Source organism: Tessaracoccus zhenghani, assembly GCF_054552775.1.
The window spans coordinates 2,616,509-2,731,851 of record NZ_CM137275.1; the positions used below are offsets into that span (position 1 = coordinate 2,616,509).

Consider the following 115,343-nt stretch of genomic DNA (forward strand, 5'->3'; position numbering starts at 1 on the left):
TCGGGGCCAAGCGTGTGCTGGTGGTCACCTTCAAGCCCGCCGTCGAGGACGCCTGGCAGACAGATCTGGAATCCCACGTCGATTTCGATGACTGGCAGTACCTGTCGAAGACCGCTGGCACCGACCCCGCGACAGTGGTCGCTTCCAGGCCCATGGTCTACTTCGGATCCTTCCAGGACCTGCTCGGCCGAGACACGAAGACCGGGCTGATCAAGGCCAAGAACGAGTGGCTCCATCTAATCAACTGGGACTTGGTCATCTTCGATGAGTACCACTTCGGTGCCTGGCGCGAGAGCGCTAAGGAACTGTTCGAGGGCGAGGACGCCAGCATCGCCAAGAAGGAGCTCGACGCCGAGTTCAACGACGGCCTCAACACCTTCGAAGAAGAACTCGACGAACTAGGCAGCGCTGAGAGCGACTTCCTCCCCATCACCACCAGGGCCTACCTCTACCTGTCCGGCACACCATTCAAGGCGCTGGCAACGGGCGAGTTCATCGAGGAGCAGATCTTCAACTGGACCTACACCGACGAACAACGCGCCAAGGCAGAGTTCGCCAAGGCACACCCAGCAGAGTGGAACCCGTATGGGGCACTGCCAGAGATGCGGCTGCTGACCTACCAGATGCCCGACGAACTCATCGCCGTTGCCAGGCAGGGCGAGTTCGACGAGTTCGACCTCAACGCCTTCTTCGCCGCCACTGGCAGCGGCAGCGCTGCGGAGTTCACGCACAAGGACGACGTCCAGAAGTGGCTCGACATCATCCGCGGCTCCCACTTACCGACGCAGACGGACGCGATGAAGATGGGTACCCGCCCACCATTTCCGTACTCCGACGTCCGGCTCCTGCCCTACCTGCAGCACTCGTTCTGGTTCCTCCCGAGCGTCGCCGCCTGCGAAGCAATGGCCAACCTCCTCGCCGAGAAGCAGAACGTGTTCTGGCATGACTACGACGTCCTCGTCGTCGCCGGCCCGTCAGCCGGCATCGGGCTCGACGCTCTCCCGCCGGTGCGCAACGCAATCGGCGATGGCCACGAGACCAAGACCATCAATCTGTCGTGCGGGAAGCTCACCACCGGCGTGACCGTCAAGCAGTGGAGTTCAATCCTCATGCTGCGCAACCTGAACTCTCCCGAGACCTACTTCCAGGCCGCGTTCCGGGTGCAGTCACCGTGGTCGATCAAGAACCCCAACGGGGACAACCCGAGCGAAGAGGCCGTTCTCAAGCCAGTGTGCTTCGTCTTCGACTTCGCCCCCACCCGCGCCCTGCGGCAGCTCTCGGAGTACGGCCACGGCCTGGCGCCCGAGTCACCCAATCCCGAGAAGGCGATCGAGGAACTCGTCAGCTTCCTGCCGGTACTGGCCTACGACGGCTCGAACATGACCCAGATCGACGCCGGTGCCATCCTCGACATCGCCATGTCCGGCACGTCCGCCACCCTCCTTGCACGCAAGTGGGAGTCAGCGATCCTGGTCAACGTCGACAACGACACGCTCAAGAAGATCATGAGCGACCCCAAGGCCATGGCAGCAGTCATGAACATCGAGGGCTTCCGAGCCCTCGGCAGCTCTATCTTCGAGACCGTGGTCAACAAGTCCGAGTCAGTCAGCAAGACCAAGAAGGAACGCGGCGACGAACTCACGAAGACGGAGAAGAACGAACTCACCGACGAGGAAAAGGAGTACAAGTCGAAGCGCAAACAGATCCAGGAGAAGCTCATCAAGTTCGCCACCCGCATCCCGGCGTTCATGTACCTGACCGACTTCCGCGAGAACACCCTCCACGACGTCATCACCAAGCTCGAACCCGGCCTGTTCAAGAAGGTCACCGGCCTAACCGTCGAAGACTTCCACCTCCTCGTCAGCCTCGGCGTCTTCAACTCCACCCACATGAACCAGGCCGTCTTCGCCTTCCGCCGGTACGAAGACGCCTCCCTTTCCTACACCGGCATCAACTCCCACAAGGGTCTGCGCCATTACGGCCTCTATGACACCGTCGTGGCCGTCGAGTTCTAAAGGCGTGAGGCCCGTCATGCTCGAAGATCACCGATCCACAACGCCAAGCGAAAGGGAACCGTATGTCATCCGATTGGCGTGAGCGATTCGAGTCAGCTCACCCGGAAGCCATCGACTTGAAAGAGGCTGACGCGACTGGATTCGACTTCTTTCTCGAATCGATAGAGCTAATCACCGGAGCAACGATTCCTATCCAACGCGTGGGTGTCACTGCGCTGGTCGGGGCGAATAACGCTGGCAAGTCGACAATCCTTCGAGAAACTGTCGAATTCCTCAGACAGAACCGCCACCTCGGGCACAGCGAACGCATCTCAGTCGCGACGGTGAGAACAGGAGTGCGGGGCGACCTTGCTCAAGTCATCGGATGGCTGGGGGATAACTCGCACTTCATCCCTCCGTCTCAGGGGTCTGCTGGAGGATTCCAACGGCCTACCTCTGGGATCATCCCTCTGGTCGCCTTGAGATCTCTCTGGGCTTCGCCACATGAGACCTTCGGAGACCTAGCCAACGCCTTTGTCTTCTATGGCAACGCACAAGGCAGGTTTGCCTTCGGCGGCTCTGTCGAGATGCGAGAAAACGTGGACGATCCGGCCCAGCATCCTGTTCATCACCTGCAGGACTCCAAGGCGCTTCTCGATGAATTGTCTGAGATCACGAAGAAGGTTTTCGGTGTACCGCTGACTCTGGATTCCCTGGCGCGCACTCTGAGGCTCCGAGTTGGAGAGATCGACGAAGAAGTTCCACCCGTCAACAACATCTCGCAGGAGTACCGCGAGAAGATGGCAGCGCTACGCCCTCTTGATGAGCAGGGTGACGGTATGCGCAGCTACCTCGGACAGCTGCTCCCGACTCTGACCGCCGCTTTCAAGGTGCTCCTTCTTGACGAGCCAGAGGCGTTCCTTCACCCGCCGCAGGCACATGCACTCGGGCTCCAACTCGGTCAGTTGGCGATGAAGCAAGGTATCCAAATCGTCCTCGCCACACATGACAAGAACCTGCTCACCGGCCTTCTGGAATCAGGGGTGGACGTGTCGGTGGTCCGGCTGGACCGCGGAAGCGGGTCAACGGCCGTCCATGACCTTGACGCCGCTCAGTTAAGAGCGCTGTGGTCTGACCCGGTCCTCAGATACACCAACATCCTGGACGGTCTGTTCCACCGCTTGGTCGTCGTCGCTGAGGCGGAGGGAGATTGCGCATTCCTGAATGCCGCACTGGATTGTCCAGCACGCTCTCATGAAACCCTCCCGCGCCACGAGATTCTCTTTGTGCCCACTGGTGGCAAGGATGGGATGGCAAAGGCCTGTGCGGCACTTTCCAAGATTGGGGTGCCTACGGTAGCCGCGCCTGATTTGGATATGCTGGCTGACCAGAGTGCACTGCGGACACTTCTGGAGTCCCTTGGCGAGGATTGGACTGACGATCTCTCCAAGCTCTGGGAGCGAGCGACTGCGTCCATTCGTGTCCCCCGAGAGCAGGTGAGGGTGGGGCGTGTCCTCGATGCAATCTCAGCAATCTTGACTCCAGAACGTGATGCCAATTTCAGCACCGACCATAGGGATGCGGTACAAGCTCAGCTGCGTGCTCGTCCTCCATGGAGAGACGTCAAGGATCATGGCTTGTCCGCGTTCAAGGGCGAAGCTCGCGCCCATTTGATGGAGCTTCTAGCGGAGCTTCATAAGCGGGGGGTTGTTCTTGTTGAAGTGGGCGAGCTCGAGAACCTGGCACCTGAAGTGACGGTGCGTAAGGGACCCGGCTGGATTCACGCGGCCCTCAGGCAGGGCGCACAGTGCAACGACATTACCCAGCGCCACGTGGATAGGATCCTCGCCGTTGGCGTGACTCGTGGGATGCAGCCGTCGGCAACGAACGACACGAGCCGCCGCTGACCAAGGTCGGGGCTGGCAGCTGCCGTGTGATGCAGATGCCAGAGACTGCTCTACGTGAGTGACGCGAGGGGCACTGTCCCCAGGTACCGGGCGAGCTCCGTGATGTCGGGATAAACGTACGAGCGCGTATATCCGAATCGCGACTCCAGGAACTCCCGGATCTCTTCTTTGACCGACGATCCGATCCGAAAGGTGAAGGTCGGTGCCAAGTTGCGCGCGTTGTATTGTGGCTTCCGGGTCGGTTTGGTGGTCTTGGCGTAGATTGAAGACGCAGCCAGCAAGTCAGCGCGCGTCCAGTAGTTTCCAGGGCTGCTCCTGAAGTAGGAAGCTGTCTTAGCTGAGGTCATTGGAACCCCGTCGAAGATGAACGCGGCGTTCTGCGCGGCGATCCTCGGGTCATAGGCAGGCGGAACCCAAAGACGACGCCGGGCTCCAGTTCCCCAGTCCACACCTTGCCGCGCCGCAGGAGTGGTCCATGAGTGCCAAGGCGGCAGCCGCTCGCCCCACTCTGCATCCAGTTCCACTCGCGAGTGTAGGGGGGCTGGCTTGTCGGGCTTGCGCACCGGTTGCGTCGCAAAGGCGATGAGACGAGCGTCTTTGTCGTCAGTCTCGTCGTGCTGCTCGACTGCGAACCATGCGGCGATGTATGGGTTCTTGGTCACGTCCAGGAGCCGTGTCGGTCCACCGGCATGCTGGATGCGCGCGAAAGTCTCAAGCGCCGACATCCCGTCGAATCTCCAGTCTGAGCGCGCGATCCGTAGGATCTCCTGCTCCGCACGCACCATCTGATCTTCATCTGGGTATGGCTGAGGCTGCTTTGGCTTGGACGCGGGGGGATCAACTCCGTTCACCACGCACAACCGTCTAAAGAGGCTGCTGTGGATGGCCCAATCGGCGTCGCGCACGCCTCGCCATACCAGGGGTAGGTCAGGTGTCTTGGTGACAAGTCCGGTGATACGCGTGTTCAGTTCCTGCATGGACTCGACGAGTTCCTCGTCCGCCGCGAAGTAGGCGCCAGGAGACGTCATCGACTTCGAGTAGGCGGTTCGGGGTGGGTCGGGGTTCCGAAAGTCCGACGGGCGGCTTAGTGAGAGCATGCGAGAGCCCAGCGACTCGTTGATGATCGCCTGAAACTTCGTAAGGTCAACGTTGGCGGACATGGCCGCCTGGATGTTGTCCAGCACCCCCGCAGGCATAGAGATGCGCGGTATGAGCTTCTCCTGCATTCGGGCTATCGATTCCTGCAGGTTCCGCCACGATGCGGAAGAGTGGAGCAGCTCCTCGAACTGCGCGGCCCAGGCCGAGCCAAGCAATGGTCGGCCAGCGAATAAGCTGTCGAAGTTCTGGCGCACTCGGTCTGCATACTTCTCGGCCTCGAAGCCCGCAGGACTGACCGGTTCCGTGTCGCCAGCATCTTCGCCACCGTGTCCGGCTTCAGGCTCGTCCTGTTCCTCGCTCATAGCGTGGGAGTCTAGCTAGGTGCACTGCGCCGGTGAGCACGTACGGACGAGGCGCTGCGGCTCCAGCCACGACGGGGACGACACCCCGACCACGTGCCCGCGCTGCGGGAAGTCAGGTATCAACGACGTCGGCCAGCGCTTCGAGACCGTCGAGCTCACCCGAGTCTCCGCGTTCGTGCGGCGCGACGAGTCACGGATCGACGACTCCAACGACGAGCGCGTCCGCGCCGGGTTCGCGATCGTCACCGCCGCCGACGTCGACCCGCAGACCGTCCAGCACCGCTGGTACACCACCGGCGGGCTGGGCGTGGCGTACCTCAAGGGCATGGACGTGCGCTGGTATAACCTCGGCCCCCGCCGCCACACCGCAGGCGAGATCACCATCGCCGGGAACAGGCTCGCCGGGCCGCGGTTCCGGATCTGCGAGGCCTGCGGCCACCTCGACCGCACGGGGCTGGCCAACAAGCGCGACGAGCACCGGCCCTGGTGCAAGCACCGCCACAGCCACGAGGAGCACACCCGCTCCGTGCTGCTCACCCGCAAGCTCACCACCGAGGGCGTCGTGCTCACCCTGCCGCAGGGCATCGCGTTCGGCGACGACGTGTTCGCCGTGCCCAGCCTCACCGCCGCCGTCCTGCTCGGGCTGCGCGAGAACTACGGCGGCGCGCCCGACCACCTCGATGTCGCGTTCATCAAGGACCCGCTGCTCGACAACCGCGACGCACTCCTCCTGCACGACCTCGTCCCCGGCGGCACCGGCTACCTCGCCGAGCTGATCCGCAAGGACCAGCTGTGGGACGTGCTGCGCCGCGCACTGATCCGGGTCCGCGACTGCGCCTGCGCCGACGAGGGACACCTGTCCTGCCACCGCTGCCTGCTGCCGTTCGCCGCCCCCTACAACCGTGAGGTCACCTCCCGAGTCGCCGCCGAGCGGCACCTGCGGACGCTGCTCGGGATCGACGGCGGGGAGCCGCCGCTCGTGCCGTCGTGGAAGATCACGGAGGCCCCGCCGGCGCCGGACCCGACGGGGGAGTCCTGGCTGGAGGAGCGGTTCCGCGCCGCGTTCCTGCGGCTGGCGGCGAGGCTGGGCGGCACCGTCAAGCAGACCCCGAGCATCTCCGGCGGCAACATCATCACCGTCTCGCTCGGCAGCCGCACCTTCCGGCTCCGCCCGCAGGTGCACGTCGCCAACTCCAAGCCCGACTTCGTCCTCTCGAGCGAGGGGCTGCCGGACGTCGCGATCTTCACCGACGGCTGGCAGTTCCACGCCTCGCCCAAGCACAACAACATCGCCGACGACGCCGCCAAGCGCCGCATCCTCCGCCAGGGCGGCACGCTCGTGATCGCGATCACCGCACAGGACCTGGCGCTCGACGAGGCGGGCGACGCCGCCACCGCGCCGTCGTGGTTCAAGGCGCCGCTGGTGCAGAAGCTGAACGGCGAGCCGGCGATGCAGCACACCGCCGCCGCGCGCGAGTCCCTGCTCGGTGGGCCGCTGGCGTTCCTGGCCGGGTGGATGCAGCAGCCCGACCCCGACAACCTGGAGCGTTTCGCCCGGGCGGCCGCGTTCTCGGTGTTCGCCTCCGGCGCCGCTCCTACGGATGCGCCGCTGGAGGACCTCGCCGTCGGTCTGCTGTCCGGGGTGGGCGGGCAGACCCGGGTCTGGCGGCACGGGAGTCTCGCCGTCGCGGTGAGCGTCCCGGCTCCGGGCTCCGTGCGGCTGGCCGCGGTGCTCGACGACACCGTCGACCTCTCGGCTTCCGAGGCCAAGGATGAGTGGCGCGAGTGGCTGCGGCTGGCCAACGTCATGGCGCTGCTGCCCGCGTCGATCGCCACGTTCGAGGCGCGATCCTCTGCTGCACTTCCGACCGTCCCGGTGGTGGACATCGTCCATCGGGGTGTGGAGGTCGGCGCCGAGTGGCAGCCCATCGTCGAGGAGTTGGCGGGGGAGTCGGCGTCCGTGCTGGAGCTCATCGCCGCGCTCAGCGAGGCCGGGGTGGCCGCGCCGGACGCCGAGGTGGGCTACGAGCTCGACGGCGTTCCCTTCGACCTCGTCTGGACCAACGAGCGGATCGCGGTGCGGTTGGATGCCGAACCGGTGCCCGATCAGCAGGGGTGGCGCATCCTCGCGCCCGACGCAGCCGTGATCGCGGCGGCATGGAAGGAGCAGCCCCGTGGCTGAGAGTGTGATCATCTACCCCAAGCAGGACAAGCTGCTCGACGCGTCGATCAAGCAGAAGGCCTACACCTTCCTCGAAAAGCTCGCCCAGGACGACAGCGCGCCGGGATTGCACATCGAGCCGATCGCCAACGCTGCAGATTCGCGGGCCCGGACAGGTCGCGTCGACATCCAGTACCGGGCGTTGCTGTTCAAGCTCACCACCCCCACCTCGACCGCCTACGTGGTGCACGGCATCTACAACCATGACGACGCCTACAAGGCGGCCGCCAAGGTGCAGCTGACGATCAACCCGATCAACGGGCTGCCCGAGTACAACGAAGTGGCCAGCGAAGCGGCACCCACGTGGGAACCGCCGGTGGCCGTCCCGCCGCTGCCGGCAGGTCCCGAGCCGTTGATCGCCTTCAGCGCCGCCGACCTCACCGTCTCTCTCGGCATCCCGCCGACCACCTCGGAGCAGGCCGTCGCGCTGACCAGCAAGGACGCGCTGCAGGCCTTCGCGCAGACGCTGCCCGAATGGCAGGGTCTCGCGCTGCTGCTGCTGGCCGACGGCGAGTCGATCACGCAGATCCAGCAGGAGCTGGAGATCATGAACCGGCCGATGAGCCACGAGGAGGCCGCCACCCGGTTCGTCGAGCCGGAGCCGGTCAGTGACCAGGAGCTTCTGGACAGCTTCGACCACCCCACCGCCCAGATGGGGTTCGCGAAGCTCGCCGGAGCCGACGAGCTGCGCCGGGTCATCACCGGCGGCGACTTCTCCGCCTGGCGCGTCTTCCTCCACCCGCAGCAGCGCACCTGGGTGCGGGGCGACTGGAAGGGCCCGTACCGGATCTCCGGCGGCGCCGGGACCGGCAAGACCGTCGTCGTGCTCCACCGGGCGCGACGGCTCGCCGTCGAGGACCCGGAAGCGCCCATCGTCGTGACCACGTTCACCACCAACCTTGCCGCTGAACTTGCCCGTAGCCTCGAGCGCCTCGACCCCGACCTGCGCTTCGCCGACGCCCTCGGCGCGCCCGGCCTCCACGTCAAGGGCATCGACGCGCTGGCCCGGGCGGTTCTGCAGTCGGCGGGGGCCGACGTGAGCGAGGCCGTCGCGGCCGTGCTGGGGGTGGGGCGCACCGACATCGGCGGCCGCACCGACGCCGACGCCGCCTGGCGGCAAGCGATGCTGCGCGCGGGGGAGGACCTGGACGAGAAGCTGCGCAAGCCCGCGTTCCTGGCCGCCGAGTACGAGATGGTGATCCTGCCGCACCGCATCACGCAGCTGGCCGACTACCTGAAGGTGGCGCGGACGGGTCGCGGGGTGCGGCTGTCGCGGGCCGGGCGCAAGGCGGTGTGGGCCGTCGTCGAGGCCTACCGCGGCGCCGCGCGCGAGGCGGGCACGCTCGACTTCGCGGAGGCCGCCTCCATCGCCGCAGCCCACCTCGAGGCGACGGGGCAGCGACCCGCCCGGCACGTGCTGGTCGACGAGGGGCAGGACTTCAAGCCCTGCCACTGGCAGCTGGTCCGGGCGCTGGCGGCGGAGGCGCCCAACGACATCTTCATCGCCGAGGACGCCCACCAGCGGATCTACGGGCAGAAGCTGATGCTCTCGGCGTACGGGATCCGGACGCAGGGGCGGTCGCGGGGGCTGAAGCTCAACTACCGCACCACGGCGCAGAACCTGGCGTGGGCCGTGGGCGTGCTGACGGGCCAGGAGGTCGTCGACTCCGACGGCGAGGCCGAGACCATGGCCGGCTACCTGTCGGCGCGCACGGGGCCCAAACCGGAGGTGCGGGCGTTCCCGACGTTGACGGCGGAGCTCGACTTCGCGGCGGACCTGGTCGGGTCCTGGGTGGGCAGTGGGGACGTTGCGCCTGAGACGGTCGCGGTGTTGGTGCGCGACCGGGTGACCCGCGACCGTGTCGTCGCCGGGCTGGGGGAGCGGGGCGTCGAGGTGCGGGCCCTGGAGGCCGGCACGGTGAAGCCCGGCTACCCGGTGGCGCTGACCATGCACCGGGCGAAGGGCACGGAGTTCACGCGGGTGCTGCTGTTCGGGCTGAGCAAGGACTCGATGCCGATGGGATTGAAGGCCTACGACTTCGACGACGAGGAACTCAGCGAGGCGCAGCTGCGGGAACGCTCGCTGCTGTACGTCGCGGCGTCGCGCGCCCGCGACGAGTTGGTGGTGACGTACAGCGGCACACCGTCGTCGCTGCTGCCAAGCTGATCCTGAGCGGATCAGGTGAAGGGAGGATTCCGGGCCGCTGACGATACCTGGTCGCCACGGGGTCCACGTCTGAGGATGCGGACCCACTACCAATAGCCACTGCGCAACGCGCTCCGCCGCAGTCGATACCTCAGTGGCGAAAAGAGCTGATCGGCCTAGAGTGGCGCGCTTCCATTAAGGCGTGCATGGCGCCATAATGGCTCCATGCCGAATATTCAGATCAAAGACGTGCCGGACCAGACGCATGCTGTGCTGCGACAGCGGGCTAGCGCGGCGCACCAGTCACTTCAGGAGTACCTGCGCTCGAAGCTGATCGCCGAGGCCGCCCAGCCGACGTTGGACGAGGTGTTGGCCAGGGCCGGCGGGCGCGCCGGTGGATCGCTGCCGCTGGCCGACGTGGTGAGCGCGTTGCGGTCCGACCGTGCTGGTCATTGACGCCAGCGTCCTGGCCGTCGCACTGCTTGACGACGGCCAGGACGGTGACACAGTGCGGGACAGGCTGCGCGGTGAACGACTCGCCGCACCCGCGCTGGTCGACCTCGAAGTGGCCTCGGTGTGGCGCGGCCTGGCCCTCGGCGGCCACCTGGACCCGCGCCGGGTCCGGCTTGCTCTTGACGACCTGCAGGAGCTGCCACTCCAGCGCGTCGAGCACACTTCGCTGCTGGTTCGCTGTTGGGAACTGCGGGACAACCTCACTATCTACGACGCCGCGTACGTTGCCCTCGCCGAAGCACTCCAGGCGCCCCTGCTCACCGGTGACAGGCGCCTCGCACGATCCACCGGCCCACGCTGCACCATCGAGGTCGTCAAGGCCCACGGTTGACGTCACGGTTGCCGCAGAGGTCGAGGATCTGCCGCAGCCACTCCCCCGACTTCGCGTCGCTTGCGGGCAATATGTTCGTCACCTCAACCAGTCTGCCCCACAGACTTTCGGTACTATCACGCGCCGCTGGGGCTTCAGGCGATCTTGCTCGGGTAGCGCTGGCGCGCGACCTCTCCGCTGGGCCGACGCAGGCGGCGGGCTTCGTCTGGCCGTTTCCTGCTAGCTGACCGCGACCCCGGCCAGCGCAAGCGCCAAAACCAAGACCACCGAGCCGACGGCGACCCAGGCGCGGTCTCGCGGCTCACGGGGCAGGGCCGGCCACCGCCAGCCCAGGGCCGCCGCAGTCGCCGACGTGAACGTCGCCTGGACCATCCAGATGGGGAAGGGGTCCACCATTCCCATCACGATGGCAGGAAGAACCACCCCGATGAGCGTGGTGCCCGTGACGCTCCACAGCACGTAGGAGAGGGCGCGATGGCGGCTGGGATTGTGCCGCGTGATCCGCCACATCGCCCATCCAGTACCGACGACGGTGGCGAGGGCCAGTGCGGCGGACAGGGCCAGGACGAATGTCTCGCTCATGGCTAGTGCGCTTCGTCCAGTAGGGCGCTCACGAGGTCGCCCTGCAGGGTGAGCAACTGGGCACCGGTGGGCACCGAATTGACGACGTAGGCCAGGCCGCGCCCGGTGCGGGGGCAGAACCCCACGTACGAATGGTGCGACCCGGTGAGCCCGTTGTGGAAGATGAGTTCCTCGCCGCCGGCAGTGGAGGCCCGGACCCACGTGATGCTCATCTGGGCCTCCGGCATCCAGGGCAGGATCGGCGCCGGGGCCACCGGGTCGAGCCCAGCGGAGCCCGGTTGGCGGCCGTCCCGCGTCAGCCGCAGCCAGGACGCAAGATCCTGGCAGGTGGACCACATGCCGCCGCCCGGCCCCAGACCCCCCAGGATCCACGGCTCTGCGGGTCGCCCGCCGAGCCGGCCCTTGGTCCATCCCTCCGGCAGGTCCGCCACAGTCGCGGGGAGCAGCGTGTCGGTCAGTGCGAACGGCTCCAGGATGCGTTCCGTGAGCAGCTCGCCGTAAGTGGTCGCGGCCTTCGCCGCCAGGAGGTGGGCGAGCAGGGCGATGCCGGCAGTGGAGTAGGAGTAGCTGCCCCGTCCTTCCGTGCCCTGCTGGAGGATGTCGGCGACGGTCTCGGCCGCGTCCTGCCGCAAGCCGTCTGCGTGGAGCAACCCGAACCACGTGTTCTGGCTCCCGGCCGCTTTCGCCGTGAAGTCCGGGAGGCCGGAGGTGTGGGACGCGAGCTCCCGCAGCGTGACGTCGGCCACCTCGGATCCGCTTGCGTCGGTGATCTCGCCGACGGTGGTGTCGAGGCTCACTTCGGCCTTGGCAACCATGTCCATCAGCACGGCGCCACAGAAGGTCTTCGACACCGAGCCGATCCCGAAGGGGGTGGTCTGGTCCGCGCCGATGCCCGCAAACTGGGTGGCATCCCCGTCGACATAGGCCAGTGCCACGCGATTGAGCCCCTGGAGATGGGGGTCCACGCGCCGGAGCAGCGCAGGATCGCCGGTACGGCCCGCGGCCGCTCCCACCGGGCGCGGGCCAACGAGCGCCAGCAGCGCCATCGCACCGGCGCCGGCGCCGGCAGCCAAGAGACCCCTCCTCGAGACCTCGGAAGTGCGCACCCGTCTCGCCGCCCCGCTCAGGTGAGAGCCGAAGCTCGCGCCGGCGGAGCGGCCGCGGTGTCCGAAGGCGCGGGTTGCGATATCTCCGGGCTGGGCCCACGTCGTCGAAGCACGGTGATCAAGTACCCGGCGTATCCGGCGCAGACCAGCGTGGTCGCGGCGAGCATGACCAGTTCTGCCTGCGCATCCGCCCTAGTCAGATTCCCGCTGATGTTGAGGAGGGCGTGGAAGGCGATGAGCGGAACGATCGTGCCGGTAACGGCGAACAGCAGCGCCAGGACGATTCCCAGGGTGACACCGAACGCGATCTGGATTGCCTGATCCAACGGCGCCATTCCCCTGGTGAGGTTCACGATGTGCCCGATGCCGAAAGTGACGCCGGAGATCACAACCGCGCGCGTCAACGTGCTGGTGCGTTGGATCCCGCGGAACAACATGCCGCGGAAGATCAGTTCCTCAAGGAAACCGACAGCGACCATGAGAACGATGATCAGCGCCACCGTGGTGAAGTCGAGGTCTTCCCTGAAACCCTTCGTGAACTGCATCAGCGCGATCAGTAGGAGCGGGATGTATAGCAGCGTCGCGTTGAAATCGCGCCTGCGCAGGGGGCGGACGCCGTAGTACGTCAGCCAACCGTGCTTGCGGAGGCGGACCACGAGCCACACCGCGAGCAGGACCAGCACCGCGCTGGCCCCCGCATTCGGAACGCCGACAAGCGTTGAAAGCCAGTCGCCGATGTTGACCGCAATCACGTAGATCGCTATCCACGCGACCGCGTGCCAAATGGGACGGTTCTCTTGCAGCCTGTTCATGACAGCCACTTCCTTAGGGGAGGAGACGAACCAAGCGGGTCGTCAACGGCCCCGCCATGAATACTACGCCGCGTAGGAGAGGGGTGTGGCCTTCAGGGTGGACGGTGAGGAAATGGTTGGTATCGCGTAGCGTTACGCGATACTGTTGTCTTGTGATCGTCAGCTTCAGGCACAAGGGTCTGGAGCGGCTGTATCGGGATGGTTCGAAGAAGGGTGTTCAAGCGGCTCACGTCCCCAAACTGCTGCGCATCTTGTCGCTGCTTGACGTGGCACAGACCCCGGACGACCTCGCGATCCCGTCGTTTCGGACCCACCCCCTCAAAGGGGACCTGGCCGGGCACTGGTCGGTCTGGGTGAACGGCAATTGGCGGATCACGTTCCGCTTCACTGAGAGCGACGTCGAACTCGTCGACTATCAGGATTACCACTGACCAGGAGGTGGACAACATGGTGATGAAGACTCCGGTACATCCCGGCGAGATCCTGCGTGAGGACGTGCTGGGCAACCTGGGGCTGAGTGTCGGGGAGGCTGCGTCCCGGCTCGGGATCTCCCGGGTGACGTTGAGCCGAGTCCTGCACGGCCATGCCCGGGTGAGCCCCAACCTTGCTGTTCGACTGGAGGGGGCGGGCGTTGGTACCGCCCGTGCTTGGCTGGCACTGCAGTCGGCTCATGACCTCGCGGCGGAGCGTGCCGCCGGGCTGCCCTCCGTCCGCAAGCTCGACCCCGTCGCCTGACAACATCCGGATCTGCCGCACCTGGTGCTTCAGGCGACCTTGCTTGCGTAGCGCTGGCGCGCGACCTCCCCGCTGGGCCGACAAAGGCGCAGAGCTTCGTCTGGCCGTTTCCTGCTAGGTGACCGCGGCCCGGCCACCGCCAGCCCAGGGCCTGGGCCGGGGTGGGGGCGGTTCATGAGGCGGTTGGCGAGGCGAGTTCTTGTCGTGCGGGCCTACCAACGTGAGGGTGCGTAGTCCTTCAGGAAGACGCCGAACAGGTCGTCGCCGGCCTGCCCGCGGACGATCGGGTCGTAGACCCGGGCGGCTCCGTCGACCAAGTCCAAGGGCGCATGGAACCCCTCGTCGGCGAGCCGAACTTTCGTGGGGTGCGGTCGCTCGTCGGTGATCCAGCCGGTGTCGACGCTGGTCATCAGAATGCCGTCGGACTCGAACATCTCCCGCGCGCTCGTCCGGGTCAGCATGTTGACCGCCGCCTTCGCCATGTTGGTGTGCGGATGGCCGGGACCCTTGTAGCCGCGCCCGAAGACCCCCTCCATCGCTGACACGTTGACCACGTACGCCCGGGCCGGACCACTCGCCACGTTTCTCGCCGCCTCGGCCAGGCGCGGCCGCAGGCGGCTGATGAGGATGAACGGCGCCGTCTCGTTGCAGAGCTGCACCTCGAGCATCTCGAGCGCGTCCACCTCGCCGACGCCCTGGACCCAGCTGTTCGAGTCGTGAAGGTCGGGAACGAGCCCTCCGGCGTCGATCGCTGAGCCGTCGGCCAGACGCGCCAGTGACGACGAGCCCGGAGCCAGAGCCATGTCTGTCAGGCGCTGGGCGTGGCGGGCTGCAGCCTCGGCATCCGCGTGAGTGGAGGCAGAGCCGGTGACCGCGGCGTCCGCCGCCGCGAGCAGCGGGTGGGCCTTGACCGACTCGGCCAGTGCCAGAGGATGCAGGTCTCGTGTGTGCCCGAACGTCAGGAGTTCTGGGCCTTGGCCTTCGGGCCACAATCCGTCCGGGATCGGGATCGACTCGGCGTCGACGAGGGGCGCGTACGCACCAGGCGAGCGCCGTACGGTCTGTGCCGCGTTGTTGATCAGGATGTCCAGCGGGCCCCGGGCGGCCACCGCGTCGGCCAAGGCGATGACCTGGGACGGATCACGCAGGTCGATGCCGACCACGTGCAGTCGATGCAGCCAGTTGGCGGCGTCGGGCATCGCCGCGAAGCGTCGCACCGCGTCGCGCGGGAAGCGGGTGGTGATCGTGGTGTGGGCACCATCGCGCAGCAGCCGCAGCGCGATGTGCATTCCGATCTTGGCCCGGCCGCCGGTCAGCAGCGCTCGCTTGCCGGTCAGATCCGTCCGCGCGCCGCGCTTGGCGTGACTCATGGCCGCACACGCGAGGCAGAGCTGGTGGTAGAACGCGTCCACCAGCGTGTACCGCTGCTTGCAGATGTAGCAGGGTCGGGCCTTCATGAGCGTCCCGGCCGTCGGCGCCTCGACGCCTGACGTGAGCGCCAGCCCCCGCGTCTCATCGTCGATGCGGTCGGGAGCCCCCGTGGCTGTGCCGGCGACGATCGCCTTGTCGTTGTCCTGGATCGCCGCTCGCTTGACGCCTCGACGGTGGCGCTTGACCGCCTTGAACATCCTGCCGGTCGCCCGTCGGACGGCCACGAAATCGGGGTGGGCCTCGTCGAGCTCGTGGATGGTGCGCAAGACCCGCAAGGTCGCGGCCAGGTCGTCTGGGTCGACTCCGCTGCCGACCGCCGCCGAGGAGGGTGCTGCAGTGGGCTCGGGCGCTGTTGGATTCGACACGGCGCTAAGCGTACTCAGGACTCGGCCGTGGGCACCTCACAGCCCCATGGGTCCATCGAAGCCAAGGCGTCCATGAGTGTCTCCGCCACCGTGCCTGGAGTCCCCATCCCCTGCCCACGCTGATCGGAGGCACGGACCAGGGGTGACAGCCCGAGTTGTGAATGTGCGCAACTGCCGAATTGAGAATGTCACGGTGGCGGGGAACCGCTGGATAACGTAGTGCGTGCGTAGTACGCTGAGTTTGTGGGTGAAGGCATCGACTGGCGGCACCGGGGCGAGTACATCTCAAAGCACGGGCTGACGCCGGACGTCGCCGACGAGGCCTTCGCCGATCCGAACAGGCTGGCCATCGACCCAGATCCTTCGTCTGACTCGGGCAGAACCATCCGGGTCATCGGCTGGTCATCCACGACCAGCATGCTGATCACGGTCATCGTGCTCCCGGATGAAGGGATCACCTGGGGAGTCAACGCGTGGCCGTCGAACAGTACAGACCAGCGCCGATACCGAGAGGAACAGTTGGATGTCGATCAGTGATCTCATCGCGGCCGAAGCTGAAGCGGCCGAACGCAACCGAGATGCCGGCCTCAAGCCAGGAAGTAGGGTGACCCGCGGACACCAGCGTGCCAAGACGCTTCAGGTTCGCCTGAACGCCGAGGAACTCGAGGCGTTGACGCGGCTCGCAGAACGACGCGGCCTCCCCGTGTCCACACTGGCTCGGGACATTCTCCTGACCCAACTGGCGGGTTCCGACGAATCCGCCGGGGCGTTGATTGCCAGGATCCGGGCAGAGTTGGACGACCTTGCCTCACGAGTAGCCTGACCCGTCCGACCAACGTCCTGATCTGCCGCAGGTGGATCTGCGGTGCGGTTGGTGTCCACTCCACCCATGGCAGTCACTTGAGCAGCTTGATCGCGACGGCGATCTTCCGCAAGTGCTCGCCGGTCCTGTCCCTGCCACAGAAGGGAGAACGAAGTAAGGATGGCCACAACCGTTCCGAACGCACTGATTTGGCGTCGACAGCGGTATACGCCTCCCCACCGAAGACCCGCACACTCGGGCGGTGGACCGCTGATACCAGTGTGGTATCCAAGGGCAGCCGCCCCGTTCCAGCCAGCCGGCTGCCGGTACCCGCAGCAGCTACGCTCACTCACAACAGGACGGTGCTGCCATCCGTGCAGCTGACCGGGACGAGGTGCCATGACGGTGGTGGAACGGTTGGCCGAGCGCTTGGCGCACGGGGTACGGGGATGGATGGCCATCGCGTCGACGCTGCTGTTCGCGGTGTTCACCGCGATGGTGCTGCCCGACCAGGCTGAGGCAGGGGCCTTCTACACGGTCCGCTACCCCGCCCCGGACACATCCCTGTGGTACTGGCCGGGGGACCTGTACGCGGCGGCCGAGGCGTGGGGACCAGACGGCCGAGCCGCGTATGTCCAGGCGCGCGTGACGTTCGACGTCATCTGGCCGTTGGTGTACGGGGCGTTCCTGATGACGACACTCGCCTGGGTTTGGGCGCGAGCGACAGCCGCGGGGAGTCGTTGGCGGTCGGTAGCGGTGCTTCCGGTGGTCGTGGTGGCGCTGGACTACGCCGAGAACATCTGCGCCGCGACGGTGATGGCACGTTATCCGGCCCGGACGCCGGTGTTGGCGGAGTTGGCGCCGATCTTCACCGCCGGCAAGTGGCTCACCCTGTCCGTCAGCTTCCTTCTGCTGGTGATCGGCGTGGTCATCGCCGTCACCGCATGGTGGCGGGCCCGCAGGTCGCGGCCACCTCGATCACAGGCCGGGTGAGAAGGCGATCGGCAGCACCACCTCGTTGCGACGGAGGAACCACGGCGTCCAGGGAGGATCGAAGCGGGCGAATCGGGGCGGCCCGCTCACCTCGAGTCCAGCCTGCTCGACGGCGCCACGGAGAGCTGCCAACTGTTGCTGGTAGATGTGCTCCGTCCAGCGTCCGGTGAAGGGCTTGACCGCGGCCACCTGGGCAGGGACCTGCCGCACCTGGATGCGTGGATCGGAAGGTGTCGGCAGCGTATCCAACGTGAACTCGGCCGGCATCACGAAGGCCACCACGTGTCGGCCCGACTCGGCGCCGGGCTGCTGGACCACGGGTGAGGTCATGGCGATCTTGGTCGGTGCCTGCTCCTGCAGCACCGGCGCGGTCATCGTGACCTTGCCCCGGGTGCTGTTGCGGCCGGAGATGAAGGCCACCAGCACCCCGAATGCCTCGTTGCCCGCGCGGGTGAACGAGGCTTCCACCTCCACCTCGGCCACCAGGTGCGCGGGGTAACGTCGCGCCTCGAAGAGAGGGAAGCGCCTGAGGACCTCGTACGGTTGCTGTTCCGTCATGGCACCAGCGTGACACTCCGGACCCGACGGACTGCCCGGAACTCCCACATCCGGCCCGGAAGATGTGGGGGTAGCGGGCGGTTGCTTGCCCGCCTCGGCTTCTTCGAGCCAGGTCAGGCTGTGACGTCGGCGGTCCTGAAGCGGCCCCAGGCCAGCGAGGCGAAGATCGCCACCCAGCCCAGTTGAACCAGAAGGCCGGACGCGAGGACACTCCAGTCGACCTCGAGGCGGAGGAACTCGGCGAAGTCGAACCAGTGATGCGTGAGCAGATAGGGATGGATGGCCGACAGCTGCGGCAGCGTGTCCAGCACCGACGACACCACGGCCACGACGGTCGTCGCGGCCATCGCGCCGACCGGCACCTCCGTCAGGGTTGAGAAGAACAGCCCGACGGCGACCAAACCTGTCAGCGACAGGGCCACAAACGCCGCGACGCCCAGCATCCGGGCCACGCCCGCGCCGAGGGACACCGTGGTGCCGGACAGCAACGTCATCTCCGAAAATCCGAAGAATGCACCGCCGGCGGCGAGAGCGACGATCGTGATCACCAGCACGGCCGCGAACGCGAAAGCGAGTGCGACGAGGGCCTTAGCCGCCAGCAACCGGGTTCTGGCCACCGGTACCGTCAATACGTACCGCAGGGTCCCCGTCTGGGCCTCACCGGCGATGGCGTCGCCGGCCGTGATGCCGATGGTCAAGGGCAGCAGGAACGGCAGGCACATGAACAGTGCGGCGATGACCAGGAAGAGTCCGTTGCCGGTCACCCTGTCGATGAAACCTGGGCCCTGCCCGCTCATGCCGGAGTTGCTGGCAATGAACAAGACGAGGGCGAGCAGGAGTGGCACCAGGGCCAGACCCGCCAACAGGGCCAGCGTGCGCCGTCGCCCGAACAGGAGCCGAAGCTCGCTGCGGACCAGCCGTCCGAACGAACCCCTAGCGCGCGACATCGAAGCCCTCCCCGGTCAGTTCCACGAACAACTGCTCCAAGCTGCGCCGTCGGACCTCGAGCCCGTCCAGGCCGACGCCGGCGTGCACCAGCGCTGCGGCCACCCCCGACGGGGGAGTGGCGCCGAGCGCAGCGTGCAGCACGGCGCCCTCGGCGGTTACTGACTCGAGCCCGAGCCCGCGGAGCACATCGGCGGCGGTAGCTACGTCGTCGAGGTTGGTGGTGACCACCAGCGTCGCGGCGTCGTCGGCGACCAGCGATGCCCGTTCCGATTGGGCCAGCAGCCGACCCTGGCTCATGATCCCGATGTGCGTGCAGACCTGTTCGATCTCAGCCAGCAGATGGGACGAAACCAGCACGGTGGCGCCCTCGGCCGAGAGCTCGCGGATGAGGTGGCGGACTTCCCGGGTGCCCTGGGGATCGAGGCCGTTGGTCGGCTCATCGAGCACCAACAGGTCGCGGGGCCTCAGGAGCGCCGCTGCGAGTCCCAACCTCTGCTTCATCCCAAGCGAGTACTGACGGTACGGCTTGCGGGCGGCGGCGGTGAGCCCCACCCGTTCGAGAGCCTCGCCGATCCGTTGCCGCGACGAGGACCGGGTGGACGTCGCGTCACAGGCGTCGAGCCGGGCCAGGTTGGCGCGTCCGCTGAGGTAGGGATGGAAGGCGGGTCCCTCGACCAGCGCCCCCACGCGGGGAAGCACCTCCAGGGCGTCTCCCGGCATCGGCCGGTCGAGCAGGCGTGCGGAGCCGGCCGTGGGGGAAACGAGGCCCAGCAGCATGCGGATGGTGGTGGTCTTCCCCGACCCGTTGGGGCCGAGGAAGCCGTAGACAGCACCGTGCGGCACTGCGAGGTCGACCCCGTCGACCGCCACCTGCCCGGAGCGGAAGCGCTTGGTCAGCCCCGAGGTCTCGATGGCGGGGGCGCTCACGCCATCGCACGCAGCGTCTCGGCGGGCACAGCACCCACGAGCACGCGGCCGTCGTCGGTCATGAGGATGCTGAGCAGCGTGGAACTGATCAGGCGTCCCTCGGGAACCTCCGTGGTGAGCTGTTCGAACAGCGCTGCGGTGTCGAGCCCCATCCCCCCGGAGTGGTCGGGGGTGAACTCGTCCATCAGTTCCTGGGCCTCGTCCGATCCGACAAGGCGATCGGGCATGCCGGACATGGCGCCCGGGTCAGCGGCGAGGAGCTTGGTGAGGTCCATTCCCTGGAGTTCGACGACGCTCTCCCATCCCGAGCCGGTGACCGTCGGCTTCTGATGTTGCGTGCCCTCGTGCGACGGCATCGCGCCATCCTGCTCGGGGAGCGGTACGACGACCTCGCGCTCGGTGGCTCCCGCGGGAGGGGAGAAGTCGAACACCGATTCGTTGGGCATCTGGAAGGAGACGTCGGTGAAGGAGATCTCGACGGCTGGCGCTGTCTGGTCCTGGGTGCTCCAGGTCTGTACGCGGAGGGGGGTCATCGTTTCGCCGTCGACGGCCACTACGACGCGCTCCACGAGGGTGGCGTCGGTGTCGGGGGTCACGACGAGCTGGTAGACGTCCCTGCCCGCGATGATCATCTGGGAGTCGACGCTGATGGTGCTGGACTCGTCGGCCTTCGCGAGCGCTTCCGCTGCGGCTTCCTGCGGGGTGGGCAGTTCCGCCTTGCGGGCGAGGACCTCGGCACGGGCCTCCTCGCTCATCGCCTCCAGGCGCGCCCGGTCAGCATCGCTGACGCTGTAGTGCACGGCCTCGTCGTCGGAGCTGGAGTAGGTCCACAGGTCCGCTCCGTCGGCCACGACCGAGTACTCGGACACGGCGCCCAGCAGTGCCACCCGCGACCGCTGCTCGCCGTCGGTCCACACCTTGAGCGTGGAGCTGCCGCCCAGCAGCGACATCGGGTCGGCGCCGGTTGCCTCGGTGAAGAGGAGGTCGGGTAGGCCGAGACGTGCGGTGTGCACCACCGTGCCGGACATCGGCTGCGGGTCGGCCTCGAGCACTCGAGCGACGAGTTCCTCGGCGGAGATGTCGGGCAGATCATTCGATTCGCCCGCGGCCAGCAGTGGCTGGGCGGCCAGGGAGGCAGCGACGGCCACGACGACGACGATCGGCACCGCCCACGGGGAGCGGAGCGGGGAACGGCGGTCAACCTGGGAATCGGTCATGGTGCCACGATAGGCGCCGCTCGCTGAGAGGCTGCTGAGAGCCGGAGCGTGCGGCGCTGGGGTGCGGACGACGCGTGAATGACATGATGAAGCCGTGCGCGTACTGGTGGTCGACGATGAGCGCACCCTCGCGCGCGCGCTCCAACGGGGACTGACCGCTGAGGGTTTCGCTGTGGACGTCGCTCACGACGGTGACGCGGGGCTCACGATGGCCACCCACGGCGACTACGACGCCATCGTGCTCGACATCATGCTGCCGAGGCGCAACGGGTACGCGGTGACCGCTGAGCTGCGGAAGCGCGGCGTCTGGACCCCGGTGCTGATGCTGAGCGCGAAGGACGGCGAATACGACGTGGCCGACGCCCTCGACCTCGGTGCAGACGACTACCTCACCAAACCGTTCTCGTTCGTCGTGCTCGTGGCGAGGCTCCGGGCTCTGGTTCGGCGACCCTCCGGCGCCAGGCCGGCCGTGCTCGAAGTGGGTGCGCTCACCCTTGATCCGTCCACCCGAGCCGTCACGCTGGGCGGCGCGGCGGTGGAATTGACCGCCCGCGAGGTGGCGTTGCTGGAATACCTGATGCGCCACAGCGACCGCGTGGTCGGCAAGGTGGAGCTGCGTGACCACGTCTGGGAGGGCACCGGCGAGGACCTCAATGTCGTTGAGGTCTACGTCGGCTACCTGAGGCGCAAACTGGGTCGCGACGTCATCTCGACCATCCGGGGCGCCGGCTACCGGGCCGTCGGATGACTGGCCCCGTGCGGTGGGGAGGGCTGTCGCTGCGTCTACGGCTCACCCTGCTGACAGCCGGCCTGCTGGCGGTGGGGCTGTCCTTGGGCGCCGTCGCGCTGACCGCCGTCGTCTCCTCCAGCCGCGTCGCCGAACTCGACCGCGCTGCCACCGCCCGCGTGGAGACCATCGCCCGGCTCGCTTCCGACGACCGGCTCCCGGATCCGCTCCCCGTCACCCAGCCCGGAGAGATCGCGCAGGTGCTCGACACCGATGGGTTGGTGGTGTCGAGCTCCGCGTCGGCCAGCCGAACGCTGCCGCTGCTGAGCGCCGAGGAGGCAGCGCTCGCCACGGAGCGACTCGGGGTCACCTTGCCCACCGCCTACGACGACCGCGCCCGCATCGCCGCCAGGACTGCGACCTGGCGAGGGGAGCGCGTCACCGTGGTGGTCGCGCTGCCGCTGCGCGACGTGGAGGGGGTGCTCGGGGCGCTTCGCGTATCGCTCGTCGGGGTCGTGCCCATCCTGACCCTCGCGCTGGCTGGACTCATCTGGCTCGCACTGGGCAGGGCGCTGCGCCCAGTGGAGGAGCTCCGGGTGGCCGCCGCACGGGTGGCGAGTGAGGGTGGGCCCGGGGCGTTGCCGGTGCCCGACGCGGATGACGAGCTCGCCGCGCTCGCACGCACGCTCAACGAGATGCTTGATCGACTGGATCGGGCGGCGTCGCGGCAACGCCGATTCGTGGAGGATGCCGCGCACGAGCTCAGGTCGCCGCTGTCGTCACTCAGGGCGAGCATCGAAGTGGCCCTGTCACATCCCGACGCCTTCCCGACGGGGGAGCTGGCGGCCGAGCTGGAGCCGGAAGTGCTGAGGATGCAGGCACTCGTCGACGACCTGTTGCTGCTGGCCCGGGTCGGGGCGGCGGGTGGACGTCGTCGTCTGACCGATCTGCGGGCGGTGGCGGAGCAGGTGGCGGGTACGCGCCGCGCCGGGGTGGCGCTCGAGGTGATGGGGGAAGGCGAAGCGACGGTAGACGGGCCGGCCGTGGAGCGGGTGCTGCGCAACCTCGTCGACAACGCGGTGCGGCATGCCGGCTCCCGGGTTCGCATCACGGTTGCGGGGCCCCGGGTCGTGGTCGAGGACGACGGGGCGGGGATCGCGCCGGGGGATCGGGAGCGTGTGTTCGAGAGGTTCGTCCGCCTCGATGAGGCGCGCCAGCGTGAAGCCGGGGGCAGCGGTCTGGGGCTCGCCATCGCCCAGGAGATCGCCCGCGACAACGGGGGCGACGTTGCGATGGGCGACTCGGAGCTGGGCGGACTTCGGGCGGAGTTGACGCTCGCCGCGCAGCCGCCGGCCTCTTAGACGGCTGTTTCCGGATCGTGAGATATAGTAGAAGGATCAACTACCTCTCTGAAGGATGATTCTGCATGACCTTGGTCGCCCCGCCCGAGCACATCACCGCCAGCCGCATCTTCACCGAGCGGCACACCGCCTACCGCTTCACGTCGGAGCCGGTCAGCGACGAGCAGCTGGCTCAGGTGTACGAACTGGCGAAGTTCACCCCCACGGCCATGAACAGCCAGCCGTTGCGGATCACGTTCGTGCGCACTCCCGAGGCGAAGTCCCGCCTGCTGCCGTTGCTGGCGGAGTTCAACCGCCACAAGTCGGAGTCGGCTCCCGTCGTGGCCATCCTCGCCGCTGACATCGACTTCCACGAGCACCTGCCCGTCGTCTCGCCCCAGTCTGCCGGAGCGCGCGACCGGTTCGAGGCCGACGATGCGATGCGCGAGGCGTTCGCGCGTAACAACGCGTGGCTCCAGGCCGGCGGGTTCATCCTCGCTGTGCGTTCCGTCGGGCTCGACGCCGGCCCGATGGGCGGCGTCGACCTCGCGGGCCTCGACCGGGAGTTCTTCCCCGGCACGTCGATGCGGAGCCTCATGGTGGTCAACATCGGCCATGTCGCCGAGGACGGCACGTTCCCGCGCAACCCGCGCCTCGCATTCGACGAGGCCGCGAGCCTCGTCTGACCCCGTCGGCCCCGGCCCCGCGCGAACCTAACGCCGCCACATGAGCCTCTTGTCGCGGGAGAGCGTTACATGTAACGTGGATCCATGAGCGTCAGCGACAGGGTGGGTCAGTACCGCGAGCGAATGCGGGCTCGCGGGTATCGTGCGGTGCAGGTGTGGGTGCCGGACGTGCGGTCGGAGCAATTCGCTCGTGAAGCCCGTCGCCAGGCCGCCCTAGTGGCGGACTCTGACCGCAGACATGACGAGCAGGACTTCATCGAGGCCGTTTCCGTCGACTGGGACGAGGAGTGAAACGCGGCGAACTATGGACGGTGGCGGGCGGTGTCTACGCCTCGAAACCGCGGCCGGCGATCATCGTTCAGGATGATGTCTTCGATCAAACGGACTCGGTGACCGTCGTGCCCCTGACCACGAGGCTCATCGACGCTCCACTGTTGCGATTGCGAATCCCCGCAGGTGGCGCGGGTGGGTTGTCCCAGGACAGCGACGTGATGGTCGACAAGCTGACAACGGTGAGGCGGAGTAACGTGCAGGTGCGCGTCGGCAGGCTCTCCAGCCAGCAGATGGTCGACTTGGAGCGACTCCTCATGACCTTCCTCGGGATGGCCCGCTGACAGATGGCGTCAGCGGGCTCCCGCGTCGATGAACGTGGACTCAGCCGGTGCAGAGCGCCTGCAACTCCGCCATGGAGGCCCCGAACTCAGTGGTGGCCTCGGTGACGTCTCCCATCTCACTCATGTCCTGGTCGACGTAGACCTTCTGGATCGCGTCGCGCATCTTCGTGGCGTCTTCCTGCACGGCGCTGGCGGCCGCCTTGACCTCCGGGTTGACCACGTTGTCCGCGGCCGTGCGGTAGGCCTCGACCAACTCGGTCCAGGTGTCCACGGCTACCTGCGGATCCGTGGTGCCGACCGAAGCGATGTCAGCGATCGCGTTGCTCGCGTCCGCGAGGGGGCCGGACATGCTCGCGCAGGCGTCCGCCACCGGCTGCTGGGCGTCGGTGCCGGCCGGCGTCGACGCGTCGGAGTCCGCGCTGGGGTCGGCGGAGGCGGACTCGGTGGTGGGGTCGGCCGACGCCGACTCGGTGCCGGTTTCGGCGGTGGTGGTGGTGTCCGTTGCGGGGGCTTCGACGGAGGCGGAGGGCGTCGTCGACTCCCCTGGGGTGCCGGAACATGCGGCGAGCCCGAGGGCTGCCATGGCGGCGATGATGGAGGTGCCGATTCTGTGATTCATGATCTTTCCTTTCGGCGAATCTCGGTGCTCCTCATGCAGGAGCCGTAGTCGGAGCATAACTTTCACCCGGTGCACCCCGACCGCTCAACGGGCCGGCGCGATTCGGCCGTGGCCCTCCCGAGGTGGAGGAGCCGGATGCTTAGCTGACGTTCACACTTCTGCCGCCGAGGGGCCCACGTGAAGATCTGGAACGCCACCATCACCGCGCTGCTGTCGGCTGCGCTCGCCGCCACCATGTTTGTCCTGCCGCCCAGCGCGGCGGCAACCGGTCACGCCACCGACACCCCGCCGTCGGCCCCCTCCAACGCGCAGGAGCAGGCAGCCCGCGACGCGTTCACCCGCATCCTCGGCACCGCCGCGAACCGGTTCGAGATCACCGTGCCCGCCGATCCGCCGTCCGGGCAGGACACCTATTCCGTCAGCGCCAGCGGCGACAAGATCAGGGTCACCGCCTCCACGCCCTCGACGGCGGTGGCCGGCCTGAACCATTACCTCGGCAGCATCGGGCAGTCACTCAGCTACACGGTGCGCAACGTCGACCCCGCCGTCGCCTACCCGCTGCCCGACGGCGAACTCGGCCGGACCGCCAATGTCGCCGCCCGCTACTACGGCAACGACACAGAAGATGGCTACACCGGCGCCCACCGCACCTTCGAACAGTGGGAGCGATTGATCGACGAACTGGCCGCGCTCGGCTTCAACCAGGTGTTCATGCCGGTGGGCTCCGAGGCCGTCTACTTCGACGTCCTGCGCCAGTTCGGCTACACCGCCGCCGAGGCCGCCGCGTGGATCCCGACCCCGGAGCACCAGCCGTGGTGGCTGCTGCAGAACATGGCCGCCTGGCCCGCCGGCACGACGGAGGCCTCGATCGAAGCCCGTGCCGCGCTGGGCCGACGGATCGCGGACCGGCTCCGCGAACTCGACATGACGCCCGTGCTGCCGGGCTACTTCGGCACCGTCCCGCCCGGCTTCGTGGCCCGCAACCCGGGAGCGGTGGTCGTGCCGCAGGGCGGCTGGGTGGGCTTCCAGCGCCCCGACTGGCTGGACCCCAACTCGCCGGCGTTCCCCGCCGTCGCGGCGAAGTTCTACCAGTCGTCGGCCGCCCGCCTCGGCCGCTCCACCATGTACAAGATGGACCTCCTCCACGAGGGCGGCCAGCGCGGCACGGCCGACATCCCCGCCGCGACCAGGCGCATCGAACAGGCCCTCCAGACTGCCAACCCCGGCGCCACCTGGGTGTTCCTCGGCTGGCAGGCCAACCCCCAGAACGACATCATGGGCGCGGTCGACCCCGCCACCACGTTCATCGTCGACGGCATCACGGACCGCTACCCGGGCGGCAGCCGCGAGGCTGCCTGGCTGAACCGGCCCTGGGCGTACGGCACCATCTGGAACTACGGCGGCGACACCACCATCGGCGCCAAGCTCACCCGCTGGAACACCGACTACTTCCGCTTCAAGGACCAGGCAGGGAGCGCCATGCGCGGCCTCGCCGCAATGCCGGAGGGCGGCGACAACAACGGCGCGGCACTCGACTTCTTCGCCAACCTCGCCTGGACCACCGGCCCCGTCGACATCGACCAGTGGTGGTCCGACTACGTCTTCAAGCGCTACGGCTCCCGCGACGCCGACGCCGTGGCGGCATGGCAGATCGTCAGCCGCACTGCCTACACCCTCCCGACCAGCGGTGACTTCGCCGAGGCCCACGACAGCCTCTACGCCGCGATCCCGTCGCTGACGGCGGCCACCTCGTCGCAGTGGTCGCCGACACGTTCCACCTATGACCTGGCCGAGTTCGCCACCGCCCTGCCCCGGCTCCTCGCCGCCGCCGAGAGGCTCGGCGACAACGCGGCCTACCGCTACGACCTGATGGACGTCGCTCGCCAGGTGCTCAGCAACCACGGGCGCGTCCTGTTGCCCGAGATCCGCAACGCGTTCAACCTCGGCGGCGCAGCGCAGTTCGACGAACTGACCGCCCGCTGGCTCGAGAACATGGCGCTGGTGGACCACCTCGCAGGAACGCAGGAGATCAGCCTGCTCGGGCGCCTGCTCGACGAGGCCCGCAGCGCCGGCACCACCGTCGAGCAGGCGGCGACCTTCGAGAAGGGCCAGCGCACGCTGCTCACCGTGTGGGCGCAGCGCTCGGGGCACGCCAGCGGGCTCGGTGACTACGCCGGCCGCGAGCACCAAGGCCTCGTCGGCACCTACTACCAGCCCCGCTGGGAGAAGTTCTTCGACGCCCACCGCACCGCCCTCACCACGGGCGGGGCCGTGCAGTCCTTCGACTGGTTCAACGAGGCGCAGCCGTGGCTGGCCTCGACGGACCGCACCGGCATCTGGTCGACGCCCCGAGGCGACGTTGTGGCACTCGCGCGGGCGGCCCAGGCCGCCGTCGAACGCCCGCTGCCGGAGCCGCCGCCGGACCCGTGGCTGCCGCGCAGTGACGTGACTGTCACCGGCTGGTCCAGCCAGGAGACGGTGGGTGAGGACGGCGCCGCCGCGAACGTCAACGACGGCGACACCGGCACGTTCTGGCATTCGAGCTGGTCGGGAACCCCCGTGGCCGCGCCGCCGCACTGGGTGACGCTGCGCGTGGCCGGCGGGCACGCCATCGAGTCGCTGCTGTACGTGCCGCGCCAGGACAGCGTGAACGGACGGGCCAAGCGCTACACGGTCTACGCCTCCGCGAGCGATGACGACTGGTCCCAAGCCACCGTCGTCGCGTCCGGGGAACGCGCCAACAGCGCAGCCGCCACCACCATCGACTTCACCGCCCCGACGGTGGGGCCATTCATCCGGTTCCAGATCGACGAGTCCTGGACGCAGACGGCGGGCGGACACCAGTTCGGCACGGCCGCCGAGCTGAGGTTGGGCGCTGAGGCCACCGTCCTCGAGCCGCCCGCGTACGGTGACCACTACCTGTCCGACCTGCCGTTCCTGGCCGAGGACTCCGGCGCGTTCCCCGTGCAGCGCGACCGGGAGGTGAGCCAGCCGGGCGCCACCCCCCAGCCCATCCGGATCTCTGGCGTGACGTACGAGAAGGGCCTCGGGATGCAGGCGCCGTCGACGGTGTCGTTCCTGCTCGGCGAGCAGTGCCGTCGGTTCGCAGCGGTCGTGGGCCCCGACGACACCATGAGCGGGCCGCAACAGTTCCCGTCGGTCATCTTCCGGGCATGGGGAGACGACGCGCTCTTGTTCGAGAGCGACGTGCTCCTGAAGGGGCAGACCGCGACCGTGGACGTCGACGTGACCGGGGTGTCGGAGTTGGAGTTGGAATTGGACCCGGCAGAGGGCGTGGTCAACGGCGGCCAGACCGAGGCGACCTGGTGGGACCGGGGTGACTGGGCCGAGGCGAAGGTCGCCTGCCCTGCGCCGGCCTCGCCCTCGCCCTCGCCGTCGCCCTCCGCGTCGCCGTCGCCCTCCGCGTCGCCGTCGCCCTCCGCGTCGCCGTCGCCGTCGCCCTCCGCGTCGCCGTCGCCGTCGCCGTCCGCGTCGCCGTCGCCCTCCGCGTCGCCGTCGCCGAGCAAGTCGTCGAGCCCGAAGCCGACGACCCCCCGCCCCACGAGCACCGCCCCGACGCGCAAGCCGTTCGTGCCCACCGCCCCGTACACGAAGGCCGGGAAGCACACGCTGAACGGGCGCGACTGGATGACCACCTGCGAACCGTACTCACGCACGGAGCGCTGCCGCACCGACATCTGGGCCACCGTCGTGGTCATCGAGGACGGCGAGTTCGTCCGCACAAGCGGCTGGGCGTTCAACAACCTCACGTACCTGCCGCACATGACCCGCGCGCAGTGGGGTCAGAACCCGCTGGCCAACCACAACGACACCGGGTTCACCTCCGCCGGCCGCCAGTGGCGCACGGAGTGCGACACGGCACGCACCGGCCAGGGCGGATGCCGCAGTTACACCATGACGACGGTGTACGCGGCGTCGGCACAAGCGGGTGGGGGGTATGCCTTCACCCAGCGCAACGAATGGGTCTTCAACAACATGGTGTTGTTCGGCTGAGGCCGTTCAGAAGATGCCCAGCTCGCCGAGAGGTGAAAGGATGGAGGGCGTGACTGCAATCTGGGCCCACCGAGGTGCATCGGCATACGCACCGGAGAACACCATGCCGGCATTCGAGCTCGCCCTGAAGATGGGTGCCGACGGCCTGGAACTGGACGTCCAGCGCACCGCAGACGGGCAGCTCGTCGTCGTCCACGACGAGGCGATCAACCGCACGTCCAACGGCTTCGGCAAGGTCGTGGACCAGACGCTGGAGGAACTGCACGGCGCAGACTTCTCGCACGGCTTCCCCGGCCGTCGCAACACCAAGATCCCGCTCCTGCGTGACGTGCTCGACCTCGTCAAGGGCACCGACGCGACGGTGAACGTCGAGCTGAAGAACACCGTCGAGCTCTACCCGGGGATCGAGGACGACGTGCTCGCCGCCGTCACGGATGCCGGGATGCTGGACCAGACGCTGTTCTCGTCGTTCAACCACTACAGCTTGGCCAACCTGCGCGGACGGGTGTCGCCGGATCACCTCGGCCTGCTGTTCTCGGACGGCCTCTACGAGCCGTGGGAGTACGCCAAGCGGTTCGGCGCCGGTGCCGTGCACCCGCACTACCTGGCGCTGCGCCACCCTGATTTCGTGTGGTTGTGCCACGAGCGGGGCATCAAGGTGCATGCCTGGACGGTGAACAACGACGAAGACGCGCTGCGTCTGAAGAGCATCGGCGTCGACGCGATCATCACGAACTTCCCGGACCGCCTGGGCGAGACCGTCCGTCGCGGTTACCTCTGACCCACCCCGCCGACGGCGCGAGCCGCCCTGCGCGCTCGGGCCGACGTCGCCGAGCCCCGCTCGATAGGGTGGGCGCATGAGCAACCCGTTCCGCCCAGAGCTGTGGACCCCCGTCGAGGGCTTCGAGTTCACCGACATCACGTACCACCGCGCCAAGGACGTGCCCGCCGTGCGGATCGCGTTCGACCGGCCGGAGGTGCGCAACGCGTTCCGTCCGCACACCGTCGACGAGCTGTACCAGGCGCTCGAGCACGCCCGCACCTCGTCCGACATCGGCTGCGTGCTGCTGACGGGCAACGGGCCGTCCGAGAAGGACGGCGGCTGGGCGTTCTGCTCCGGCGGGGACCAGCGCATCCGCGGCCGCGCCGGCTACCAGTACGCGGAGGGTGAGACGGCGGAATCCGTCGACGCCGCCAAGCTCGGCCGCCTGCACATCCTCGAGTGCCAGCGCCTGATCCGTTTCATGCCGAAGGTCGTCATCGCCCTGGTCAACGGGTGGGCCGCCGGCGGCGGTCATTCCCTGCACGTGGTCTCAGACCTCACGCTGGCGTCGCGCGAACACGCCAAGTTCAAGCAGACCGACGCCGACGTCGGCTCGTTCGACGCGGGCTACGGCTCGGCCTACCTCGCCCGCCAGGTGGGGCAGAAGTTCGCGCGCGAGATCTTCTTCCTCGGCGACGTCCACGACGCCGAGGACGCCCACCGCATGGGCATGGTCAACCGGGTGGTGCCGCACGCCGAACTCGAGGACGTCGGCCTGGAATGGGCCGCCAAGATCTGCGGCAAGTCACCCACCGCTCAGCGCATGCTCAAGTACGCCTTCAACGCCATCGACGACGGGCTGGTCGGCCAGCAGATCTTCGCGGGCGAGACCACCCGCCTGGCCTACATGACCGACGAGGCCGTGGAGGGCCGCGACTCCTTCCTGGAGAAGCGCAGGCCGGACTGGTCGAAGTTCCCGTACTACTACTGAGCCATCGCGGCAGCGCAAGGGACGCACCCGCGTCTGACAAGCGACGACTCCCCGCGGAGCGCCGGAAAGTAGTACGTCTGACCTCTCGGGGACCACGCTCCAATCGACTCGGCGCTCAGTAGGGTGACCGGGTAGACCTACCGTGTGGAAGTGAGGGTCGATGGTGATCCTGGAGCCCTACTCAGTCGCCGAACTCCGAACTGCCTTCGCCGCGGGCGCCGGGCTCGATCTGCTGCTGTTCCACGGCCACGTGCCGGAACACCCCGGCCAGGTCGACAACGGCTGCCTCAGCGAGCACTATCCCGCGCCGTTCGAGTCCGACGGTGAGCTCTTCCGCACCGTCGAGCACTACCTCGCCTGGCGCAAGGCGACCCTCTTCGGCGACACCCATTCCGCACAGCGCGTGCTGAGGGCAGAGTCGCCGACGACGGCCCGGGCCATCGGCCGCACCGTCCGGCCGTTCAACGACGAGGTGTGGAAGTCGCACCGCTTCGAGGTGGCGGTGGCCGCCAACGTGGCCAAGTTCGCCGCGGATCCGCAGTTGGCCGACCACCTGAGGTCCACCGGGCGCGCGGTGCTGGTCAACGCCTCGCCCATCGACAGGGTGTGGGGCATCGGCCTGTCGGCAGAGGACCCCGCCGCTCTGGATCCCGCCCGCTGGCCCGGCCTCAACATCCAGGGCTTCGCCCTCATGGAGGCCCGCCGCCGGCTGCTCAGCTGAGGTGGGAGACGACCTCCCAGGTGGGGTCGTTGGCCGCCTCCACCGGTAGGGCGAGCGCGGTGGCGAGATCGAGCAGCCGCTGCGTCGCCTCCGTGTCGGGCCGGACGTAGGAGTACCACGTGCGCAGGCTGTTGAGGGTTTCGACGGCGACCAGTTCGCCGTCGGCCCCGATGCTCTCGTTGATCATCTCCTCGACCTCATCGGCCGCCGGGCCCCGCAGGTCTTCGAGTCGGAGCCGGATGGTGACGACCTTCTCCAGCAGCGGTTCCCGCGCCACGCACAGCGGCACCCTGATGCGCGCGTGGAGCTCCTTGCCGTCGTAGCGGGTGCCCTGCACCGTGGTCCACGGGCTGACGTCGGGGAGCTCGACGAACCGGGTGCGCACATCGTCGACGAAGCGTCGCAGCGTGACGAGGTCGACAGGGTTCTCCGGCGGGCTGTCCAGGGCCTCGAGCCCACCGACCCAGCACTGCACATGCTCCTCGCCCAGCGCGACGTCGACCATGGCAGCGGCCAGCGACGCCCGCTGCTCGGCGGTGAAGGGCTCGAACAACGGGTGCCACACGCCGACGTCGATGCGGCGCGCCATGTCGCGGCAGGCGATCTGGGTGTCGGCCAACTCGAGGGCGAGCCCGTCGATGTCGAACGTGACGGCCAGCGGCTCCGGTGAGCGCTTGATGAAGTTGGAGTAGGTCCAGTGCCGATCCGGCGCGGGGGCGCCGTCGCGGACCCGGCGGGCCAGCGCCATCAGCCACGGCTGCCCGTGCGCGGAGATGGTGAGGGTGCGACGGCTGCGCCCCGCGTTGTCGTCGATGCGGTAGCCGAGGCGCGAGTCGACGGCGTCGAGCTGCTCGGCGAGCAGCGGCCCGTAGGTGCGGACCGCAGCCTCCTCGGCGCCGGTGTCCAGCAGCGACCCCAACGCGGCTGAATGCCGCCCCCACCACTGCCAGAACGCGTCGATCCGCTGTGCCTCGTCCATGACCCGAGCCTAGGGCGAGTCGTCAGCCCGCGTAGCTGTAGACCAGCACCGAGTACGGGGCGATGGTGAGCGTGGCGCTGGCGCCGAACCCGTCCTGACCCTCGTCGTTGCTGTGCAGGTCGCCCGACGGGTGGTCGCCGAAGTCGTCGGAGTACAGGGTGGCATCGGAATTGAGCTTCAACTCCCACCTGCCGCCGGACGGCAGCCCGATGCGGTAGTTGTCGCGCACCTCGCCGGAGAAGTTCGCCACCACCACGACGTCGTCGCCGATGCCGTGGTCGTACCAGCGCTGGAACGCGATGACCTTCGCGTCATCATTGCGATGGAAGACGTTGACGCCCTGGCCCTGCAGCCCCTGCGACTCGCCGAACAGGTTGCGCCGCAGCGTGATGAGGTCGGCGTAGAGCTGCACGATGCCGTGATGCTCCCGCTTCAGATGCCAGTCGAGCGGCACGTCGTCGCGGAACCAGTCGCCCTGGAGGAACTCCTGGCCCTGGAACAGCATGGGGATGCCCGGCGCGGTCATCACGAGCGCGGCGCCCAGCGTCGAGCGCTTCTGCGCGAACCAGCCCTGCTGGTCGCCGGGCTGGACCTCCGCCACCACCCTCGCCTTGCCGTTGGCCACCTCGTCGTGTGACTCGGTGTAGACCACCCGGCGGAACGCGTCGCCGTCGTAGTTGAAGGTGAGCGCGTCGGCGATGGCGTCGATGCTGCGGTGCGCGTCGTCATATTCCTGCAGCGCCTTGCGCACCGGGTGCACGAAGTTGGGGTCCCACTGCGCGTGGTAGCCCGCGCCGTCGTGGTCCAGGCCGGTGACCAGCGGGTTGGAGTGCATGTCCTCCGCGATGAGCAGCGCCTTCGGGAACTGGGTGCGGATGTCGCGGTTGATCCAGGACTGCAGGGTCCAGCCGTCGATGATGTCGAAGCCCGTGGCGTCCACGGAGCGCATGTACGGCGTCATGTCGTAGCGCAGCCCGTCGACGCGGTACTCGCGCAGCCACATCAGCGCGTTGTCGTGGATGAAGCGACGCACCTCGGCCCGGCCGTAATCCGGGCGGGTGTCGCCCCACGGGGTGCTGGAGCGGTGGTCGTTGTAGAAGTAGATACCGCCCTTGTCGTTCTCCTGCCACCCGTCGAACTGCCACAGGTCCAGATCTGACGGGCCGAAGTGGTTGTAGACGACGTCCTGGATCACGGCCAGGCCCATGCGGTGCGCCTGCTTCACGAACTCGCGGTAGGCGCGCGGGCCGCCGTAGGTGGATTCGACGGCGAAGATGTGGGCGGGGTTGTAGCCCCAGGACAGGTCGCCGGCGAACTCGGCGATGGGCATGAGCTGGATGGCGTTGCAGCCCAGGTCCAGGACGTGCTGGAGCTTCTCGGCCATCATCGTGAAGCTGCCGGTGTCGTCGCTCTTGGTGAAGAACGAGCCGACGTGGGCCTCGTAGATGACGATCTCGTTGTGCGCCGGAGGCTCGAAGCTGTCGTCCTCCCAGTCGAAATCGAGGGGGTCGACGATGACGGTGTTGCCGACGGAGTTCGTGACCTCGCGGGCGTAGGGGTCGTTGCGGTGGAGTTCGAGACTGCCGTTGGTGAGGAAGTACTTGTACTCCTGCCCGGCTTCGGCTCCCTCGACGTAGCCGTACCAGTAGCCCTCGTCGTTCTCGCGGGTGAGGGGATGCGCCGTGGTGTCCCAGCCGTTGAAGTCGCCGGTGACGCTGACGCTGTCGGCGTTCGGCGCCCACACCCGGAAGCCGATGCCACCCTCGGCGACGATCGCGCCCATACCCTCTAGAACCACGATGGCCCCCTTTCTGATCTCGCCTCAGAGTAGGGGATGTGTCCAAGCGTGCGCTGGGAGTGGAGGGTGGCTCAGAACAGCACGAGCAGCAACGCCCATGCCGACGCCACGATCTCGACGACGCCGATCTGCCCCGGCGAGCGACGCTGCCGCGGCAGCCACCAGGCGCGCACGATGAGGGCCGCGGCCCACACCGGCCAGCCCCAGCCGAGCCAGCCGACGATGGCCGCCGCCAGCACCAGCGCGCCGAGCGCCACGTGGTAGAACAGCGACCGCTTCGCCGAGCGGGGGTCGTTGCGCTCCCGGATGAGTGCCTTCACGTGCAGCACCGTGCCCACGAAGTAGGCCGTGATGGCCACCATGACGGCGACCTCGTCAGCCCGGACGAAGTCCACCCCCGCGGTGCTGCGCAGCACCGCCATCAGGCCGCAGGAGGCGACGATCGTGAGCACCCCGGAGAGCACGGTGCGCTCCCGTTTGGAGGCAGCCAACCACAGCGCGCTGCCGAGCAGGACGGCGTACACCGGCGCCCAGAGCAGCAGCGACCAGCCCCGGAACCACAAGGTGACAAGGCCCGCGACGCCCGCGATGGCGCCGTAGACGGCCACGGCGGGATAGTACGAGGGGCGGCGGCGCGGCGCGGCCTTCAGCGCCAGCGTGAGTGCGTGGTAGGCGAAGTACCCGATCAGCCAGGTGACACCCAGCGCGGCGTCGCCACCGTCGAGGGAGCGGTAGGGGGCCACCAGGATCAGCCCGGCGAGGAACGGGACGATGATCATCGCCCAGGCGCCGTGCTGGTTGGTCATCCACCCCTTTGACGCTCGCTTGGCCATGACCCCAACCTATCGACCCGCACGCGGGCGTCGAGCGGAGGGGTGTGCCTACTCGGCCAGGCCGTACAGGCGGTCGCCGGCGTCACCCAGGCCGGGCACGATGTAGCCGGCCTCGTTGAGGCGCTCGTCCAGCGAGGCGACCACGACGCGGCACGGCACCTGCAGGTCGCCCAGGAGGTGCTGCAGCTTCTCCACGCCCTCGGGCGCGGCGGTGAGGCAGATGGCGGTGATGTCGTCCGCTCCGCGGTCCACCAGGTACTGGATGGCGCCGCCGAGTGAGCCGCCGGTTGCGAGCATCGGGTCCAGGACGTAGCACTGCCTGCCGGACAGGTCCTGCGGGAGGCGCTCCGCGTAGGTCATGGGCTGCAGGGTCTTCTCGTCGCGGATCATGCCGAGGAAGCCCACCTCCGCGGTGGGCACGAGGCGCAGCATGCCGTCGAGCATGCCGAGCCCGGCGCGCAGGATGGGCACCACCAGCGGTGCCGGCTGCGCCAGCTTCACGCCGGTGGTGGGGGCGACGGGGGTCTCGATCTGCACCTCATGGACGCGCACCCCGCGGGTCGCCTCGTAGGCGAGCAGAGTGACGAGCTCCTCCACCAGCAACCGGAAGACCGGCTGCGGAGTGTTCTTGTCCCGCAGGACCGTGAGCTTGTGATGGACGAGCGGGTGTTCGACGACGTGTAGTTCCACGGGACCAACCTTCGCACATCCGGGCACTTCCGCGTAGCGGGTTGCCCCCCGCGCTGTCTCATTCCGGGGAAGCGTGCAAGGATGGGCGAGGCACCTGGGTTCGTCGGAAGGAGTGGGTTGTGGACGTGTTCGATGAGGATGCGGAGCCGTTCGACTTGAAGAACGACGTCGAGGAAACAGACGACGCTGATCTGGACGATTTCGACGACGACGGTGACGACCTCGAGGACGCCACCGAGGACGACGTCGACCTTGTGGTCGCGCTCTACCGTGAAGACGGTAAGGCCACTGCGGTGCCCATGGATTACGACCTCGCCAACGACTTCGACGAGCTCATCCGTCAGCTGAGCCGCCTCCCAGGCGACTCCGGCGCCGACGGCTGGGTCTCCGTGGCCGGCGAGTTCTTCGTGCTGTGCCGCGTGCGCGGCCGCACCGTCGAGGTGCTGCTGTCCGACGCGACGGCCGCCAACGACTGGCCCCTGGCCCGCGACGTGGTGGACTACCTCGGCGAGGACGTGCCGGACGAGGACGACGACTCCTTCCCGCTGGGCGACCTCGAGATCTACGCAGCCAGCGGTCTGCGCGGCTTCGAGATGGAGGCCATCGCCACGGATTACGACGAGGATTCCGACGTCCTCCTCGGTGTCATCGCGAAGAAGCTGAAGATCGGCGCGGAGTTCGAGCGCGCCGTCGAGTCCTTCGACGACTGACCGACGCCGTGGGCACGCGCTGGCATGACGCGATGCGTCGCGCGCTGGCCGAGGCGTCGGCCGCCGAAGCGCACGGCGACGTGCCGATCGGCTCCGTCGTCCTGAACCCGGCGGGCGAGGTCATCGCCGCCGCCGGGAACGAACGGGAACTCACTGGGGACCCCACCGCGCATGCGGAGGTCGTCGCCATCCGCCGCGCAGCGCAGGCCGTGGGGGAGTGGCGGCTCACGGACTGCACGCTGGTGGTCACCCTGGAACCCTGCACCATGTGCGCCGGGGCCATCGTCGCCTCCCGGATCGGGCACCTCGTGTTCGGCGCGTTCGACGAGAAGGCCGGCGCCGTCTCGTCGCTCTGGGACGTGGTGCGCGACCCCCGGCTCAACCACCGCCCGACGGTGACCTCACGGGTGCTGGAAACCGAATGCGCCGCCCTTCTTGAGCGGTTCTTCGCCGCCAAGCGCTAGGGGAACCCGCCTGTGCGGTCATGACAGCTGAGCGCCTGAACCAGGTCAGTCGAGGATGGAGATGCCGCCGCGCAGATCCGGCTGCGCCTTGCGGAACACGACGGCCACCACGAGCGCCAGCACGCCGGCCCCCGCGGCGATGAACAGCGCACCGGGCGCCCCCACCGCGTCGATCGCCACACCGGCGACGGCGGCGCACACAGAGGTGCCCAGCAACTGGCCGGTGCCGATCCAGCCGTAGGCCTCCGCGGTGTCGGCGAACGGCACGCTGCCGGCGATGACCGAGGACACCGCCGCCAGCGCCGGCGCGATGCCCACGCCCGCGATGAACAAGGCGGCGGTCAGGCCCCAGAAGCCGGTCAGGATCGCGGCCAACACCAGGCCGACCACCATGATCATCGTGCGCAGGGCCAGTGACCAGCGCGAGATGGGCCGGTTGCCCGCCGCCAGCCCGCCGATGAGCGAACCGAACGACGTGATGCCCAGCACGATGCCGGCGAGGATCGAGCCTTCGTCGAAGCTGGCCACTACACCCACCTCGACGGCGGCGAAGGCACCCAGGAACAGCGCCGAGGTGACCATCATCAGGATCACCGACGGGTTCTGGAGCACGCGGCCCAGCTTGCGGTCCGTCAGCGGGATCTTCATGGTGCGCACGGCCGGCGCCAGCATGAAGGCGAGGCCGCCGACGATCTGTACGGCCACCACGATGAGCAGCGCCACGGTGGTGTCGAACGCGGCCACCAGCATGGTGATGGACACCGGGCCGATGACCCAGATGACCTCCTGCAGCGCGGCGTCGAAGCTGAAGAGCGTCGTGAGGAGGGGGCGCGGGGTCACCCGCGGGTACAGGGTGCGGACCGCCGGGATCACGGGCGGGACGGTGCCGCCGCCCAGGGCGCCCAGCACGATGAGCCAGAACAGGGGGAGGGTGGGGAACAGTGCGAGCGCGGAGAAGGCGGTGACCGACAGGAGGGTGCACACCAGCAGCACCCGGAAGGTGCCGAACCGGCTCAGCAGCCGCGACACCGGCGGCCCGGCCACGGCCATGGCCGCGGAGAACGACGCGAGCACCAGGCCCGCGGCGGTGTAGGTGCCCTGGGCCCGCTCCACGTGCATGAGGATCCCCAGCGTGTACATCCCGGCCGGGAACCGGGCGGCCAGCTGGGCCGCCAGGATGAGCGGGAGTCCCGGGACACGGAGGAGAGCCGAGATTTCACGCACCGGCCTACTGTACGCGCCGGGCGCGGGTGGCTGGCAAACCACGATTGGTGATCGCCGGTGGGAATCACTACACTGGTCTGCGGTGATGTGTCTGAGCGGCCGAAAGAGCTCGCCTCGAAAGCGAGAGTAGGGCAACCTACCGGGGGTTCAAATCCCTCCATCACCGCCGACGAACCCCCGGAAGAGATTCCGGGGGTTCAGTGTTTTGTGTGGGCCCGGAGCCGAGGCTACGGGCGTGCGTGCGACGGGCTCAGCTCTCCGTCGTCGGCGAGGGGGACGGGGACGCAGACTCGTCCGTGGCCACCGGCGGCCTGCAGATCGAACCGCCGGCGGACGACACCTGGTAGATGATCTGTTCCGTGGGCGCGTAGCCCTGCCAGGCGGTGCCGACCAGCACGTCGAGGGTGCCGTCGATGCGGTCGTCGTACTCGATCTTCGGGTCGATGAAGTTCGACATCAGCAGCCGCATGGCGGGGTACTGGTCCTTGTTGCCGCGGATCACCGTCTCCTTGATGGTCTCCTCGGTGTCGTCGACGCTCACCACGTTGTACCCGCCGTCGGTCAGTTGCGTGCCGATCCGACGCGCCAACCCGGAGGTGAAGCCGCCGTTGTACACGTGCACGAACACCATGGTGGGGTTGACGAACTCCGTGGCTTCAGTGACGCACGGCGTGGGCGGTGTCGTCGGCAGCGGCGCGGTGAGTTCGCGCCAGCCCCACAGGAAACCCCACCCGAGAAAGCCCAGTAGACCCAGCAGAATCACCGGGGTGGCTATCAGGCGGAAGATGCGCACTTGTTTACATTCGCTTTCGTCGAGGAGTTTCCCTGGTGGGAGATTACTTCAACTCGAGGACCCTGGCGTGCATTGTCTGCCGTTGCTGGAGCGCGGCGCGCAGCGCCCGGTGCAACCCGTCCTCCAGGTAGAGCTCGCCGCGGTAGGACACGACGTGCGCGAAGAGGTCGCCGTAGAAGGTTGAATCCTCCTCGAGCAGCGCCTCCAGATCCAGCGTGCGCTTGGTGGTCACGAGTTCGTCGAGGCGCACCTGATGGGGCGCGATCGCGATCCACTGCTTCTGGGTGTACCCGTGGTCCGGGTAGGGGCGGGAATCGCCGACTCGCTTGAAGATCACGCCGCCAGCCTACCCAACCCGCCCCCCGCCCGGAGCCAGCTGTGCCCACTGGGGCCTCCGTGCGTCGTAAACACACCCGTGCGACGGGGGTCTGTGGGACGATGCGGACGTGAACGATGCAGCACCAACTGACCAGATCAGGGCCGGCTACACCTTCGAGGCGCCGGCAGCCACGCTGGGCGTCCTCGTCGACGGAGAGCCCGCCGTCGACGTGCCCATCCGCATCCCCCTGTCGATGTTCAACAGGCACGGCCTGGTGGCGGGGGCCACCGGCACGGGCAAGACCAAGACCCTGCAGGTGATGGCCGAGGCGCTGTCGACGGCCGGCGTGCCCGTGTTCGCCGCGGACATCAAGGGCGACCTCAGCGGCATGGCGTCGCCGGGCGAGTCAAACGAGAAGATCCTCGCCCGCACGCAGAAGCAGGGCCAGCCCTGGCAGCCGACGGCGTTCCCCGCCGAGTTCTACGCCTTGGGCGGGCAGGGCATCGGAGTGCCGGTGCGGGCGGCCGTGTCGTCGTTCGGCCCCATCCTCCTGTCGAAGGTCCTGGGCCTCAACCAGGTGCAGGAATCCTCGCTGGGGCTGGTGTTCCACTACGCCGACAAGAACGGCCTGCTGCTGCTCGACCTCAAGGACCTCGTCGGCCTGCTCAAGTGGCTCACCTCGGATGAGGGCAAGCCGGAGCTGAAGGGCATCGGCGGGGTGTCGACGGCCACCGCCGGCGTGATCCTCCGCTCGCTGGTGACGCTCTCGGACCAGGGCGGCGACGTCTTCTTCGGCGAGCCCGAGTTCGAGCCCTCGGAGCTGCTGCGGGTGGCGCCGGACGGCCGCGGCGTGGTGTCGCTGCTGGAACTGCCGCAACTCGCCACTCAGCCCGCGCTGTTCTCCACGTTCCTGATGTGGCTGCTGGCAGACCTGTTCACGTCGCTGCCCGAGGTGGGCGACCTCGACAAGCCCAAGCTGGTGTTCTTCTTCGACGAGGCGCACCTGCTGTTCAACGACGCCTCGAAGGCGTTCCTCCAGGCCATCACGCAGACGGTCCGGCTGATCCGCTCCAAGGGCATCGGCGTGTTCTTCGTCACGCAGACCCCCAAGGACGTGCCCGACGACGTGCTGGCGCAGCTCGGTTCGCGCGTCCAGCACCAGCTCAGGGCCCACACGCCCAACGATGCGAAGGCGCTCAAGGCCACCGTCGACACGTACCCGCACTCCCACTACGACCTCGAGCAGGTGCTGCAGCAACTGGGCATCGGCGAGGCCGTCGTGACCGTGATGAGCGAGAAGGGCGCGCCCACCCCGGTGGCCTGGACGCGGATCTGGGCGCCGGCCTCCTCGATGTCGCCGACGCCCGAGGCCCAGTTGCGGGCCTCGGTGGAGGCGTCGCCCCTGTTCGCGCGGTACGGCCAGGCGGTGGACAGGGAATCGGCCTACGAGATCCTGACCCGCCGGCTCGAGGAGGGCTCGGCGCAGGCCGAGGCCGAACGGCTCGAAGCAGAGCGGGCGGAGGCCGAGGCCGCCGCCCAGAAGGAGCAGGAGCGCACCCAGCAGGAGTGGGAGAAGCAGCAGCGCGAGAACGAGCGCGAGCTGGCCCGGCTGGAGCGCGAACGCAAGCAGGCGGAGGCCGAGCGGCGCCGCTACGAGCGGGAGAACCCGTCGCTGATCGAGCAGGTCACGAAGTCGCCGGTGTTCAAGGACGTCATGCGCACGGCCGGCCGCGAGATCGTGCGCAGCATCTTCGGCACCGGCCGCAGGGGGCGGTAGCGCTCAGTCGACGGTGTAGGTGGGGATCTCCGGATCCTCGCGCACGGCGTCCGACAACGCCTGCAGCTCCTCGGCCAGCGCCTGCGCGCCCAGGTCGCCGCTGAGGAACTGCCCCCAGAGGCGGTTGTAGTCCTCGGACAGGCCATAGTGGGACACGAAGCGCCACGAGTACACGTCCTCCCCGGCATCTGCCAGGAGGCGGGTCTGCGCGGCCAACGCCGTCGACTCCAGGTCTGCCGGCACCGTGGTGCGCACGACCGTGGGCACCAGGTTGTTCCGTGCGAACGACTCCGCGGCCTCCCTCGACAGCAGCGTCCGCAGGAGCTCCTGTCCGCCGGCCGGGTTCGCTGAGTTCTTCGGCACGATGAACTGCTCGATCGATTGCGCGTGCGCGGCTGACCAGGGCAGCGTCGGCGCGGCCGTGAGCGCGGGCACCGGGGCCACCGTCATCTCGAAGCCCTGCGAAGTGCGGCCGTCCATCTCCCTGGCGATCCAGGACCCCGACGGGTAGAACAGGGCCTTCTGGTACTGCGACCACTCGGCCTGGGCGTCCACGTACGCCCCGCCGTAGCGCACGAAGCCCGCGGCCACGCACTCCGCCAGCGACTGCAGCACGCCTGTGACTGCGGGGTGGTACCAGCCCTCGGGCTCCAGGTTGTCGAGCGCGCGGCGCACGTCGTGGCCGCCCTCCTTGATGGCCGACGAGATGGCCAGCTCGGCGTAGTAGCCGGCGGCGTCGTCGCCCCACACGAACAGGTCCTGACCCAACTCGCGGGCCCGCTCGCCGAGCTCCAACAGCTCGTCCCAGGCGGTGGGCACTGCCCAGCCCTGGGCCGCGAAGTGGCTGGCGGAGTGCCAGAGTCCGTAGACGCTCAGCGCGTAATCCAGCGCCACGTGGCGGCCGTTGAACGTGCCGGCCTGCACCACGCCGCCATACAGCGTCTCCTCGATGGGGACGCCCTCCAGGTTGACGGACGACATCAGGTCGTCGAGCGGCAGGAGTTCGTCGACGAGGTCCGCGACGGCGAGCTGGTGGCTGCCGGAGTTGTCGACGAGGTCCGGCGGGGTGGCGCCGTCGGCGAACAGGGGCGCCACGTCTGCGGTGATGTCGCTACTCGCGGACACCTGGACCCGCAGGCCCTCATAGGTCTTCCGCATGGCGGTGGCGGCGTCGCGCACGTAGCCGACGCCGAAGGCGCCGTCGAAGATGACGGCCTTGACGCTGCTGGGCACCGTGAGCCCGAAGGGATGGGTGGCCGTAGGGCTGGGCTCCGGCGTGGAGGTGGGGCTCCCCGTCTGGCTCTCGCCCGGGGGCGCCGGCGGCTGGGTGTTGACGCACGCCGTGAGCGGCACGACGGCCGCAGCAGCCAGGAAGTGTCGTCGCCCCAGAATGGTCATGCAGGAACTCTAGCCCCGCGCCCGCCGGGAGCACCCTTCGGCCTGCCCGGCGCCCGGCGCCGGGACAGGGGGGAGGGCAAGGTCAGCGACCGGTGCCCGCGTAGACCGTGGCCTCGGCCGAGCCGTCGAGCCCGAAGGCGCTGTGGGCGGCGCGGACGGCGTCGTCGACATCATCGGCGCCGACGATCACCGAGATGCGGATCTCCGAGGTGGAGATCATCTGCAGGTTCACGTCTGCCTTGGCCAGAGCGTCGAAGAACGTGGCGGAGACCCCCGGGTGCGAGCGCATGCCCACGCCCACCACGGAGACCTTGCCGATCTGGTCGTCGTAGAGCACCTCCTCGAAGCCCACCTCGTCCTTGATGGCGTCGAGCGCGGCGATGGCCTTGGCGCCCAGGTCCATGGGGAGGGTGAACGAGATGTCCGTGGCGGCGTCCGACAGGCGCGAGATGTTCTGCACGATCATGTCGATGTTGATGTCGGCCTGGGCGATCGCGCGGAAGATGCTGGCCGCTTCGCCCACCCGGTCCGGCACGTTGACGATGGTGATCTTGGCTTCGGTGCGGTCGTGGGCGACACCGGTGATGATGGCTTCTTCCATGGCTCCGTCTTTCGTGATCTGATCCTGGCTCTTGACCCAGGTGCCGGGCTTGTCGGTGAACGAGGAACGCACGTGCACGGGCACGCCCTCGCGGCGCGCGTACTCGACGCAGCGCAGGTGCAGGATCTTGGCGCCGCTGGCGGCCATCTCCATCATGTCCTCGTAGCCGATCTCGCTGATCTGGCGGGCGGACTTCACGATGCGCGGATCCGCCGTGTAGACGCCGTCCACATCCGAGTAGATCTCGCAGTAGTCGGCGCCCAGCGCGGAGGCGAGCGCGACGGCGGTGGTGTCCGACGCGCCGCGGCCGAGCGTCGTCACGTCCTTGGTGGTCTGGGCGACCCCCTGGAAGCCGGCGACGATCACGACGCTGCCCTCTTCGAGCGACTTCACGACGCGGCCCGGGGTGATGTCGATGATGCGCGCGTTTCCGTGGGTGGGGGTGGTGAGGATGCCGGCCTGTGATCCGGTGTAGGACACCGCCTCCACGCCGAGGTCCGCCAGCGCCATCGCCAACAGCGCGGCGGACTGGCGCTCGCCGGTGGTCAGCAGCATGTCGAGCTCGCGCGACTTGGGGCTGGGGGACACCTGCAGCGCCAGGTCCATCAACTCGTCGGTGGTGTCACCCATGGCGGAGATGACGATGATGACGTCGTGCCCCTCGCCGCGGGTGCGTGCGATGCGGCGGGCGACGCGCTTGATGGACTCCGCGTCCTGAACCGAACTGCCGCCGAACTTCTGAACGATGCGACCCATGTGTAAGAACCTCCTGAGGACCGCGTATCAGGATAGTTCGCCCGGGGCCTGGATGCGAGGGCCGTCCGCCGCGCACCGGTCGCGCGTTGCTGCCGTCGCTCAGAGCTGGCACTCACCACCCACACGTGCAGCGCTCAGTCCGCGGGAGTTGAGCGCGTCAGGTCTGGGCTGTTGGGTGCTTGCGCTGGGCGGGGCAGCCAGCGCGAGGGGGTGGGCAGCGGGTCGCCGTTGCTCGGCGACGTGCGCGCCAGCGCTGGGGGCAGTCCCGGCGCGTGGGAGCAGGCTGAGCATTGAACGAGCAGGCGGTCGTTCATTGCTGGGTTTATCCCTGTGGACGGCGCCAAATCCAGCATTGAACGAGGAGGTCGTGGTTCATTGCTGGGTTTAGCCCTGTTGACGGCGTCGGATCCAGCAGTTGGCCGAAGGTCGCCAACTCACCCCGCGCGCTGGGCACCCGTCGCGCGTTGCTGCCGTCGCTCAGAGCAGGCACTCACCACCCAGACTTCCAGCGCTGAACCCGTGAGGCCCAGACTTCCAGCGCTGAACCCGTGAGGCCCAGACTTCAGCGCTGAACCACGCGGCCCGGCCATCCCGGCGCTCAACCCGCTGATGCTTCGGCTTGTCCCACCCACAGACGACGGCGTGGAAAACAGGCGGTAATGTCGGGCGCGTGACCGCGCTCCCGATCCTCACCGCAGAAGAACAGCGCGTGCTGGGGTGCCTCCTCGAGAAGGAGATCACCGTCCCGGCCAGCTATCCGCTGACGCTCAACGCCCTGCGCACCGCCTGCAACCAGTCCAGCAGCCGCGAGCCCGTCGTCGACTACGACGAGCGCACCGTCCAGGACGCCGTGCGCTCCCTGAAGGACCGGGGGCTGGCCCGCATCACGTGGCTGGACTACGGCAAGCGCACCCTGAAGTACTCGCAGAGCGCCGTGGAGCCCCTGGCGCTGCCCGACGACGAGCGCGCCCTGCTGACCGTGCTGCTGCTCCGCGGCCCCCAGGCGCCGGGTGAGCTCAAGGCCCGCACCGACAGGCTGCACCGCTTCACCGACAGGGAAGCGGTGGAAGCCGTCCTGCAGCGCATGGCGCAGCGCGAGGCCCCGCTGGTGCGCCAGCTCGAGCGCAAGACCGGACACCAGGACCATCGCTGGCTCCACCTCCTGGGCGACATCCCGCCCGACGTCGGCCCTGAGGCCGCCGTCGACCGGGAGCAGATCCTGGCCGAGGGTGTCGACTCCCGCGACGAGGCCATGGTCGTCGCCTACGAGGCGCTGGCAGACCTCGAGCCGGACCCGATGTCGCCCACGGCGTTCGAGGACTGGTTCATCGCGCACGTGGCCGAACTCTCGGGCCCGCACCAGACGGCCGACATCGGCTGCGGCCTGGGCGACACCACGCTCCTCCTGGCGGAGGCCGGTGCGCTGCCCACCGGTTTCGACCTGGCACCGCGCATGATCGAGGTGGCCCGCGAGCGCAACCTCGACGTCGAGTTCGAGGTGGGCGATTTCCGCCGCCTCCTGCGGCCGGGCAACGACGCGGGCTGGGGCGCCATCCTGGCCTGGTACTCCTTCATCCACCTCGCGCCCAGCGAACTGGCGGCCGTCCTCCGGCACCTCGCCCAGACCCTGCTGCCCGACGGCGTGCTCGCGCTGGCGGTCTACGTCGGCAACGCCGTCGAACCGGTGACGCAGTGGGACGGCGAAGAGGTGGCGGTGCCGCTGGTGCTGCACGACCCCGCCGAGATCCGCCGCGCGATGTCCGCGGCCGGCCTGGAATCCGAGTCGTACCTCGTCAGCGGCGACGCGGATCGGGACCGGCTCTATCTCATCGGCCGACGCAGAGCCTAGTCAAACACCCACCAAGCATTATCGAGAGGACTACCCTGTCTGCCATGGATACGGTTCGCTGGGGCATCGTCGGCACGGGAGCTATCGCACACGGAGTGGCTGGAGACTTCCAGTTCGTCCCCGGCGCGGCACTGACCGCCGTCGCGTCACGCACCACCGCCAAGGCCCAGGCGTTCGCCGCCAAGCACGGCATCCCCAAGGCCTTCGGCTCCTACGCCGAGATGCTCCAATCCGAGGACGTCGATGTCGTCTACATCGCCACGCCGCACCCCCAGCACCGCGACGTGGCGCTCATGGCCATCGCCAACGGCAAGGCCGTCCTCGTCGAGAAGGCCTTCACCGCCACCCTGTCCGGAGCCCGCGACATCGTCAGGGCGGCCCGCCAGCAGGGCGTGTTCGCCATGGAAGCCATGTGGACCCGCTTCCTGCCGGTGGTCGAGGCCGCCCGCGAAGTGGTGGCGTGGGGGCGCATCGGCGACGTCGTCTCCGTGCAGGGTGACCTCTACGCGTACCGCGAGTTCCAGCCCGACCACCGCCTCTTCGCCAAGGAACTGGGCGGCGGCGCCATCCTCGACCTGGGCGTCTACGTCGTCAACTTCGCCCAGGCGTTCCTCGGCGACGTCAAGTCTGTGGACTGCATGACGCGCCTGTACCCCACGGGAGTGGAACGGGCCGCCAGCATCAGCCTCGCGCACACCGGCGGTGGGCTGTCGTCGCTGGCGGTCGGCTTCGACGGGCATGGCCCGGCCCGGATGGTCATCATCGGCACCAAGGGCTGGATCGAGGTGGAGCCGCGTTTCCACCACCCGTCGATGATCACCATCCACCGCAACGGCGTGCTGCCGCGCATCATCGAGGCCATGCCCACCGGCCGCGGCTACAGCCACGAGTTCGCCGAGGTCACGGAGCGGATCAGGGAGGGCTGCACGGAGTCGTTGACGATGCCGCTCGACGACACCCTCGAGGTGATGCGGGTGCTCGAGTCATGCCTCCGGCAGGCAGGGATCTCCCACAGCGACGCCAACCTGGCGCTCATCTGAACCGCTCTTGAACTGACAAAGTCGTCAGGTGTCAGGAGGTGGGTCGCCCCACCAAGGCCACCCCGATGCCGGGGATACCGACCCGGAGCATTAACCTGACGTTGAGGTCGTAAGACATCAGATTTACGGTTTGACTGCACCTTATGCGTCACTTTGTGTACCGTCACAGGCGGTACTCATCGTCGAGCGACCCCTCCTCGTAGGTAAATCTTGTTCGCAGAAGGATCTTCCCCAGTGCGCCTGCACGCTCTTTTGTCCGCCGCTTTGGGGGCTGTGCTCATCCTCTCCGGGATGGGTCTTCAGTCTTCCCAGGCCACCACCGCGATAGACAACTCCAACATCGAATCCGTCCGCGCTGCTTATCAGCAGCAGCTCAAGCCGGCCTTGGCCGTGCAGCAGGACTGGACCGGCAACCTCGACACCTGCGCGGCGGGTGCCCCCAGCGCCGCGGCCCAGAAGGCCACGCTCGACGCCGTAAACTACTTCCGCGCCATGGGTGGCCTCGCCGCGGTGAAGTTCGACGCCGCGCTGTCCGCCAAGGCGCAACAGGCGGCCCTCATCATGAGCGCCAACAAGCGGCTCGACCATTACCCGACGGATTCCTGGCGCTGCATCAGCGCCCAGGGCAAGGAGGCCGCAGGCCGCTCGAACATCGCGCTCGGCGCGGTGCGCTCAGGCTCCGGCGCGGGCGCCATCGCCCTGTACATGTCTGAGCCGGGCGCGTCGAACACGGCCGTGGGCCACCGTCGCTGGGTGATGCGCCCGCACACGACGACCATGGGCAGCGGGTCCACCACCAACTCCAACGCCCTCTGGGTCATCAGCACCCCCAACGACAACCGCTCCAACCCGGATCCCGCCTGGATCCCGTGGCCCACGGCCGGTTACTTCCCCACGCAGATCCAGCCCAACGGGCGGTGGTCGCTGACCGGCAACTCGTCGACCAGGTTCGACAGCGCCACGGTGAGCGTGACCGGGCCGAACGGCCCGGTGCAGGTGACCAAGCAGCCGGTGGCCGGCGGGATGGGGAACCCGACGCTGGTCTTCGAGCTCGGCCTGCTGCCGAAGCCGGTGGGTTCCGCGGTGCACACCTATACCGTCACCGTCAGCGGCGTCGTGCGCAACGGCGTCACGGTGAGCCATTCCTACACCGTGAAGCTCTTCGACGCCGACGCGCCGGCCGCCGGGCAGCCCGCCCCGGCGAGCCCCAGCCCCACCGTGCCGGCGCCGAGCCAGACGATCTGGGTCACCACCGGCAACCGCACCTCGCCGACCCCGACGCCCACGCCGCCGAAGCCGACGGCGGGGGGCTTCGTCCGCAGCGCCCCCTACACGCTGCCGGGCATCCACCGCAACGTGAACGGCCGCGACTGGCAGACCAGATGCGAGCCCTATTCGCAAACCGAACGCTGCCGCACCCACATCTGGGCCACGATCGTGGTCAAGGAGGGCGGGCGGTTCGTGCAGAAGGAGGGGTGGGCGTTCAACAACCTCACCTACCTGCCGCTCATGAGCCGTGCGGAGTGGGGCACCAACCCGATCGCCATGCACAACATGAATGGTTTCGAATCCGGTGGCCGCCGGTGGAAGACGGAGTGCGACACCGCCCAGACCGGCCGCGGCGCCTGCCGCAGCTACACGTTCACCACGGTCTTCCGCGCGACGACGACCACCAGCGGTCTGGTCGTGAAGCAGTCCGGCTCGTGGGTTTTCAACAACCTGGTGCTGTTCCGCTGACCTGTCTGCACCGGGTCGCAATGACATCGGGCCGGCTCGCAGGGTGCGAGTCGGCCCGATGTCGTTGGACGCCAGTGTCAGTCAGTGCCGCTGCTGAGGCTCACGCCTCGGGCAGCACGTCGGGGTTGTTCTCCGTCCAGGCCTTGATGGCGTCGGCCTCCTGGCCCTCGTCGAACTCGTTGACGACGGTGTTCTCGAGCGAGCCGTACTGCTCGTCGTCGAGCTTCAGCTCGCCGATCCACTCGGCGATGTCCGGGTACTCCTCCCCGAAGCCCTTGCGGGCCAGGAAGTGGAGGCTCTCGGTGTCGCCCAGCGCGCCCTCCGGGTCCTCCAGGTCACGGACGCCGAACTCGGCGTTGGCCCAGAACGGACGCCACAGGGTGACGACGATCTCCTCCTGCGCCGCGATCTTCGTCTTCAGCTCGGCCAGCATCGCCGCCGTGGAGCTGGTGACCAGTTCGAAGTCCTCCAGGCCGTAGCCGGGGATGACATCCTCCTGCGACACCCGCGACAGGCCCGCGCCCGGCTCGATCCCGATGATGCGGTTGTCCAACTCGGCCGCATGGTCCTTGACGTCGGCGATCGACTTCAGCTCGGAGTACTCCGGCACGGCCCAGGTCAGCACCGCGCCGTCGTAGTAGGCGCCGAGCGACTCGATCCTGTCGCCGTACTCGTCCATGTAGGTGGAGTGCGTGACCTCGGGCCACGCGGACGGGTAGATGTCCACGTCGCCCTGGGCGAGGCCGACGTAGAGGGGGCCCGGGTCGCCGAGCTCCTCCGTCGAGACGGTGTAGCCCATGTCCTCGAGCTGCGCCTTGAGCAGGTTGCCCATGGAGCGCCCGTCGGTCCAGGACGGGATGAATCCGAGAGTGATGTTCTTACTGGGCTCTGCGGCGTCGGTCGCCTCCGGGCCGCACGCGGCGACTCCTGTCAGCAGTGCTGCGCCGAGCGCAGCGATTCCGATCTTGCGGATGGCAGTGAGCTTCACATTTTCCTTTCAGTGGGGTCACGCAGCGAGTTCTGCGGACTCCCTGGCCTTGGCCTTCTTCTCGCGGGTGGTCTTCCACTTCGCGAGCAGGGATGAGGTGTGCTGCGCGGGCGTGCCCAGCGCGGCGGTGAACCGGTCGAGGAAGATCGCGAGGAACACGATGGACAGGCCTGCCTCGGCGCCGCGGGCGATGTTCACGGTGCCGAGGGCGGCGACGACCTCCTTGCCGAGGCCGTCGGACCCGACGAGCCCGGCGATCACGGCCATCGACAGCGCCAGCATGATGACCTGGTTGATGCCGGCCATGATCGTGGGCACCGCGAGCGGTAGCTGCACGCCGCGCAGGACGTCCCACTCGGTGGCGCCGAAGGAGTGGGCGGCCTCGACGGTCTCCCTGTCCACGCCGCGGATGCCAAGCTCCGTGAGCCGCACGGCCGGCGGAAGCGCGAAGATCACGGTGGAGAACAGCCCGGGGACCGCCCCGATGCTGAAGAACGTGATGGCCGGGATGAGGTAGACCATCGCGGGCATGGTCTGCATGAGGTCGAGGACCGGCTTGACTGCGGCGCTTACCCTGTCGCTGCGCGCGGCCCAGATGCCCGTCGGGATGGCGATGACCACCGCCGTCAGGGTGGCGATCAGGACCAGCGCCAGGGTCTGCATCGCCTGGCTCCACTGCCCCATGCTCATGATCAGCAGGAACGAGACGACCACGCCGATGGCCAGCCGCCAGGAACGCACCAGCCAGGCCAGCGCGGCGAAGCCGGCGATCATCGCCAGCGGAGGCGGGGCGAGCAGCACCGCGGCCACCGCGTCGTTGGTCCAGGTGCCCGCGTCCTTGAGCAGGTTCAGCAGGAAGCGCAGGTTCAGGCTGATCCAGTCGACGAGGTCGGCCGCCCAACTGCCTACGGGGATCCGGGGTGGGAATTCGTTCATGCCGGGATTCCTTCGGGTTCGGCGGTGTCCTCGACAACGAGGTCGTCCCCGTTGACGGGCGTGGCTGCCGCCAGGAGGGTCACCCGCGGGACGACGCCGACCACGCGGCCGTCGTCCTCCGTCACAACGAGAGGCGCCAGGTGCTGGGCAGAGTGTTCGAACAGTTCGTTGACGGGAGTCTCCGCACCCACGATGGGCAGTTCATGCACCGTCGAGTAGGGCAGCGTGGTGGCGCCGTGCCGCACGGCGTTGGCGACGTCCTCGGCCCACACCATGCCGACGGGGCGGCGGTCGCGGCTCACCACCAGCAGCCAGTTGGGTTGGTGCTCGCGCAGGATCTTGTGCGCCATCCGCGGGCCCTGGTCCTCGTAGAGGACGGCGTAGGGCTTCTCCGCGATGTTGCGGGCCGTCAGCACCCGCGTCCGGTCCACATCTGCGACGAACCTGGCCACGTAGCTGCTGGCGGGATCGTTCAGGATGTCCTCGGCGGTGCCGATCTGCTCGATGCGGCCGTCGCGCATCATCGCGATCCGGTCGCCCAGCCGCATGGCCTCGTTGAGGTCGTGGGTGATGAAGAGGATGGTCTTGCCCAGCTTCTGCTGCAGCTCGACCAGCTGGTCCTGCATGTCGCGCCGGATGAGCGGGTCCAGGGCGGAGAAGGCCTCGTCCATCAGCATGATGTCGGTGCCCGCCGCGAGCGCACGGGCCAGCCCGACGCGCTGCCGCATGCCGCCGGAGAGCTCGTCGGGCCGGTAGCCGCCCCAACCGCCGAGGCCCACCAGTTCGAGCGCCTCGTTGGCCTTCGCCTCGCGGTCGTGCCGGTTCATGCCCCGGATCTGCAGGCCGTACGCGGCGTTTTCGCCCACGGTGCGGTGGGGGAGCAGCGCGAAGTGCTGGAAGACCATGGAGACGTTCTGCCGGCGCACCTGGCGCAGCTGGCCGCTGCTGAGGCCGGACAAGGGCCGGTCGTGCACCAGCATCTCGCCACCGGTCAGCGGCAGGAGGCCGTTGACCATGCGGATCAGCGTCGACTTACCGGAGCCGGAGAGCCCCATGACCACGAAGATTTCCCCGGGATCCACCTCGAAGCTGGCGTCGATCACGGCGGCCGTGAGACCCCGTTCCTGAAGCTGCTTCCGGTCCTCGCCCGACTCCAGCAGACGTATGCCGGATTCGGGTCGACGACCGAAAATCTTGTAGACGTGTGAGGCCTGAATTGCGCTCACGAAACTCCTCGGGCTGGTGGATTGGGGACTCCAACACCGTTGCCCAGAACCCGGGGTCAGTCAAAACACAACCGAATTATAACGCTGTTGCTGAGAAATCCTCAGAGAGGATGTCCGACGTCAGCGCGATTTGCCCCCGAGTCCTAAGAAGACCCTAAGAATTCTTGGCCCGCCCCGGATCATGCCTTCTGGAGGGCGATCTTCAGCCCCAGCTCATCGTCGACATCCGTGGCTTCAGCCACCGGCGCGTTCGTGAGATCGACGGCCAGCACCTCGCCGGCGATGAGGCTCCGGTGGGTCTCGACGGCGTCGCCGAGGGGGCCGTCGGCCTCGACGGTGACGCGGATCCGGTCCGTGATCTCCAGCCCGGCGCGCTTGCGGGCGTCCTGGATGAACCGGATGACCTCGCGGGCCAGGCCGGCCAGCACCAGGGCCGGCGTCAGCTCCAGGTCGAGCGCGACGGTTTCGCCCTGCTCATTGACCACGGACCAGCCCTCGCGGGGCCGCTCGGTCACGATGACGTCGTCGGCGGACAGCTCCACCTCTTCGCCCTCGAACTCGATCAGGGCGCGGCCGACGTCGCGGAGCTGCCCGGCGAGCCAGGCGGCGTCCAGCTCGGCGATGACCTTCGCCACGAGCGGCGTCTTCTTCGCGAAGCGCTTGCCGAGGTTGCGGAAGTTGCCCTTGGCGGAGAAATCGACGAGGTCGCCGGCCGAATCGAAGGACTCGATGGATTCGACGTTCAGCTCGGCTTTGACCTCTTCCTGCAACTCGGGCGAGAGCTTGGCGAAGATTCTCGACGGCACCAGCATGCGGCCCAGCACCTGGCGCACCTTCATCTTGGACTCGGCGCGCGCGGAGCGGCCCAGTTCGACGGTGCGCTGGGTCAGCTTCATCGCCTCGGTCAGTTCCGGGATGATGAGCGACTCGTCCGCCACGGGCCACGAGGCCAGGTGGACCGAGTTGGGGCCCTCCGGGTCCGCGGCGTGGAACAGGTCCTGCCACACGCGCTCCGTGACGAACGGCATGATGGGGGCCAGCAGGCGGGTGAGCGTGTCGAGCGTCTCGTGGAGCGTCCACAGGGCGCCCTCGTCGCCGCTCCAGAACCGGCGACGGGAACGACGCACGTGCCAGTTGGACAACGCGTCGATGAAGCCGGCGAGGGCCTGGCCGTAGCGCTGCGTGTCGAAGTTCTCGAGCGCGTCCGTGGTCTCCAGGATCAGCTCCTGGGTGGTGGAGGTCAACCAACGGTCCAGCACGTGGCGATCTGCCACGGCGGGAGCGGTGCCCGTCGGAATCCAGTTGGCGGCGCGCGCGTACAGGGTGTGGAAGGCGACGGTGTTCCAGTACGTCAGCAGCACCTTGCGCACGGTCTCGCCGATGGTGGTGTCGCCCACCCGGCGGGCCGACCACGGCGAGCCGGAGCACGCCATGAACCAGCGCACCGCGTCGGCGCCGTGCTTGTCCATCAGCGGGATGGGTTCCAGCACGTTGCCCAGGTGCTTGGACATCTTGCGGCCGTCGTCGGCCAGGATGTGGCCCAGGCACACGACGTTCTTGTACGCCGATTCGCCGAAGACGAGGGTGCCCACCGCCATCAGCGAGTAGAACCAGCCGCGGGTCTGGTCGATGGCCTCGCAGATGAAATCAGCCGGGTAGCGCTCCTCGAACATCTCGACGGAACCCTCGGCGTGCGGGTAGCCCCACTGCGCGAAGGGCATCGAGCCGGAGTCGAACCAGGCGTCGATGACCTCGGGCACGCGCCGCGACTCCTTCCCGCAGGTGGGGCAGCCGAAGGTGATGTCGTCGACGAACGGGCGGTGCGGGTCGAGCGCCAACTGGTCCTGCCCAGTCAGCTCCGAGAGCTCCGCGCGGGAACCGACGCACACCTGGTGGTCGTCCTCGCAGCGCCAGATGGGCAGCGGCGTGCCCCAGTAGCGGGTGCGTGACAGGGCCCAGTCGACGTTGTTGGTGAGCCAGTCGCCGAAGCGGCCGTGTTTGATGTTCTCCGGGTGCCAGGTGGTGTCCTCGTTCTCGGCGAGCAACTGGTCCTTGATGCGCGTGGTGCGGATGTACCAGGAGGGCATGGCGTAGTAGAGCAACGGGGTGTGGCAGCGCCAGCAGTGCGGGTAGCTGTGCGTGTAGTCCAGCTTGCGGAACATCAGGCCGCGCGAGGTGAGGTCTTCGACGATGAACGCGTCGGCGTCCTTGAAGAACATGCCGCCCACCAGGCTGAGGCCCTCCTCGAAGGCGCCCTCCCTGGTGACGGGGTTCACGAACGGCAGCCCGTAGGCGCGGCAGACGGCCATGTCGTCCTCACCGAAGGCCGGGGCTTGGTGGACCAGGCCGGAGCCGTCCTCCGTCGTGACGTAGTCGGCCAGCACCACGAAGTGGGCCTCGGCGGGGAACTCGACCAGTTCGAGCGGCCGCTGGTAGGACCAGCGCTCCATCTCCGCGCCGGTGAAGGACGCGCCCAGCGTCCATTCCTCGCCCAGCACCTGCTCGGCGAGCGGTTCGGCGACCACGAGCGACTTCTGCTCAGGGTGGCTGGCCACCCGGTAGGTGACCTCCGGATGCACCGCGACGGCGGTGTTGGACACCAGCGTCCAGGGTGTCGTCGTCCAGACCAGGAGGTCGACGTCGTCGGCGAGCGGGCCGGACGTGAGCGGGAAGCGCACGTAGATGGAGGGGTCGGTGACGTCCTCGTAGCCCTGCGCGAGTTCGTGGTCCGACAGCGCGGTGCCGCAGCGCGGGCAGTACGGCGCGACGCGGTAGTCCTCCTGCAGCAGGCCCTTGGAGTGGATCTGCTTCAGCGCCCACCACAGTGACTCCACGTACTCGGGCGTCATGGTGACGTAGGCCTTGTCGAGGTTGACCCAGTAGCCCATCCGCTCCGTCAGATCGGAGAACGCGTCGACGTGGCGCAGCACGGATTCGCGGCACCTGGCGTTGAACGCCTCCACGCCATAGGCCTCGATGTCGGCCTTGCCGGAGAAGCCCAGTTCCTTCTCGACGGCGAGTTCGACGGGCAGGCCGTGGCAGTCCCAACCCGCCTTGCGCTCCACGTGGAAGCCGCGCATCGTCTTGAAGCGGGGGAACATGTCCTTGAACACCCGCGCCTCGATGTGGTGGGTGCCGGGCATGCCGTTGGCGGTGGGCGGACCTTCGTAGAACGTCCAGGGCTCACCGCCCTTGGAGTTCTCGAGGGACTGGTCGAACGTGCCGCGCTCAGCCCACAACTTCAGGATGTCGTGCTCCATCGCCGGGAAATCGACCTGGGCGGGCACGGCGCGGTAGCCGGGAGTGGTGCTCATCGGGTGGGTTCCTTCTTCGTCTGCAATGGCGAAGGGACGAGCCGTGGCCCGCGGTACCACCCTTCTTGGACGCGTGAGCGCCCCGCTTCATTCGCTGCCGCAGCCGGTTCTAATGAGTGGAGATCCACCGTTCTTCCGGCAGCTCCGGGGTGATGGCCCCATCCGCGCCGTGCGGTCCGTGCCATTATGCGCCGAGTGCGGCGCCGACTCAAGCCCACGCGGCGGTCGGCGCCCCGCCGGACGACCTCCATGGCAACATTGAGCCGATGGGGATGGAAGGGAGGTGCCTGAATGGCCGATGCTGAGGCCTGGCGGCACTGGGCGACCCTCCGCAACCTGCACTTCTTCCCCGCGTGGGAGGCCATGACGGGTACCTTCCGCGGCGGCGGCCTCCACGTCGGCGGACAGCGCGCGATCACCGTCGGGTGGTCCGGCACCTATGCAGGCCTGCCCTGCTTCGGTTTCCGGGCGACGGCGGGTTCGGACCCGGCCGGTCACCTCCACGTCGTGGCACTGCGGGTGCCGGGGGTGCGGTTCCCTTGGCTGAGCATCGAGGTGGCGGATTTCACCCAGTCCGGCCCCGGCATCCCCATCGAGGCGGATTTCGACCTGGCCTGGCGGGTCAGCGCCGCCCACCCCCAGTTCGCCAACGACGTGCTCAACGAGGCCGTCCGCCAGTTGCTGATCCCCATCACCGCGGACTTCTCGGAGATCTGGTTCGAGCACGACGCCGTCCTGCTGAGCGCGCGCGGCCGCGTCGAGCCCGAGCACGTGGACCGGTACCTGGACCTGCTCCGCAAGATGGTCGACGCCATCGATTCACGGGTGCTCGACGCCATCCGGCCCCGCCCCTACCAGCGCGCCCTGCCCGCCTATCTCACCGCCTCGGCCCCCGCGCTGCGCACCGCGGCGCCGAGGCCCGTCGTCCGACGCGGCACCACCTGGCAGGAGTGGGCGGGACAGCGCGGCTGGCTCTACTACGCCAACGCGCGCGAGATCGTCGAACGCTTCAATCAGGGCCCGGTGCCGTCCGGCAGGTTCGTGCACGGTTTCGTGGGCCGCTTCGGCGACCTCCCGTGCTTCGGCTGGCAGTGGATCTCCGCCCCCGAGCAGGGCACCAAGATCCGCCAGGTGCTCTGCGTGCGACGCCCGGGCCTGGTGATGAACCCCGTGCGGCTGACCGCGGAGAACGCGTTGCTGGCCGAGTTGATGGGCACCAGCGACATCGAGGTGGGCGACCCCACGTTCGACGCCCGCTGGCGCGTCACGTCGTCGGACGCGGACGCCACCCGTCGCCTGCTGGGCCCGGCCGTGTGGCGGTTCTTCACCGCCCCCACCACACCGGAGTTCAGCCAGTTGTGGCTCGAGCGGGAGGTGGCCGCCGTGGTCATCGAAGGCGCGGCGCCGCGGGAACACGTCGACGGGTACCTGCGCTTCCTGCACGACATCATCGGGGCCGTCGCCCACACTGTCGACGGCGGCTGAGGCGGGGCCGGCTGCCATAGACTCGCCGGCATGACGATCTTCAATGTGCCGCTGGACGAGTTGAGGCAGCGGGGCAGCATCAAGTGGCGCCGCTTCGAACCGGACGTGCTGCCCATGTTCGTCGCCGAGATGGACGCGGAGATCGCTGTCGCCGTCCGTGATCGGATCGAGCGCGCCATCCGCGATTCGGACACCGGTTACCCCGAGCTGCCCGCCTACCAGGAGGCGATGGCCGACTACGCGCAGTGGCAGTGGGGCTGGCAGTTCGACACGGCCGACGCCATGCTGGTCGCGGACGTCGTCACCGGCATGCGCGAGGCCGTGCTGGCCTTCACGGAGCCGGGGGACCGGGTGCTGATCAACCCGCCCGTCTACCCGCCCTTCCGCAGCGTCAGCCGCGCCCGGGAACTGGTCACCGCCCCCATGCTGGAGAACGGGCGGCTGGACCTGGCCGCCATCGAGGCCGCGTTCGTCGAGCACCGCCCCGCGCTGTACCTCCTGTGCTCGCCGCACAACCCCACCGGGGCCGTGCACACTGTCGAGGAACTGCGGGCGGTGGCCGCGTTGGCCGACGCACACGGCGTGATCGTCGCCTCCAACGAGATCCACGCACCGCTCGCCGGCACCCGGCACACCCCCTACCTCCAGGCGGCGCCGGGCGCGCGCGCGGTCATCATCACGTCCGCGTCGAAGTGCTGGAACCTGGCGGCCCTCAAAGCCGCGCTCATCATCGGCCCGGCGGAATTGCGTGGCCGCATCAACCCCGTCGTGTCGGACTCCGCCTCCTACTTCGGCATCCTCGCCCACACCACCGCGCTGCGCGAAGGCCGCGAGTGGCTGGCGCAGGCGTCGCAGGAGATCGACGCGAATAAGGTGTTCTTCGCCGAGGAACTGGCCCGGCAGCTCCCGCAACTCAGTTACACGCCGTCCGAGGGCACCTATCTGGCATGGCTCGACTGCTCGCCGCTGGGCTTGGTACACCCCGGCCGGCACTTCCACGAAGTGGGCCGGGTGCGGTTCAACTTCGGCACGGACTTCTCGCCTGAATCCACCCAATTCGTCAGGGTCAATCTGGCCTCTTCGCGTGAGATCATCACCGAGGGCATCAGGCGGATGGCTTCGTCCATCAACTAGTTTCGCGGGTCCTGACCGCTAACCTTCTGCCTAGTGCCAATCCGAGGAGATGACGATGACGCGACCCATGGCTGCATGGCGCACCACCTACACGCCCGGTGCGTGGCTTGCCCTGACCGGGCCGAGCACCCTGGTGGTCATGGCGCCCCCGCCGGCGCGCGCAGCAGCCACGGTGAACGAACTCTGGCTGAGCGTGGTGGCCGCCGGCTCCCTGGACGCGCTGCTGACGCTCGTCTCGCAGGTGGGCCTGGATTCCATGCCGGATCTGGGTGCGTTCCACTGGGACGACGACGGGCTGCACGGTCTCGCGCGCGGCCGCGTGCGGGTGGTCGACACTGATTCCGGGGATGTCGTCCTGCAGGGCGAGGGGAGCGTGACGTGGCGCGAGGAGCACCTGGGCCGCGAGCGCAACCTCGGCATCACGCTGGAGGAGTTCGACGCGGACCAGGCCCTGCAGTTGCCGCTGGTGGTCGGGGCGGCCACCGTCTCGGCCGTGTTCCTGACCACTGATCCCGCCGCTCTCGTGCGGTTCCCCACCGCGGACGAGCCGGCCGGCACGCCGCAGTTCGTCCCCACCGCGGCCCACGTCTCAGACGACGACGCGCCGGTGGACGTCGTCCATGACGAATTCTCGGAGGCCATGGTCCTCGACGCCCCGCCGTCTGAGGAATTCGACGCGGACGACACCGACGAAGCCGGCCCGGAGGAGATCGCCGCAGCGCTCAGCGCCGTCATCCCGCCCCCGGTCGCGCCCGAGGTGGTCGTGCCCCCCATCGCGGAGCCCGCATCGCTGTCGTCGCCGGCTGAGCGACCGGCGCCCGTCGTGGTGCCGCGCTCGTTCGGCGAGGTGGAGGAGGACGACGGCGGCACCATCTTCTCCACGGGACTGGCCGCCACGCACAAGCCCGCGCCGCCGGCCGACGAGCGGCCGGACCCGCAGGTGCTGGCCGTGCCGTGTGTCAACAACCACCCCAACGCCCCCGGCAGCCGCACCTGCCGCATCTGCCAGTACCCCGTGGACTCGTCGAACCCGCGGCTCATCCGCCGCCCCGTCCTGGCGGGTGTGCACACCAACCGCGGCGACTTCGCCGACATCGTCGCCGGCATCGTCGTGGGCCGCGCCCCCGATGCGGGCCACGGCCCGTCCGGCAGCCACCTCATGCGGGTGGCCAGCCCCAGCAACGACATCTCGCGCAACCACCTGCTGATCACCACGCAGGACTGGAACGTGCACGTCACGGATCTGGATTCCACCAACGGCACCACTGTGCTCCCCGCCGGCGAACCCCCGTTCACCCTGCGCGATGGTGCCTCGGTCCAGGTGGGGATCGGCACCGTGCTCGACCTCGGTGACGGCGTTTCGCTGCGCATCGAGCCGCCCCGCGGTTAGAAGAGGAGGACCAGATCTCCGTGACGGACGCTCCGCTCGGGCCAGCCAGGCAGGCTGCCCGGCCCCTTCGGATCATCGCCCGTTTCCTCCGGCGGTTCTGGCAGGCCCTCCTCGTCGTCGTCCTGGCGATCGCCCTGGGCGTCGCCGCGTACCTCAGCCCGGGCCTCGTGCAGGCAGACGTGCACCTCGACGAGGGCATCGTCTTCGTCGGCAAGCGTGACGACGGACTCATGGGCACCGTCAACGCCCAGATCGACGAGCTGTCCGCGGCGACGGCCACCGGCGACTCCAGGTTCCAGCTCTACCAGCACCAGGAGCACGCGCAGGCCTTCCTGCCGCAGTCGTCGAACCTGCATCCGTACCTCCCCGGGCGCAACATCCTGGAGCGCGCCACCAAGATGCCGCCCAACGCGGTGGTGCAGCAGGTGGGCGGCTCCATGCTGGTGTTCGACCAGGAGAACGGGCGCGTCTGGCACGGCACCCTCGACGAGATGCTGCGGGTGGACTTCCTCCGCGACAAGCCGGATCTGGAGGTGGGCGAGTTCGGGGTGGCCACCCTGACCGTCAGCGGGAAGGCCATCGGCCTCAACGTCTCCGCCAGCACGCTCGTGCGGCTCGAGGGCGACGTCGTCCTCACCACTGCGGTGCCCATCGAGTTCGACCCCGCGCGCCGCAGCTTCGAGATCTCCGCCGTCGGTGACAACGCCGTCGTCCTGGACCGGCACAACGCCCAGATCTGGGTGGAGGGGATGCCGAAGGCGTTCACCATCAGCGGGCAGTCGCAGGCGGTGCTGCTGCCGCCGGTGGCAGACGTGCTGCACGGTGAGGACGGCGCCCGGGCGCTCTTCGCCAACGAGGCCGGGCTGGGCGCGATCACGCCGGACGGGTTCCGCTCCATGTCCGGGCGCATGGACCTGAGGCCGGTGCGCCCCATCCAGGTGGCGGACTGCCTCTACGGTGCGTTCCAGGGAGGCCCTGGAGTGCTCCGGGTCGTGAAGCGCTGCGCCGGTGAGGAACCGGTGGTCACCGAGCTCGACCACCTCACCAGCGACGGAACCGCCCTGGAGTTCCAGGTCAACCGCACGACGGTGGCCCTCAACGACATGGCCAACGGCACCGTCTGGCTGGTGGACAAGGGCACCGTGATCCTGCCGGAGGCCTGGTCGCACGTGCGGCCCATCGTCGAGCGCGAAGACAGCGAGTACACCGAGGGCGACCCGACGGTGCTCCCGGACCGCACCCTCGACAACCGCGCCCCCATCGCCAAGGACGACCGCCTGGGCGCCCGCGCCGGCGTGGCCACCATCATCCCGGTGCTCGACAACGACACGGACCCTGACGGCGACGTGCTGACCATCTCCGTGCCGGACGACCTGCAGATCGACGGCGCCACGGTGCAGCCGGTGCGCGGCGGGTCGGGGCTGCAGATCACTGTCGACTCAGATGCCAGCGGCGAGATCGTCGTGCCCTACACCGTCGACGACGGCCGCGAGAAGACCGCGACGGCCAACGCCTATGTCACGGTCCACCCGGCGGAGCCCGGCGGCGGCAACCAGCCGCCCGCGCTGCGCGGCAAGCATGACCCGGACGTGCCGGCCCCCCAGCCGCTGCGGGTCACCAAGGGCGACTCCGACGTGAAGTACCGCGCGCTGCTGGACTGGCGCGACGCGGAGGGCGACCCGCTCATCCTGGTGAAGGCCTGGATGGACCCCCAGTTCAGCGACATCGTGCAGTTCCGCCCGGACGGTGAGATCACCTACACCGACCTGGGCACCACCTTCGGGCCCAAGACCATCCACGTCCAGGTGGCGGACCGGCACGGCGCCGTCACGACGGACCAGCTGCAGGTGCTCGTCTCGGAAGAGGTCGTGCCGCCCACCACCTACGGCGACTTCGCCACCACCATGCAGGGCGAATCCGTCACCGTAGAGCCGCTCGCCAACGACATCCGCGCGATCAACCTCACGGAGGTCAACCCGGTCGACTGCGCGGAGTGCGTCGAGACGTCGCTGGCGGACAACCGCTTCACGTTCACCTCGGACAGGGTGGGCGCCCACTACATCAACTACAGCGTCAACAACGGCGCCAGCGGGCTGGTGCGCGTGGACGTGCTGCCGCGGCTCACCAACCGGCCGCCCGTGCCGGTGGACGACGTCGCGCACCTCCCGGCGATGGGCTCGATCACGGTGGACCCGCTCCTCAACGACACGGACCCCGATGGCGACGTCCTGGTCATCCAGACCATCACGGACGTGCCCCCCACGCTCAACGTGACCATGGAGCGCCGCACGCTGCTGACCATCGAGGCGACGGCGGAGCTCACCGGCACGGAGAAGTTCCACTACCACGTCTCCGACGGCACCGCGTCGAAGCGGGGCACCATCCAGGTGGTCGCCACCGACGCGTCGGACCAGATCGGGCCGCGGGTCGAGGACGACCTGCTGCGCGTGCGCGCCGGCGCCACGGGCGCGGTCAAGGTGCTGGAGAACGACACCTCGCCGGACGGCCGCGACCTCACGATCGACGCCGAACTGGTGGACAACCCGTTCGGCGACAACGCGTGGGTGGAGGGCGACACCGTGCGGGTCAGCGTCCCGGCGGGTTCGGCCCCGGGCGTCAGCCAGGTCCGCTACCGCGCCGTCGACAGCACAGGTGAGGCCACCGACGGCATCGTGCGGGTCACCATCGTGTCCGAGGAGGCCTCCAACGCGGAGCCCCCGCAGCCCCGCCAGGTGATCGACCGCGTGCTCGCAGGCACCACCACCCGCATCCCCATCCCGCTCGACGGCATCGACCCGCAGGGCGACTCGGTGCGGCTCGTGGGCCTGGGCTCCATCCCGACGCACGGCCGCGTCCTCAAGGTGGGGGAGCGGTACTTCGAGTACGAGGCGTTCCTCACCTCCGCAGGCACGGACACGTTCCGCTACGTCGTCGTCGACAGCCACGGCGTCGAGGCCACCGGCGAGATCCGGATCGGCGTGGCCCAGCCCAGCAAGACCAACAACAAGCCCATCGCAGTCATGGATGAGATCCGCACGCGCCCGGGACGCCAGGTGCAGCTGGATCCCCTCTCCAACGACTACGACCTCGACGGCGATCCCATCAAGTTCGCCAGCGAGGAGCCGGCGCGGATGCGCGCCGAGATCCCCGTGCAACTGGTGGATAACCGCGAACTGGTCATGACGGCGCCGGAGGAGGAGGGCGACTACGACGGCACCTACGACATCGTCGACCTCCGCGGCGAACCGAACTCCGGGCTCATCAGGCTCACGGTCGACGAGGAGGCGCCCCTGCTGCCGCCCGTGGCCCGCGACGACCTCGTCGACGTGGCCCAGCTCGCGGATCAGCAGTACGTCGAGATCGACCCCCTCGCCAACGACTACGACCCCGACGGCCCGCGTGACGAGCTCACCGTGGACCTCCCCGACACCGATGCCGAGGACGACCTCGCGCCCCGCCTCACCGACGAGGGCAAGGTTTCCATCGGCGTACGCGACACCATGCAGCAGATCCGCTACCGGGCGGTGGACGACGACGGCCTCGGCACCAACGGCGTGATCACAGTCCCCGGCCGCGGCGACGTGATGCCCACACTGAAGGACCCGGCGCTCCAGATGACGGTGCGGGCCGGCGAGAACCTCCAGATCAACGTCAACGAGGTGGTGCAGGGCACCCAGGGCCGTGAGGTGGAACTCGCCAGCGTCGAGAACATCAAGGGCTACCCCGGCACCGGCCTGGCCCGGGCCGCGGGTCTGAACGCCGTGGAGTACCAGCCGGGGCTGGCGGATTTCGGCCCCGCCGCCGTCGTGTTCGAGGTCAGGGACGTGATGCCCGCCTCCAGCGCCAGCACCGACGTGAGCAGCGCGTTCATCTCCATCCCCGTGACGGTGTTGCGCGCGAAGGTCAGCGGCAGTTCGGACCCCGACCAGGAGGGCTACCAGGTCAACCAGGCGCCCGTCCTGCTCACGGAGCGTCCGGTCCTCGAGGTCGGCGCCGCGGAGGATGAGCAGAGCATCGACGTGACGGCCTTCTTCCGCGACCCCGAGGGCGACAGCGTGCGGCTACTGGAGCGTCCGCGCCAGATCCGCGGCGACGCCCCCATCGAGTGGGAGGAGCACGGCAACCGCATCGTCGCGCGCGCCCTCGATTCGGCGCGCAAGGGCCAGTCCGTCGTGCTGCAGGGCGAGGTGATCGACGGTTCGGTGGACGCCAACACCGCCCGGTTCGAACTCACCGTCCTGGTGGTGGCCTCCCGGTTCCAGAAGGTCTCCGCGTCCGAGGTGGTCGTCGAGGTCGACGCCGGCCAGTCCATGCCGGTGCCGGTGCTCGGCGACAACGTGGTGTCCTACCTGCCGCACGACCAGCAGGTGTTCCTCGAAGGCGCGCGGGTGGTCAGCGGCGGCGGCAAGGCCGTGGCGGACCCGGGGGCAGGCGTCGTGACCGTCTCGCCGGCGCCGGGGTGGCACGGCACGATGGTGGTCAGCTACTCGGTCAACGACGCGCTCCGCGACCCCGAACGGGTGGTCAGCGGGGTCATCCAGGTGCGGGTCCGCGACGTGCCCGGCCGCCCCGGGAACCCCTACGACATCGTCGCCGGCGACGGTTCGGTCACCTTCAAGTACACCCCCACCGGCACGGGCGGCGACGTGCCGGCCAATGTCACCGGCACCGCGTTGGCGACCGCGCCGGGCCTCCCACCCGCGGAGGGCACCTGCTCGCGCGGCATCTGCAGCATCCGTGGCCTCACCAACGGTGTCCCGTACACCGCGACGGTGACCGAGCAGAACTCGGTCGGCCCGTCGGAGATCTCGCCGCCGTCCGCGGCGTTCCACCCCGACGCCAAGCTGCTGCCGCCGCAGGTGGTCCAGGCCGCCACGGGAGACCGCGGCCTCACGGTCTCCTGGGTGCACAACCGGATCACCGATTCGGAGTTCGGTTCCAGCGGGGTCAAGGGCTACCTGGTCCGTCGCTACGTCGACGGCGCCGAACAGCCCGACAGTCCGCAGACGGTCTCGGCGGACCAGCGGGCGCTGTGGTGGGCCAACCTCGTCAACGGCCAGTCGTCGCAGTTCCGGGTGCAGGCCCTCAGCGACCACGCGATCGTCTCCAACGCGGCCCACTTCGATTCCGACCTGTCGGACGCCTCGAACAGCGAGTACCCCGTCGGGGCGCCGATGGGCTCCATCGCCGTGACGCCCACCACCATCCAGGACGACATCGGCGGCGGCTTCCGGGTCTCCTTCGACGTGTCGGGGGTGGACCCCAACGGCGACCCCACCATCGCGCAGTACCGCGTCGTCCCCGTGGCGTCGGGCCGCGAGCGCACGGACCGCCAGGCAGTGGTGGCGCCGACGGGGGCCACCACCCTCCAGGCGGCCATCCACGGGATGGGCACCGAGGCCACCCAGTTCCGCGTCTACGCGAAGAACCGGCACAGCGAGGTGGCGCTGGGCATGTCGCCGACACCCATCACCTCGTGGGCCCGGCCGAAGCTCACGTCCGTGGAGGCCACCCCGGGCGACGGCCAGGTCACCGTCAGCGTTGCCCACACCATGCCGCGCAACTCCCCGGGCGTGATCCAGTACTCGATGGGCGAGGGCTGGCACCAGCTCCCCGGCGACGGCGTCATCAGGCCGCTCGTCAACGGGCGCCGGTATCAGCTGCAAATCAAGGCGGTGCTCGACCAGATGGAGTCCGCCGTGGAGACCCGCACCGGCTTGCGTCCCCAGGGCGCCGAGCCGACGCCTCCCCAGGTCGCCTCCTACTCAGCCGTCGACGAGAGCCGGGTCACGGCGCGTCTCAGCGGAAGCGCAGACGACTGGGAGGCCACCAACGGCTGGGACCCGACCGCCTTCGAGTTCTGCTATCCGGGATCGAGGGGCTGCGTCTGGTCCAGCCAGCGCAGCGGCGCGGTCCCCTACGGCGAGCAACAGATCCCGTGGCGCGTCAACGAGCAGAGCTTCAGCCACCTCCCGGCGATCTCCGCGGTGTCGACGGCGCCCGTCCTCCCGCAACTCCAGAACGACCAGCTGACCTTCAAGTTCAGCTACGTCGACTCCGGCAGCTGCACCATCGAGCTGAGCGGTGAGGGCAAGCAGCAGCAGGAAGTGGTGCCGGCGGGCAGCGACGGGGTCATCTACTACCAGCCCACCGAGCAGTACATCTCGGCGGACCCGGTGACCGTCACTCCCAGCCCGGCGGAGCCCGGTGGCCCCACCCCCGAGCCCACCACCTCCACCCCGCCGGACATCAAGCCCACCCGGATCGACGTCACCTGCACGCTGAACGGCTCCACCCAGACCTGGAGCAGGATCAGATGAGCCCGAACGAAGGAAACCAGAGCCAGTGAATCCCGAACAAGCCCGGTGGTTCGGCGAGAACTTCGCCAACATCGTCGCCAACATCGAACGCGTCATCATGGGCAAGACGGAAGCCGTCCGGCTGGCCGTCACCTGCATGCTCGCGGAAGGGCACCTCCTGCTCGAGGACTACCCGGGCACCGGGAAGACCACGCTCGCGCGCGCCATCGCCCAGTCCGTGCAGGGCACCAACAGCCGCATCCAGTTCACGCCGGACCTGCTGCCCTCGGACGTCACGGGTGTGACGATCTTCGACCAGAAGTCCGGCGACTTCGAGTTCCACCAGGGCCCCATCTTCGCCTCCATCGTGTTGGCCGATGAGATCAACCGCGCCTCTCCGAAGACCCAGTCGGCGCTGCTCGAGGTGATGGAGGAATCGCGGGTCACCGTGGACGGGCAGTCCTACAACGTCGGCCAGCCATTCATGGTGATCGCCACCCAGAACCCCATCGAGCAGGCCGGCACCTACCGCCTGCCGGAGGCGCAGCTCGACCGTTTCCTCATGAAGACGGCGCTCGGCTACCCGGACCACGACGCCACCATGCGGATCCTCGCCACCGGCGGCAGCCGGCCCAGGTCGACGGCGCTGCCGTCGGTGCTGTCCACCTCGCAGGTGGCGGAGATGAGCCAACTGGCCGCGTCCGTGCACATCGAGTCGTCGATCTTCGACTACATCACCCGCCTCACGGAGGCCACCCGGCACGTCGACGACGTGCGGCTGGGCGTCTCCGTCCGCGGCGCCCTGGCCCTGGTGCGCTCCACCCGCGTGTGGGCCGCGTCGCTGGGGCGGCACTTCGTGGTGCCGGACGACGTGAAGATGCTCGCCATCCCGTGCCTCGCGCACCGTCTCATCCTCGACCCGGAGGCCGAGTTCAACGGGGTCCAGGCGGTTGACGTCATGGCCGAGGTGGTCGGTTCCGTGGAGCCTCCGACGGAGCGTCAGTCCGCCTGATGACCGCAACTCCCGCGCGGTGGGAAGCTCCCGAAGTTGTGGACCCACCCACGTTCGACGGCCTGCGCCGGTTCTATGACCGGCTCCGCCGCGTCACCGGCCTGCGCACCAGCGGCTGGATGGCGCTGGCCGCCGGCGCCCTGGCGTTGGCGCTCGGCCTGGGCTTCGGGTGGCTCGAGTTCACCGTCGCGGGAGTGCTGGCGGTGGTCACCGTCGGGCTGTGCCTGCTGTTCACCATCGGCCGGCCCACGCTCGAGGTGGGGCTGCGGCTGGCCGGCCGCGCCGTCGTCGTGGGTGACCCGGCCCGGGGGGAGCTGATGGTGCGCAACGCCGCACCCCGCCGCCACTGGGGTTCGCGGCTGGACCTGCCCGTCGGGCCGGTGTCGACGAGCTTCTCGCTCCCGTCGCTGGTCTCCGGCGCCGTGTCGCACAACACGTTTCGTATCCCCACGGACAAGCGCGGTCTTGTCACGGTCGGCCCCGCCCAGACGGTGCAGGGCGACCCCTTCGCGCTTGCAGGCCGCTCCACCACCTGGACGGAGGCCCTCGAGCTCTACGTCCACCCCCGCACCGTGCGGCTGCCCGGGCGGCAGGCCGGCTTCGTCCACGACCTCGAGGGCCACGCCAGCTCCCACATCTCGTCGGCCGACATGAACTTCCACGCGCTGCGGCCCTATGTCGCCGGCGACGACCGGCGCCACGTCCACTGGCGCTCCACCGCCCGGGCGGGCGAGTTGATGGTGCGGCAGTTCGAGGAGTCGCGCAGGTCGCGCGTCGTCGTCGCGCTCGACACCGGACGCGGCGCCTACCTCGACGACGCCGAGTTCGAACTCGCCGTGTCCTGCGCCGCCTCGGTGGCGCTGCAGACGCTGTACTCCGAGTCGCCGCTGGCGGTGCTGACCACGCACGAGACCCTGATGAGCGTCACGCCCACCAGGACGCTGGACGAGTTGTCGCTCGTCGGGCAGAGCACCCGCGGCGGCATCGCGGACCTGGTGCACACCACCATTCGGCGCGAGGCGTCGGCGTCCGTGGCGGTCTGCATCACCGGCTCGACGGCGACCCTGGCTGACCTGCGCCGGGCCTGCGCGCGTTTCGACGTCGACACCCGCGTCGTCGGCATCCGCGTGGCCGACGGGGCCGAACTGCGGGCCCGCTCCGCCAGCAACGTGACCGTGCTGCAGGTGGGCACACTCGACGAGTTGCCCCGCGCCATGCGGAAGGCCATGCAGTGAGCGCCCCCGCCCGCCGGGCCCTGCCGGCGCACGACGCCACCCCGTACGAGCTGTCCCGACGGTGGCGCTGGGCCGCCGTCGACGCCACCGCGATCCTCGTGCTGCTGGCCCTGGTGGCGCTCTCCTTCTACCCGGTGTACGGCACCCTCTGGCTGTTCGTCTCGGTCCTCGGCTTCGGGGCCGTGGGCATCGGCCTGGCGATGGTGTCGGCCCTGCGGCACTGGTCCTCGGGCGTCACCTCCCTGGCCGCCGCCGGGGCGTGGTTCCTCTTCGGCGGCCTGCTCACCATGCCGTCGTCGACGATCGGCTTCGTCGTCCCCACCCCGCGCACGCTGTTCGGCCTGCTCGTGGGGCCGGTGACGGCGTGGCGCGACATGCTGACGCTCGACCCGCCCATCGGCGAGACCTACAACCTGCTGACCGTGCCCGGGCTGGTGGGCCTGACTGCCGGCCTGCTGGCGATGGTCATCTCGCTGCGCTCGCGTCGGCCCATGATGGCCTGGCTCCCGCCGGTGCTGGGCTACCTGATCGGCGTCGTCGTCGGCTCGCAGGTGGCCTACCGCCCCCTGGTGGTGGGCGGCCTGCTGTTCGTCGTGGTGCTCGTGTGGACGAGCGACCGCCGCGCCGTGGTGCGGGGTCAGCTCGCGGGCAGCGCGAACCGGCTCAAGCCGTTGCGCGCGCTGCTGGGCGCCGGCGTGCTGGTGGCCGCCTTCGCGGTGGCGCTGGCCACCGTGCCGTTCATCTCGCCCACCCCGGCGCGCGAGACCCTGCGCACGGCGATGGAGCCGCCCATCGACCTGGAGCAGTTCGCCTCACCGCTGCAGGGGTTCCGTGCCAACATCACGCAGCACCGTGCGGAGGTGCTGTTCGACGTGCTGGGGGCGCGCCCGGACGACATCGTGCGCCTCGCCACCCTCGACAAGTACGACGGCATCAGCTACCGCGTCTCGACGCTCGACGACACCGCGGTGCAGGCCACCACCTTCACCCGCGTGGGGCAGTGGATCGCCGACGACACCGAGGGCGACGACCTCACCGTGCGCGTCACGGTGCGCGGTTACGACGGCGTCTGGACCCCGACGGTGGGGCGCAGCACGCAGGTGGCCTTCGAGGGGCCTCGCCGCGTCGAGCTGGGGGAGAACTTCTTCTACAACCGCAGCTCCGGCACCGGCCTGAACGTGGCCGGGCTGCGCGAGGGCGACACCTACGAGCTCGGCGCCCGGGTCGCGCCCCGCCCCCCGGACGAGGAGATCGCCAAGGCGCGCGCCGGCCGGTTCGACCTGCCGGAGACCAACGGCGTACCGGACGAGCTGATCGCCGCGGCCCGCGCCTGGGCCCGCGACGGCGGCACGGCCGGCCAGCTCGCGCTGACCCTGGAGGAGCGGCTGAGCAACGGGTACTTCAGCCACGGCCAGGCCGACGAGGTCGCCTCGCTGTCCGGCCACTCCGAGCGGCGCCTGATCGACCTCCTCGCGGACCCGGAGTTGATGGTCGGCGACCACGAGCAGTACGCCGTCGCGATGGCGCTGATGTCGCGGGAGTTGGGCATCCCGGCGCGGGTCATCTACGGCTACCAGGTGGACACGGGCAGCGCGATCTCCGGCGGCCACGTGGGCGCCTGGACGGAGGTCTACCTCGAGGGCCTCGGATGGGTGGTGTTCAACCCCACGCCGCCCGAGGACCGCGAGCCGCCGGAGGACGACGAACGCACGCCGCCGGAGCAGCTTCCCTTCATCGAGAACCCGCCCCCGCCGCCGCAGCGGCCCGAGGTGCCGCCGCCGGACGAGTTGCTGCCCATCGAACCGGGCGAGGCCCCGGAGCCGGAGAGCCGGATCGACTGGGCGCAGATCGGCGCCATCGCTGCTCTCACCGCCATCCCACTGCTGACCATCGTGGCGCCGTTGGCGCTGGTCATCGGGCTGAAGCTGCGCCGTCGCTCCCGTCGGCGCAACGACACCGTCCTGGCCAACCGGATCGCCGGTGCCTGGGCGGAGTTGGTGGACCGCGCCCGCGACGTGGGCCGCTCGCCGTCCATCTCGGCCACCCGGTCCGAGCAGGCTGAGGCCCTCGTCAGGGACTTCCCGAAGGTGGCGGCGGTGGCGGACCCCATCGCGCTGGCGAAGGAGGCCGACTGGCTGGTGTTCGCTCCCGGCGAGCCCAGCGAGACCACCGCCCGCGAGTACTGGCGGTCCTCGGCGGCCATCCACCGCGGCATGCGGCGCTCCGTCAGTTGGGTGCGCTGGCTCGCAAGCTACCTGTCGACCAAGTCGTTCCGGAGGATCAAGTGATGCGGTGCTGCCCATCTCACCCCACCGGCCGCCGTGCCGGGTGGCACCCCTACGGGTATTCTCTGCATGTATCTGGTCTAGGAGGAGCTAGGTGAGTCGGCTGATTCCACGCGGTGCCGTGGTCGCTGGGCTGGGGAAGCGTTTCCTCGCCGCGGTGATCGACGCGCTGCCGTTCCTCGTCATCGGCGCCCTGGGCGCGTTCGCCGGGCGCTCCGCCAGCGAACCGACGGTGGCCCTGGTCATCGCCATCGGCGCCGGCGTGCTGTCCCTGGCTTTCGCCCTGTACCAGTGGTGGGCCTACGCCGTCCGCGGCGCGGGCCTCGGCGCGCAGGCCATGGGACTGCGGCTGGTGTCGCTGAAGGACGGCGAACCCATCGGCTGGTGGCGCGTGTTCCTGCGCCACGTCGTGTTCTCCGCGGTGCTGGGCACCGTCATCGGCGGCATCGCGCTGCTGATCTTCCTCGTGATCCACGAGCGTCGCCAGGGCTGGCACGACATGGCTGTGTCCGCCGTCGTGGTGCAGCCCAGGGAGGCCGAGGCTCGTCCCGGCAGCACGGCCCCGCGGAAGACGGCCCAGGCCAGCACCGTCGGGTTGCCGCCCCACCTGTCGAGCTCGTTCAGCCCTCAGCCCGGCACCACTGCCACACCCAACTGGGATTCCTTCGCGCCGCGCGGCACCCAGCAGGGCGCTCCGCAGCAGGGAGCGCCGCACGGCGGCCTCCCCCCGCAGCCCCGCACCCAGCTGTCAGCGCCGGACTGGTTGCCCGGCGTCCAGTCCGAGCCCGTCGAGCCTGCGCCGCAGCAGGCGCCCTTCCAGGCCTCCGCACAGTGGCGACCGCCGGCCGCCAAGACCCCCGCCCCGTCGCCGTGGCAGGCCCCGCAGCCGCCCAAGCCGGAGCCGACGCCGGCTGAGTCGCCCAAACCTCCCCGCGCCTGGATCCCGCTGCCCACCCCCACCTCGGTGATCGAACCGTCCATGAAGGTGCGCCGCCGAGACTTCGGCGAGGTGGAGGACAACGAAGGCACCCGCATCGCCAACCTGCCGTCCACGGCGAGCCGCGACGGCGGCGAGGGCTGGTATCTCCGCCTCGACGACGGCCGCGAGGTGGAACTCACCGTCACGGTGCTGCTGGGCCGCAACCCGCAGAAGGGCCCGGAGGACCCGGAGGTGCACCTGGTGCCCGCGTCGGGCGACGGCCGGATGATCTCGCGCACCCACGTGCAGATCGGGACGGACCCCCGCGGCGTGTACGTCGTGGACCGCGGCTCCACCAACGGCACGGCCCTCGTCACGCAGGGCGGCGAGCTGGAACCCTGCCCGTCCGGCACCCAGGTGCGGGTCAGGGAGGGGCAGCAGGTCAGCTACGGCAACCGTTGGTTCACCGTCCTGCGCCGCCCCGTCATCTCCTGAGCACGCCTCTGGGCCGGTCGCCGCGGCGTTAGGATCGACGACATGCTGCTGAGCGACCGCGACATCCTGGCCGAAGTGCACGCCGGGAACATCCTGCTGGACCCCTGGGATCCCGTCATGGTGCAACCCGCCTCCGTCGACGTGCGCCTGGACAAGCTGTTCCGCGTGTTCGAGAACCACCGATACCCGTCGATCGACCCGTCGGTGGAGCAGCCCGAGCTCACGCGCCTGATCGAGGTGGCCGAAGGCGAACCCTTCGTGCTGCACCCCGGGGAGTTCGCTCTGGCGTCCACGTACGAGCGGATCACGCTCGGCCAGGCGCTGGCGGCCAGGCTGGAGGGCAAGTCGTCGCTGGGCCGCCTGGGTCTGGTGACGCATTCGACGGCGGGCTTCATCGATCCCGGCTTCTCGGGCCACGTCACCCTCGAGCTGTCCAACATGGCCACGCTGCCCATCAAGTTGTGGCCGGGCATGAAGATCGGCCAGTTCTGCTTCTTCCAGCTCAGTTCTCCGGCGGAGCACGCGTACGGCTCTGAGAAGTACGGCTCCCGTTACCAGGGGCAGCGCGGGCCCACGCCGTCGCGCTCGCACCTCAACTTCCACCGAAGCCAGGTCTGATCCGCCCATGAGTGTCGGCAGGGGGATGGGTGGGGGCCGGGTCCTCGGCCGGCTCGCCACTGGATCCGAGATCCGTGACCACAAACTGGACCGCGGCACCGCGCGCCGCGTCATCGCCTACGGCGGACCCTTCAAGGGCCTGATCCTGCTCTTCCTGGTCAGCGTCACGCTCGGGAGCGCGCTGTCGGTGGTACCGCTGCTGCTGTTCCAGCGGATCATCGACGACGGCGTGCTGGCGGGCGACGTCCGGCTCATCGTCGTGCTGTCGCTGGTGGTGGCGGGCATGGCCGTCGGTTCCGCGGCGCTGTCCATCGTTGAGCGGTGGTGCTCGGCGCGCATCGGCGAGGGGCTCATCTATTCGATGCGTACCCAGATCTTCGACCACGTGCTGCGCATGCCCATCGCGTTCTTCAGCCGCTCCCACACGGGCAAGCTGGTCTCGCGGCTCCACTCGGATGTCAACGGCGCGCAGCAGGCGTTCACCTCCACGCTGTCGTCGCTGGTGTCCAACGGCGTCACGCTGCTGCTGGTGCTGGGCTCCATGCTGGCGCTGTCGTGGCCGCTGACGCTGGGCGCGCTGGTGCTGCTGCCCATCTTCATGGTGCCCGCCCAGTTGGTGGGCAGGCGGTTGGCGGACCTCTCCCGTGACCGGATGCAGCACCAGGCGGAGATGTCGGCCACCATGACCGAGCGGTTCTCCGTCTCCGGGGCGCTGCTGGTGAAGCTGTTCGGCGACCACGCCACGGAGAACGCCACGTTCGCCTCGCAGGCCAGGGCGGTGGCCGACGGCGGGGTGATGATCGCCATGACCTCGCGGGTGTTCATGACCGCGATGACCTTCGTCGGGGCGTTGGCCACGGCGCTGTTCTACGGCTTCGGCGGCTACGCCGCGGTGGAGGGTCAGCTCACCGTGGGTACCCTCACGGCGCTGGTGGCCCTGCTGGCCAGGCTGTACGGGCCGCTGATCCAGCTGAGCTCGCTGCGGGTGGACGTGATGACGGCGCTGGTCAGCTTCGAGCGGGTGTTCGAGGTGCTGGACCTGAAGCCCCTGATCGTCGACGCGCCGGACGCGAAGCAGGTGACCGGGCCGCCGAGCGTCGCCTTCCGTGACGTGTGGTTCACCTACCCGGACGCGCAGAAGGTGTCGTTGGAGTCGCTCGAGCCCGCCATGGCGGTGGGGGAGTCGGCCAACGAGCCGGTGCTGCGGGGCGTCACGTTCGAGGTGTCGCCGGGGCAGACGGTCGCCCTGGTCGGCCCGTCGGGCGCGGGCAAGACCACCCTCACGCACCTGCTGGCGCGGCTCTACGACGTGGATTCGGGCAGCGTGGAGATCGGCGGCACGGATGTGCGCGAGCTGGCGTTGTCGTCGTTGCAGGACGAGATCGGCTACGTGACGCAGGACGCGCACCTCTTCCACGACACCGTGGGCGCCAACCTGCGCTACGCCAAGCCCTCGGCCACCGACGACGAGCTGTGGGCGGCGCTCGAAGCGGCCCAGATCGCGGGCCTGGTGCGGCGGCTCCCCGACGGGATGGCCACCGTGGTGGGCGAGCGGGGCTACCGGTTGAGCGGCGGCGAGCGGCAGCGCTTCGCGATCGCCCGGCTGCTGTTGAAGGCCCCGCCCACCCTGGTGCTGGACGAGGCGACGGCGCACCTGGATTCCGAATCCGAGCACCTGGTGCAGCAGGCGCTGGACAACGCGCGGGAGGGGCGCACGTCGATCGTGATCGCGCACCGTCTCTCCACCGTGCGGCATGCAGACCAGATCCTGGTGGTCGAGTCCGGCCGGATCGTTGAGCGCGGTACCCACGCGGAGCTGCTCGAGTCCCGCGGTCAGTACGCGACGCTGTATTTCACGCAGTTCTCCGACGACTGAGCCGCCGCTCGGGGTGGCTCAGTAGTTGTCGGCGGACTCGACGCTGGCTTCGGGCACCTCGCCCGCTTCGACGCCTTCAGCGCCCGCGAGAACCGAGGCGCTGCCGCTCAGGCCCAGGCGCGTGGCCCCCGCCTCGACCATCGCGTTGGCGGTGGCGTAGTCGCGGATCCCGCCGCTGGCCTTCACCCCCAGGCGGTCGCCGACGGTCTGCGCCATCAGCGTGACCGCGTGCACCGACGCGCCGCCGCTGGGGTGGAAGCCGGTGGACGTCTTCACGTAATCCGCCCCGGCAGCCTCCGCCGCCCGGCAGGCCGCGACGATCTCGTCGTCAGTCAGGGCGGCCGACTCGATGATGACCTTCAGCAGCACGTCTGGGGCGGCCTCGCGCACGGCGCGGATCTCGGCCTCGACGAGGTCCGCGCGGCCCTCCTTGAGGAGGCCGATGTTGATCACCATGTCCACCTCGTGGGCGCCTAGGCGGGCCGACTCGGCGGCCTCCCCAGCCTTCCCCGCCGGGGTGTGGTTGCCGGATGGGAAGCCACACACCGTGGCGACCAGCACCTCGCCCAGTTCTACGTCGATCGGCAGCATCGACGGGGAGACGCACACCGAGTACGTGCCCAGCTCGCGTGCCTCGGCCACCAGCGCGGCCACCTGGGCGCGCGTGGCATCCGTCTTCAGCAACGTGTGGTCAATCATCTGGGCTAGTGCCGAGCGGGTGATCTGCATTGCGGTCCTTTCGTTTCTTGCATCGTAGCTGTCCATTTGGGCGGGTGTTGCGCACTTCCAACGAGCGCTTGTCTTCTCAAGGTGACCGCCACAAGGGGCGACGGTGAAGGTGCAGGACAGGTGTGGGCACCGATGAGAAGGGACTCGGATGTCCACAGTGACAACACGACATGTGGTGGCAGGCATTGCCGCCGGCGCGTTGGCGTTGAGCGGGTTGGTATTCCCCCAATCCGCTAACGCAGCGTACGAATACACGCGCATACCCAGTGGTCGGGCACCAAAGTCCAGCCGCCGCACCACCTCACGGTGAAGATTTCAGACGAGCCGGTGCAGCTCGGTCGCGTGAGCCTGACTCCGCGCCAGTCGTCCAACGGTTCGGGCCGCGTCAATGAATACGAGGTCTGGACCTCGGCCAGCGATTGCACGGCTGAAACTGGTGGCTTCGTGAAGCAGGCCGTGGGCGAGTTGGACCGCCTCGTGGCCAACAGCAAGCTCGTGCGCGGCATCACCTTCGACCCGGCGGCCGCCCTGAGCCGGCGTTCCGCGCGCGGCACCCAGCGTCGTCCGGCGGCGTGAGCCTGCTTCAATGCTGGGTTTGTGCCCGAGGACGGCGCCCCATCCAGCACTGAAATCGGGCGGCCGTGTTCAATGCTGGCTTTGAGGCCAAGGACGGCGCCAAACCCAGCACTGGGCCGGAACGTGAAGTCGCCCTGGCGCCTGGCAGCCGCGCGTCGGTCAGTCGACAGGGGCCAGCGGCAGCGTCACCGTGAAGGCCGTCCGGCCAGGCCTGCTCGACACCATCGCCGACCCGCCGAAGCCCTCGGCGATGGCACGCACGATCGCCAGCCCCAGCCCCGTGGACGGAACGGTGGAGTGGGTGCGCGCGTCGTCGGCCTTCGTGAACCGCTCGAAGACGCGGGGCAGCGTCTCGGGCGGGATGCCGGGACCGTTGTCGGCGACCTCGATCACCGCGCGGTCCCCATGCCGCCGCACGCACGTGCGCACGACGGTGCCGGGCGGCGTGTGTGTCCGGGCGTTGCTCAGCAGGTTGATCATCACCTGGTGCAACTGGTCCGCGTCGGCCAGCACCATGACCTCCGGCTCCGGCAGCATCAGCTGCCACTGGTGGTCGCGGCTCGCGGCCTGCGCGTCGCTGACCGCGTTGACCACCACCTCGACGGCGTCGACGGGCCTCGCCTCCACCTGCGTGTCGGCATCGAGCCGGGCCAGCAGCAGCAGGTCGTTGACCAGCTTGGTCATCCGTCGGGATTCCGAATCGATGCGCTGCAGCGCGAAGGACTTCTCGCCTTCCGGGGCGCGCTCCGCGAGCTCGCTGTAGCCCCGGATGGCGGCCAGGGGGTTGCGCAGCTCGTGCGACGCGTCCGCGACGAACTGGCGCAGCTTCACCTCGGACGCTTCGCGGGCGGCCAGCGCGCCCTCGATCCGGTCCAGCATGTCGTTGAAGGCGGTGGCCAGGCGGGTGACCTCGTTGTTCTCCGGCAGCGCGCCCACCGAGACCCTCGGTACCTCGACGCGTCCCCGTTCCAACTGCAGGTGGCTGACCTGGTCTGCCGTGTTCGTGAGCGCGGTCAGCGGCCGGGTGGCGCGGCCCAGCACCTCGCGCGTGACCAACGCCGTGACGGCGACGGCCGACAACGAGATGCCCGCCGCGAACAGCGTCAGCCACAGCAGGGAGCGGTCGATGTCGCCGGTGGGCAGCCCCACCGACACCTTGCCCAGCCGCGTCTCCCGCGCCTCGACGCGGTACTTGCCCATCCCGGGCAGCATCACGGAGCGCTTCTCGCCGTCGGCCGGCAGTTCGACGAGGCGGATCATCGCCGCGGTGGTCACGGAGTCCACTTCGCCGTCTTCGATGACGCTGCCCACGGCGCTGCCGTCGGGCAGCTCCAGGGCGATCACGGTGCCCACCCTCATGCCGGGGGTCTCGATGCCGGGCACCCGGTCGCCGCTGCTCCAGCCCGGCCCGCGACCCTGCCGCACCTGCGCGCCGTCCAGCTCGGTGTCGAGTTGGCGGTACAGGATGGTGGCGGCCGCGAAGACGGTGACCATGCTGACCACGAGCGCCAGCACCGCGACCGTGATGACGACGCGGGGCTGGATCTGGGCGGCGAGGGAGCCGCGTCGCTGAGGGCTCATCCGGCGGCCGGCCGCAGCACGTAGCCCGCGCCGCGCATGGTGTGGATCATGGGGTCGCGGTTCGCGTCGATCTTCTTGCGGAGGTAGGAGATGTACAGCTCCACGACGTTGGCCTGGCCGCCGAAGTCGTAGTTCCACACCCTGTCCAGGATCTGCGCCTTCGACAGCACCCGCTTGGGGTTGCGCATCAGGAAGCGCAGCAGTTCGAACTCGGTGGCGGTGAGGTTGATGTGTTCGCCGGCGCGGGTCACCTCGTGGGAGTCCTCGTCGAGGATCAGGTCGCCGACGATGATCTGCGTGTCGGGGCGGATCGACGTGGCACCGGAGCGGCGCAGCAGCCCCCGCAGCCGTGCGATGACCTCTTCGAGCGAGAAGGGCTTGGTGACGTAGTCGTCGCCGCCGGCGGTGAGCCCGGCGATGCGGTCCGTGACGCCGTCCTTCGCGGTGAGGAAGATCACGGGCACGTCCGGGTCCTCGGTGCGGATGCGGCGCATCACCTCCAGCCCGTCGAAGTCCGGCAGCATCATGTCGAGCACCAGGGCGTCGGGTTGCGCCTCGCGGGCCACCTTGACGGCCTCCGTGCCGGACGTCGCCGTGTAGACGTCCCACCCCTCGTACCGCATGGCCATCGACAGCAGCTCGATGAGGCTGGGTTCGTCGTCGACGGTGAGCACGCGGATGGGCGTGCCGTCCGGGCGGGTCAGGGTGTCAGCATGGGCCATGGGTCCACTCTCTCACCGCCGGGTGGGTGAAAGCTATGGGGTTTCTGTGGGGTACCTGTGAGAGCCCGCCGCTGGTTCGTCCGGCACAGGGTAGGCCGTGGGCCGGTCGCGGGGGTCCGGTTCGATCAGGCGCTCGCCGGCGTCGTCGCGCGGCCGCAGGAACAGGTAGTCGAGGCCGGCGCGGCCGGAGCCGAAGGCCAGGAGGACCAGGCCGAAGGTGGCCAGGACGGCGTTGTACTCCCAGCCCCGGTCGTGCTGGTAGAAGCCGGCGTCGAGCCGCGTCGTGAGGATGACCGCTCCGTTCTGGACGATCATGCCCAGGCCGATGAGCGGGGTGGCCAGGCCGAAGATGAGGAGCGCGCCCCCGATGAGTTCGAAGGCGATCGTCGCGATGACGAGCCCCTCCGCGCTGGGCAGGCCAACCCCTTCGAGGATGTTGGTCTGGTCCTCGAGGCCCGTGATGTTCCAGCGGTACCAGCCGTGCGCGATCAGCGTCACGCCCAGCACGATCCTGGCCACGAGCAGCGCGAGGTCACGCACCACCTTCAGGAAGGCGTCCATCGCAGCTCCTAGTCCTCGGTCAGCTCCTCGCCGTGGATCAGCTTGCCAGAAGAACCGGCGCCGAGACGCTCCAACGCGAGGCGCGCCACCATTTGCTGGTTGGTGACCACCCGCTGTGAGCGGCCGTTGGTCACGAACGTGATGAACCAACTCAGCAGCGTGGTGATGCGCTGCTTGAACCCGGCGATGTAGAGGAGGTGCAGGAACAGCCACGCGAGCCACGCGATGAAACCGGTCAGCTGGATCTTGCCGATCTGAGTGACGGCGGCGAACTTGGAGATGGTGGCCATGGACCCCTTGTCGCGGTACGTGAACGCGCCGGGCTCGGGGGAGTTCTCGACGCGGGCCCGGATCGTCTTCGCCGCATGCTTCGCGCCCTGGATGGCGCCCTGGGCGACACCCGGCACTCCCGGCATCGACGCCATGTCGCCGATGACGAACACCTCAGGGTGCCCGGGGAGGTTCAGCTTCTCGTCGACGACGACGCGGCCCGAGCGGTCCAGTTGGGCGTCGGACTGCTCGGTGAGGGTCGCGCCCAGTTCGCTACCCTGCACGCCGGCGGCCCACACCTTGCAGCCTGCCTCGATGCGTTGGGTGCTGCCGTCCTTGCGGCGGAAGGTCAGGCCGTCGTCGTCCAGGTCTGTGACGATGGCGCCCAGCTGCACCTCCACGCCCTGCTTTTCCAGCGTCTCCTGCGCGTTGCGGCCCAGTCGTGGCCCGAAGGGCGGCAGCACCTGGTCGGCGCCGTCGAGCAGCACGACGCGGGCGTCGGAGGGATCGAAGGAGCGGAACTCGTTGCGCAGCGTGGAATCCGCCAGCTCGCGGATCTGGCCGGCCATCTCGACGCCCGTGGGGCCGGCGCCCACCACGGCGAACGTCAGGAGCCTGCGCCGCTCGTCGGGATCGGTAGTGAACTCGGCCACCTCGAACGACTTCAGGATGCGGGCCCGCAGCTCCAGCGCGTCGTCGATCGTCTTCATGCCCGGCGCGAACGTGCGGAAGTGGTCGTTGCCGAAGTAGCTCTGGCCGGCGCCGGCGGCAACGATGAGGGTGTCGTAGGGCGTCTCGTGGTGCTGGTTGTGGAAGCGCCACTTGACGGTGCGGGCGGTCAAGTCGATGTCCTCGACGAGGCCCAGCAGCACCTGCACGTTCTTCTGCCGGCGCAGGATCTCACGGGTGGGGGGTGCGATCTCGCCCTCGCTGAGGACGCCGGTCGCCACCTGATAGAGCAACGGCTGGAAAAGATGCGTGTTGGTCTTGGCGATGAGGGTGATGTCCACGTCCGCGTGCTTCAGGGCCTTGGCCGCGAACAGCCCGCCGAAGCCGGATCCGATGATGACGACACGATGCATGTGCCCAGAGTAATCCGCAACATACTCGTGGCGAAAATATCCCGGATCGTTTCCACTAGTCTGGCGCGGTGCGCAACTGGCTGTGGGTGACGATCGGGTTCTCGGCGGTGCTCGTCATCGTCGGCGCCGCGTTCGTCGACGCCCCCCTCCTGCTCGAGGGCCCGGCGTCCTGGTGGCGCGTCATCGTCTCCTTCACCGGCCATTGCGTGCTGCTGCTCGCCTGGTGGCAGTTGGGGCCCCGCTGGCACCGCCCGCTGACGACGGCGGCCTTGTGGTCGCTGCCCATGCTGGTGTCGCTGCCGCTCCACTCCCGTGACGCCTACGCGTACGCGGCCACCGGCTGGCAGGTGGCCCGGGGTATCAACCCGTACGAGACGGCCATCGGCGATGCGGGGCAGCCCGGCCTGCTCGTGGGCACCCACTGGCACACCACCACCTCGGTCTACCCCTCGCTGCAGCTCGACCTGTTCGGCCTCATCTCGCGGCTGACCGCCGGCGACATCCTCGCCACCCCGATGGCCATGCGGATCCAGAGCGTGCTCGCGCTGGCGATCCTCGCCTGGGTGCTGCCGCGGCTCGCCCGGCGCTTCGGCGTCGACCCGGGCCTGGCGCTGTGGGCCGGGCTGCTCAACCCCGTGATCCTCGTGCAGTGGATCGGCGGCGCGCACAACGACGCCCTGATGGTGGCGCTCGGCGTGGCTGCGTTCCTGGCGGTCACCGACCTGGGATGGCGCGGCTGGCGCGGGCTCGTCGTCGCCGGCCTGCTGCTGGGCGTCGCGATGGGCATCAAGCAGTCCGCTGCGCTGTACGGCCTCGGCGTGGTGGCCCTCGCCTGGAGCCTCCGTCGGCCCGCCCGGTCCTCCTGGTGGGGTCTCGCGTGGGTGGCTGTCGTGCCGGGAGCGGTGACGGTGCTGACGTTCCTGGCCACCTCGCTCCACTGGGGCCTCGGCTGGCGCAACCCGACGGCGGGCCAGCCCATCGGCGCCACCAGCAACGCCCCGCTGTCGTGGGTGGCGTCCTTCTTCCGCTACCACGAGATCTTCCCGGAGGGGGTCTCCGACGGCGTCATCAACCTGCTCTCCACCCTGCTGATCGCGGTGGTCGTGGTGCTCCTGTGGGTGAAGTGGGGCCCGAAGGGGCGGGCGACGGGGGACCGGCCGTGGCTCTTCGCCGTCGCCGTGCTGGCGGCCTTCATGGTGTGCGCGCCGGCCCTGCAACCCTGGTACCTCACGTGGCTGCTGCCGCTGTATGTCTTCTGCCCGCGCTCGCCGCTGACGGACCGCGTCTGGCTGGTGGTGGTGGCCGCGTTCGCGCTGCTGCCCGCGCTGCAGGATGCGATGGCGCCCTATGTCGCCATGGTGGTGGTGGGGGTGCCGCTGTGGTGGTGGTGGCGCCGCGGAATCCCGGCCATCGCCCAGCGGCCGGCACACTAGACTCCACCCCATGCTCTACGTCTCCACCCGTGATGCCTCGGGCGCGCCCGGCAAGCGGTTCAGCGACATCCTGCTCGAGGGTCTCTCCGCCGACGGCGGGCTGTACCTGCCGGACAGTTACCCGCAGGTCTCCGTCGCCCAACTCGATGCCTGGCGCACGCTGCTGGCGGAGGAGGGCTACGAGGCGCTCGCGTTCGAGATCGTGTCGCTGTTCATCGACGACATCCCGGCCGAGGACCTGCGCGGCATCGTGGGGCGGGCCTACGAGCCGTCGAAGTTCCTCGACCCCGCCGTCGTGCCGCTGACGCAGTTGAGCGACGGGTTGTGGTTGGCGCACCTGAGCAACGGCCCGTCCGCCGCCTTCAAGGACATGGCGATGCAACTGCTGGGCGAGCTGTTCGCCTACGAACTGGAGCGCCGCGGTGAGAGGATCACCATTCTGGGCGCCACCAGCGGCGACACCGGGTCCTCGGCCATGTACGCGCTCCGCGGCAAGCAGGGCGTGAAGGTGTTCATGCTGTCGCCGCAGGGCCGGATGACGCCGTTCCAGCAGGCGCAGATGTTCTCCATCGACGACCCGGACATCGTCAACATCGCCGTCGACGGGGTGTTCGACGACTGCCAGGACATCGTCAAGGCCATCAACGCGGATGCCGACTTCAAGGCCCGGCACAAGATCGGGGCCGTGAACTCCATCAACTGGGCGCGCCTGCTGGCCCAGGTCGTCTACTACTTCGCCGCCTGGCTGCGGCTCCCCGAAAAGCACGCGGGGCCGGTCAGCTTCGCCGTGCCGTCGGGCAACTTCGGCAACATCGCCGCCGGCCACATCGCCCGCGAGATGGGCCTGCCCATCCACCGGCTCATCCTGGCCACCAACGAGAACAACGTGCTGGAGGAGTTCTTCCGCACCGGCGTCTACCGCGTGCGGGCGGGTGCCGAGACGCACGCCACGAGCTCGCCGTCGATGGATATCTCGAAGGCCTCGAACTTCGAGCGCTTCATCTTCGACCTGCTGGGTCGCGACGCCGCCCGCGTGCGGGAGCTGTTCGTCGACGAACTGGGCTCCCACGGCTCCTTCGACCTTGGCGGCACCCCGGAGTTCCGCGGCCAGGTCGAGCGGTTCGGGTTCGTGGCGGGGACGTCCACGCACCAGAACCGGCTGGACCAGATCCGGCGGGTCTTCCGGGCCGACGGCGTGGTCATCGACCCGCACACTGCCGACGCCGTGCAGGTCGCCGGCAGCCTACCCGTCGACGGCCCGGTCATCGTGCTGGAGACCGCGCTGCCAGTGAAGTTCGCCGAGACCATCGTCGAGGCCATCGGCGTGGTGCCGTCACGCCCGGCGCGCTTCGAGGGGATCGAGGATCTGCCTCGACGCGTCCTCAGCGCCCCGAACGACGCCGTCGCCGTCCGCGCGATCATCGAGCGTTCCGCGTAGCGTCACGACGGCCAGCCCCACCAGGGTGACCCCGAACAGTAGTCCGGCGGCGTAGAAGGCCCACTCGCTCAACGAGCTGAGCCCGAATTCCGCCACCACGAAGAGGATGGGCTCCACGCCCAGCCAGCGCGGCCCGAAACGGGCGCGCAGCAGCATCACACCGAACAGGATCATTCCGAGTACCAGGCCCAGCATGCCGAACGCCAGGTAGGGCACCAGGTGGGGACTGCTGTACATGGCTTCAATGACCGGCCCCACCTCGTCGTGCAGCTCTGTGTGGGGGGCGAAGGTGAGCAGCATGATCTGGACGCCTCCGCCCACGCCGTGCGCGAACGCGCTCAGGGCGATGAGGGCGGTGGCCACGAAGGTCAGCCTCGGTGCGCGCTGCCAGGTCTGGGCCGCGATGCCGACGACGCCCGCGGCCAGGAACAACTGCGAGATGGTGAACAGGTGGAAGGACCAGCCAGCGGCTGGGGTCACGGCGATCTCTGCCAGCCACGTGGCGGGTGGCCCCGCGAAGTTGGGGCCGAAGGGCAGGGAGGCGCACGTGGTGAGCGCCGCGAGGGCGAGCGTGAGCGCGGTGGTCCAGCGCAATGTGGGTGAGGTGATGTGCATGGCTGCTCCTTGGTTGGGACCGACCTGTGCCGGTTGCCGCCGACGCTACGAAGCCGGCGGTTGGCCGGTCATCAGCCCCACGGGGTCGGTTGTGTCCCGCGGAGTCGACTTCCGGAGACCCAGCGGTCTTCCCTGGAATGGCATGGGACGACGGTGGGCTGCTTAGGCTGTGCGCATGGCACGGCCTCGATTCAGCCCGCAGGCGCAGGACCTGGTGGTCTCGGCGCTGCTCGCCGCGCTGGGACTGTTCGAGGTGTGGCTGCCGATGGAGTCCGTCTTCGGGGCAGGCTCGCCCGCGGTCAGTTCCGTCGGCATCGTCGCGGTCGCCGCGCTGCTGTCGCAACGGAGAGCGCGGCCGTGGGTGGCGGTGGCCGCTCTCCTCGTCTGGCCGGTGCTGGGCTTGCTCACCGGCGGTCAGTTACAGGTGCTGTTCCTCGGCCAGTTGGTGCCCACCTACGTCCTGGCCTACTCAATGGCGCGCCACGCCCCGGGCGCACTGCGGTGGCTCGCCGCGTTGTTGATCGCGGCCTATCTGGCGCTGGCGGACCTGGCGCTGCCGGATCTCCGCAGCCCCGGGGAACTCATCTTCCATTGGGCCACAGTGGCGCTGGCCTACCTCATCGGACGCGGGCTGCGCGCCTCTGAGGAGAAGGCGGTGGCTGCTGCGGTGGCCGCTGAACAGGCCGATGCAGCGAGCCGGGAACGTTCGGCCGCCGCCGTTGCGGGGGAGCGCGCGAGGATCGCCCGGGAACTGCACGACATCGTCACGCACGCCGTCGGCGTGATGGTGGTGCAGGCGGGGGCAGCGGAGCAGGTGGTCGACGAGAACCCGGAGTTCGTGCGGCGCGCGCTGGGCGCCATCCGCACCAGCGGCACGGGCGCAATGTCGGAGATGCGGCGCATGGTCCAGATGCTCCGCGTGCCGGACCCGGTGGCGGCGCTGACGCCCCTGCCGGGGCTGGAGGCGCTGCCTGAGCTCGTGGCCGCGGTCCGCGACGCGGGGCTCGAGGTCCGCGTCACCCGGACCGGCCGGCACGTGCCGCTCGGCGGAGGGCTGGATCTGGCGGCCTACCGGATCGTGCAGGAGGCGCTCAGCAACGTGCGTCGACACTCGGCGGCGACCTCGGCGGACGTGGGCATCCATTTCGGCGACGACCTGCGCATCAGAGTCAGCGACCCCGGCCCGGCCCTGCCGGGAAGCGCCTCCCCCGGTCACGGCCTGGTCGGGATCCGCGAGCGGGTCTCCCTGTTCGGCGGCACGCTGACGGTCCACGACGAGGACGGGTTCGCCGTCGAGGCCGTCCTGCCGTTGGAGGGTCCATGATCAGGGTGTTGATCGTGGACGACCAGGAACTGGTGCGCGCCGGGTTCAGGCTGATCCTGGAGCGTGCGGGGCTGACGGTGGTGGGGGAGGCAGCCGACGGTGAGGTCGCCGTCGAACTGACCCGCCGGGAGCGCCCCGACGTCGTTTTGATGGACATCCGGATGCCCAGGCTCGACGGCGTCGCCGCCACGCAGCGGATCCTCGCAGGGCCGGGGTCGCGCCCGAAGATCCTGGTGCTGACCACGTTCGACCTCGACGAGTACGTGTGGTCGGCGGTGCGTGCGGGCGCCTCGGGGTTCCTGCTGAAGGACGTCGCGCCCGACGACCTGGTGCACGCGGTCCGTGTGGTGGCCAGGGGCGAGTCGATGTTGGCGCCGGCCCTGATCGGTCGCCTGTTGGAACAGTTCACGCGCCGTCCCGCGCCGGGCGTCACGCCCGAGGGGTTGGACTCGTTGAGCGAGCGCGAGCTGGACGTCGTCCGGCTGGTGGCCCGTGGGCTGTCCAACTCGGAGATCGGCGCCCGGCTGTACCTCAGCGAGACCACGGTGAAGACGTATGTCTCCCGGGTCCTGGGCAAGCTCGACCTCCGCGACCGCGTCCAGGTCGCCGTCATGGCCTACGAGTCCGGTCTCGTCCAGCCCGGCTCCTGACCAACGCCCGCCACAACCGCGGCCCCCCTTCATAGCTATGCGTTTTCGCCCCCGCGAACCGGTCGTCGGGTAGGAATGGTGCATGCAACCATTCGAGTTCCTCGGTGACTGGTCCGGTCAACTGATCGCCACCTCCATCCATGCCGGGCATCACCTGAGCCCAGAGATCGCCAGGTCCATGGTGCTCGACGAGGAGGTGCGCTTCCGCGAGGAGGACCCCTTCACGGACCTCATCGCCGGTCGCATCCCGGCCCGGGTCAACGTGCACCTGTCGCGGTTCGAGACGGATCTCAACCGGATCCGCACCAAGGCCGTCTACCGGACGCCGGACGACTGCTGGGGGCTCAAGGTCTGGGACACCGACGAACTTCCCGAGGACGCGGTCGACATCGCCCTGACAGGCTATGACGCGTTCTATGCCGCCCTGGCGGAGCGCCTCGATGTGGTGGCCGAGCGCGGCCCGTTCGTCATCTATGACGTGCATTCCTACAACCATCGCCGCGACGGCGCGGACGCGCCCGACGAGCCGGTCGAGGAGAACCCGGAGGTCAACCTCGGCACCGGCTCGCTGAACCATGAGACGTTCGGCGACGTGGCGGGCGCCTTCCGCGAGTCGATGCTGGGTCAGGGCTTCGACATCCGCGAGAACGTGAAGTTCAAGGGCCAGAACCTCGCCTGGTTCGTCCACGAGCGCTACCCCGGCGTGGGCTGTGTGCTGGCCATCGAGTTCAAGAAGACGTTCATGGACGAGTGGACGGGGGAGCCGGACCACGAGCACATCGAACGGCTCGCCGCCGCCCTCGAGCAGACCCAGGGCCCGGTGCTGGCGGCGCTCGCCGAGATCCCCGAGCGGCACATCCCGCAGCGCCGGGATCCCGAGCAGGCCATGGCTGGCGAGGGCGGATGAGTAACAACCCGCTCTCGATGGTGGACCAGGCCATCGACCTGCAGCTGTCGCAGCTGAGCACCAGCTTCCGGTTCATCCTGGACGTCACGCCCATCGACGCCAACGACGTGAAGGACGCCTTCGTCGCCGGCGACGTGCGGGAGCCGGAGTTCACCTACCGCGACTACATCATCGAGCCGGAGGTGCTCCACACGGTGCTGCACAGCATCGACGTCACCCGCGTGCAGGACGCGACGGTGGGCGCGCTGTTGCGCAACAAGCACCGCGAGCTGGACCTCCAGCTGTCGATGTTGCGCTGCCGCGGCTCGCAGGACTTCCGCAACCTCTCCATCGAGCTGTTCGGCGGGGTCCACCAGGACCTGCTCACGGCGGCCGAGGCGATCCTCAGCCGGATCGACGCCTCGGCATGGTCCGGTGAACGGCTGACGGCCGAGGAGTTCCTGGCCGTGGCCAACGAGGAACTCGACTACTACCGCGGGCTCGAACCCGACGTCGACATCCACGCGGAGATCCGGCCGGATTCCACCGGCGTCATGGTGTCGGGCAACCTGCTGCTGATCGGGCCGGAGGCCTCCGTATCGGCGGACCGCGCCAACGCGCTGATCCAGCACGAGGTCGGCACGCACCTCGTCACCCAGGTCAACGGCTCCCACCAGCCGCTCCAGGTTCTGGGTACCGGCCTGGCCGGGTACGACGAGACCCAGGAGGGCCTGGCCGTGCTGGCGGAGGTGGCCTGCGGGGAACTGACCGCGTCGCGGCTCCGGCAACTCGCCGGCCGCGTGCTCACCGTGTCGCGCATGCTCGGCGGGGCGTCGTTCCGCGAATGCTGGGAGGGCCTCGTCGACGACGGCTTCCACCCCGGAGGCGCTTTCTCCACCGTGATGCGCATCTTCCGCTCCGGCGGGCTGACGAAGGACGCCTGCTACCTGCGCGGCCTCATCGACATCCTGGGGCACCTCCGCTCCGGCGGCGACCTCGGCGCCTTCTTCCTCGGCAAGTTCGCCCTGGAGGACCTCCCTCTCATCGAAGAACTCAACGCACGAGGGGTGCTCAGCGCCCCCGTCGTGCTGCCCCGCTGGTTCGACGAGGCCAGCAGCCGCGAGCGGCTCCTCGTCGCAGCCCAGACCACAGACCCCACCGAACTCATCCAAGGAGTTGCAGCATGAAGATCGGATTCGTCGTCAACGACGTCATGACCGAGAAGGCCGAATACACCACCACCAGGCTGGCCATGCACGCCACGAACATGGGTCACGAGGCGTGGCTGATGGGGATGGGCAATTTCGCCTACGAGGCCGACGGCTCCCTCAGCGCCCGCGCCCGCGCCGGGGCCGGCAAGAACTACCGCTCACTCGAGCGCTATATCGAGGACGTGCAGAAGCCCACGTCTGAGGAGCGGCTACCGCTCAGCGAGTTCGACATCGTGATGCTCCGCTCGGATCCCGCCGACGACGCGCAGGGCTCGGCGTGGGCCAACAACGCGGGGGTCGCCTTCGGGCAGCTCATCGCCTCGACGGGGGTCCTGGTGGTCAACGACCCCACCAGCCTGGCCAACGCGTTGTCGAAGGCCTACTTCCAGCACTTCCCGGAGGCGGTGCGCCCCACTACGCTCATCTCGCGTGACGAGGCCCAGATCGTCGACTTCGTGAAGGATCTCGGCGGCCGTGCCGTGCTGAAGCCGTTGCAGGGTTCCGGTGGCAGCGGCGTCTTCCTGGTGAACACGGACGAATCCCCCAACATGAACCAGATCATCGAGGCGATCTCCCGCGACGGCTACGTCGTGGCCCAGGAGTACCTTGAGGAGGCGAAGAACGGCGATGTGCGGATGTTCGTGATGAACGGCAAGCCGCTGATGATGAACGGCAAGTGTGCGGCCTTCCGACGCCGGTCGAGCGGGTCGGACCTGCGCTCCAACATGTCGGCCGGGGGCAAGGCGGAGGCCGTCAAGGTCACCGATGAAATGCTCGAGATGGTGCATGTGGTGCGCCCCAAGCTCGTCGCCGACGGGATGTTCCTCGTCGGGCTCGACATCGTGGGCGATAAGCTCATGGAGGTCAACGTCTTCAGCCCCGGTGGTCTGGGCTCCTGCGCCGCGCTGTACGACGAGAACTTCGCGACCGCGGTGATCACGGATCTGGAGCGCAAGCTCGAGATCCGCCGGCACTACGGAAACCAGATCGCCAACATCAGCCTGGCCGCCCTCTAGCTTCACCCGGTGGCGCCGGGCGCCGGATCAGCTGAAGCGCACCATGTTGTTGAACCGCCAGTCGCGCGTCCATTCGTAGACCTTCGAACCATCTGCCTTCGTCACGAGCGCGATGGCGTCCGACTCGATGTAGCTCCGGCACCCGTTGCGACCGGTGGCTGGGGTGTCGCATTCCGTGCGCCACTTGCGCCCGTCAACCGCGGTCCAGGACCCGGACGCGGCCAAGGGGTTGCCCTTCCACATTGCGCGGGGCGAGGTCTTGTAGGTCAGGTTGTTGAATGCCCAACCGTTCGTTTGCACGAACCTGCCGCCCACCTGGGCGACCGTCGTCGCCCAGATCTTCGTGCGGCACCGCTCGGTTCGGGAGTAGGGCTCGCAGGCGGTTTTCCAGCGACGCCCGTTGACGAGATGCTCGCCAGGGGTGGTGTAGATGTCGAGCGGTTTCGGCGCGGGCGGAGCTGGGTAGACGTCGAGGAAGTTGCCCCGTTCCGTGTGGGTGGTGCCCAGCGGCCCCTTCGCTGCTTCGGTGACGACGGTGGCCAGCACCTGCTTGACGAACGCGACCGAACGCGCGTCGTAGGCGATCCCGGGCGTCAGGGCGAACGCGAAGCCCATCGTGCCCAGGTTCAGCACGCCTGCCTTCGACGGCGCCACATAGTACGTCAGGTCTGAGATGCCCTTGCGGGTGGTGCAGTCGAACGTCGAGTGCGCGGCGATGTGGACGCCCTGGGGGGAATCAGGGCCCGCCTTGTCGACCTCGTGGCCGATGAGCTGGGGATACCGCGAGCCCGCGGTGGCGCCGGTTCCCTTGAACGCCCAGAACGATGGGTTGGTGACGACCAGGTCAGTCTGCGGATTGGCCCCGTCGCAGTCGTACTGTGAGCCGATCAGCCGGGCCTCCGGGTTGGGGTAGGGCTCGGCGCGGAAGGTGCCCGTCGAGGTGCGGTCCTGCACCGGGTCGAGGTGGCTGAGCTTGTAGGAGGTGACCTCCGTGAAGTCTGCATTGAAGCGAGTCCGGTAGTAGGCCGCGTTGGAGCCCAGGAAGAGGAGGTTCGTGCCCCTGTCTCGCAGGATCTCGGCATTGCGGCGCATCTCGACGGACCAGTACTCGTCGTGGCCCAGCATCACCAGCGCCCGCGAGCCCCGGAACGAATCCGCCCCGCGGTGCAGCTCGGAGTTGGTGGTGTAGCTGATGGGAACGCCCAGCGACTCGAGGTACTGGACCAAGCCCAGTTCGTAGCGGTAGAACTTGTCCGCGCCGTTGCCTCGGTTGGGCCGGTTGATGTTGACGGTGTAGGCCCGATTGAGCGCGCTGCCGTCGGGCAGGCCGACGTACAGCGAGTAGCCGCCGATGCTGTTGTACGCCGCATGCGTGGAGGTGGCGAACATCACGGTCACGGCCCCGGAGTGGCTGGGGGAGCGCAGGAACACCGAGACGTAGCGCTGGTTGCCGCCGTTGTCTGAGAGCTTCGCCAGGTAGGCACCCGGCTGCCAGGAGGTGGTGTCGAAGCGGTGCGTGACGCTCCAGTTGGAGCAGTCCACCGTCTTGTCGCGCGTCACGCACCCGGGCTGCTTCACCGCGGGCTGAGCTGGAGCAGTGGCGACGAGTTGGCCTCCGGTGCCGTCGTAGTGGCCCATCCTGAACATCTCGACGGAGACCGTCTCCCCTGTGGCGTGGACCTTCAGCCGCAGTTCGTCACCGGGCAGCAGCGATTCCCCGACGGCGTAGCCGGAGAGCACCTGCCAGTCCCCGAGCCGGCCCGTGATCCGCCACGTGGACTCCGCTGAGGCGGGTTGGGCGGAGGCGAAGATGGTGGTCAGGGCCACGATGACGGCGATGAACAGTGTCTGGATGCGCATGAATGATTCCCCCTGGTCAGCGATCTGTCCCCGACTCTAACGTGCGGTGCCGACATGGGTGCTCAGGGAGCCCAATACTCAGGGTTCCCCAGGGTTGAGCCGGATAAGCTCAACTTTGACTTGAGCCTGGGCGCGGTCTGTGGTTAGCTTGAGTCAACCCCGCTCAAGGGAACTGATTCGACTTCAACAGCTTCATGCAGCTAACACCCAGGAGGAAATCCCATGGCTCGTGCAGTAGGCATCGACCTCGGCACCACCAACTCGTGCGTCGCCGTCCTCGAGGGCGGCGAACCCACCGTCATCCCCAACTCTGAAGGCTCGCGCACCACCCCGTCCGTGGTGGCCTTCTCGACCTCCGGCGAGGTCCTCGTCGGCGAGGTCGCCAAGCGTCAGGCGGTCACGAACGTGGACCGCACCGTCCGCTCCGTCAAGCGCCACATGGGCACCGACTGGAAGGTCGAGATCGACGGCAAGGACTACCGCCCCCAGCAGATCTCGGCATTCGTGCTGCAGAAGCTGAAGCGCGACGCTGAGGCGTACCTGGGCGAGTCGGTCACCAACGCGGTGATCACCGTCCCGGCCTACTTCTCCGACGCCGAGCGTCAGGCCACCAAGGAGGCCGGCGAGATCGCGGGCCTGAAGGTGGACCGCATCATCAACGAGCCCACCGCCGCCGCGCTGGCCTACGGCCTCGACAAGGGCGACACCGAGCAGACCGTGCTCGTCTTCGACCTCGGTGGTGGCACGTTCGACGTGTCGCTGCTCGAGATCGCCGACGGCGTCTTCGAGGTCAAGGCCACCAAGGGCGACAACCGCCTCGGTGGCGACGACTGGGATTCCCTCGTCGTGGACTGGCTCGTCACGCAGTTCAAGAACAAGAACGGCGTGGACCTGTCCAAGGACAAGATGGCCCGCCAGCGTCTGCAGGAGGCCGCCGAGCGCGCCAAGATCGAGCTGAGCTCCGCGTCGGAGACCGCCATCAACCTGCCCTACATCACCGCCTCGGCGGAGGGCCCGCTGCACCTCGACGAGAAGCTGACCCGCTCGGAGTTCCAGCGCATGACCCAGTCGCTGCTGGACCGCTGCCGCGCGCCGTTCAACGCCGTCATCTCCGACGCCAAGACCTCCGTCGACAAGATCGACACGGTCCTCCTCGTCGGTGGTTCCACCCGCATGCCCGCCGTCGCGGACCTGGTCAAGGAACTCACCGGTGGCAAGGAGCCCAACAAGGGCGTCAACCCGGACGAGGTCGTCGCACTGGGCGCCTCGCTGCAGGCCGGCGTGCTGAAGGGCGAGGTCAAGGACGTGCTGCTCCTCGACGTGACCCCGCTGTCGCTGGGCATCGAGACCAAGGGTGGCGTGATGACCAAGATCATCGAGCGCAACACCACCATCCCCACCAAGCGCTCCGAGGTGTTCACCACCGCTGAGGACAGCCAGCCGTCGGTGATGATCCAGGTCTACCAGGGCGAGCGTGAGTTCGCCCGCGACAACAAGTCGCTCGGCAACTTCGAACTGACCGGCATCCTGCCCGCACCGCGGTCCGTGCCCCAGATCGAGGTCACCTTCGACATCGACGCCAACGGCATCGTGCACGTCAACGCCAAGGACCTCGCCACGAGCAAGGAGCAGTCCATGACGGTGACCGGCGGTTCCGCCCTGGCCAAGGACGACATCGAGCGCATGGTCAAGGACGCCGAGTCGCACGCCGAAGAGGACCGCAAGCGCCGCGAGGCCGTCGACATGCGCAACGAGGGCGACGCCCTGGTGTTCCGCACCGAGAAGCTCCTCACCGAGCACGACGAGACCATCGGCGAGGACGTGAAGGCGCCGGTCGTGGAGGCCACCAACGCGCTGAAGGAGGCCCTGAAGGGCGAGGACGACGACGTGGTCAAGGCCGCGATCGACGACCTCAACACGAAGGCCGCCGCGATGGGTCAGGCGATCTACGCCGCCGCCCAGGCCAAGGCGCAGGAGTCCGCTCCGGCCGACGGCGGGGCCGCTGACGCCACGCCCGAGGGCGAAGAGGACGTCGTCGAGGCGGAGATCGTCGACGAGGAGAACGACAAGTGACCGATTCGCAGTTCACTCCGGACAGCGACGCAGTGGGCGAGGCCGTCGAGGAGACGGCCTCGCCCACGGGCGCACCTGAAGCCCCCGTCGAGTTCGAAGCCGTTGACGCTCCTGACCGTGTCGCCGAGCTCGAGGAACTCGTGGCGGAGCGCACGACGGATCTTCAGCGCCTCGGCGCCGAGTACGTCAACTACAAGAAGCGCGTGGACCGCGACCGCGACCTGGCCCGCCAGGCCGGCATCGAATCAGTCCTGACGGACTTCATGCCCGTGCTGGACTCGATCGCCCTCGCCAGGGAGCACGGCGACATCGACGGCGGTTTCCGCATGGTCGCCGACGAGCTGGAGAAGGTCATGGCCAAGCACGGCCTGGTGTCGTTCGGTGAAGTGGGCGAGGAGTTCGACCCCAACCGCCACGACGCCCTCATGGCGGTCCAGCTGGACGAGCCGGTCACGGTCACCACCGTGTCGCAGGTCATGCAGCAGGGCTATCAGCTCAAGGGGCGGGTCGTGCGCCCGGCACGCGTCGCCGTCGCCAACCCGTAATGCCGTGCATGGGCCTGCCCTCGCGACGACGTCGCAGGGCAGGCCACCCGGCCCGTGGAGGAACAACCATGCACCCTCATTCAGAAAGGAGATGATCGGGAAGTGAGTACCAAGGACTGGCTCGAGAAGGACTACTACAAGGTTCTCGGCGTCTCCAAGAACGCGTCGCCGGACGAGATCAAGAAGGCCTTCCGTCAGATCGCCCGCGACAACCACCCTGACCAGAACCCGGGCGACAGCGCCGCCCTGGCCCGGTTCAAGGAGGCCTCTGAGGCCAACGCGGTGCTGTCGGACACGGAGAAGCGCAAGGAATACGACGAGGCCCGCAGCCTGTTCGGCGGCGGCTTCCGGTTCAACCGGCCCGGGCAGCCCGGCGGCGGAGCGTCGCCGTCGTTCGAGGACCTGTTCCGCAATGCCGGCCAGGGCACCGGGCAGCAGGGCTTCGGCGACCTGTTCGGTGGTCTGTTCAGCGGAGGCGCCGGGGCCACCCGTCGCGCCACGCAGCGCGGCCCCCGTCGCGGCGCCGACATCGAGGGCGACGTGACCATCAGCTTCGAGCAGGCCGTCGAGGGCGCCACGGTGACCATGCGGACGGTCTCGGATCAGCCGTGTCCGTCGTGCCGGGGTACCGGCGCGAAGGCCGGCACGCTGCCGCGGGTGTGCCCGTCCTGTGAGGGTTCGGGCATGCAGTCGTCGCAGGCCGGCGGCGTGTTCCACATGAGCGAACCGTGCACGGACTGCCTCGGTCGCGGCCTCATCGTCGACACCCCCTGCCCGGACTGCGCCGGTTCCGGCCGTGGGAAGTCCACCAAGACGATGAACGTGCGGATCCCCGCCGGCGTCGAGGACGGGCAGCGCATCCGGCTCAAGGGCAAGGGCGCGGCCGGTGAGAACGGCGGCGCGCCGGGAGACCTGTACGTCAGCGTGCACGTCACCCCGCACAAGTTGTTCGGACGCAGCGGTTCCAATCTCACACTGGACGTGCCGGTGACGTTCACCGAGGCGTCGCTGGGCGCCGACATCCAGATCCCCACCATGCAGGGGCAGCGCGTGAAGCTGCGGATCCCGCCGTCGACGCCCAACGGGCGCACGATGCGGGTGCGTGGCCGCGGCGCGCGGAAGCCGGACGGCTCGCAGGGTGACCTGCTGGTGACCATCAAGGTCGAGGTGCCGGACGATCTGAGCGCGGAGGCCAAGGCCGCACTGCTGGAATACGCCGAGAAGGCCCACGAGGTCAACCCTCGCGAGTCGCTGTTCGGAGGGTGATGCCCGATGAGCCAGCATCTGCAGCCCTTTGACCCCGACGCGGCGGTCTTCCCCGTTTCGGTGGCCGCGTCGCTGGCCGACATGCACGCGCAGACCCTGCGCGGCTACGACCGGCTCGGCCTCGTCGTCCCCCAGCGGGCGCGGGGCCGTGGCCGGCGTTACTCGTTGCGCGACATCGCGAAACTGCGGCACGTGCAGTACCTGTCGCAGACCGAGGGCATCAACCTTGAGGGCATCCGCCGCATCCTCGCGCTCGAGGAGCAGGTCGACGGCCTGCGCGACCAGGTGGAGCGCCTGAGCGAACTGGTCCGGCGCATCCAGAGCGACGAGATGGCGGCGCGGGTGTTCACCGCGGAGTCGTCCGGGCGCGTGCACCAGGGCCGGTACCGGCCGCATCGGCGCCTCGCGCTGCCGCCGTCGGCCTCCTGACGACGTGGCGGTGGCAAGAACCGCCGGATTGGCTCGGGTCGCCGTCGTAGTGGCGGTTGTGGCCTCGCCCGTCGAGCCCAACTCCCGCCCACCTTCGCGTTGGCGGCCTTGCCCAGCGCAGCCATCCGGAACCCGGGCTTCCAGCGGGTGACCGGCGGCGGCCCCAGCCCGCTGCTGCTGACCGGCGTCCGCCTCAGAAGCCCAGCCGGCGCGCCGCCTCACGGATGTGGTCCGCGCTGTCGCGCAGGCGCCGGAGTTCCCCGTCGGTGAGAGGTAGCTCCAGCGCCCGGCCCACACCCTTGCCGTCGACGACGTGCGGCACCGACATGCAGACGTCCGAGATCCCCTGCCAGTTCTCGAGGTACGACGACACCGGCAGCACCCGGTGCTCGTCACGCAGCACGGCCTGGATGATGCGCGTGCCCGCCAACCCGATGGCGTAGTTGGTGGCGCCCTTCCCCTCGATCACCTCGTAGGCCGCGCCGACGACCTGCTCGGCTATGCGCTCGCGCACCTCGCGGCTCAACTGACCGGTCTGCTCCTCCCACTGCTTCAGCGGCACGCCGCCGATGGTGGCGGTGCTCCACAGTGGAGTCTCGGTGTCTCCGTGTTCGCCGGCAATGTAGGCGTGCACATTGGTCACCGAGACGGCGCACTCGGCGGCGATGAGCCACCGCAGCCGCGACGAGTCGAGCACCGTGCCGGAGCCCATCAGCTGGTTGCGGGGGAGACCCGAGATCTTGAGCGCCGCCTGGGTGGTGACGTCGACGGGGTTGGTTACCATGATGAACACCGCGTCGGGCGACTGTTCGACCAGCGGCGGGATCAGCGACTTCATCATCCCGACGGTTTTCGCAGCGAGGTCCATCCGGGTTTCGCCGGGCTGCTGCTTCGCACCGGCCGCGACGACCACCACGTCGGACTTGGCCGTCACCGCGACATCGTCGGAGCCCTCGACGGTGACGTGGGGAGGCAGGAACTGGCTGCCGTGGGCGAGGTCCAGGGCCTCGGCCTTGACCTTGGTGGCGCTGAGGTCGTGCAGCGCGACGTGCGTCGCGGCGCCCTTGATCAGCGCCGCGTACGCCAGGGAGGTGCCGACGGCGCCCGCGCCGACGACTGACAGTTTCGTGCCTCGCATCTTCATACCCACATCTTGCCCACAATCCCCAACACCCCGCGTCGGGCACGGCCCCGAATCTGGATCTGCGTCGGTCAGGGACCCCACATCCAGATGTGGCGCCCTCGGCGCACCGAAACGCTCGTGGGTCCCATCCTCAGGGGTGAATAGGGGGCTTTTGGGGGAGCCAACCCCTCGTGGCGGCACCCTTTACGTTGCACACTAGATAGGAACGCACGAGATCCAGGAGGGTCCCATGACCGAGCATTTCAACGACCGACCGGACGACCAGAGCCAGGGCGAGCGCTTCGCCGACGAACCCACCTACACCCACGACGCCACCGAGGCCGCGGCCGGCCAGGAGTCGGGCGCCGAGTACGGCACCACCGGCACGACCGACGCCCCTGACGCGTCCGCCAGCGACGCGTGGGGTCAGCAGCACACCGCCGTCGACGGCCCCGAGCAGCACCGGAGCCCGGAGCAGTTGGGCGACAACCTGCGCAAGGTGGCTGAGGAGACGGCCTACGCCGCCGTCGGTTTCGTGGGGCTGGTGGCCGACAAGGCCAAGGAGTTCTACGAGGAGCAGAAGAAGCAGTACGTCGAGTCCCATCCCGAAGCTGATTCGGAGGCGGGCGCCAAGAACGTCCTGGCCCAGCTGCGCGAGCAGCTCGACAAGTTCATGGACGAGATCAACCGCGGCTTCCGCGACCTCGCTGAGCGCGGCCGCGCCTCCGGCAAGGAGCAGGGCACGCACGACGCGGCAGATCCGGCCGACGAGAACAAGGATTACACCATCTGATCCGGTGACGACACCCGATCAGGCGAGACAGAAGTGGCCGGCACCCCTGGGGTGCCGGCCGCTTCGCTGTGCTGTCAACTCATCCGTTGAAGGTTGCTGATGACAATTGGGTGTAGTCGGCGGACTCCAGGATGGCCGTCGTCACGCCGCCGTCGCGCTGCACTTCCAGGCGGGTGGCGAGGCTGGGATCAGGCAGGGAGCCGAGGAGTCCGTCGACGGCGGAGGCCAGATCCCCTGCCGGCGGGAGCGGTGCGGGCTCCGGCGCTGGGCCGTCAGAGGGCAGCGGATGGGACGCGACGCTGGTGCTCGCCGCGTCCAGGCCGCGACTCCACTGGTAGATCCTGGCTGTGTCGACACCGCGCACGGAGACGACGGCCGAGCCTTCCTCCGTGTCGATCTCGACGGACAGGACTTCGTCGGTGAGGCGCGCGCGCTCGATCTCGGACCAGACCTGGGTGAGAGCGGCTCCGGAGATGGGCTCGGTGATCGGCTCCAACTGCTTGCCGTCGAGGAAGACGCTGCCCTGCCCGTCGCACTGGGCTTCGGCAACCACGATGCCGGGCGACAGGGCCCGCACCGCGACGCGGGCAGCACCGTCGCACGCGTCGATCTGCGCCTCGGCCAGCTCGATGCTGTCGTCCAGGGGGAAGTCGTCCCTCGGCACCGTGATGGGCGCGGCGGGATCCGCCAGGCTGGATCCCTCGGTGGGGTAGAGCTTCTGCGTCTCGGGCGGCTGCCCGCCGACGACCTCGAGGCGCCACTCATCGGTCACCGTGAACCCGGCGGGCCTCGCGGTGGCGCCGATGTACTCCCGCAGCAGGTCTGTGGACTCCGTACGCTCGTCGGCGGCGGGGGTGCAGCCCGCGAGGGCCAACACGCCGATGGCGGCCCAGGTCGCCGCCCGCCTAGCCGAAGTACTCATTGAAGAGGGAGTCTGCCTGCGAGGTGGAGGAGGCTTCGTTGTCCAGGTAGTTGCGGGCGGTCTGCCGCAGCGAGTCGCGCATGGATTCAGCGGCGGCGCGGCCTCCGTCGATGGCAGTGGTGATGCTGTCTGCCAGCCCGTTGAGCGACGAGGACTCGGCGGCCGAGAAGTGGGGCATGTCGATCATGATGACCGGCAGCCGCGACGCGCCGGAAGCGGTGCTGTGCAGCGTCGACATCTGGGTGGCCAGGTCGTCCCAGTAGGCGACCTGCGACTGGAACCACTCGGCGTTGGCGCGCACCTCGTCGTTGCCGGTGCAGCCCGGCTGGTCCAGGTCTCGCGACACGTTGCGGGGCGACGGCCAGGTGCCGCCCGGCCCGATGCCCGTCAGGTCGTTCTCGAGGAGCCCCACCTGCACGACGGAGGAGATGGCCGCCGACAGCTGCCTGCCCTGCTCCTGCACGCGGTCGTAGAAGAGCTGTCGCTGGTCCATGACGAGTTGGGCGAAATCCTCCACCGCGCCGATGAAGCTACCGATCGTCGGCTCCATGATGGCGATCTTGATGGCGTCGAGGTAGAGCTGTTCCTGCTGCTGGGCCAGGTTCGTCAGGTTCGCGATGGAGTCTGTGACGTTGCCGAGATACGTCGTGGTGTTGGACACCAGCCCGCCGGCGACGCCGCGCGTGGTCTCCGCGGCGGTGCGCTGGCTGCCGATGGACGCGTCGTAGCCCGCCGCGTTCCCGCTCACCCACGGCTCACCGTTGGACGGGATCTCGTTGGTGTTGGCCGGGTAGTAGACGCCCTCGAACGAGGCGTCGATGCTGAACCAGTCGAGGAGGAAGCCGCCCACGTCTGTGGGGATGCTGACCAGCTTGTCCTTGCGGCTCGTCTGCGCGGTGCAGGTGGTGTCGTAGCCGGACTCGGCCTCGGCCAGCGCGTCCATCGCCTCGCCCTGGCGCTCGTGGTCACTGGTGCGGATGGTGTGCCAGAACAGGTTCCAGCCCGACGGGCGGGTCTCGCTGTAGTAGCCACCGGAGGGGCAGAACGGCCAGCTCTCGCAGCGGTACTCCTTGAACTCGCCGACGAGCGCCCTGGACGCCTCCATCTCGGCGAGGACGAGTTCGGCCTGCAGCTCGTAGGCGTCCTGCAGGTCTTCGGTCATCTGGGTGATCAGATCCAGCGTTGCCTGGGGGCTCATGGGATGTCTCCGTCCTATTTCTCGACGAGGTAGCGGCGCGCTGCCGCGTAGTGGGAATGGGCGTCTGCGATGTCGGCGTCCTCGGCGGCGGGCTGCACCAGCGGCTTCGGCAGGACCGCCAGGATCTCGTCGGCAAGGGCCTGCAGGCTGGCCTTCGCCGCCCACTCGGGGTTGATCTGGAGCCCGTGGAAGCGGCCGGCGGTCAGGAAGACCTCCACCCTCCCGTGCGGGGTGCCCAACACCTCTTCGCGGCGACGGTCCACCTCACCGGCGCGGAGCCGGGCGAGGTAGCGACGCATGGCTGCGCGGCCCGCGCGCATCTCGGCGAGATACGAGGGGATGGACGAGAGGGGGAGGTGCACCTCCGGCAGGGCCGACGGTGCTGCGGCCTCGAGGGGCGGCAGTGCCCGGCGGATGAGGGCCGAGATCGTCTCGGCCAACTCTCGGGGAATGAACCGGTCTCTCCATGAGGCGCTGATGCGGAGTGAGACCACCTCCAGCCCCTCCACGGTGATCTCGATGGCCCCGGACTCATCCGTGATGACGGTTTCCTGCACGCTACCTCCCCGATCTGCCTGTGCAGCCTACGGTCGCACGGGGTCATCAGAGCAGGCGCGCACCCAGGCGGACCCAGACGACGAAGCGGCCGGCACCCCGTGGGGGTACCGGCCGCTTCGTCGGGTGCGGATCAGATCATCGGGGTGGTGTGCCAGATGCGCTGCAGGTAGTCGCGCATCGAGCGGTCCGAGCTGAAGAAGCCGGTGCGCGCCACGTTCAGGATGGCGGAGCGGGTCCAGGCCTCCTGGTCGGCGTAACGCTCCTCGACGCGGGCCTGTGCATCCACGTAGCTCTGGAAATCTGCCAGCGCCATGAACCGGTCCTGGTTGATGAGGTTCAGCACCACGGAGTCGAAGATGTGCCCGTTGCCGCCGGAGAAGTGACCCGACAGGATCAGGTTCAGGGCGTCGCGCAGGTTGGCGTTGGCCTCGTAGTACTCCGTGGGGTTGTAGCCCTTGGAGCCCAGGTCTGCCACCTCCGGCTCGGACATGCCGAACAGGAAGAAGTGCTCGTCGCCGACCAGTTGGCGGATCTCGACGTTGGCGCCGTCGTCCGTGCCGATGGTGAGGGCGCCGTTGAGCGCGAACTTCATGTTGCCGGTACCCGAGGCCTCCATGCCGGCGAGCGAGATCTGCTCCGAGAGGTCCGCCGCGGGGATGAGCTTCTCCGCCAGGGTGACGTTGTAGTTGGCCGGGAAGGCGACCTTCAGGCGACCCTCGAGGCGCGCGTCGTTGTTGACGACCTCTGCCACCTTGTTGATCAGGTGGATGGTGTCCTTGGCCATGCGGTAGCCGGGGGCGGCCTTGGCGCCGAACAGGACGGTGCGCGGGGTCACCTCCGCGGCGGTGATCTTGCCGCTGATGACCTGCTCGTACAGCGACACGATGTGCAGGACCTTGAGCGACTGGCGCTTGTACTCGTGCAGGCGCTTTACCATGACGTCGAGCATGTGGCCCTCGGGCAGGTCGATGCCGTCGCGCACCTTCAGCAGGCGCGTGAGGCGGCCCTTGTTCCACGCCTTGACCTCACGGAAGCGGGCCTTGAAGTCCTCGTCCTCCGCGTAGGGCTCCAGCTCGCGGAGCCGTTCGAGGTCCGTGACCCAGCCGCTGCCCAGGGTGTCGTTGAGCAGGTCGGCGAACTTGTAGTTGGCCATCCGCACGAAGCGACGGGGGGTCACGCCGTTGGTGACGTTGGTGAACTTGTCCGGCCACAGGTCCGCGAAATCCTTGAGCACCTTGTCGCGCAGCAGCTGCGAGTGCAGCGCGGCCACGCCGTTGATCTTGGCGGCGGCGACGGCGGCCAGGTGGGCCATCCGGACCCCGCGCTCGTCGCCCTCGACGATCAGCGACATGCGGCGGGCGCGGATCTCGTCATCCGGGAAGGCGGCGCGCACCTCGCCCATGAGGTTCTCGTTGATCTGGTAGATGATCTCCAGGTGACGGGGCAGCAGGCGGCCGAGCAACTCGGTGGACCACACCTCGAGCGCCTCGGGCAGCAGGGTGTGGCAGGTGTAGGCGAAGCACCTGCTGGCGATCTCCCACGCCTCGTCCCAGTCGAAGCCCTCTTCGTCGATGAGGATGCGCAGGAGTTCGGGCACCGCGATGACGGGGTGCGTGTCGTTGAGCTGGAAGATGATCCGCTCAGGCAGGTTGTGCAGGTCGAAGTCTTCTTCGAGGCCGTCCAGGAAGTCGCGCAGCGAGGCGGCGACGAAGAAGTACTGCTGCTGGAGGCGCAGTTCCTTGCCCTGGGGCGTGGAATCCTCGGGGTAGAGGACCTTCGAGATGTTCTCCGCGAGGGTCTGGGCGCGGACGGCCTGGGCGTAGTCGCCGGAGTTGAAGATCTGCAGGTCGAACGCCTTGGTGGCCGACGCGCTCCACAGGCGCAGCGTGTTGACGCGGCCGTTGAGGTAGCCGGGCACCATGTAGTTGTACGGCACGGCGAGCACGTTCCAGGCCGGCACCCAGCGGCACCGGTCCTCGCCGTCGTCGTCCGTGTAGCGCTCGGTGTGGCCACCGAAGTTGACCACGACGGAGGCCTCGGGGTGCGGGAACTCCCACGGCGCGCCGAGCGCGAGCCAGGTGTCGGGCTGCTCCACCTGGCGGCCGTCGACGAAGGTCTGGCGGAAGATGCCGTACTCGTAGCGGATGCCGTAGCCGACGCAGGGCACGTTCATGGTGGCGAGGGAGTCGATGAAGCAGGCGGCGAGGCGGCCGAGGCCACCGTTGCCCAGCCCAGGCTCGATCTCCTGCGCGCGCAGCGTGGGCAGGTCCAGGCCGCACTGGGCCAGGCCCTCCAGGGCGATGTCGTGCAGGTCCGAGGCGAGCAGCGCGTTGTTGAGCTGGCTGCCCAGCAGGTACTCGGCGGACAGGTAACCGATGGTCTTGACCTTGGCGGCATGCGTCTTGCGGTTGGTCTCGAGCCACCGCGCCATGAGGTAGTTCTTCACGGTGCTGGCGAGAGCGAGGTACTGGTCATTGACCGTCGAACGTGAGAGCGTGACGCCCTGGTTCGTGTTCAGTTCGTGGAGGAACTCGCGCACGAAACCGTCGACCGAATAGGTCGGCGCGCCCACCGGAGCGGTGGCGAGAGGGTGCGTCGGCGTCGATGTGGGCCCGACGCGGCGAACGTCGGTGTTGGGGGATTCATCGGCCCGCATGGGGCCCCCGTTGTGCTGCGGAAACTCAGGCATGGCACCACAGTAGTTTGAACGTGCATATTTTTCACATCGGGCGTGTCCCGCGCGCTCAGATACCCGGTACCGGGCGTCCCAATCACCTCCCTCAGGGTGTTTTTCCCGCCCCTTTTGTGAGAGAGGCTGGAACGTACCCCCGGTTACACGGATCGGCCAGATTCTGGCCGGGAACGAAGGGAGCACACCATGCACCACGACGAGAACATCGACCAACTGCTCGGGGCCACGGCCTACGACCGTAGCGGCGAGAAGATCGGCGGCGTCAGCGGCGTCTACCTCGACGACCAGACCAGCCAGCCCATGTGGGTCACGGTCAATACCGGTCTCTTCGGCCTGCGCACCAGTTTCGCGCCGCTCGCGGGATCCTCGCTGGAGGGTGACCGCCTGACGCTGGCGCACGACAAGGACACCGTCAAGGACGCCCCGAACGTGGACGAGGACGGACACATCACCAGGTCCCAGGAAGACGACCTGTACCGCTACTACCAGGTGGACAGCAGCGTCATCGAGGAAGACCGCCTCCGCACGCGCCGCTGGGACCGCGACCATGACCTGTCCGGCGAGGAGCGCTCGGATGGACCGCTGCTGGACAGCGACCGCGACGGGCGCGGCCCCGTCGGTGAAGTGCTGGACGGCCCGGACCACACCCACGACCCGGCCCGTTCCTTCGGGGACGGCCGCACCGGCGACAACGCAGGCGTCCACACCGGCAGCCTCGGCTCGCCCGGCGTCGGCAACGAGCGCGTCGTCGAGAGCGGCAGCCTCGGCTCGCCCGGGATGGGCAACGAGAACGTCCGCAGCCGTCAGGACGACCTCATCAGTGACCCGGCCTACCGCAACGACCCCTCGTTCGTGGACGACCAGGCCGCAGTGGGGGGCGAACGCTACGTCGACGACGAGCGACTCCGCGACGATCGCCTGCGCGACGTCGGCCCGGACGGTGAACTGGTGGACGACGAGGCGTACCCCGGGGACGACGTCTCCGGTTACCCCGACGCCGCCGAAGGCCCCCTGGGCGAACGCACCCGTGGACAGCGCCCCATCGACAACATCTTCGACGCGCCAGACCAGGGCAACCCCCGCCCCAACTGAGTGATCTGACGAGGAACGGCCGGCCCATCACGGGCCGGCCGTTTCCGTGTCTGGGAACAGACGCCGGCCGAGTGCAACCAGATTGAGCACCGCAACGTATTCACATTGATTCCCCGAAGAACGAGGATGACATCATCCACGGGGCTCTGCCCCAGGCACAGTTAGGAACAGCAATGTCGCTTCTCCGCAGAACCGCCATCGCCACCGCAGCAGCGGGACTGGCTATCTCAGGGTTGGTGACCCAGCCCTCCAACGCCGCCGACACCACCGACGTCTACTCGACGCCGGGCGGCCACATCCAGAGCGGCAGGCTCTGGGACACCGAGTGCGAGATGTACTCGTCCAACGTCGTGCGGTGCGAGACCAAGATCTGGTCGACGCAGGTCGTGTACAAGAACGGCAGATTCGTTCAGGACACCGACTGGCACTTCAACAACCTCTCCTACCTGCCGTCGCCGCGCTCCAGTTGGGCCGGCAACCCACTCGCGGCCAACGGCACCTTCACCAGCGCCGGTCACCGGTGGCGCACCGAATGTGACACGCCGGCCACCGGCCGTGGCGGCTGCCGCTCGTACATCGAGACCAACTTCATCGCCAAGGAGGGCAACTCCTACGTGCGGAAGACGGGCTTCGTCTTCAACAACCTGGTGCGCTTCTCCGGTGGCTCGGTCGCCCCTGTCACCAGCATCCCGGCGCACGTGCTGGATCAGAGCAAGCTGACCTTCGACGGCCTCGGCCCGTTGACCTACGCCCCGTACACCCAGGCGGCCTACAACAACGCCACCCTCAACTACCTGCGGCTCGGCTACATCGTCCCGTCGCCCACCGAAGACTGCGACGCCTACCGCAACGGGCCTGAGCTGGTGGACCGCGGCATCTCTGTGGTGGACCTGGCCGACGTGGCCGTGCGTGAGCCCGGCATCCAGACCGAGGACGGCGCTGAGGTCGGCATGACCGTGGCCCAGATCAAGGCGATCTACGGCGCGGACTTCAAGCAGGTGCGCAAGCAGAACCATGGCGAGCTGCAGTACCTCGGCTCCGTCAGGCTCGGCGACCGCGAACTGCAGTTCCGCGTCGAGGGCGAGCCCTACCCGGGCGGCGGCGCGCGCTACGCACCGCTGACCCCGATGAAGGACACCGACGTGATCGTGGAGATCTCGGCGCAGAAGTACACCGAGGACGTGAGCTTCGGCGGCTGCTGACCACACCGCTCAACAAGTTCGCTCCCGCGCCCTCTGAGGGCGTGGGAGCGAACTGTGTCACTGGGCGTCGGCGGGTCAGATCGTCCAGGCCTCCTGGGCGTAGGACTTCGCCCAGAACTGCTCCTCGTAATAGGTGGCGTCGACGAAGGCGGTGAGCATCTGCCCGCGAGTCGTCTCGTCCGCCGTCGCGGCGGCCGCGTCCATCAGCTCGATGGCGCGTCTGGTGGCGTCCTGGAAGGCGGGGTCCGCGTAGGAGGCCGCCCAGTGGCCGAAGGGGTGGTCCCGCACGGCCGAGGCGGTCTCCGCGAGCCGGGCGCCGACGTCGGCGTAGACCCAGAAGCAGGGGAGCACCGCGGCGACTCCCACCTCGTAGCGTTCGTAGGCCGTCATGGTCTGCAGCATGTTGACATAGGCGCGGGTGGTGGGGGACGCGACGGTGGGGCGGGGCGCGCCGGCCAGCGCCGGGTCGCTCATCAGCGCGGCGTGCATCTCCACCTCCGCGGCGACGGCGCCGCCGGCGCTCGCCGCCCAGAAGCCCGCGGCCTCCGGGAAGGGAGCGCGGGTAGCGAGCATCGCGAGGGCGCGGGTGTAGCCGCGCAGGTAGAAGTCGTCCTGCGCGAGGTATTCCACGAAGCGGGTGACGTCGAGGGTGCCGTCCGCGAGCTCGGTCAGCAGCGGGAGGTCGTCGATGCGGCGGCGGATCCCCGCCGTGGCCTCCCATGCCATGGCGCTGAATTCGCCGGTCGTCCAGGTGATGGTCATCGCGTGCTTTCTACGAAGTGGTCCACGGGTCCGTGGCCCAAGTCTGGCGTTCGGGAGAGCGTCCAGCCGGCGCCGGACGCGATGGCCCGCATGAGGTAGTCGCGGGCCTGTTCGATGCTGGGCAGCCGCACACCGGTGCCCAGCGTGTCGCCGTTGCGCGCCGCGTGGGCGGCGATCGCCGACGACAGCGTGCAGCCGGTACCGTGCGTGTGCCGCGACCTGATCCGGGGGCCGCTGAGGATGGCCACGCCGTCGGAGGTGGCGAAGGCGTCGGTGACCTCGTCGTCGGACAGGTGGCCACCCTTGACCAGCGCGGCCCTGGCGCCAGCCCCGACGAGCGCCTTCGCCTGCGCGATGACGCCGTCGCTGTCCGTGGCCGGGGAGGCACCCAGGAGTACCGCGGCCTCCGGGACATTGGGCGTGACCACGTCCGCCAGGCGCATGAGCCGCTCGCGGACGACGACGACGGCGTCGTCCTGGAGGAGTGTGTCGCCGGAGGTGGCGACCATGACGGGGTCGAGGACCACGACGCCGAAGTCGGCGCGCCGCTCCTCGAGCAGGTCCGCAACGACGCCCGCGACCTCGGCGTTCGAGAGCATGCCGAGCTTGGTGGCGGCGACGGGGAGGTCGTCGAGCACCGCCTCGATCTGGCTGCGCACGAAGGCCGGATCGACGGCTCGGGCCTCGCGCACGCCCTGCGTGTTCTGGGCGGTGAGGCCGGCGAGCGCGGCGGTGCCGTAGACGCCCAGCGCGTGGAAGGTCTTGAGGTCGGCCTGGATGCCGGCGCCGCCGCTGGGGTCCGAGCCGGCGATGCTGAGGGCGATCTTGGGCGTGGTCATCGGGTCCTCCAGAGCGACATGAGTTCCTTGGCTGCGGCCAGCGGGTCCGGGGCGGTCATGATGGCGGACACGACGCAGATGCCGTCCACCCCCGTGTCGATCACCCATCGGGCGTTGACCTGGTTGATGCCGCCGATGGCGACGGTCTTCGCACGACCGGCCGTCTCGCGCACGATCTGTTCGGCGCCCTGCAGTTCCAGCGGCGGTTCGGTGTCGGTCTTGGTGCTGGTGTTCCAGATGGGCGACAGGCCCAACACGTCGGCGGTCTGGTGGCGCAGTTCGGTGCGCAGTTGCTCGCTGTTGGAGATGGACAGGCCGATCATCAGGTCCTGCCCGAGCCGCCGTCGGGCCTCCGCGATGTCGCCGTCGCTCTGCCCCATGTGGAAGTGGAGGCCGAGGTCCGCGGCGATGTCGAGGCGGTCGTTGACGAAGATGGCGGCGCGATGGCCGGTGGCGTCGAACACGCGCTGGGTGGCGTCGACGCAGGCCTGAGTGAGGTTGAGGAACTCGACCTCCGACATGTGCTTGTCGCGCACTTGGACGACTCCGGCGCCGCCCAGCACCGCCTGCTCGACGATCCGCGGCACCCTGTCCGGGCCGCCCGCGAGCTCCGTGTCCGTGACGACGTAGAGCCGCCAGTCCACCTGTTTGGCCAGCTTCTTGTGGGCCTGCATCAGTCCTCCTCGACTGTGACGAGTCCTTCCACCTCTGCCGGCGTCAGCGCGTGCAACGCGTCGAGCCAGAGGGTGCGGAAGGTGCCGGGGCCCGAAGCCCCCCGGCCAGCGGCGATTCCGGCCGCGCCGAAGATGGCGTGTGCGGCGACCACGGCGTCGTGCCGGTCCGCCTCGCTCTCGGCGACGGCGAGGCAGGCCGCGACGGTGGCGCCCAGCGCGCAGCCGGTGCCGATCACCAGCGGCATGAGGGCGTCGCCGCCCGTGACCCGGGTGATCCGGCCGGCGGACACGATCACGTCCACGGGGCCGGAGATGGCGACGACTGCGCCGGTGGTGGCGTTGAGTTCGCGGGCGGTGCCGACGGCGGCCTCCACCTCGTCGGTGGCGTCCACCCCGCGGCCCCCGGCCGACGTGCCGGCCAGGCCGAGGATCTCGGAGGCGTTGGCGCGGATGGCGGCAGGGCGGTGGGCGAGGAGGTCGCGGGCGAGTTGGGTGCGCACCGGCAGGCCGCCGACGGCGACCGGGTCCAGCACCCACGGCTTTCCCGCGGCCGCGGCGGCGGGGGCGGCGAGGCGCATGCCGGCGTGCTGCTCCGCTGAGCCGTTGCCCACGTTGATCAGCAGCGCCGACGCGAGGCCGGCGAAGATCTCCGCCTCCTCGGGCAGGTCGATCATGGCGGGCGCCGCGCCGACGGCGAGCAGCACGTTGGCGGTGATCTCGGGCACCACGGTGTTGGTCATGCAGTGCACCAACGGGGTGGTGGCGCGGACGGCGCTGAGGATGCGGGCAATGCCGGTCATGGATTGCTCCCTTCGCTAGAACGACCTAGATCAGGTGACTACGGGTGTGTTCTCAGCCCCTCCTGCGGGGCACCCCGGCTTCGCCCCGACCCTACCAGTGTCGCCTGACGGTCAGCGGGCCACGGCGTCCCGGGCGGCGACGAACGCCGCCACCGCCGCGTCCAGGTCCTCCCTGGTCAGGGCGGCGGACAACTGGGTGCGGATCCGCGCCTTGCCGCGGGGCACGACCGGGAACGAGAACGCGCGGACGTAGACGCCCCGGGCGAGGATCTCGTCGGCCATCTGGGCGGCCAGCGCCGCGTCGCCGATCATCACGGGGACGATGGGGTGGTCAGACTCGGGCACCTCGAAGCCCTCCTCGACGATCCGGCGGCGGAAGTAGGCCGTGTTCTCGCGGAGCCGGTCGAGCAGTTCGGGCCGGGAGGCGATGAGGTCGATCACCGCGATCGCCGAGGCCGTGATGGCGGGGGCGAGCGAATTGCTGAACAGGTACGGCCGCGACTTCTGCCGCAGCAACTCGACGATGGGCCCACGCGCGCAGGTGAAGCCACCCGACGCGCCGCCCAAAGCCTTGCCCAGCGTGCCCGTGAGGATGTCGACCCGCTCGGTCACACCGAACAGTTCCGGCGTACCGGCGCCGGTGTCGCCGATGAAGCCGACGGCGTGGGAGTCGTCGACCATCACCAACGCGCCGTATTCATCGGCGAGCGTGCAGATGTCGTCGAGGGGCGCCACGTAGCCGTCCATCGAGAAGACGCCGTCTGTGGCGATCACCCGGTGGCGCGCGCCCCTGGCGGCCTCCAGTTGGGCGCGCAGGTCGTCGAGGCTCCGGTTGCGATACCGCAGGCGCTGCGACTTCGTCAGCCGCACGCCGTCGATGATCGACGCGTGGTTGAGCTCGTCGGAGATGATGGCGTCCTCGGGGCCGAAGACGGTCTCGAACAGGCCGGTGTTCGCGTCGAAGCACGACGAGTAGAGGATCGTGTCGAAGCCCTCGGCGCCCTTCCGGAGGAAGCCGGTGAGCTTCGCCTCCAGGTCCTGGTGCTGCGTCTGGGTGCCGCAGATGAACCGCACCGACGCCATGCCGAGGCCCCAGCGGTCGAGCGCCTCCTTCGCGGCAACGATCAGCTCGGGGGAGTCCGCCAAGCCCAGGTAGTTGTTGGCGCACAGGTTGATGACCTCGCCGCCGAGCGTGCCGACGTGCGCGGCCTGCGCCGTCGTGAGCGGGGCCTCCTCCTTGTACAGCCCCTCGTCGCGGAGGGCCTGGATCTGCTGGTTGATGTCATCGAGGAAGGTCATGGTGCTCCTGTTCGGAAAAGTAACTGGCGGGGATCCCATGCGACGTGGTCAGTCCCACGTGAGGATGACCTTGCCGGACCGGCCATCCGAGGCGACCTCGAAGGCTTCAGCGAAAGACTCGGCCGGGAACCGGTGCGTGATCACGCCGGAGATGTCCAGGCCGGAGCGGATCAGCGCGTTCATGGCGTACCAGGTCTCGAAGATCTCGCGCCCGGTCACGCCCTGGATGGTGAGCATGTTGAAGATGATGGTGGCGAAGTCGACGGTGAGTTCCTGCGTCGGCGACCCCAGCAGCGCGATGCGCCCACCGTGCGTCATGTTGTCGATCATCGAGCGCAGCGCGGGCCCGGAGCCGGACATCTCGAGGCCGATGTCGAAGCCCTCCACCATGCCGAAGCGCTCGTAGACGTCCTCCAGCCGCTCCACCCCGGTGTTCACGGTCGACGTGAGCCCCAGCGAGCGGGCCAGTTCCAGCCGCTCGTCGGACAGGTCCGTGATCACCACGTTGCGGGCGCCCTGGAACTTGGCCACCAGCGCGGACATGATGCCGATGGGCCCGGCGCCCGTGACGAGCACGTCCTCAGCCAGCGCGGGGAACTGGAGCGCGGCGTGCACGGCGTTGCCGAACGGGTCGAAGATGGCGGCCACGTCCGGGTTCATGCCGTCGGGATGCACCCACACGTTGCGGGCGGGCATCACGAAGTACTCGCAGAACACGCCGTCGACGTGGTAGCCGATGCCCTTGTAGTTGCGGCAGAGATGCCGCTTGCCGGCCAGGCAGGCCCGGCAACGCCCGCACACGTAGTGCCCCTCGCCGGAGACGAACTGGCCCACCTCGAGGTTGGTCACCGACGAGCCCAGCTCCACGATGTCGCCGCAGAACTCGTGCCCGATGATGCGGGGGCACTTCACGTTCTTCTCGGCCCAGCCGTCCCAGCGGTCGATGTGCACGTCGGTCCCGCAGATGCCGGTGCGCCGGATCTTGATGAGCACGTCGTTGGGGCCGGGGACGGGGATGGGCATGTCCATGAGCTCCAACCCGGGGCCGGGAGCTGTCTTCACCAGGGCCAACATGTCAACCATCGTGGCACGCCACCCGCGCCGCCTGCGGGCGCCCTGCCGCAACGAGCGTCCACCTTCACCGGACCGCCCGCGATCCCGCATCTGCGAGGTGCGGAAACCCCTGGCATTGGGCCGAGGCCCGGCTTAGGCTGGTGGCAACCGAGTGTGAAGGAGGCTCCCGTGGCTCACGGCGACATCACCCACATTGACATTCCGGTCTCAGACCTCAAACGGTCGCAGGATTTCTACTCCACCTTGTTCGGGTGGGACATCCAGGAGTTCCCCGGTTTCGAGGGCTACCCGATGTGGCGCGCCCCCAACCAGATCAGTGGCGGCGGCCTCGCCCCGCGGGGCGACGGCTTCACCCAGCCCCGCTCCTACGTCGAGGTGGATTCCATCGACGACACCCTTAGCGTCGCGAAGGACCACGGCGCCACGGTCGTGATGGAGAAGACCGAGGTCACCCCCACCAGTTGGTTCGCCGTGTTCGAGGACCCGGACGGCAACCCCATCGGCCTCTACGAGGGCACCACGTAGGAGATCTGGGTATGTGCCGCAACATCCGCCCGTTGAACAACTTCGAACCGCCCGCCACGCACGACGAGGTGCACGCCGCCGCGCTGCAGTTCGTCCGCAAGGTCTCCGGCACCACGAAGCCGAGCAAGGCCAATGAGGAGGCGTTCAACCGCGCCGTCGAGGAGGTCGCGCACATCACGCGCCACCTCCTGGAGGACCTCGTGACCGTAGCGCCGGCGAAGAACCGGCAGGAGGAGGCGGTGAAGGCGAAAGCCCGCTCCGCGAAGCGCTTCGCCGCCACCGGCTAGACCCCTCCCCGGCTACCCTGCAGGAATGCCGCGCACCCAGCCCCCGAAGCACAGCGCCGGCTCGCTCCTGTGGCTGGGCGCGGGACTGGCCTACCTGTCCATCCTCGTCCCCGCCCTGCTGGGCGGCGTCGGGGCGGCGCTGGTCCCGTGCAGCGGTTTCCTCTGCAACGTCGGCTACGCCTTCCTGGGCGCCCTCGCCGGCGCGGCGCTGGGCGTGGTCGTCGTGGTCTTCCTGGCCGCGAGGCTGGGGCTGCGCTGGTGGTTCGTGCCGGTCCTGCTCGCCGTGGCCGCGGTGGGCGTCGCGCTCTTCACGACCTTCGACGGCGTGCCCGAACGCACGGGTCTGCTGTTGGCATTCCTTGCGCCGGTGGCGGCGGCGTTGACGGCCTCCGGGCTGAAACCCCGGCGGCTCCTCGTCGGCGCCGTCGCCCTGCTGGCGGCGATTGCGGTGGGGGTGGCGCTCCTCACCCTGGGCGATCACCTGGACCGCCAGAGCCAGTTGCAGCAGCGGGCCGAGAAGTTCCGGACGACCACGCTGCCCCTCGTCGCGCCCATCGGCATCGAGGCGCCCGAACTCCGCCTGGTCCTGGCGGAGCCGGAGCAGGTCATCTACGACCTGCGCACGCCGGAGCACACGGGTTGGCTGCGCATCGTGCTGGAGCCCACCGCGGTCCGGGAATGCGGCGAGGGCAACGTCACCGACCTGGGGGACGACATCTTCGCTTCCGGGGAGGGCCGGTCGTTCAGGCGGGTCTGCCGCGAGTTGGGAGAGGTGGACGCGGAACTGTGGCCCGACGGCGGCGACAGCGACTGGGGCTCAGACGAGATGGTGGAGGTCGCCAGAGCGCTCGAGCCCGTCGGGGCCCAGTGGTTCGCCGACCATCAGGGCAGGTGAGCCCTGCTCCTGGTCTGTGGCGATCAACAGCGGCACGGCAACCTTGTCGCCCACCGGAGGCGGTTGAAGGTCAGCATCGGCCGCAACCCGAACTCCGCTGGGGCTGCCCCACGGACCGCCTAAGGTTGTGAATGACGCGAGGAGGCACCATGAGCGGCGCAGCTGAAGTCCACGTCGGAGCAGAACTCCGCCCCACCAAGATCGAGTTGCTGCAGGGCTGGCTGCCGCGGCAGCACTGGTTCTTCGGCGACGCGGGCAGGCTCGAACGCGTCGCCAACTTCCGCCTGGCGGACCCTGACGGCGAGGTCGGGCTGGATTCCATGGTGATCTCCGACGGCGTGCACGCCTACTTCGTTCCGGTCACCTGGCGGGCCGCCCCGCTGGACGGGGGAGACCTCATCGGCACCCTCGAGCACTCCGTGCTGGGCACCCGCTACTGCTACGACGCGGCCACGGACCCGGTGTTCATGGCGGAGTTGGAGCGTGTCATCCGGGAGGCGGACGGCCAGGCGGATGTGCACGACCACGATGGCAACGTGTTGCCGCTGGTCATGGACGTCCACGGCAGCGGCGTGGTGCCGGGCGAGGGGTCAGACGCGGAACTGGAACTGGTGCGGGTGCTCGAACGCTCGGCCGACGTGCCCGGCGACGCGCTCGGCACGCTCATCGCGGACTGGACAGACGACGCCGGCCCGCGCCACGACCTGCTCGCGCTCCTGCGCTGAGCTTCACCCCTGGATCACGGGCGCACAGACCAGCTGTCGTCCGCCGGTCGCCCGGCGGCGATGACGGTGCCCTTGCCCTCGGCGACGGCGCCCCAGTTGGGGAGTTCGAGGACCGCCACGGCCGACGTCCGCATGGGGACGGAATGTCCGGTGGACAGCCCGATCAATTCCTCCAGCGCGGGGTTGTGCCCCACGAGGATCACCGTCGACGCAGAGCCCGGTAGCGCGGAGACAGCTTCTGCCAGTTCCTCCCCGTCGAAGGTGTAGGCGTCTTCCGAGTCGATTGTTCCTGAGGCGGGGTGGAGATGTGCGGACAAGATCCCCCAGGTCTGTTGGGCCCGCGTCGCCACAGAGACGAGGGCGAGGTCCACCCGGGTGAAGGTCTCGCCCAGCCAGTGGGCGGTGGCCGTTGCCTGGCGAACACCCCTGTCAGAGAGTGGACGGCGGCGGTCCGGGACGTCCGTGTGCCAGTCGGATTTCGCGTGCCGGACGAGAATCAGCGTCACTGCCATGCCTCCACCCTAAGCACGGGAAGGGGATAGTGGAAAAGTTAGCGAAAAGAGACATTTGTTAGCGTGAACAGGCCTGGACCGGTGGCTAGGTTGGAAGTGTTCACCGGCTAGACGACGACGCTGTCGCGAGGAGCGACGTTGAGAAGTGTCGTCGCAAACGAAGGAGACACATGTTCAATCGATCCCGTCAACACGTAGCGGCCCTCGCCGCCCTCGGCATGGCCAGCGTCGCCCTGCTCAGCGCCTGCGGAAACGGCGATACGGAACCCACCGCCGGCACTGACGGCGGGAGCACCGTCGCCAGCGAGAGCCCCGCGGGCGAAAGCCCCGCGAGCAGCGAAAGCCCCTCCGGCAGCGAGAGCGCCGCCGCAGACCTGTCCGGCACCACCCTCAACGTCGTCGCCGCCTGGTCCGGCGCGGAGCAGGCCAACTTCGAGGCCGTCCTCCAGCAGTTCGAGGACGCCACCGGCGCCAGCGTGACCTACACCAGCTTCGGCGACAACGGCCCCACCTACATCTCCGGCCAGCTCGAGGGCGGCACGCCGCCCAACGTCGCCGTCGTGGGCCAGCCTGCCCTCATGCAGCAGCTCGCCGCTGACGGCAGCATCATGCCGCTGTCAGACGACGTCAAGGCCGCCGTCGAGGAGAACTACTCGCAGTCCTGGCTCGACCTCGGCAGCGTGGACGGAGAGCTCTACGGCGTCTGGTTCAAGGCGGCCAACAAATCCACCATGTGGTACAACGCAGACCTCTGGAGTGAGGCCGGGGCAGATCCCGCCGCCGCCGAAGACTGGGAAGGCTTCCTTGAGCAGCTCGGCCTGATCCGCGACGCGGGTTATGCCGGCATCTCCGTGGGCGCCGACGTCGGCTGGCCGCTGACGGACTGGTTCGAGAACGTCTACCTGCGCACCGCCGGCCCCGAGATGTACGACCAGCTCGCCAACCACGAGATCCCCTGGACGGATCCGTCGGTCAAGGAGGCTCTCGACGTGCTGGCCCAGCTGTGGGGCACGGATCTGGTGCAGGAGGGCGGCGCCCAGCGCGGCTTCCCCGAGTCCATCACTGAGGTCTTCGGGGCTGACCCGCAGGCCGGCACCGTCTACGAGGGCGACTTCGTGGCCGGCGTCATCACGGAGGACGGCAACTCCACCGTCGGCGAGAACGCCCTGTTCTTCGACTTCCCGTCCGTCAACGGCTCCGAAGCGGCAGTGGTGGGTGGCGGCGACGTCGCCATCCAGTTCACCGACGACGAGGCCACCAACGCCCTCATGGCCTACCTCGCCTCGCCCGAAGCCGCTTCGGTGTGGGTGCCCCTGGGCGGCCTGACCTCGCCGAACAACGGTGTCGACACCTCGCTGTACCCGGACGACACCTCCCGCCAGATCGCCGAGGCCCTCGTGGGTGCGGAGGCGTTCCGCTTCGACATGTCCGACCTGACGCCCAGCGCGTTCGGCGGCACGCAGGGCCAGGGCTTCTGGCAGGAAATGATCACCTTCTACGAGAACCCGTCTGATGTCGACGGCACCATGCAGCGCCTCGAGGCTGCTGCCTCGTCGGCATACGGCGGCTGACAAGGCCTCCGGTGACTGCTGTAGTCACCGCGCCAGAGCGTCCGAGGACCGGGGATCACAAGCCCCGGTCCTCGGGCCGCTTGAAGCGCGGGTTGATCATCGCTTCCTTCCTGGCGCCGGCCCTCGTGGTGCTCGGCGCCCTCGTCGCCTACCCCATCGTGTTCACCCTGGTGCGCTCGCTCTACGACAGGAGCGGGGACAACTTCACCGGCTGGCAGAACTACGTGACGATGTTCACCAACGACACCACGTTCACCGCCATCCGCAACAACATCATGTGGGTGCTCGTGGCCCCGGTGATCTGCACCGTCCTCGGCCTGATCTTCGCGGTGCTGTTGCAGCGGTTGAAGTGGAAGACGGCCTTCCGGCTGATCATCTTCATGCCGATGGCCATCTCCATGCTCGCCGCCGGCGTCATCTTCCGCGGCCTCTTCCAGGAGAACCCGCAGCTCGGTGCCGTGAACGCGGCCATCGTCGGCGTGCAGAACACCTTCACGGACACCGCCAACTATCCCGGCGCCAACCCGCGCAAGGACGTCGGCCTCACCGCTGAGGGCGGTATCATCAGCACGGAGTCGACGGTGGGCACAGGCACCGTCGTGGACCTGCCGCTGATCGGCATCCGGCAGAACAACCTCCCGGCGACGGCGGAGGGGGCCGTCGCGGCTCCCGAGGCCGGCGACGACCAGATCTCCGGCACCGTGTTCCTGGACGTCATCCCCGGCGGGGGCGGCACGCAGGGTGCCCTCGAGGAGGGCAAGTCCGGTCTGCCCGGCATCCGCGTCGACGCGGTGGCCGAGGACGGCTCCATCGCCGGCAACGCCACCACGGAGCCCAACGGCACCTATGTGATCGAGGGGCTGGATCCGGGGGGGAATTACCGGGTGGCGCTCCCTGCGTCGAACTTCGGCGAGGGCGCGCAGGGTGTGTCCTGGTTGAGCTCCACGTTCATCAACGCCGTGGTGATCCTGTCCTACGTGTGGATCTGGGCGGGCTTCGCGATGGTGATGATCTCGTCGGGCCTGTCGGCGATGGACCCGTCGCTGCAGGAGGCGGCCCGGATCGACGGCGCCAACGAGTGGCGGGTGTTCACCCGCATCACGGCGCCGCTGCTCGCCCCCGTTCTGGTGGTGGTGTTCGTCACGCTGATCATCAACGTGCTGAAGATCTTCGACCTCGTCTACGTCATCCCGCCAGGCGCCTCGAAACCCGCGGCGAACGTGATTGCAGTGGAGATGTGGACGGTGTCGTTCGGTGGCGGTAACGACTACGGCCTCGGCTCCGCACTGGCCATCCTGCTGTTGGTGCTGGTGCTGCCGTCGATGATCCTGAACATCCGCCGCTTCCGAGAGGAGCGCGGACGATGACCGTCGAACTCAGCATCGTGAAACCGAAGCTCACACCGGCGCAGAAGGTGTTGCGCGTCTTCAACAACTCGATAGTCAACGTGGTGTTGGCGGTGGTGGCGATCTTCTGGCTCGTGCCCACCGTCGGGCTGCTGCTGACGTCGCTGCGCAGTTCCGGCGACAACTCGGCGTCGGGTTGGTGGAACGTGTTCACCGCGCCGGCCCAGCTGACGCTGGACAACTATGCCAACCTGCTGTCGAACCCCACCATTACGGGCTCCTTCTGGAACACCGTCGTGATCGCGGTGCCGACGACGGCGCTGGTCGTGATGATCGGGGCCCTGGCCGGCTACGCGTTCGCGTGGCTGCAGTTCCCCGGCCGCGACTGGCTGCTGATCGCCGTCATCGTGCTGCTCGCGGTGCCCATCCAGGTGGCGCTGATCCCGCTGGCCCGCCTGTTCGGGCAGTTGGGGATCTTCGGCAG

General features: G+C 68.8%; 100 protein-coding genes and 1 tRNA gene (2 of these 101 running past the window's edge). 59 read left to right on the forward strand and 42 right to left on the reverse strand.

Going from position 1 to position 115,343, the window contains the following annotated elements; all coding sequences use genetic code 11:
* Positions 1–2,015, forward strand: partial view of a hypothetical protein gene (locus ACX1DX_RS12315; protein WP_459396830.1) — the 3' portion only. 544 nt of this gene lie to the left of the window's left edge; only the last 2,015 of its 2,559 coding nucleotides appear in the window; its start codon lies beyond the left edge, outside the window; the stop codon is at positions 2,013–2,015.
* Between the two features lie 62 nt (positions 2,016–2,077).
* Positions 2,078–3,901 carry an ATP-dependent nuclease gene (locus ACX1DX_RS12320; protein ID WP_459396831.1) on the forward strand — a complete coding sequence of 608 codons (1,824 nt, stop codon included), beginning with the start codon at positions 2,078–2,080 and terminating at the stop codon, positions 3,899–3,901.
* Positions 3,902–3,951: 50 nt separating this feature from the next.
* Here the strand turns inward: ACX1DX_RS12320 and ACX1DX_RS12325 are convergent, their stop codons facing one another.
* Positions 3,952–5,361 (reverse strand): FRG domain-containing protein, encoded by a 1,410-nt coding sequence (locus tag ACX1DX_RS12325; protein ID WP_459396832.1) that lies wholly within the window; start codon positions 5,359–5,361, stop codon positions 3,952–3,954.
* A gap of 19 nt (positions 5,362–5,380) precedes the next feature.
* Here ACX1DX_RS12325 and ACX1DX_RS12330 point away from each other — a divergent pair, with 19 nt between their 5' ends.
* From ACX1DX_RS12330 to ACX1DX_RS12345, 4 genes are all read left to right on the forward strand, one after another.
* Positions 5,381–7,543 carry an MrfA Zn-binding domain-containing protein gene (locus tag ACX1DX_RS12330; protein ID WP_459396833.1) on the forward strand — a complete coding sequence of 721 codons (2,163 nt, stop codon included), beginning with the start codon at positions 5,381–5,383 and terminating at the stop codon, positions 7,541–7,543.
* Positions 7,536–9,749 carry a UvrD-helicase domain-containing protein gene (locus ACX1DX_RS12335; protein ID WP_459396834.1) on the forward strand — a complete coding sequence of 738 codons (2,214 nt, stop codon included), beginning with the start codon at positions 7,536–7,538 and terminating at the stop codon, positions 9,747–9,749. Before ACX1DX_RS12330 ends, ACX1DX_RS12335 begins: the two co-directional genes overlap by 8 nt.
* A gap of 204 nt (positions 9,750–9,953) precedes the next feature.
* A complete protein-coding gene (locus ACX1DX_RS12340; RefSeq protein WP_459396835.1) occupies positions 9,954–10,184 on the forward strand; it encodes a FitA-like ribbon-helix-helix domain-containing protein in 231 nt (76 codons plus the stop codon).
* Complete coding sequence (locus tag ACX1DX_RS12345; RefSeq protein WP_076063473.1) at positions 10,171–10,572, forward strand: type II toxin-antitoxin system VapC family toxin; 402 nt, start codon at positions 10,171–10,173, stop codon at positions 10,570–10,572. The genes ACX1DX_RS12340 and ACX1DX_RS12345 overlap by 14 nt, the downstream gene beginning before the upstream one ends.
* A 219-nt stretch (positions 10,573–10,791) precedes the next feature.
* Here the strand turns inward: ACX1DX_RS12345 and ACX1DX_RS12350 are convergent, their stop codons facing one another.
* Genes ACX1DX_RS12350 through ACX1DX_RS12360 form a run of 3 tightly spaced genes read right to left on the reverse strand, consistent with a single transcriptional unit; the run spans position 10,792 to position 13,072 of the window.
* Entirely contained in the window at positions 10,792–11,154 is a 363-nt protein-coding gene (locus ACX1DX_RS12350; RefSeq protein WP_459396836.1) for a hypothetical protein, read from the reverse strand.
* 2 nt (positions 11,155–11,156) lie between these two features.
* Positions 11,157–12,227 (reverse strand): serine hydrolase domain-containing protein, encoded by a 1,071-nt coding sequence (locus ACX1DX_RS12355; RefSeq protein WP_459396837.1) that lies wholly within the window; start codon positions 12,225–12,227, stop codon positions 11,157–11,159.
* Positions 12,228–12,277: 50 nt separating this feature from the next.
* The gene (locus ACX1DX_RS12360; protein ID WP_459396838.1) at positions 12,278–13,072 is read right to left on the reverse strand and encodes a CPBP family intramembrane glutamic endopeptidase; all 795 of its coding nucleotides are present in this window, start codon (positions 13,070–13,072) and stop codon (positions 12,278–12,280) included.
* A 152-nt stretch (positions 13,073–13,224) separates the two neighbouring features.
* Here ACX1DX_RS12360 and ACX1DX_RS12365 point away from each other — a divergent pair, with 152 nt between their 5' ends.
* A complete protein-coding gene (locus ACX1DX_RS12365) occupies positions 13,225–13,503 on the forward strand; it encodes a type II toxin-antitoxin system RelE/ParE family toxin (protein WP_459396839.1) in 279 nt (92 codons plus the stop codon).
* Positions 13,504–13,519: 16 nt separating this feature from the next.
* Entirely contained in the window at positions 13,520–13,807 is a 288-nt protein-coding gene (locus ACX1DX_RS12370) for a HigA family addiction module antitoxin (protein ID WP_459396840.1), read from the forward strand.
* Between the two features lie 212 nt (positions 13,808–14,019).
* On the opposite strand, the gene ACX1DX_RS12375 is transcribed toward ACX1DX_RS12370, so the two are convergent.
* Positions 14,020–15,603 (reverse strand): SDR family NAD(P)-dependent oxidoreductase, encoded by a 1,584-nt coding sequence (locus ACX1DX_RS12375; RefSeq protein WP_459396841.1) that lies wholly within the window; start codon positions 15,601–15,603, stop codon positions 14,020–14,022.
* A gap of 243 nt (positions 15,604–15,846) precedes the next feature.
* Here ACX1DX_RS12375 and ACX1DX_RS12380 point away from each other — a divergent pair, with 243 nt between their 5' ends.
* The 3 genes from ACX1DX_RS12380 to ACX1DX_RS12390 all read left to right on the forward strand — a co-directional run bounded on the left by ACX1DX_RS12380 (position 15,847) and on the right by ACX1DX_RS12390 (position 17,398).
* A complete protein-coding gene (locus tag ACX1DX_RS12380) occupies positions 15,847–16,140 on the forward strand; it encodes a BrnT family toxin (protein WP_143571042.1) in 294 nt (97 codons plus the stop codon).
* The gene (locus ACX1DX_RS12385) at positions 16,127–16,426 is read left to right on the forward strand and encodes a YlcI/YnfO family protein (protein ID WP_076063487.1); all 300 of its coding nucleotides are present in this window, start codon (positions 16,127–16,129) and stop codon (positions 16,424–16,426) included. Before ACX1DX_RS12380 ends, ACX1DX_RS12385 begins: the two co-directional genes overlap by 14 nt.
* A gap of 378 nt (positions 16,427–16,804) precedes the next feature.
* Positions 16,805–17,398 (forward strand): hypothetical protein, encoded by a 594-nt coding sequence (locus ACX1DX_RS12390; protein ID WP_459396842.1) that lies wholly within the window; start codon positions 16,805–16,807, stop codon positions 17,396–17,398.
* Here ACX1DX_RS12390 and ACX1DX_RS12395 read toward each other — a convergent pair.
* The 4 genes from ACX1DX_RS12395 to ACX1DX_RS12410 all read right to left on the reverse strand — a co-directional run bounded on the left by ACX1DX_RS12395 (position 17,384) and on the right by ACX1DX_RS12410 (position 21,048).
* Positions 17,384–17,956, reverse strand: coding sequence for an SOUL family heme-binding protein (locus tag ACX1DX_RS12395; RefSeq protein WP_076063492.1), 573 nt, complete (start codon positions 17,954–17,956; stop codon positions 17,384–17,386). The two genes, ACX1DX_RS12390 and ACX1DX_RS12395, sit on opposite strands and share 15 nt — an antisense overlap.
* A gap of 113 nt (positions 17,957–18,069) precedes the next feature.
* Positions 18,070–18,903, reverse strand: a complete 834-nt coding sequence (locus ACX1DX_RS12400; RefSeq protein WP_459396843.1) for a DUF2705 family protein — start codon at positions 18,901–18,903, stop codon at positions 18,070–18,072.
* The gene (locus tag ACX1DX_RS12405; RefSeq protein WP_459396844.1) at positions 18,890–19,831 is read right to left on the reverse strand and encodes an ABC transporter ATP-binding protein; all 942 of its coding nucleotides are present in this window, start codon (positions 19,829–19,831) and stop codon (positions 18,890–18,892) included. The genes ACX1DX_RS12400 and ACX1DX_RS12405 overlap by 14 nt, the downstream gene beginning before the upstream one ends.
* Positions 19,828–21,048 carry a LolA family protein gene (locus ACX1DX_RS12410; RefSeq protein WP_459396845.1) on the reverse strand — a complete coding sequence of 407 codons (1,221 nt, stop codon included), beginning with the start codon at positions 21,046–21,048 and terminating at the stop codon, positions 19,828–19,830. Before ACX1DX_RS12410 ends, ACX1DX_RS12405 begins: the two co-directional genes overlap by 4 nt.
* A gap of 94 nt (positions 21,049–21,142) precedes the next feature.
* Here ACX1DX_RS12410 and ACX1DX_RS12415 point away from each other — a divergent pair, with 94 nt between their 5' ends.
* From ACX1DX_RS12415 to ACX1DX_RS12435, 5 genes are all read left to right on the forward strand, one after another.
* Positions 21,143–21,796 carry a response regulator transcription factor gene (locus ACX1DX_RS12415; protein WP_459396846.1) on the forward strand — a complete coding sequence of 218 codons (654 nt, stop codon included), beginning with the start codon at positions 21,143–21,145 and terminating at the stop codon, positions 21,794–21,796.
* A complete protein-coding gene (locus tag ACX1DX_RS12420; protein ID WP_459396847.1) occupies positions 21,793–23,136 on the forward strand; it encodes an ATP-binding protein in 1,344 nt (447 codons plus the stop codon). Before ACX1DX_RS12415 ends, ACX1DX_RS12420 begins: the two co-directional genes overlap by 4 nt.
* Before the next feature lie 65 nt (positions 23,137–23,201).
* Positions 23,202–23,801, forward strand: a complete 600-nt coding sequence (locus ACX1DX_RS12425) for a malonic semialdehyde reductase (RefSeq protein ID WP_459396848.1) — start codon at positions 23,202–23,204, stop codon at positions 23,799–23,801.
* 84 nt (positions 23,802–23,885) lie between these two features.
* Positions 23,886–24,092, forward strand: a complete 207-nt coding sequence (locus ACX1DX_RS12430; RefSeq protein WP_076063509.1) for an antitoxin MazE family protein — start codon at positions 23,886–23,888, stop codon at positions 24,090–24,092.
* On the forward strand, positions 24,089–24,415 hold the full coding sequence (locus ACX1DX_RS12435) for a type II toxin-antitoxin system PemK/MazF family toxin (protein WP_076063511.1): 327 nt from the start codon (positions 24,089–24,091) through the stop codon (positions 24,413–24,415). Before ACX1DX_RS12430 ends, ACX1DX_RS12435 begins: the two co-directional genes overlap by 4 nt.
* 40 nt (positions 24,416–24,455) lie before the next feature.
* Here the strand turns inward: ACX1DX_RS12435 and ACX1DX_RS12440 are convergent, their stop codons facing one another.
* Positions 24,456–25,034 (reverse strand): hypothetical protein, encoded by a 579-nt coding sequence (locus tag ACX1DX_RS12440; RefSeq protein WP_076063513.1) that lies wholly within the window; start codon positions 25,032–25,034, stop codon positions 24,456–24,458.
* A 177-nt stretch (positions 25,035–25,211) separates the two neighbouring features.
* On the opposite strand from ACX1DX_RS12440, the gene ACX1DX_RS12445 reads away from it, so the two are divergent.
* The 4 genes from ACX1DX_RS12445 to ybiA all read left to right on the forward strand — a co-directional run bounded on the left by ACX1DX_RS12445 (position 25,212) and on the right by ybiA (position 31,523).
* The gene (locus tag ACX1DX_RS12445; RefSeq protein WP_459396849.1) at positions 25,212–29,048 is read left to right on the forward strand and encodes an alpha-N-acetylglucosaminidase TIM-barrel domain-containing protein; all 3,837 of its coding nucleotides are present in this window, start codon (positions 25,212–25,214) and stop codon (positions 29,046–29,048) included.
* A 49-nt stretch (positions 29,049–29,097) separates the two neighbouring features.
* On the forward strand, positions 29,098–29,829 hold the full coding sequence (locus tag ACX1DX_RS12450) for a glycerophosphodiester phosphodiesterase (RefSeq protein ID WP_459396850.1): 732 nt from the start codon (positions 29,098–29,100) through the stop codon (positions 29,827–29,829).
* Between the two features lie 76 nt (positions 29,830–29,905).
* Positions 29,906–30,802 (forward strand): 1,4-dihydroxy-2-naphthoyl-CoA synthase, encoded by an 897-nt coding sequence (locus ACX1DX_RS12455; protein WP_076063520.1) that lies wholly within the window; start codon positions 29,906–29,908, stop codon positions 30,800–30,802.
* A gap of 160 nt (positions 30,803–30,962) precedes the next feature.
* On the forward strand, positions 30,963–31,523 hold the full coding sequence (gene ybiA / locus ACX1DX_RS12460) for a riboflavin biosynthesis intermediates N-glycosidase (RefSeq protein ID WP_076063522.1): 561 nt from the start codon (positions 30,963–30,965) through the stop codon (positions 31,521–31,523).
* Here ybiA and ACX1DX_RS12465 read toward each other — a convergent pair.
* The 4 genes from ACX1DX_RS12465 to upp all read right to left on the reverse strand — a co-directional run bounded on the left by ACX1DX_RS12465 (position 31,516) and on the right by upp (position 35,823).
* Complete coding sequence (locus tag ACX1DX_RS12465) at positions 31,516–32,502, reverse strand: hypothetical protein (protein WP_459396851.1); 987 nt, start codon at positions 32,500–32,502, stop codon at positions 31,516–31,518. The genes ybiA and ACX1DX_RS12465 overlap by 8 nt on opposite strands.
* Before the next feature lie 22 nt (positions 32,503–32,524).
* Positions 32,525–34,300 carry an alpha amylase C-terminal domain-containing protein gene (locus ACX1DX_RS12470; RefSeq protein ID WP_459396852.1) on the reverse strand — a complete coding sequence of 592 codons (1,776 nt, stop codon included), beginning with the start codon at positions 34,298–34,300 and terminating at the stop codon, positions 32,525–32,527.
* A gap of 71 nt (positions 34,301–34,371) precedes the next feature.
* Positions 34,372–35,133 (reverse strand): YwiC-like family protein, encoded by a 762-nt coding sequence (locus ACX1DX_RS12475; protein ID WP_459396853.1) that lies wholly within the window; start codon positions 35,131–35,133, stop codon positions 34,372–34,374.
* Positions 35,134–35,181: 48 nt separating this feature from the next.
* Complete coding sequence (gene upp, locus ACX1DX_RS12480; RefSeq protein ID WP_076063531.1) at positions 35,182–35,823, reverse strand: uracil phosphoribosyltransferase; 642 nt, start codon at positions 35,821–35,823, stop codon at positions 35,182–35,184.
* 119 nt (positions 35,824–35,942) lie between these two features.
* Between upp and ACX1DX_RS12485 the strand changes: the two genes are divergently transcribed.
* Both ACX1DX_RS12485 and tadA read left to right on the forward strand, forming a co-directional pair.
* Positions 35,943–36,533, forward strand: coding sequence for a tRNA adenosine deaminase-associated protein (locus tag ACX1DX_RS12485; protein WP_076063533.1), 591 nt, complete (start codon positions 35,943–35,945; stop codon positions 36,531–36,533).
* A 32-nt stretch (positions 36,534–36,565) separates the two neighbouring features.
* On the forward strand, positions 36,566–36,997 hold the full coding sequence (tadA, locus tag ACX1DX_RS12490) for a tRNA adenosine(34) deaminase TadA (protein ID WP_459396854.1): 432 nt from the start codon (positions 36,566–36,568) through the stop codon (positions 36,995–36,997).
* A gap of 45 nt (positions 36,998–37,042) precedes the next feature.
* On the opposite strand, the gene ACX1DX_RS12495 is transcribed toward tadA, so the two are convergent.
* Positions 37,043–38,221 carry an MFS transporter gene (locus ACX1DX_RS12495; protein WP_459396855.1) on the reverse strand — a complete coding sequence of 393 codons (1,179 nt, stop codon included), beginning with the start codon at positions 38,219–38,221 and terminating at the stop codon, positions 37,043–37,045.
* An 81-nt stretch (positions 38,222–38,302) separates the two neighbouring features.
* Between ACX1DX_RS12495 and ACX1DX_RS12500 the strand changes: the two genes are divergently transcribed.
* Positions 38,303–38,387: transfer RNA gene (locus ACX1DX_RS12500), tRNA-Ser, on the forward strand.
* An 84-nt stretch (positions 38,388–38,471) separates the two neighbouring features.
* Here ACX1DX_RS12500 and ACX1DX_RS12505 read toward each other — a convergent pair.
* Together ACX1DX_RS12505 and ACX1DX_RS12510 are read right to left on the reverse strand one after the other, a co-directional pair.
* Entirely contained in the window at positions 38,472–39,014 is a 543-nt protein-coding gene (locus ACX1DX_RS12505; protein WP_182762767.1) for a LytR C-terminal domain-containing protein, read from the reverse strand.
* A gap of 43 nt (positions 39,015–39,057) precedes the next feature.
* On the reverse strand, positions 39,058–39,351 hold the full coding sequence (locus ACX1DX_RS12510; protein WP_076063541.1) for a type II toxin-antitoxin system VapB family antitoxin: 294 nt from the start codon (positions 39,349–39,351) through the stop codon (positions 39,058–39,060).
* A 109-nt stretch (positions 39,352–39,460) separates the two neighbouring features.
* Here ACX1DX_RS12510 and ACX1DX_RS12515 point away from each other — a divergent pair, with 109 nt between their 5' ends.
* A complete protein-coding gene (locus ACX1DX_RS12515; protein WP_459396856.1) occupies positions 39,461–41,110 on the forward strand; it encodes a helicase HerA-like domain-containing protein in 1,650 nt (549 codons plus the stop codon).
* 3 nt (positions 41,111–41,113) lie between these two features.
* Here the strand turns inward: ACX1DX_RS12515 and ngcE are convergent, their stop codons facing one another.
* Entirely contained in the window at positions 41,114–42,508 is a 1,395-nt protein-coding gene (gene ngcE, locus ACX1DX_RS12520; protein ID WP_459396857.1) for an N-acetylglucosamine/diacetylchitobiose ABC transporter substrate-binding protein, read from the reverse strand.
* A gap of 82 nt (positions 42,509–42,590) precedes the next feature.
* Entirely contained in the window at positions 42,591–43,865 is a 1,275-nt protein-coding gene (locus ACX1DX_RS12525) for an aspartate kinase (RefSeq protein ID WP_182762764.1), read from the reverse strand.
* A gap of 670 nt (positions 43,866–44,535) precedes the next feature.
* On the opposite strand from ACX1DX_RS12525, the gene ACX1DX_RS12530 reads away from it, so the two are divergent.
* From ACX1DX_RS12530 to ACX1DX_RS12540, 3 genes are all read left to right on the forward strand, one after another.
* On the forward strand, positions 44,536–45,714 hold the full coding sequence (locus ACX1DX_RS12530; protein WP_459396858.1) for a DUF480 domain-containing protein: 1,179 nt from the start codon (positions 44,536–44,538) through the stop codon (positions 45,712–45,714).
* A 35-nt stretch (positions 45,715–45,749) separates the two neighbouring features.
* Positions 45,750–46,754 carry a Gfo/Idh/MocA family protein gene (locus ACX1DX_RS12535; RefSeq protein ID WP_459398219.1) on the forward strand — a complete coding sequence of 335 codons (1,005 nt, stop codon included), beginning with the start codon at positions 45,750–45,752 and terminating at the stop codon, positions 46,752–46,754.
* Positions 46,755–47,045: 291 nt separating this feature from the next.
* A complete protein-coding gene (locus ACX1DX_RS12540) occupies positions 47,046–48,491 on the forward strand; it encodes a CAP domain-containing protein (protein ID WP_459396859.1) in 1,446 nt (481 codons plus the stop codon).
* Between the two features lie 100 nt (positions 48,492–48,591).
* Here the strand turns inward: ACX1DX_RS12540 and ACX1DX_RS12545 are convergent, their stop codons facing one another.
* From ACX1DX_RS12545 to ileS, 4 genes are all read right to left on the reverse strand, one after another.
* Positions 48,592–49,479: a glycine betaine ABC transporter substrate-binding protein gene (locus ACX1DX_RS12545; protein WP_182766333.1), complete on the reverse strand. Its 888-nt coding sequence runs from the start codon at positions 49,477–49,479 to the stop codon at positions 48,592–48,594.
* Between the two features lie 18 nt (positions 49,480–49,497).
* Complete coding sequence (locus ACX1DX_RS12550; protein ID WP_459396860.1) at positions 49,498–50,415, reverse strand: ABC transporter permease; 918 nt, start codon at positions 50,413–50,415, stop codon at positions 49,498–49,500.
* Positions 50,412–51,641 (reverse strand): quaternary amine ABC transporter ATP-binding protein, encoded by a 1,230-nt coding sequence (locus ACX1DX_RS12555; protein ID WP_182766331.1) that lies wholly within the window; start codon positions 51,639–51,641, stop codon positions 50,412–50,414. Before ACX1DX_RS12555 ends, ACX1DX_RS12550 begins: the two co-directional genes overlap by 4 nt.
* Positions 51,642–51,820: 179 nt before the next feature.
* Positions 51,821–54,955 carry an isoleucine--tRNA ligase gene (gene ileS / locus ACX1DX_RS12560; protein ID WP_459396861.1) on the reverse strand — a complete coding sequence of 1,045 codons (3,135 nt, stop codon included), beginning with the start codon at positions 54,953–54,955 and terminating at the stop codon, positions 51,821–51,823.
* A gap of 291 nt (positions 54,956–55,246) precedes the next feature.
* Here ileS and ACX1DX_RS12565 point away from each other — a divergent pair, with 291 nt between their 5' ends.
* The 10 genes from ACX1DX_RS12565 (at position 55,247) to ACX1DX_RS12610 (ending at position 73,703) form a co-directional block, all read left to right on the forward strand.
* A complete protein-coding gene (locus tag ACX1DX_RS12565; protein ID WP_182766329.1) occupies positions 55,247–56,440 on the forward strand; it encodes a hypothetical protein in 1,194 nt (397 codons plus the stop codon).
* 30 nt (positions 56,441–56,470) lie between these two features.
* Complete coding sequence (locus ACX1DX_RS12570) at positions 56,471–57,574, forward strand: MalY/PatB family protein (RefSeq protein ID WP_459396862.1); 1,104 nt, start codon at positions 56,471–56,473, stop codon at positions 57,572–57,574.
* Positions 57,575–57,629: 55 nt separating this feature from the next.
* Positions 57,630–58,964, forward strand: coding sequence for an FHA domain-containing protein (locus tag ACX1DX_RS12575; protein ID WP_459396863.1), 1,335 nt, complete (start codon positions 57,630–57,632; stop codon positions 58,962–58,964).
* Positions 58,965–58,984: 20 nt separating this feature from the next.
* Positions 58,985–65,284: an Ig-like domain-containing protein gene (locus tag ACX1DX_RS12580; protein ID WP_459396864.1), complete on the forward strand. Its 6,300-nt coding sequence runs from the start codon at positions 58,985–58,987 to the stop codon at positions 65,282–65,284.
* A 25-nt stretch (positions 65,285–65,309) separates the two neighbouring features.
* Positions 65,310–66,275: an AAA family ATPase gene (locus ACX1DX_RS12585; protein WP_076063068.1), complete on the forward strand. Its 966-nt coding sequence runs from the start codon at positions 65,310–65,312 to the stop codon at positions 66,273–66,275.
* Positions 66,275–67,510: a DUF58 domain-containing protein gene (locus ACX1DX_RS12590; protein ID WP_459396865.1), complete on the forward strand. Its 1,236-nt coding sequence runs from the start codon at positions 66,275–66,277 to the stop codon at positions 67,508–67,510. Before ACX1DX_RS12585 ends, ACX1DX_RS12590 begins: the two co-directional genes overlap by 1 nt.
* Complete coding sequence (locus ACX1DX_RS12595) at positions 67,507–69,798, forward strand: transglutaminaseTgpA domain-containing protein (protein ID WP_459396866.1); 2,292 nt, start codon at positions 67,507–67,509, stop codon at positions 69,796–69,798. The genes ACX1DX_RS12590 and ACX1DX_RS12595 overlap by 4 nt, the downstream gene beginning before the upstream one ends.
* Before the next feature lie 91 nt (positions 69,799–69,889).
* Positions 69,890–71,209, forward strand: a complete 1,320-nt coding sequence (locus ACX1DX_RS12600; RefSeq protein WP_459396867.1) for an RDD family protein — start codon at positions 69,890–69,892, stop codon at positions 71,207–71,209.
* Positions 71,210–71,251: 42 nt separating this feature from the next.
* Complete coding sequence (dcd, locus tag ACX1DX_RS12605) at positions 71,252–71,827, forward strand: dCTP deaminase (protein WP_182762739.1); 576 nt, start codon at positions 71,252–71,254, stop codon at positions 71,825–71,827.
* A 7-nt stretch (positions 71,828–71,834) separates the two neighbouring features.
* Positions 71,835–73,703, forward strand: a complete 1,869-nt coding sequence (locus ACX1DX_RS12610) for an ABC transporter ATP-binding protein (protein WP_459396868.1) — start codon at positions 71,835–71,837, stop codon at positions 73,701–73,703.
* Positions 73,704–73,721: 18 nt separating this feature from the next.
* Here the strand turns inward: ACX1DX_RS12610 and deoC are convergent, their stop codons facing one another.
* Positions 73,722–74,432, reverse strand: coding sequence for a deoxyribose-phosphate aldolase (gene deoC / locus ACX1DX_RS12615; protein WP_459396869.1), 711 nt, complete (start codon positions 74,430–74,432; stop codon positions 73,722–73,724).
* 306 nt (positions 74,433–74,738) lie between these two features.
* On the opposite strand from deoC, the gene ACX1DX_RS12620 reads away from it, so the two are divergent.
* Complete coding sequence (locus ACX1DX_RS12620; RefSeq protein ID WP_459396870.1) at positions 74,739–75,008, forward strand: hypothetical protein; 270 nt, start codon at positions 74,739–74,741, stop codon at positions 75,006–75,008.
* 159 nt (positions 75,009–75,167) lie between these two features.
* Here the strand turns inward: ACX1DX_RS12620 and ACX1DX_RS12625 are convergent, their stop codons facing one another.
* Genes ACX1DX_RS12625 through ACX1DX_RS12640 form a run of 4 tightly spaced genes read right to left on the reverse strand, consistent with a single transcriptional unit; the run spans position 75,168 to position 79,224 of the window.
* The gene (locus tag ACX1DX_RS12625; protein ID WP_459396871.1) at positions 75,168–76,589 is read right to left on the reverse strand and encodes a sensor histidine kinase; all 1,422 of its coding nucleotides are present in this window, start codon (positions 76,587–76,589) and stop codon (positions 75,168–75,170) included.
* Complete coding sequence (locus ACX1DX_RS12630) at positions 76,586–77,311, reverse strand: response regulator transcription factor (protein WP_076063093.1); 726 nt, start codon at positions 77,309–77,311, stop codon at positions 76,586–76,588. The genes ACX1DX_RS12625 and ACX1DX_RS12630 overlap by 4 nt, the downstream gene beginning before the upstream one ends.
* A gap of 33 nt (positions 77,312–77,344) precedes the next feature.
* A complete protein-coding gene (locus ACX1DX_RS12635; protein WP_182762729.1) occupies positions 77,345–77,872 on the reverse strand; it encodes a DoxX family protein in 528 nt (175 codons plus the stop codon).
* 8 nt (positions 77,873–77,880) lie between these two features.
* Positions 77,881–79,224 carry an NAD(P)/FAD-dependent oxidoreductase gene (locus tag ACX1DX_RS12640; RefSeq protein WP_459396872.1) on the reverse strand — a complete coding sequence of 448 codons (1,344 nt, stop codon included), beginning with the start codon at positions 79,222–79,224 and terminating at the stop codon, positions 77,881–77,883.
* A 68-nt stretch (positions 79,225–79,292) separates the two neighbouring features.
* Here ACX1DX_RS12640 and mptB point away from each other — a divergent pair, with 68 nt between their 5' ends.
* Positions 79,293–80,657: a polyprenol phosphomannose-dependent alpha 1,6 mannosyltransferase MptB gene (gene mptB / locus ACX1DX_RS12645; protein ID WP_459396873.1), complete on the forward strand. Its 1,365-nt coding sequence runs from the start codon at positions 79,293–79,295 to the stop codon at positions 80,655–80,657.
* Between the two features lie 10 nt (positions 80,658–80,667).
* Positions 80,668–82,095 (forward strand): threonine synthase, encoded by a 1,428-nt coding sequence (gene thrC / locus ACX1DX_RS12650; RefSeq protein ID WP_459396874.1) that lies wholly within the window; start codon positions 80,668–80,670, stop codon positions 82,093–82,095.
* On the opposite strand, the gene ACX1DX_RS12655 is transcribed toward thrC, so the two are convergent.
* Entirely contained in the window at positions 81,991–82,710 is a 720-nt protein-coding gene (locus tag ACX1DX_RS12655) for a hypothetical protein (RefSeq protein WP_459396875.1), read from the reverse strand. The two genes, thrC and ACX1DX_RS12655, sit on opposite strands and share 105 nt — an antisense overlap.
* A gap of 175 nt (positions 82,711–82,885) precedes the next feature.
* On the opposite strand from ACX1DX_RS12655, the gene ACX1DX_RS12660 reads away from it, so the two are divergent.
* The 5 genes from ACX1DX_RS12660 to ACX1DX_RS12680 all read left to right on the forward strand — a co-directional run bounded on the left by ACX1DX_RS12660 (position 82,886) and on the right by ACX1DX_RS12680 (position 87,797).
* The gene (locus ACX1DX_RS12660) at positions 82,886–84,034 is read left to right on the forward strand and encodes a sensor histidine kinase (protein ID WP_459396876.1); all 1,149 of its coding nucleotides are present in this window, start codon (positions 82,886–82,888) and stop codon (positions 84,032–84,034) included.
* Positions 84,031–84,684 carry a response regulator gene (locus ACX1DX_RS12665; RefSeq protein ID WP_459396877.1) on the forward strand — a complete coding sequence of 218 codons (654 nt, stop codon included), beginning with the start codon at positions 84,031–84,033 and terminating at the stop codon, positions 84,682–84,684. Before ACX1DX_RS12660 ends, ACX1DX_RS12665 begins: the two co-directional genes overlap by 4 nt.
* A gap of 82 nt (positions 84,685–84,766) precedes the next feature.
* Positions 84,767–85,591 carry an N-formylglutamate amidohydrolase gene (locus tag ACX1DX_RS12670; protein ID WP_459396878.1) on the forward strand — a complete coding sequence of 275 codons (825 nt, stop codon included), beginning with the start codon at positions 84,767–84,769 and terminating at the stop codon, positions 85,589–85,591.
* Entirely contained in the window at positions 85,588–86,757 is a 1,170-nt protein-coding gene (locus tag ACX1DX_RS12675; protein ID WP_459396879.1) for a peptidase MATCAP family protein, read from the forward strand. The genes ACX1DX_RS12670 and ACX1DX_RS12675 overlap by 4 nt, the downstream gene beginning before the upstream one ends.
* Positions 86,754–87,797, forward strand: a complete 1,044-nt coding sequence (locus ACX1DX_RS12680; protein ID WP_459396880.1) for a glutathione synthetase — start codon at positions 86,754–86,756, stop codon at positions 87,795–87,797. The genes ACX1DX_RS12675 and ACX1DX_RS12680 overlap by 4 nt, the downstream gene beginning before the upstream one ends.
* A gap of 27 nt (positions 87,798–87,824) precedes the next feature.
* Here the strand turns inward: ACX1DX_RS12680 and ACX1DX_RS12685 are convergent, their stop codons facing one another.
* Positions 87,825–89,657: a N,N-dimethylformamidase beta subunit family domain-containing protein gene (locus tag ACX1DX_RS12685; protein WP_459396881.1), complete on the reverse strand. Its 1,833-nt coding sequence runs from the start codon at positions 89,655–89,657 to the stop codon at positions 87,825–87,827.
* Positions 89,658–89,879: 222 nt separating this feature from the next.
* Here ACX1DX_RS12685 and dnaK point away from each other — a divergent pair, with 222 nt between their 5' ends.
* From dnaK to ACX1DX_RS12705, 4 genes are all read left to right on the forward strand, one after another.
* The gene (dnaK, locus tag ACX1DX_RS12690) at positions 89,880–91,730 is read left to right on the forward strand and encodes a molecular chaperone DnaK (protein ID WP_182762708.1); all 1,851 of its coding nucleotides are present in this window, start codon (positions 89,880–89,882) and stop codon (positions 91,728–91,730) included.
* Positions 91,727–92,275 carry a nucleotide exchange factor GrpE gene (locus ACX1DX_RS12695; RefSeq protein WP_182762706.1) on the forward strand — a complete coding sequence of 183 codons (549 nt, stop codon included), beginning with the start codon at positions 91,727–91,729 and terminating at the stop codon, positions 92,273–92,275. The genes dnaK and ACX1DX_RS12695 overlap by 4 nt, the downstream gene beginning before the upstream one ends.
* Before the next feature lie 102 nt (positions 92,276–92,377).
* Positions 92,378–93,541: a molecular chaperone DnaJ gene (gene dnaJ / locus ACX1DX_RS12700; RefSeq protein WP_459396882.1), complete on the forward strand. Its 1,164-nt coding sequence runs from the start codon at positions 92,378–92,380 to the stop codon at positions 93,539–93,541.
* A gap of 6 nt (positions 93,542–93,547) precedes the next feature.
* Complete coding sequence (locus tag ACX1DX_RS12705) at positions 93,548–93,970, forward strand: heat shock protein transcriptional repressor HspR (RefSeq protein ID WP_459396883.1); 423 nt, start codon at positions 93,548–93,550, stop codon at positions 93,968–93,970.
* Positions 93,971–94,163: 193 nt separating this feature from the next.
* Here the strand turns inward: ACX1DX_RS12705 and ACX1DX_RS12710 are convergent, their stop codons facing one another.
* A complete protein-coding gene (locus ACX1DX_RS12710; protein ID WP_459396884.1) occupies positions 94,164–95,114 on the reverse strand; it encodes an L-lactate dehydrogenase in 951 nt (316 codons plus the stop codon).
* A 229-nt stretch (positions 95,115–95,343) separates the two neighbouring features.
* Here ACX1DX_RS12710 and ACX1DX_RS12715 point away from each other — a divergent pair, with 229 nt between their 5' ends.
* Positions 95,344–95,886 (forward strand): hypothetical protein, encoded by a 543-nt coding sequence (locus tag ACX1DX_RS12715; protein WP_459396885.1) that lies wholly within the window; start codon positions 95,344–95,346, stop codon positions 95,884–95,886.
* 79 nt (positions 95,887–95,965) lie between these two features.
* Here ACX1DX_RS12715 and ACX1DX_RS12720 read toward each other — a convergent pair whose 3' ends face one another.
* The 4 genes from ACX1DX_RS12720 to ACX1DX_RS12735 all read right to left on the reverse strand — a co-directional run bounded on the left by ACX1DX_RS12720 (position 95,966) and on the right by ACX1DX_RS12735 (position 101,253).
* Positions 95,966–96,808 carry a hypothetical protein gene (locus tag ACX1DX_RS12720; RefSeq protein ID WP_459396886.1) on the reverse strand — a complete coding sequence of 281 codons (843 nt, stop codon included), beginning with the start codon at positions 96,806–96,808 and terminating at the stop codon, positions 95,966–95,968.
* Positions 96,792–98,006 carry a hypothetical protein gene (locus tag ACX1DX_RS12725; protein WP_459396887.1) on the reverse strand — a complete coding sequence of 405 codons (1,215 nt, stop codon included), beginning with the start codon at positions 98,004–98,006 and terminating at the stop codon, positions 96,792–96,794. The genes ACX1DX_RS12720 and ACX1DX_RS12725 overlap by 17 nt, the downstream gene beginning before the upstream one ends.
* Positions 98,007–98,020: 14 nt before the next feature.
* Positions 98,021–98,563 carry a hypothetical protein gene (locus tag ACX1DX_RS12730; RefSeq protein WP_459396888.1) on the reverse strand — a complete coding sequence of 181 codons (543 nt, stop codon included), beginning with the start codon at positions 98,561–98,563 and terminating at the stop codon, positions 98,021–98,023.
* Between the two features lie 131 nt (positions 98,564–98,694).
* A complete protein-coding gene (locus tag ACX1DX_RS12735) occupies positions 98,695–101,253 on the reverse strand; it encodes a glycogen/starch/alpha-glucan phosphorylase (RefSeq protein WP_459396889.1) in 2,559 nt (852 codons plus the stop codon).
* Positions 101,254–101,442: 189 nt separating this feature from the next.
* Here ACX1DX_RS12735 and ACX1DX_RS12740 point away from each other — a divergent pair, with 189 nt between their 5' ends.
* Both ACX1DX_RS12740 and ACX1DX_RS12745 read left to right on the forward strand, forming a co-directional pair.
* Complete coding sequence (locus ACX1DX_RS12740; RefSeq protein ID WP_182762688.1) at positions 101,443–102,348, forward strand: PRC-barrel domain-containing protein; 906 nt, start codon at positions 101,443–101,445, stop codon at positions 102,346–102,348.
* Between the two features lie 173 nt (positions 102,349–102,521).
* Positions 102,522–103,550 carry a hypothetical protein gene (locus ACX1DX_RS12745; RefSeq protein ID WP_182762686.1) on the forward strand — a complete coding sequence of 343 codons (1,029 nt, stop codon included), beginning with the start codon at positions 102,522–102,524 and terminating at the stop codon, positions 103,548–103,550.
* 75 nt (positions 103,551–103,625) lie between these two features.
* Here ACX1DX_RS12745 and ACX1DX_RS12750 read toward each other — a convergent pair whose 3' ends face one another.
* The 6 genes from ACX1DX_RS12750 to tdh all read right to left on the reverse strand — a co-directional run bounded on the left by ACX1DX_RS12750 (position 103,626) and on the right by tdh (position 108,998).
* The gene (locus tag ACX1DX_RS12750; protein WP_459396890.1) at positions 103,626–104,312 is read right to left on the reverse strand and encodes a TenA family protein; all 687 of its coding nucleotides are present in this window, start codon (positions 104,310–104,312) and stop codon (positions 103,626–103,628) included.
* Positions 104,309–105,151: a bifunctional hydroxymethylpyrimidine kinase/phosphomethylpyrimidine kinase gene (gene thiD, locus ACX1DX_RS12755; RefSeq protein ID WP_459396891.1), complete on the reverse strand. Its 843-nt coding sequence runs from the start codon at positions 105,149–105,151 to the stop codon at positions 104,309–104,311. Before thiD ends, ACX1DX_RS12750 begins: the two co-directional genes overlap by 4 nt.
* Positions 105,148–105,825, reverse strand: a complete 678-nt coding sequence (thiE, locus tag ACX1DX_RS12760; RefSeq protein WP_459396892.1) for a thiamine phosphate synthase — start codon at positions 105,823–105,825, stop codon at positions 105,148–105,150. Before thiE ends, thiD begins: the two co-directional genes overlap by 4 nt.
* Positions 105,825–106,625, reverse strand: a complete 801-nt coding sequence (gene thiM, locus ACX1DX_RS12765; RefSeq protein ID WP_459396893.1) for a hydroxyethylthiazole kinase — start codon at positions 106,623–106,625, stop codon at positions 105,825–105,827. The genes thiE and thiM overlap by 1 nt, the downstream gene beginning before the upstream one ends.
* Positions 106,626–106,736: 111 nt before the next feature.
* On the reverse strand, positions 106,737–107,924 hold the full coding sequence (gene kbl, locus ACX1DX_RS12770; protein ID WP_459396894.1) for a glycine C-acetyltransferase: 1,188 nt from the start codon (positions 107,922–107,924) through the stop codon (positions 106,737–106,739).
* 48 nt (positions 107,925–107,972) lie between these two features.
* On the reverse strand, positions 107,973–108,998 hold the full coding sequence (gene tdh / locus ACX1DX_RS12775) for an L-threonine 3-dehydrogenase, zinc-binding type (RefSeq protein WP_076063151.1): 1,026 nt from the start codon (positions 108,996–108,998) through the stop codon (positions 107,973–107,975).
* 168 nt (positions 108,999–109,166) lie between these two features.
* On the opposite strand from tdh, the gene ACX1DX_RS12780 reads away from it, so the two are divergent.
* The 4 genes from ACX1DX_RS12780 (at position 109,167) to ACX1DX_RS12795 (ending at position 111,430) form a co-directional block, all read left to right on the forward strand.
* Entirely contained in the window at positions 109,167–109,523 is a 357-nt protein-coding gene (locus tag ACX1DX_RS12780) for a VOC family protein (protein WP_182762674.1), read from the forward strand.
* Between the two features lie 11 nt (positions 109,524–109,534).
* Positions 109,535–109,810, forward strand: coding sequence for a DUF2277 domain-containing protein (locus tag ACX1DX_RS12785; protein WP_182762673.1), 276 nt, complete (start codon positions 109,535–109,537; stop codon positions 109,808–109,810).
* A gap of 25 nt (positions 109,811–109,835) precedes the next feature.
* Positions 109,836–110,705: a hypothetical protein gene (locus ACX1DX_RS12790; protein WP_459396895.1), complete on the forward strand. Its 870-nt coding sequence runs from the start codon at positions 109,836–109,838 to the stop codon at positions 110,703–110,705.
* A 149-nt stretch (positions 110,706–110,854) separates the two neighbouring features.
* On the forward strand, positions 110,855–111,430 hold the full coding sequence (locus ACX1DX_RS12795) for a maltokinase N-terminal cap-like domain-containing protein (RefSeq protein ID WP_459396896.1): 576 nt from the start codon (positions 110,855–110,857) through the stop codon (positions 111,428–111,430).
* A 14-nt stretch (positions 111,431–111,444) separates the two neighbouring features.
* Here ACX1DX_RS12795 and ACX1DX_RS12800 read toward each other — a convergent pair whose 3' ends face one another.
* Positions 111,445–111,942, reverse strand: a complete 498-nt coding sequence (locus ACX1DX_RS12800) for a SixA phosphatase family protein (RefSeq protein ID WP_459396897.1) — start codon at positions 111,940–111,942, stop codon at positions 111,445–111,447.
* A 170-nt stretch (positions 111,943–112,112) separates the two neighbouring features.
* Here ACX1DX_RS12800 and ACX1DX_RS12805 point away from each other — a divergent pair, with 170 nt between their 5' ends.
* The 3 genes from ACX1DX_RS12805 to ACX1DX_RS12815 all read left to right on the forward strand — a co-directional run.
* Entirely contained in the window at positions 112,113–113,513 is a 1,401-nt protein-coding gene (locus ACX1DX_RS12805) for an ABC transporter substrate-binding protein (protein ID WP_459396898.1), read from the forward strand.
* 92 nt (positions 113,514–113,605) lie between these two features.
* Entirely contained in the window at positions 113,606–114,880 is a 1,275-nt protein-coding gene (locus tag ACX1DX_RS12810) for a carbohydrate ABC transporter permease (protein WP_459396899.1), read from the forward strand.
* Positions 114,877–115,343 carry the 5' portion of a carbohydrate ABC transporter permease gene (locus ACX1DX_RS12815; RefSeq protein ID WP_076063170.1) on the forward strand. Its footprint extends 415 nt past the window's final position, so 467 of the gene's 882 nt are visible here — the first part of the coding sequence; it begins with the start codon at positions 114,877–114,879; its stop codon lies beyond the right edge, outside the window. The genes ACX1DX_RS12810 and ACX1DX_RS12815 overlap by 4 nt, the downstream gene beginning before the upstream one ends.

Coding starts and splice junctions, on each gene's coding strand:
- thrC (WP_459396874.1), top strand. CDS start 80,668: ATGCTCTACGTCTCCACCCGTGATGCCTCGGGCGCGCCCGGCAAGCGG.
- ileS (WP_459396861.1), bottom strand. CDS start 54,955: ATGAGCACCACTCCCGGCTACCGCGCCGTGCCCGCCCAGGTCGATTTC.
- ACX1DX_RS12425 (WP_459396848.1), top strand. CDS start 23,202: ATGACCTTGGTCGCCCCGCCCGAGCACATCACCGCCAGCCGCATCTTC.
- ACX1DX_RS12735 (WP_459396889.1), bottom strand. CDS start 101,253: ATGCCTGAGTTTCCGCAGCACAACGGGGGCCCCATGCGGGCCGATGAA.
- ngcE (WP_459396857.1), bottom strand. CDS start 42,508: ATGACCATTCTGGGGCGACGACACTTCCTGGCTGCTGCGGCCGTCGTG.
- dnaK (WP_182762708.1), top strand. CDS start 89,880: ATGGCTCGTGCAGTAGGCATCGACCTCGGCACCACCAACTCGTGCGTC.
- ACX1DX_RS12350 (WP_459396836.1), bottom strand. CDS start 11,154: ATGAGCGAGACATTCGTCCTGGCCCTGTCCGCCGCACTGGCCCTCGCC.
- ACX1DX_RS12785 (WP_182762673.1), top strand. CDS start 109,535: ATGTGCCGCAACATCCGCCCGTTGAACAACTTCGAACCGCCCGCCACG.
- ACX1DX_RS12680 (WP_459396880.1), top strand. CDS start 86,754: ATGAAGATCGGATTCGTCGTCAACGACGTCATGACCGAGAAGGCCGAA.
- ACX1DX_RS12465 (WP_459396851.1), bottom strand. CDS start 32,502: ATGGACGAGGCACAGCGGATCGACGCGTTCTGGCAGTGGTGGGGGCGG.
- kbl (WP_459396894.1), bottom strand. CDS start 107,924: ATGACCTTCCTCGATGACATCAACCAGCAGATCCAGGCCCTCCGCGAC.
- ACX1DX_RS12725 (WP_459396887.1), bottom strand. CDS start 98,006: ATGAGCCCCCAGGCAACGCTGGATCTGATCACCCAGATGACCGAAGAC.
- ACX1DX_RS12395 (WP_076063492.1), bottom strand. CDS start 17,956: ATGACGGAACAGCAACCGTACGAGGTCCTCAGGCGCTTCCCTCTCTTC.
- dcd (WP_182762739.1), top strand. CDS start 71,252: ATGCTGCTGAGCGACCGCGACATCCTGGCCGAAGTGCACGCCGGGAAC.
- thiM (WP_459396893.1), bottom strand. CDS start 106,625: ATGACCGGCATTGCCCGCATCCTCAGCGCCGTCCGCGCCACCACCCCG.
- ACX1DX_RS12320 (WP_459396831.1), top strand. CDS start 2,078: ATGTCATCCGATTGGCGTGAGCGATTCGAGTCAGCTCACCCGGAAGCC.
- ACX1DX_RS12385 (WP_076063487.1), top strand. CDS start 16,127: ATGTCGATCAGTGATCTCATCGCGGCCGAAGCTGAAGCGGCCGAACGC.
- ACX1DX_RS12455 (WP_076063520.1), top strand. CDS start 29,906: ATGAGCAACCCGTTCCGCCCAGAGCTGTGGACCCCCGTCGAGGGCTTC.
- ACX1DX_RS12370 (WP_459396840.1), top strand. CDS start 13,520: ATGGTGATGAAGACTCCGGTACATCCCGGCGAGATCCTGCGTGAGGAC.
- ACX1DX_RS12440 (WP_076063513.1), bottom strand. CDS start 25,034: ATGAATCACAGAATCGGCACCTCCATCATCGCCGCCATGGCAGCCCTC.
- ACX1DX_RS12640 (WP_459396872.1), bottom strand. CDS start 79,224: ATGCATCGTGTCGTCATCATCGGATCCGGCTTCGGCGGGCTGTTCGCG.
- ACX1DX_RS12665 (WP_459396877.1), top strand. CDS start 84,031: ATGATCAGGGTGTTGATCGTGGACGACCAGGAACTGGTGCGCGCCGGG.
- ACX1DX_RS12720 (WP_459396886.1), bottom strand. CDS start 96,808: ATGAGTACTTCGGCTAGGCGGGCGGCGACCTGGGCCGCCATCGGCGTG.
- deoC (WP_459396869.1), bottom strand. CDS start 74,432: ATGCAGATCACCCGCTCGGCACTAGCCCAGATGATTGACCACACGTTG.
- ACX1DX_RS12360 (WP_459396838.1), bottom strand. CDS start 13,072: ATGAACAGGCTGCAAGAGAACCGTCCCATTTGGCACGCGGTCGCGTGG.
- ACX1DX_RS12655 (WP_459396875.1), bottom strand. CDS start 82,710: ATGCACATCACCTCACCCACATTGCGCTGGACCACCGCGCTCACGCTC.
- ACX1DX_RS12540 (WP_459396859.1), top strand. CDS start 47,046: ATGGGTCTTCAGTCTTCCCAGGCCACCACCGCGATAGACAACTCCAAC.
- ACX1DX_RS12685 (WP_459396881.1), bottom strand. CDS start 89,657: ATGCGCATCCAGACACTGTTCATCGCCGTCATCGTGGCCCTGACCACC.
- ACX1DX_RS12740 (WP_182762688.1), top strand. CDS start 101,443: ATGCACCACGACGAGAACATCGACCAACTGCTCGGGGCCACGGCCTAC.
- ACX1DX_RS12420 (WP_459396847.1), top strand. CDS start 21,793: ATGACTGGCCCCGTGCGGTGGGGAGGGCTGTCGCTGCGTCTACGGCTC.
- ACX1DX_RS12590 (WP_459396865.1), top strand. CDS start 66,275: ATGACCGCAACTCCCGCGCGGTGGGAAGCTCCCGAAGTTGTGGACCCA.
- ACX1DX_RS12610 (WP_459396868.1), top strand. CDS start 71,835: ATGAGTGTCGGCAGGGGGATGGGTGGGGGCCGGGTCCTCGGCCGGCTC.
- ACX1DX_RS12635 (WP_182762729.1), bottom strand. CDS start 77,872: ATGGACGCCTTCCTGAAGGTGGTGCGTGACCTCGCGCTGCTCGTGGCC.
- ACX1DX_RS12790 (WP_459396895.1), top strand. CDS start 109,836: ATGCCGCGCACCCAGCCCCCGAAGCACAGCGCCGGCTCGCTCCTGTGG.
- ACX1DX_RS12565 (WP_182766329.1), top strand. CDS start 55,247: ATGGCCGATGCTGAGGCCTGGCGGCACTGGGCGACCCTCCGCAACCTG.
- ACX1DX_RS12390 (WP_459396842.1), top strand. CDS start 16,805: ATGACGGTGGTGGAACGGTTGGCCGAGCGCTTGGCGCACGGGGTACGG.
- ACX1DX_RS12800 (WP_459396897.1), bottom strand. CDS start 111,942: ATGGCAGTGACGCTGATTCTCGTCCGGCACGCGAAATCCGACTGGCAC.
- ACX1DX_RS12400 (WP_459396843.1), bottom strand. CDS start 18,903: ATGTCGCGCGCTAGGGGTTCGTTCGGACGGCTGGTCCGCAGCGAGCTT.
- ACX1DX_RS12410 (WP_459396845.1), bottom strand. CDS start 21,048: ATGACCGATTCCCAGGTTGACCGCCGTTCCCCGCTCCGCTCCCCGTGG.
- ACX1DX_RS12550 (WP_459396860.1), bottom strand. CDS start 50,415: ATGAACGAATTCCCACCCCGGATCCCCGTAGGCAGTTGGGCGGCCGAC.
- ACX1DX_RS12625 (WP_459396871.1), bottom strand. CDS start 76,589: ATGAGCCCTCAGCGACGCGGCTCCCTCGCCGCCCAGATCCAGCCCCGC.
- ACX1DX_RS12340 (WP_459396835.1), top strand. CDS start 9,954: ATGCCGAATATTCAGATCAAAGACGTGCCGGACCAGACGCATGCTGTG.
- thiE (WP_459396892.1), bottom strand. CDS start 105,825: ATGCAGGCCCACAAGAAGCTGGCCAAACAGGTGGACTGGCGGCTCTAC.
- ACX1DX_RS12475 (WP_459396853.1), bottom strand. CDS start 35,133: ATGGCCAAGCGAGCGTCAAAGGGGTGGATGACCAACCAGCACGGCGCC.
- ACX1DX_RS12710 (WP_459396884.1), bottom strand. CDS start 95,114: ATGAAGATGCGAGGCACGAAACTGTCAGTCGTCGGCGCGGGCGCCGTC.
- ACX1DX_RS12430 (WP_076063509.1), top strand. CDS start 23,886: ATGAGCGTCAGCGACAGGGTGGGTCAGTACCGCGAGCGAATGCGGGCT.
- ybiA (WP_076063522.1), top strand. CDS start 30,963: ATGGTGATCCTGGAGCCCTACTCAGTCGCCGAACTCCGAACTGCCTTC.
- ACX1DX_RS12670 (WP_459396878.1), top strand. CDS start 84,767: ATGCAACCATTCGAGTTCCTCGGTGACTGGTCCGGTCAACTGATCGCC.
- ACX1DX_RS12570 (WP_459396862.1), top strand. CDS start 56,471: ATGACGATCTTCAATGTGCCGCTGGACGAGTTGAGGCAGCGGGGCAGC.
- ACX1DX_RS12675 (WP_459396879.1), top strand. CDS start 85,588: ATGAGTAACAACCCGCTCTCGATGGTGGACCAGGCCATCGACCTGCAG.
- thiD (WP_459396891.1), bottom strand. CDS start 105,151: ATGACCACGCCCAAGATCGCCCTCAGCATCGCCGGCTCGGACCCCAGC.
- tadA (WP_459396854.1), top strand. CDS start 36,566: ATGCGTCGCGCGCTGGCCGAGGCGTCGGCCGCCGAAGCGCACGGCGAC.
- ACX1DX_RS12750 (WP_459396890.1), bottom strand. CDS start 104,312: ATGACCATCACCTGGACGACCGGCGAATTCAGCGCCATGGCATGGGAG.
- ACX1DX_RS12325 (WP_459396832.1), bottom strand. CDS start 5,361: ATGAGCGAGGAACAGGACGAGCCTGAAGCCGGACACGGTGGCGAAGAT.
- ACX1DX_RS12630 (WP_076063093.1), bottom strand. CDS start 77,311: ATGGCCCATGCTGACACCCTGACCCGCCCGGACGGCACGCCCATCCGC.
- tdh (WP_076063151.1), bottom strand. CDS start 108,998: ATGTTGGCCCTGGTGAAGACAGCTCCCGGCCCCGGGTTGGAGCTCATG.
- ACX1DX_RS12660 (WP_459396876.1), top strand. CDS start 82,886: ATGGCACGGCCTCGATTCAGCCCGCAGGCGCAGGACCTGGTGGTCTCG.
- ACX1DX_RS12525 (WP_182762764.1), bottom strand. CDS start 43,865: ATGGGTCGCATCGTTCAGAAGTTCGGCGGCAGTTCGGTTCAGGACGCG.
- ACX1DX_RS12705 (WP_459396883.1), top strand. CDS start 93,548: ATGAGCCAGCATCTGCAGCCCTTTGACCCCGACGCGGCGGTCTTCCCC.
- ACX1DX_RS12805 (WP_459396898.1), top strand. CDS start 112,113: ATGTTCAATCGATCCCGTCAACACGTAGCGGCCCTCGCCGCCCTCGGC.
- ACX1DX_RS12795 (WP_459396896.1), top strand. CDS start 110,855: ATGAGCGGCGCAGCTGAAGTCCACGTCGGAGCAGAACTCCGCCCCACC.
- ACX1DX_RS12745 (WP_182762686.1), top strand. CDS start 102,522: ATGTCGCTTCTCCGCAGAACCGCCATCGCCACCGCAGCAGCGGGACTG.
- ACX1DX_RS12715 (WP_459396885.1), top strand. CDS start 95,344: ATGACCGAGCATTTCAACGACCGACCGGACGACCAGAGCCAGGGCGAG.
- ACX1DX_RS12575 (WP_459396863.1), top strand. CDS start 57,630: ATGACGCGACCCATGGCTGCATGGCGCACCACCTACACGCCCGGTGCG.